Source organism: Polynucleobacter sp. AP-Melu-500A-A1 (genome assembly GCF_018882125.1).
Classification (GTDB): Bacteria; Pseudomonadota; Gammaproteobacteria; order Burkholderiales; family Burkholderiaceae; genus Polynucleobacter.
In genome coordinates, this window is record NZ_JACVOZ010000003.1 from 171393 (window position 1) to 286735 (window position 115343).

A 115343-nucleotide genomic window follows, 5' to 3' on the forward strand; every position below is an offset into this window, starting at 1 on the left:
GCTCGGTGACCATATCTTTTTTGAAAAAAGGTATCTGCAAAAAAACGCATGCCTTTTGTAAAGGAAAATGCCACTCTGTCAGAAAAATTAACGGGTTGGTAGTGACTCATCAGTCCACTCTCAAAATCTATGGGATAGCTTAGTTTAGACCCTTAGCAAAGAGTTTGCTTGACCTAGTGAAGCTTAACGATGGAATGCGTCCTACGATGAATTAAACGGCTAACGGTATCCAGAAAAACCTTAACCCAACCATGAAGAGCTAGTTGATGCATCTTGTATAGACTAATGTACATCATCTTAGCGAACCAACCTTCAACCATGAGACTGCCGCCAATCAGGCCGCCCATCATGCTGCCCACGCTACTGTATTCACCTAAGGATACAAGAGACCCAAAATCACGATATTGATATGGCTTAAGTGGCTTGCCATCAATGATTTGATTGATTTGAGCAAATAGATGCGAGGCTTGTTGATGTGCTGCCTGAGCCCTTGGTGGAACGATGCCACCTTTGCCTTGATTGGCCTCTGGCCAAGGACATGCCGCACAATCACCCATTGCAAAAATATGCGGATCACGAGTACTTTGCAAAGTGGGTAGAACCAATAGTTGATTGACATGATTTGTTTCTAAACCACCAATGTCTTTCAAAAAATCTGGCGCTTTGACTCCAGCCGCCCAAACAATCAACTCTGCTGGAATTTCTACTCCATTAGATAAGCAAACTCGATCAGCTTGGATTTGTTTAACGGTAGCACCAGTCATTACCTTAACGCCAAGATCTGAAAGCAATTTTTCTGCTGCGTCAGAGACTCTAGCGGAAAGGGCCGGCAATATTCTGGGTGCAGCCTCAATCAAAATAACTTTTAAATCTTTCTCAGGATCAACGCGATCCATGCCAAATGAAATGATGGCGCGCGTTGTACGATGTAATTCTGCGGCAAGCTCCACTCCGGTTGCACCAGCCCCAATAATGACGACCTGTAATTGATGGGGCTCTAAGGGCTGAGTTTGAGCCTGAGCCCTTAAACAGGCATTAATCAAGCGTAAGTGAAAACGCTTTGCGTCAACAACAGAATCGAGTCTTTGAGCATACTGTGCAACACCAGGAGTTCCAAAGTCATTTGTTAAGCTACCAATAGAAAGAATTAAAGTATCGTAACGAATCGTTTGCTCTGGGGTAACTAATTCACCTGAGTCATCATAAAAAGGCGCCACATAAATTTGACTGTTGACCCTATCTATTCCTGTGAGCTCACCTAGGCGAAAGCTAAAATGGTGCCAGTGTGCTTGCGCAATGTAATCAAGCTCTTGATCAGCAAGATCCATAGAGCCTGCAGCAACTTCATGCAATTTTGGCTTCCATAGATGGGTACGGTTCTTATCCACCAAAATAACCGATACTTTTTTAGAGGCATTCTTTTGAGACCCAAAACGATCGCCGAGTTTTGTAGCTAGCTCTAGACCGCCAGCGCCGCCTCCAACGATCACAATTCGATGTTCTTTAGTCATAATTCATCTTTATATACATCGCCCATTAAGGGCAATCATTTTGAAGCATGGATAAAGAAATGCTTCGAATAATGACCTACTCTAATCCAATACAGTCTTAAGCTAAATTGACCTGGGTCAGTTTTATTAGATAGCAAAATTACTAGTCAATTTAGCCAAAGGGGCCATTTAATCGAACGGTATCCCAATTTAAAGCAATCGCAATACTGACCCATATCAAATACGGCAACATATATAAGCTGTATTTAGTAGAAACTTTTTTAATCGTTAAAAATATGGCAAGTACTGAAAGCCATAAAAAGACGGATTCATATAAGGACCAATCTGGTCTTTGAAAGCGAAAATACAAAATACTCCATAGCAAATTGAGCGCGCCATTTAGCCAAAATAATGTATTCAAACGGCTGAGAATGGAAACATCTGCTGTTAAGTGTTTGACACACACCCAAGCGATGCCAGAAAGAATAAAAATCGTAGACCAGATTGGACCAAATGCCCAGTCAGGTGGTTTCCAAAAAGGTTCTTTTAAGGCTTGATACCATGGCCCTAAATCCGTTGCAAACCCACCCAGAATTGCCACTGATAAACCCCAAGCTAGTGGCACTATCATTTTTTTATTCAACATAGATTTAAATTAACCTTCAGCGAAAAAGAGCTTGGTTGGTAAAAGGGTTCAGAGGCAGCATGCAATGTCTTATTCTCTTAACAATACCTGCTTATAATGACTCCACTAAATGCTCTAATAATAGAGTCGATAGCTTAACTAAACTATAACACTCGGAGTTTATTTTGAAAAATAGTCGTCGGCAATTTCTCATTCTTTCTGCAGCTGGCGCTGCTTCTTTAGCCCTTCACAATACAGTTCAAGCACAAGCCCTAGTTTCTCCATCGGATCCTCAGGCACTTGCCCTAGGTTTTGTAACGGATGCTGCTAAGGCAGATAAGGCAAAGTTTCCTCAGTACACTGCGGGGCAACATTGTGGTTCTTGTGCGCTTTATCAAGGTAAGGCTGGATCTACTAATGGGCCCTGTGTCTTATTCGCTGAAAAACATGTTCCTATTAATGGCTGGTGCTCTGGATATACTAAAAAATCTTAGTTTTCAGAATATCTCCTTGCAATAAAGGCCACCTTCGTGGCCTTTATTATTTTGAGCGCACAGATAACGCAAGCAATTTTTGATCTTACGAATTAAGTGTAATAGTTGATGAGAAAAAATATCAGTATGAAAAGATTTAGGGTGCCAAATATGATGACAACTGGTTTGCCAATATATTTCCACTTTTCTTCTTTTGATAAACGTTTGGTATTTTTACTTTCTCTCTGAAACATGAAATTCATCGCTATATCTGGAAATGCTCTCGTACCTTAGTAAGGATTTTTTGTGGTGATAGTCCATAAAGATCCAAGAGTAGATTAATGTCGCCATGCTCAACATACTCGTCAGGCAAGCCAATTTGTAGAGTGGGAATCTGAATCTTATGCATCGATAAGGCTTCTAAACAGGCACTGCCTGCCCCACCCTGGATTGCACTATCCTCAATAAAGACTAATACATCATGATTTTTTGCAAGATCTAATAGTAATGTTTCATCCAAAGGTTTCACAAAGCGCATATCAGCGACAGTTGCATCAAGTTCCTCTGCAGCTTCTAGCGCACTATAAAGTAATGGGCCAAAGCAAACAAAAGCAATTCTTTTTTTAACTGTGCCAACATTTTTTGATTTACGAACAATTAATCCTTTTCCAACAGGAATAGTTTCAAGCTTCTGAGATGCCTCTGGCCCAGATCCAGCTCCACGGGGATATCGCACTACAGTTGGACCATTCAAACTAAAAGCAGTAGTCAGCATATTTCTACAATCTTCTTGATTCGATGGCGTCATCACCACCATATTCGGCAAACATCTTAGAAAAGCAATATCAAATACACCTGCATGGGTTGCGCCATCGGCACCAACCATGCCTGCACGGTCTACTGCAAAGACAATCGGCAAATTCTGCAATGTGACATCGTGGATTAGTTGATCGTAGCCTCTTTGCAAGAAAGTGGAGTAAATCGCTACCACTGGCTTTAAGCCCTCACAAGCAATGCCAGCAGCAAAAGTAACGGCATGCTGTTCTGCTATTCCTACATCAAAGTAACGATTGGGGAATTGTTCCTCAAACTTTACTAGTCCAGAACCCTCCCGCATTGCAGGCGTAATACCAATTAGAAGTTCATCTTGCTTGGCCATATCACAAAGCCACTCACCAAAGACTTCGGTATAGGTTTTTTTACCTGGCGAAGAAGGTTTAAGACCTTCGGCGGGATTAAATTTTCCGGGCCCATGATATGCAATAGGGTTTAGCTCTGCCCTCTCATATCCTTTGCCTTTTTTGGTCACGATATGAAGAAATTGTGGGCCATCCGTCTGGGCAATTTTCTTTAGATTTTCAAGGGTAATAATCAGATCCAGGAGATTATGGCCATCAATTGGGCCGTAGTAATCAAAACCAAGCTCTTCGAAAATGGTTGCTGGACCAATCATCCCTTTAGCGTGACCCTCAAATCTTTTTGCAAACTCTCTTAAAGGGGGCGTATAGGAAAGTACCTTATCTAAGCCTTTTTTAGTGGCCGCATAAATAGAGCCGCTAATGAGTTTTGCTAAGTATCGATTGAGAGCTCCAACAGCTGGAGAAATCGACATTTCGTTGTCGTTCAAAATCACGATTAATGGAATCGCTTTATCAAGCCCGGCATTATTTAAACCTTCGTAGGCCATGCCCGCGCTCATTGAGCCATCCCCAATCACAGCTACAACATTCCTTTTTTCACCCTTGACTTTGCTGGCAACTGCCATCCCAAGAGCCGCTGAAATACTAGTGGAAGAGTGTGCAGTACCAAAAGCGTCATATTCACTCTCTGAGCGCTTAGGAAATCCAGATAAGCCACCGAACTGACGTAACTTAGGCATCCCCTCTCTTCGGCCTGTGAGGATCTTGTGGGCATAACTTTGATGACCTACATCCCATACTATTCTGTCGTCAGGTGTATTGAAAACGTAGTGCAGAGCAATGGCTAGTTCAACCGTTCCTAGATTGGAGGATAGATGCCCACCCGTACTAGCAACAGACTGAAGAATAAATTCTCGCAACTCATCTGCCAATTGTGGAAGCTCAGATTGCCCAAGCTGTTTTAAGTCCTGCGAGGAATTAATCGTATGAAGTACTTTAGTTGCTTGGAGCATATTCAACAATGTAATTATTTTGGGGAGTAAATACTAGAAAGAATTCTCTTAAAGTCTTCAATCTCATTATTAGGGGAATTTTGTAATGCATTGATTGGTGCATGCATAAATTTATTGGCTAGAGCTTGAGCCATAATTGCTAAAACCTCTACTGGATCTTCGCCCTTTTTAATACGCCTTACTGCTTTTTCTAATTCAATTTCTTTGAGACGCTCTGCAGTAGTCTGTAGAGATTGAATAATCGGTACTAGGGTTCTTTTCTGTAGCGTATGAAAAAATTCACTCACGCCTTTATCGATAATGGTCTGTGCATCCACCATAGAAAGCTCGCGGATATTGCGCCCCTCATTCACTACGCTACCTAAATCATCGACTGAATAAAGGTAGGCATCCTTAAGAGATCTAATCTCTGGCTCCATATCACGTGGTACAGCTAAATCGATCAAAACAATGGGTCTGCTGTTTCTGGCCTTCAAGGCAGTTTTAATCATGCCCATCCCAATGATTGGCAATGAACTTGCAGTACACGAAACAATCACATCAAAATCATGTAAACGCGCAGGTAAAGACTGCAAGGGGAAGGAGTCAGTTTGCAAACCTTTTTCAGCAAATACTTTTGCCATCGCATCGCCACGATCAACCGTACGATTGCTAATCGCAATCTCTTTTGGCCTTCTACTAGCAAAGTGTGAGGCACACAATTGAATCATTTCGCCAGCACCAATAAACAAAATTTTAGAGTTTTTTAGATCGCCAAATATTTTTTCTGCTAAACGCACAGAGGCGCCAGCCATGGAAACTGAATGTGTACCAATATCAGTTGTTGCCCTGACTGCTTTAGCAACTGAAAAAGTTTTGTTGAATAAAGGTTTGAGGTAAGCACCTAACGTGCCCGCTTGATCGGCAAACTCAACCGCCTTTTTCATTTGACCAAGTATTTGTGTCTCCCCTATAACCATCGAGTCCATTCCACAACTTACTCTAAATACATGCTTGACAGCATCGGTCTCTTTTGCAGAATATATATAAGGTTTCAGTGCATCACTATGAATGCGCTTTTGTGCAGTCAGCCAATCAAAAGCCCGCTCTTCTAAATGATGGCTAGGATATGAAACGTCATTCGCGGCGCAATAAATCTCCATGCGGTTGCACGTAGATAGAATTGCTACCTCTGGGGTTAATTGCGAGTGGCTGCCCTTCAAATAATTACGAAGATCTAATAATGAATCCTGTAAATCATCAGGGGAAATCGCAACACTTTCTCGAATATCAATGGGGGCTGTGTGATGATTCACACCGAGATTCAGTATTTGCATGCTAGAAGGCTATTCAACAATAGCTTTGTATGGGTCTAGAAAAATCATGAAAATGATTCTTCCTCTTGATTGACGATATGTCAATCAAGATTGACACCTATTTATCCTTCCCTACCTAGGGAAAACCCACATATCTGCTTTTATTGCTGATTTTTAGCAGCAGCCTCGTAGGCCTTAAATTTTTTGTATGAATTAATAGTGGAGTACAAAGCAAAGGCAGTGATCACTACAAAAAGCAAATTGGTAAAGGAATACTCTTGATACAGAATCCAGATCTGGCCCAATAAGGCAATTGGGAATACAACAATGGCAAATTTAAGCCAAAGCATGGTTCTTTTGAATTTAGTATCAATTTGGCTTGATTCAGGCTGCTTATTCATTCACTATCCTTATTCAAGAAGGGGTTGGACCCCAGATTAATCTTTTCTCAGTATACGGAAAATGAAGGTGGTAAAGCCTTGGGCAAGAATAAACGCAAAGATTGCCCCCATTAGGCCCATAAAAACACCTGGAACATCGCCCAAATCAAGCTGTTTGGCAAACAATAGAGAAAGAGCGAAGCCTCCGGCAGCACAAACGATCTCAAAAATGATTTTGATGGCACTAAAACGATCGCTAGATTGACTCACATAACACCCTCATAAAACCTATGGGGGTATTTTAGCCCCTATATACGGCTTAGAACAGGTCAAAAAACCATATTTCATGACGCCTTTTATCGCAGCGCAACACGCTGACTTATAAGGGAAATTACTAACAAAAGTGTATAGATTTTTTTACACATTAGGACTAAATTCACCTTGTAGTAGTGAAGGTTAATTTAATACCCTCGTGTGGGTTAGCACGATGCAGTTAGATTTGAGAGGAAAAAAGCTATGACAAATAACACTCTTACAGGTCTGAGTGTTGAGGAGGCGGAAGAGCTACATCGCAACCTCATTCAAGGTACGCAATTTTTTGGGATGATTGCAGCACTTGCCCATTTACTTGCTTATATCTATTCACCTTGGTTGAAGTAATTTAAGGAGCTTGAGATGATCTACGGAAAAATGTGGACGGTAGTAAAGCCAACTGTTGGTATTCCATTGTTTTTGGGAGCAGTAGCTGTTGGTTCTTTTTCAGTTCATTTAGCATTGCTTAACAATACAACTTGGGTGAAGGCTTTTTTAGAAGGCGGTAAATCTACTAAAGCTGGCGCAGTAGCTGGAGCACCCACAGCACCTGCAGCACAAAAATAAGTTTTATTTTGTCTCATAAGGCCTAGATCTTTAGATCTGGGTCTTATTTTTTTGTTTTGCGCATCTGTCAATTAAACTAAGCTTTCATGAATCGTTTTAGTCAAAAATTAATAAGCACCTGGGCTAATTTAGGTCCCCGCTTTTTGCCTTTTGCAGATGCTGCTTCTTCTGAATTACCCCTAGGTCGATTACTTCGACTTTCTCTATTTCAAGTATCTGTTGGCATGGCCCTAGTATTACTAGTAGGCACCCTGAATCGCGTCATGATTGTTGAGCTGCATGTTCCAGCATCACTTGTTTCAATTATGGTTTCCTTGCCAATCATTTTTGCCCCGATTAGGGCCTTGATTGGATTTCGCTCTGATACTCATAAATCCGCTTTAGGCTGGCGTCGTGTTCCTTACATTTGGATGGGAACGATGGTGCAATTTGGTGGACTAGCGATCATGCCTTTTGCTTTACTCGTCTTGGCGGGCGCAGGAAATGCCAGTGATGCTCCTGCATGGATTGGACTTGCAGCTGCTGGACTGTCATTTTTATTTGTTGGTGCCGGCATTCATACTACTCAAACAGTAGGTCTTGCCTTGGCTTGCGATCTTGCCCCACCTAAAGCTCAACCTAATATTGTTGGCTTAATGTTTGTAATGCTATTAATAGGGATGATTGGTAGCGCACTCATTTTTGGTCAGCTATTAGAAGAGTACAGTCCTGGACGTTTAATACAAGTCATTCAAGGTAGTGCGGTAGTCACCATTGTGCTAAATGCGATTGCACTTTGGAAACAGGAAAGCCGCGAAGAAGCGCGCGCAAGAGCGCTCGTAGCCAGAGAGCAAAACTTTAAAGAATCTTGGGAGACCTTCAAAGAAGGTGGTCAAGCAATTCGTCGCTTAATTGCAGTGGGATTTGGCACCATGGCCTTTAGCATGAATGATGTTTTGCTAGAGCCCTATGGTGGTGAATTATTAAATATGAGCGTTAGCGCGACTACTATACTGACGGCTACCTTAGCTCTTGGCTGTTTATTTGGCTTTAGCATTGCTTCCAAAGTATTGAGCGCTGGTTACGACCCCTTTAAGATGGCTAGTAATGGCGCTAAAATAGGTATTCCGGCATTCATATTGGTAATCATTGCTGCACCCTTCAACAGCACCTTGATTTTTATTGTGGGAGTGGTGTTAATAGGATTTGGTAACGGGCTATTTAGCCATGGAACCCTAACTGCCACCATGAGATATGCTCCGGAAAATCAAAGCGGCCTGGCATTGGGCGCATGGGGAGCCGTACAAGCTACTGCTGCAGGCATTGCAGTTGGTGTTGGGGGAATTTTTAGAGATCTTTTGGCTGGCATGGCCTCAAGAAATTATTTTGGTGTAGACCTCAATAACCCAGCAACGGGTTATTGTGGCGTATATCTTTTGGAAATCATCTTGCTACTCATCACAATCGCAGCAATGACGAATTTTATATGGCCAGCTAAGCCAGTAGAATCGGTTGCCTAATTGACTACCTGGTCACAATTAGCCGAAAAGACCTTAATTGCTCTTGGCTTCTTCATTAGCTCAATTAGTTTCGTTTTGATTTCCTTGAGTCTGTGGGACTTCATTTCTGCAGATCTATTTTCTTTTGGTATTTCTTCAGGTATCCGTGTATTGGGGAGCTGCGCTATCATTGGCTGTCTTCTGAGCGCAGTTGGCTATGGGATTGGTGATTATTTTAATAATGAAGCGAAGGAGTGAATATGTTTAAAAAATCAGATTACTTCATTCTCCTGGCGGTGGTAATTTCTTTCTTTACCTCTGCCTATTTATGGTTTGTGATCCAGGATCGTGAGCAGTCTATCTTTACTGCACTTTGGGTTCCCTCAATATTTTGTTTTGGGATCTATTTCAAATTGTCTGCACTATTGAATCGTAAAAAATGAGTAACACGACATTACTCCTTGTATCGATCTTTGTATTTTGTCTGCTAATTGCAGGCTTATATTATATGGTTCGAGAATTTATGGGAGACGTGCAAGACGCCTTCCCCGATGTCAACGAATGGCTTGATTCCGATCGAAAGAAAAAGAAGTAATTATCTCTTTAGGTCACATCTAATCTAGAGCAGTGTTTTAATTGCTTCTGCCATCTTGCCTTCCCCATCTGCAGACGCCAGTCGCGTGATCGATTGGCCATCCTTACTCACTAGAAATTTAGTAAAGTTCCACTTAATTCCAGTAGTACCTAGGATGCCAGGCGCTTGATCCTTCAAGAATGTATATAAGGGATGTGTTGCCGCTCCATTGACATCCACTTTCTCAAACATCGGAAAAGTAACACCATAGTTAGTGCTGCAGAAGTTTTGAATCTCCTCAGCTGAGCCAGGCTCTTGAGCCCCGAATTGATTACAAGGGAACCCAAGAATTTCTAGTCCCTTAGCCTTGTTTTCTTCATAGAGTTTTTGTAAATCACGGTATTGAGAAGTGAAGCCACATTTACTTGCAACATTCACTATTAAGAGGGCCTTACCAGCGTAATCCTGGAGATTTTCTAGGGATCCATCAATTCTTTTTAGGGGGATGCTCGGCAACATGATTACTCTCCATATTCATAAAATCAATCTGCAAATATTTCGTATTCAGGTCATAATAAATGCATTATGTTGGCTCTGCTTTGTTGCCCTATTACCCTAAATGATGATGACCCAAGGACTGCATGAACCCTTCTAGTGCACCCTATCGGAGCCTCTGTACTGACTGCGGCATTTCTCGTACCAGTAATCCAAAACGTTGTGGCGAAGCTTGCCAGTTTATCAAGCCAAATTACCCAGAATTAGAGACTCAGGTTCATGGTAGAGCAAGAGACTTTAGTCGTCCTGATGAACTCCATTTTGGCCCCTTTACCAAAATGCTGAGAGCTGGACTTAAACATCCTAGCGCAGGAGCTCAATGGACTGGAATTACTACTAGGATAGGTGAGCGTCTTCTAGAGACAGGTGCTGTGGATGCCATTCTGACAATGACTGAAGATCCCGAGGATCGTTGGAAACCATTGCCGATCATTATTGACAAAGCATCCGATATGGCCAAGTGTCGCGGCATGAGAATGGGGTATGCGCCGCTTCTGTCCCTTTTAGAACCTGCGATTGCCAAAGGTTATAAAAAGATGGCTGTCATTGGCATTCCTTGCCAGGTATATGCCTTAAGGGCGCTAGAAAAAGAGCTTGGACTAGAAAAGCTCTACGTGATTGGTACGCCCTGCTCTGACAACACCACTACTGAGAATTTTCACCACTTTCTGTCACTGATTAGCTCAGAGCCAGAAGAGATTAACTATCTAGAATTTAGAGCTGACTACCATGTTGAGGTCCGCTTTAAAAATGGAAAAAAGAAAGAAATTCCGTTTCTACAGTTGCCGCTATCGACTTTACCAAATGACTTCTTTCCCCTAACCTGCCGAACCTGTGTTGATTACACCAATGTGCTATCCGATATTACTGTTGGCTATATGGGCGGCCAAGGAGAGCAATGGCTCATTGTGCGCAATCACCGTGGTGAAGAGTTGCTAGATCTTTTGGGTGATGAAGTTCGCACCTCTGTGCCCGGTACCGCGGGCAAACGTCACTCGGCTGTTGTGGGCTTCATGAAAAATGTCGAGCGTGCTGCTGGTGGACTCCCTTTAAGAAAAATGCCGGACTGGTTAAGACCCATTGTGGGCTGGTTAATGCCTAAAGTTGGGCCACGCGGACTTGAATTTGCTCGTACACGCGTAGAGATGAAAGCCATTGAAACAGTGCTTCATCTCAGAAGAGAGCAGCCTGCAAAAATGGCTTCCATGATTCCGAAGCATATCTGGCCACTAGTAGAGCCTTATGGCATCAAGCCTAGCGAACCAGAAATTCATAAACCCTAAAACATATCTTTCCCTTGGAGTATTCAATGGCTTTATTTTTAATTGGTCTTATTATTTTTCTTGGTAGCCACTCTTGTCGCATTTTTGCAGAGTCATGGCGCAACCAAATGATTGATCGAATCGGCGAAGTGAAGTGGAAAGGTTTGTACACCATCATCTCCCTGATTGGATTCATCATTATGGTGATTGGCTATGGTCAGGCAAGGCAAAATACAGTAGTTTTGTGGCAACCCAATGCTGCTCTCATCTACATTGCCCTAGTACTTAACCTAGTTGCCTTTATTTTCTTGGCAGGAAGTTCACCTTCCAATAACGCGATTCGCTTAAAGCTAAAGCACCCAATGATTTTGGGTGTCAAAGTATGGGCCCTTGCGCATTTGATATCCAATGGCACCCTGGTGGATCTCATCCTCTTTGGCGCCTTTTTGGTTTGGGCTGTTTTGGATTTTCGTTCAGCCAGAAAGCGGCCTATTCATATCCCTGAACAAGCTCAAGTAAGCACAAAAGCGACGGTGATTACGATCGTTTCTGGAGTGATTCTCTGGGTAGTCTTCATATTTGGATTGCACCAATACCTTATTGGAGTTTCTCCTCTAGCCCAACTCTCTTGAGCACTCTTTTAAAATCATCCTGTATGAAGGCTAAGACGGCCTTCATCAGTCTTGTATTGACAGTGGTTTTGTGCGGATGCGATGCTCAAGGACCAAAAATAGAAGCTATTGATAGCCAGAGTAAAACATTGTCATGCTATCTCAACGGCAGCCCTGCTCAGATATTAATCACCAAGGGCTCCCTTGATGCAAGCCTACTCTATGATGGTAAAGAAATGAAGGCAAACCTACTAGAGGTAAAAGATTTTTATCAAATTATCATGCGCTTTGACCCACAAATTGGACAACTCAAAATTAACAAGATGGGCAATGAGTTGACTCAACTCAAAAGCGGCAATGAACAACGTACTACCTGCATCACTGAACTGAAAAAATCCTAGCTTAATATCCCCTAATGAGATCCTTAAGGCATACATCATGAGAAAAAAATACTACATTATTGGCTTACTTGTTTTTTGTTGCTCACAAAATTGGGCTATGGCTCAAACAGAACAAAAGACATTAGCTCCCATTAAAACTATTGCTTCATTGGATGTTGCTCGTTATCAGGGTACTTGGTATGAGATAGCGAAGTTTCCGAATTGGTTTCAAAGAAAATGTATTGCTGATACCAATGCCACCTACAAGATCAAAGAAGATGGCAATGTCAGCGTCACCAATCGCTGCACATTTGAAAACAATGAAAAAGGGGAGGCCCTGGGGACAGCAAGGCAAATTGGTGACTCCACCTCACCTAAGCTAGAGGTTCGTTTTGCACCAGCTTGGCTCGGATTCCTGCCTTTGGTCTGGGGAGACTACTGGGTAATTGATATTGACCCAGAATACCAACTGGCAGCTGTGAGCGATCCTAGAAGAGAATATCTCTGGATACTCTCACGCACCAAGTCAGTTGATCAAAATCGTTACCAAGCGCTTTTAGGCCGCCTAGTAAACGACAATGGCTTTAGCTTAGAAAAACTAAGCCTCACACCACAAAATTAAACTGAGAATAAGAATTTAATAAAGGTAATACCGATAATCAACCCAGAAAAGGCTACGATCCCTAATAAATACATTTTTCCAGTTTTATTTCTTAAGCTTGTTGCGCTGTTATCTCTCATGATTCCACTTCCCTTCAGTAGTTAAAGCTGATTAAAAACTGCTGACAAATTACTGCTTCTAATACTTCTACTTTTTATACCTTCGCAAAACCTAATAAATGGGCGGTATCTTTTAAGAAAATCTTAAAGTGCGCCATAGGGTCACGGCGAACGAGTTTCTTATTCATATACGATTCAAAGGTTAAGCGCTGAACATCTTTATCTTCACACATCTTGACAAAGCGCTCACGTCGTTTATCGTTGTTGTACCAAAAACGCTGCATGATTCCGAGTACCAAAAATACGGTGCCGTGTTCTTTCATAAAGCGTTTACGGGCCTTTGCCAAGACCTTGCCGTTGCCAGTCACAAGTAGCTCTTCCACCGCTTCTGCAGCTACTCTGCCACCATACATGCCGTAATAAATTCCTTCGCCGGAAGCCGGAGCTACCACTCCAGCAGCATCGCCAGCCAAAACAACGTCTCTGCCGTTATCCCACTTCTTCAATGGCTTCATTGGCAGCGGTGCGCCTTCATGCCTCAGCATTTCAGCATTCTCTAGGCCAGTTTGTTTTTTGAGAGCACTAACTGCACCTCTCAAAGAAAAGCCTTTATCAGCTGTACCTGTACCGATACTCATGGTTGTGCCATGAGGAAAAATCCAGCCATAAAAGTCTGGAGATAATGCGCCCTGATAAAAAACATCACAGCGTGAACCATCAAAGCCGGCCGGTGGGTTTTCAGGGACTTTGACGATCTCGTGATAGGCAAAGACATATTCCACATCTTTAGCACCTGGAATAGCCTGGCGCCCAACACCAGATTTAGCCCCATCGGCACCAATCACTGCCCTCGCACGAACGGACACAGTTTCGTCAGGCGCACCATGCTTGCCACGCACAACATAGTGAATAACGGAGACTCCATCTTGATCCCTAGTGAGTTTTTCAAAGATGCCAGTTCTTCTTTCAGCACCATCATTAGCGGCACGGACGCGCAAAAATTCATCAAACTTATCGCGATCAACCATCCCTACAAAGCCGCCCTCGATATGCATATCTACCGCCTTATCTGACGGCGCAATCATTCTGGCGCAATTGGCTTTGGCTACTAAGAGCTCATCAGGTATTTCAAAATCCTTGATTAGGCGTGGAGGTATGGCACCACCGCAGGGCTTAATTCGGCCCATACGATCCAACAAGAGTACTTTTCGACCTTTCTTTGCAAGATCACTTGCAGCTGTAGCTCCAGTTGGTCCACCGCCAACAACAACGACATCAAAAGTTTCTAGGGCACTCATTTTCATCTCCATCATATTCAGTTAATTGATTGATTTGCTATACACCCACTAAATGACTCGACATATTGTTTGTTTGTTTTTGCGAACGAGTCTGGTAAGACAGGTACGCAGCCACAACAAATAAAACACCTTCTAAGAAAAAGACAAAAGCATAGGCAGAAGCTGGATCACCCAAAATAATCCTCGCGATATCGCTTAAACCTGTTCCAATAATTCCACCCAAACCAAAGGCCATCGCTTGCGATGCTCCCCAAATCCCCATTCGGACTCCCTCTCGCCGTGCACTACCGACGCTGGCAAATTGCATCATCGATCCGATAGCAGCGATGGAAAATGCGCCATTAAATATGCCCAATAAGAAAACGGCTACCTTAAAGAAAATGACATTTGCAATGGGGCCAGATAAAACAAGGCCAAGCATTGCCAGGGCTGAAGCTAGACAGCCGCCTATAGTCCAATTGCTAAGTGACGTTAGGGTCTGGGATTTAGCCTTACTGGTCACAAAAGCTAAAACTAACATGCCGACTAATACACCACCGTTTTGCAAACCGGACAAAGTAGTTGTTTCAGCAGGAGTGAAACCAAATGCAACTGCAGCAAAAGGTTCTAAGATCAAATCTTGAGAGCTATAAGCCAACATGGACACAAAAACAAACCAGGTAAACGAACGTACCCTACTTTCTTTCCAGACCTCAGCAAAGGCTTCACGAAAAGTAACATTGCTTGGAGTTTCTAACTCAACTTCATCCACGTTGGGCGTCAACATCCTAGTTTTGGCAACAGGCGATTCCATTCCCCAGATTGCCAAGAATGTCACCACGACTGCAATTACAGATACCGTAGATGAAACCATTAAAAGACGTTCAAATGAAAATGGTGTGAGAAATTTTCCACTAACGCTTGCCGTAAAAGCAAACCCAAAAATCATCATCAACCAAACACAAGTCGCTGCTGCTGCCTTCTTTTTAGGCTCTACTCGTTTTGCTAGAAGCACGAGTAATGCTGTGCCGCTAGAGCTAACACCAATGCCAATCATTAAAAAGGCAACGGTTGCCAGTGCAATACCTAGGCCAAGGGAGCTACTTAAAAGAACTGTAGAAGCGGCAGCCAATACACCCCCGCTTGCTAATACCAAAATTCCCCCACGAATCCATGGGCTTGCTCTGCGAGTTTGATCGGAACCAAAACCCATTCGTGGGCGTATTAGCTGAATAAAATAATGAAGTGCCACCAATGCCCCAGGTAAGATTGCTGGCAAAGCTAACTCAACCACCATCACACGATTTAAGAGCGAGGTAGTCAGCACCACGATCGAGCCCAAAGATGCCTGGACTAAACCTAGCCGAGCGATTTGAGGCCAAGTGAGGTAAGTAGTATTGGAAGCGCTCATAGACAGATTATTTAATTTACCGAGAAACGTCCTGCTACTGCAAACGCACTAACCATCATCCCAGCGACAAACAATGGCACTCCAAAACCACTGAGAAATAATGCACGCTTGACCGGGTCAAGCAAGAAGTGACGCATCATCACGATTTGCCCTGCTATCAGCAACGCAATAACGCCAGCCTGCCAATAAGCACCCCATATTAATAAGAGACCAAAAACGCCAAACTGAGGCGCTAACATCATCAAGCACGCATTCTGGGCTGCGCCTGCGATACCGAGTTGAACTGGCAAAGAGAGTACGCCCATTTGACGATCACCTTCAATTGCTTTGAAATCATTTAAGGTCATAATGCCGTGCGCACCTATGCTATACAAAATAGCAAGCAGGATGGATGGAGTGGACGGCAGTAGGTCTCCCATCATTACGGCAGAGCCTGTAAACCAAGCCAATCCTTCATATGAAATTCCGCATGCGGCATTACCGTACCAACCATTTTGCTTAAAGCGAAGAGGCGGCATGCTGTATAGCCAAGCCAGCAATAATCCCAGTAAAGTCGCTGCGAATGCCCACGGACTTATCAACCATCCTAGTAAAAGTGATAGACCAGTCCAAATAAAAGCAACATAAAGACCCCAAGTTCCAGGCATGCGTCCAGAAGGAATCGGACGTTGCGGCTCATTAATTGCATCAACCTCGCGATCAAACCAATCGTTGACTGCTTGACTAGCAGCACATACCATCGGGCCAGCAAGAATGACACCAGCGATTAATACGTGCCAACGTCCTTCGAAGGAAACACCAGTAGCAATGACACCGCAGGCAAAAGCCCACATTGGAGGAAACCAAGTAATAGGCTTCAGTAATTCAAGAATAGCGGATGGCGCTGGGAAGCGGCGCACTGTCAGTGTATTTATGATCGCATTCCCCACTTCCAAAGGCGCTCGCTAGAGAAAGGCACCACCATCAAAATATGCTCCAAGACTGCTAATGACAAAATAGCCCCAGTCAATGACATAGAAGCAACCTGAAAGTCACTTGCACTAGGATGGGCTGCTGCTTGCCATAAAGGAATTGCGCAGAGAATGCCACCGATCACTGATAACGGTAGTAAAGGATTCATTGGCTTGCAAGTGAAATAGGTAAAGATGTACTTGAGATGATTAGGCAGAAAGCGTTCATTGAGATTTGCAACACCCAAGAAGACATTGAGCTTAGCGCTTTGACGCATTAACCAAAGGATGATGAAAGTCCAGAATCCTGTTTGATTCGAGCCACCCCAAGTCATCAAAGTGACAGCCAGCGCCAACACGATTAGTGCAATCTCATGATGTTGAACAGTTTGAAATGCGAAGTACATCTTTTTCAAGCCTCGGCAATCTGCTGGGCACGGCTCTCGACGTGGGCCGGTTACATACCCAAATAAGAAGCCAATTTCTTGCCAACCCCAAACCAGAATAGCGCAGGTAAAGCCACAATAAGCACCGGCTACAGTACTCAAGTTAGCGCTAGTTTTCAGCCCAACCAAAGCTAAAGCCAAAACCATGCCACTTACCCAAAAGGTATTTTTATAGGTTGAAGGATTGCGCTGATTTAGCAATAGGATGATCCCAGTGCTAAACCACCATATAAAAATCGCGTAGAGGATAGGCCAAACAATACTCATAAACTTACCAGGTTGGAGCCATGCGAACGTTAGCGGGCAAGGTGTTATCTTGTACTGGGATAAAGTACAGTTTTAAGAACACCAAACCAGCGCGAGCGCCTAAGATAGATGTCTTTACCTTATTGATTAAGCCGCCCTCTTTCTTGTAAAGATCCATCTTTTCAAACAGCGCTCTCATCTCCTCGAGATAGCGATAGAAGCGTGGATCATCTAAATTCACAGAAATTGGGAATACCTGCTTAATAATTTCATTTGTAATGAACAGCACCTTCTTGTCATAGTCTGTTGGAGAAATCTTCATAGCCTTATATAGCTCAATACGGGTATGGTCACGAACATACATCGTGGCATATACCGCAAGAATGAAGAAGCGAATCCATAATTTATTCACCCCCTGAAGCAACTTCGGATTAGCCCGCATGATCAGTGCGAAAGATTCGCCATGGCGGAACTCATCATTACACCAACGTTCAAACCATAAAAAGATTGGATGAAAACGGACTTCAGGGCGACTCTCGAGTTCTCTAAAGATCGTGATGTAACGGGCGTAACCAATCTTCTCTGAGAGATAAGTAGCATAAAAAATAAACTTAGGCTTAAAGTAAGTGTATTTCTTAGCTTTAGCTAAAAATCCTAAATCAATACCAATATTGAAGTCCTTGAGCCACTGGTTAATAAAGCCAGCATGGCGACTTTCATCTCTTGCCATATATCCAAACAGCATACGCATATCGGGGTTGCTAACCTTGCGCTTAATCTCAGCATATAAAATACAACCAGAAAACTCAGAGGTTATCGAGCTGATTAAGAAATCAACGAACTCGTCATATAAGGCTGGATGAAGATTGGAATAATCCTTATCCATATCTGCAGGCCGCTGGAAGTGATCAGCATTATTATCACCCTCATACTCTGCCATCAATGCATCCCACTCTGGACGCAAGGAATCAATACTGATGCGATCCATCTCTTTAAAATTGGTCGTATAAAAACGTGGACTTAATACCGCATCTTCCAATGCCATCTTCGTGGATTCATTAATAGAGCCCTTCGCAGGGATCTGACTTTGCAACATGCTTTCTGCGCTATCTAAATTCATTTGCAACTCCAATAAATATTTATGACTTACTGACTGACACTAAATTTGACGCATTAAATAATCTAAAAAAAGTTCCCGCGTTTGTTGGGCCAAAAGACTCCAAATCAACCAGACGCCCAGTTGCGGTATCTGATAATGTTAAGCGGCCATCCGCACGATAAATTAACTCAAATGGTGGTCCGCCATCTAAGCCCCGACGTTTTCTTTCTTGCGCAAGACCACGCAAAGTGCCTCTTACAAAACCAGCCTCACCCTGGACAGAATCAATTTGCTTACCAGACTTGTAATCAATTACTGCAATTGAACCATCAGGACGATCCTCAAAACGCAGTTGTAAAACTTGCGTTGGCAATGCGTCAGGCTCCCGTACCTTACTCAGGTCACGACTATTAATAAAAACTAGCAGCAAAACAATGATGATTACTGCAGCGATCATCATTTTCGCGATAGGGGAAAAGAAATCTTTTCTTTCTAGAGCGCTCATGCCGTCTGTACTCCTGCTGCTTCAACTTGAATTGCTTGAGACTCTACCTTGCTTAAGCCTGTTGATGCCTTCCATGATTCTGTAAGTAGCACTGCTACCTTCTCTGCATCTGGAATGCAACGGATCATTGGCTCTGGATTTGCCAAACGCCAAGGCCGCACATGAGGCCACAAATGAAAGAATGCAATCTTATCTTTAGTGGCAATTTGCATTGGAATGTCACCAGTGCCGTCTTTATACAACTTTAGATCAGCGCTTCTGAGGGTTGTATAAGGTAAATTAAAGGTAACAGTAAGAACAATGCCCACCCTCATCACAATGCGACGATTTGTTAAGGTATACATGGCGGTCGTTGCTGACCAGTAAGCTAATAAACCTACAAGCAATAGACCAATAAGCGCTAAGAAGATCGCAAGAGCAACACTACTCCAACCGGCAGCCAGTCCACCTTCGCTACCCGCTACTGAAAAAAACTGTAAAACCACAATCACTGCAAAATAAACTGCAAGCCATTGCATATGAAATACATGTTTAGCCATAGCAGTCCATCTAGGAGCGCCTTGCCAAAGAATCTTTTCGCCAGCAGGCAAAGGTTCGGGCAAGCCTAAGGCTGCCTCGAACTCATGCTCTGCTGATTCATATGGTTTTTGATTCACAAAATACTTTCAATTTATCGGGATTTAAATGAGGGGTTCTTGGCGCTCAGGGGTTGCATATAGAGTTCCGCCGCCGTAGTAAGCCATAATCTTCTCTTCTTCCAGCAGCGTGATTTGATCCTGACTCTTTAAGCCTGGTACCAAAGCAAATTGATTACCAAGAATGGATTCCACCTTGATAAAGTCTTTGCCAATTCTAGAAAAATTGATCGGCAGTAACACTCTTCTCCCGCCAAACTCTGGCAAGGTCTCAATTTCAAAATAACGAATCACGACCTCAGCCTGATCAATCCAAAGCTCTTTTACGGTACCGGCAATCACACCATCATCGCCAATCACTTGCATACCAACCGGAGTTTTGTCTTGCTTGGCGACACTAAATTGAACAAGTAAACGGCCTGGCAGAATGCGTTTTTGACCCTCAGCGGTCATATCAGGAATATCTGCACGTTTCGTAAATGCGCCAGGTCCAACTCCATCTAGCATTGGATTGCCAGTTGGCACTAAAGGGGCGCCATTGAGATAGCTTGAAGGTCGTGCGGCCACTGATTCAAGTGGCTCATCTTTAGGAACAGTCACATCTCCCCAAAATTCTGTATGGAAAGTCTTCGGAGCTGGCATACCAGCAATTCCCGCCGCTCGCCTGGTCTCACCACGAACGTCATACTCTAGCGGAAAGCCTTCGCGCTTACTTTCTACAGTAAGGTAATAAACGAGGGCCGCAAAAAATACCCAAAACGCATATAGAACTAATTGCGCAACATCCACGTACTCTGTAATTGCTCCGGTTGCCATCTTGCTCTCCCTTTTAACAATAATGCTTATTGAGATAAAACATACTTTGTCACTACCTAACTTGGTAACTCATCTAAACCAAACTTCTTAGAAACATTCACCACAGCTTCCTTATTCATCAGAACCAAAGGACCAATTGCAATCAATGTAGCAAACAACAAATAAAATTCAATGTGATACACAAAACTATATCCCGTAGCAGTTGAAATCAAACCATCACCCAAAAAGCCACTGGTTGCAAGACTGGAAATAACATCGCGTATCACTCCGCCAGCGGCAATTGCTATACCAGAAGCGGTGGCGTGTACTGCACCCCAAGCACCTAAGACCAAGCCATTCATTCCACCTGATTCAAAGCTCATGGCAGCAGTTAAAGTGCTAACAGAAAATAGTCCGCCTCCAAAGCCAATTAAAAATGCGCCGCAACGAAATAATGAGGGCGACATCAAGGGCTCTGAAAAAATGACGCAACTAAACGCCAAAATACCAAACAAAGCGCCAATTGAGGCAAGACGGTATGGATCAATAGATCGATTTAAGTAACGTGCTGCGAGACCAAAAGCAACTAGGGCGCCTAAAGAAGTAAGACTAGTTAATACTGTAGTAGCACTTACCGATAGTCCCAATACTTCAGCGCCATATGGCTCCAAAATAATGTCTTGCATGCTAAATGCTGCCGTACCCAAACCTAAGGCCACCAAAAAACGCACTACTTTGCCTTGCTGCGAAAAACTAGCCCAAGTATCTTTAAAGCTTGGACTTTGAATAGAGTGCGCAGTTAAATGAGGTTGGCGAGGCTCTTGCTTCCAGGCCGCAATTAAATTTAGAACTAATGTGGTTGCTGCAACACCCTGGACAACACGAATCAAGAGAATTGGTGTGATATCAATGAGCAAATAGCCAAATATCGCGCTACTCACCGCCATACCAACCAAAAGCATCATATACATTAGCGCGACTACTCTAGGTCTGGCCTGAGGTTGGGCTAGGTCGGACGCTAAAGCCAGGCCAGCAGTTTGTGTTGTCTGCATACCTGCGCCTACCAATAAAAAAGCAAGGCCTGTGGCGCCTTGTGCAAACCAAGCAGGCCAAGTGGTATCACCAGATAGCAAAATAAGCGCGAAGGGCATGATTGCGAAGCCGCCGAATTGCAACCAAGATCCAATCCATATATAGGGAACTCTGCGCCAACCAAGAAAAGACTTGTGACTATCGCTCTTAAATCCAACTAATGCTCTAAAAGGCGCAAACAGTAGAGGCAAGGCAACCATAATCGAAACTAGCGCAGCGCTGACTTGGAGCTCAATAATCATGACGCGATTGAGGGTGCCAATCAACATGACCATCGCCATTCCAACAGATACCTGAAATAACGATAGCCTTAAGAGGCGACTTAGCGGTAACTCTTTAGTGGCAATATCGGCAAATGGCAAAAACCTTGGACTAACTCTCTTCCAATTTTCAAATAAGGCTTTACCGCGCCAGGTCAGAGTAAACATTTTCATTTCTATAGAGCTTTATTTTGATCAGACCGCTTTTTGCTTAAGCGCATAGCTTGTGAAAAATAAAAAGCACGTTGTACTTTTTGAGTGCTTACTGGCGCCCAATCCGCTAGTCCATCATGCTTGCTAAAAGTTCTCGTAAGAGAGTCGATCGAAATAGGTTGAATAAATGGGGAGCGATCACTTCTTGGAAATAGACTGCCAATCGTCAACAATGTACTAAGCGCTGCATTGTTAGGGGCAAAAGTAAAGGCAATATTCGCCTTGGTACGATCAGCGAGATTGGCCATAGCATCAGCAATATCCAAATGGTGATAGTGGATCATTGAGTCCATACAAACCACATGATCAAACTCACCCAGGGCTGGATCTAACATATCACCAGAGCGAAACTCAATGGATCCAGAGCCAACATCTTGACCAATTCTCTCGCGAGCCAAATCAACTAAAGTTGGTGATAAATCAATTGCAACCACATGAGCACCGCGCCTTGCCAAATCGGCTGCCAAGACACCTGTGCCACAGCCAGCATCCAAAACACGATGGCCAGACAAATCTCTAGGCAAATAACTAAGTAATAAGTGGCGCATTTCTTCCCGCCCAGCACGAACCTTGGCACGAATACCGCTTACCTTAGCCGTGGACGTGAGCTTAGCCCAAGCATCTACTGCAGTGCGATCGAAATACTCTTGCAGCTGACTGCGCTTTTGAGTGTATGAATTTTCAAGCATCAGATCATCGCCTTAAATTATTTCAACCATGGGGAATAGATATAAGCCAGCAGATGAGCTATCACAGCGATGAACCCAAAAAATTGCGTTCCTTGTATAAGATTGCGATGCAACTCTTCTGATTCTTCACTACTTAAGCCTGATAAGCTTGCTCTAGAACTCATAAGGCTTATAGCTTGTGCGGCTTGTATTTGAATAGCCTTGCTGCCAAGCATAGACTCGCGTGTTTTCTTTTCTTGATCTAAGCGAGCCATCCGAAGTTTCCAGATAAATTGGCCAGCATTGATTACATAAGTAGCATATGCTGCCAAAGCCAATAACATCAGCTGAGTTTGCTCTAAGTACCCAGTTCCCAGCGCAATTAGGTATAAGGTATGAAGCAATAAAACCAGCATACTAAAGACATCTTCCCAGAAAAATGCCGGTGCAAACAAATAGCAGTTAAAAACCACTTTCTCCCAAATACAACCAGTAATCATGATTGTGTAGAGCGTTAATGTTTTAACTACAACTGAAATATTTGCAGCATGCTCTCCCTCGCCTGTGAATAAAAAACGCAGGACTAGGTAGAGACTAATCAGGAAAACAACAAACTGAATAGGCGCTAAAATTCCCTGAACTAGAGTCCATTTAGTTGCATCTCTTCTCACCCTTTCTTCTGGGGTGTAAAGTGGCCTATATGTTTTTTCCATGCACAGTCTGCTGAACTTTCTAAAACATCATTAAAACAATGTCTGCTGCACTTTTAAAGTCTAAAAGTGTCAATCAAAGTTTACGTTATTTAGTAAAATATACCCCTCGGGGTAACCCTAAACTAGTGGTTTCCCTATGGCAATTTATGCAAAAAGAATGCCAAATAGGTTTGTAAGCAATTAGCCCTTTTTTTAAGGGAAAAAGGTGATTTATTTTTTGCGGTGCAGCATTTTTTAGTCCGTATTAAGCACCCATAATTTGCATCGATTGCCGCACCATTAGGAGATTGGCTTTGTCGGACTCGCTGAAAAAAACATTCCAATCTAGCTTAGGAGAATTGGATAGCGCAGAAATGATGCTGTGGCTTAATAAAACCATAGAGTCAGAAATTATCCCCCGCTTATTGATGGGGCATAAGGCGGAATCAGCCAATCACCTAGCTGATAGCCAAAGTAGCAATATCGAGGTAAAACAGAAAGAAATAGTCGATTTTTGCCAGACTTTGCTAGATGGCCCCATAGCGGACTGCTTCACTTTTATAGATCAAATGCAAAAATCGGGCCACAGTCTTGTATCGCTCTATATGAATCTAATTCCCGCCTCAACTAGGCGCTTGCAGCAGCTCTGGGAAAACGATGAAAATAGTTTTACAGAGGTGACTTTGGCTCTAGGTCGAGCCCAAAACCTGATCCATCAATTAAGTCCTGCCTTTATGAGTCAAGGCAAACTCTCTGATTTCCAGGGAAATGCCCTACTGATTAATGTCCCAGGATCGCAACACACCCTTGGCATCCTCATCATGAGTGAGTTTTTTAAATTGAATGGCTGGAATACGACGGTTGAAATTGAATCAACCAGCGCCGATCTCAAGGATCGAATTAGCCTACAAAGCTTTGATTTATTGGCAATTTCTATCTCATGTGAGGATCAATGGGGTACTATGGAAACATTGCTCAATGAAGTAAAAAAGGTTTCAAAAAACAAGGGGATACTGACGATGGCAGGCGGCCCGTTATTCGATTTCAAACCAGAGCTCGTTCAAGAATGCTCTGCAGATATCTGCTCACTCACAGCAGAAGAGGCTATTAAAAAAGTATCAGACTTAATGGCTCAAAAAGCTGCCTTAAATTAAGATGCCTATCTCACATCACCCAGACAAACTCTTTGCTGAATTAAGCGGGAAAGAGCTCAGTCAGATAGCGCGAGCATCGGCTGATATCTCCTTTGTTTTAGATGACTTGGGGTCGATACAAAATATCTATTCTGATAATAAAAATTTATCTAAACAAATTTCAGACGATCTGATTGGGAAGAAATGGTCAGAAGTAGTAGAGCCCGATAGTAGAAAAAAAGTGCAGAGCTTGCTAGACGATGCTAGCCAAGATACCATCTCTAAATTTAGACAAATCAATATGGTTGGCAATGACAGAGATATAGCACTGCCAATGATGTGTGCCTCCATCAAAACATCGTCGAATAAAAAGATTATCGTTATTGGCAGAGACATCACAGAGGTCTCTCGCCTGCAGCAAAATTTAGTTTCGGCTCAAAAAGAGATTAGTCAAAATTATCTACAAATAAGCCAGTTAGAGGAACGATTTCGATCTATTTTTGAAATTGGCACGGAGTCTATTGTCATCGTCAAAGCAGATGATGCATATCCGATCATTGAGATGAATAGAAATGCTATTAAGCAACTGCTTCTTGCCAAAAATAATTGCATTGGAAAATCGCTTCTATCCCTCTTCCCTGCTAGTGAGCTCAGTAAGGCTGCAAATTTTCTGAAAAGTGTTCAAGATACAGATGAGACTAGTATCCTAAAAACATTATTGAGCAATGGTGAAGCTACTCAAATCAGCGCAACCTCCTTTATCAACAGCGGGATTTCCTACTTACTACTGAATCTGAAGCCATTGGACTTAGCGAAAGCATCTAGTCTATTAGATGCTGACTCCTTAACCGTAAAGGCTATTGAAAATAACGCCTATGGTTTTGTCGTTTGCACTCCAGAGGGTCTCATTCTGAAGGCGAATAAAGCCTTCAATAAATTAAGCGCCACCAGGGGTGAACAAGACTTGATTGGCACCAATATCAGAAATTATTTAGGGCCAGAGATAGCAGATTTTGATCAAATGATGCAATCCTTAAAAGGTAAGGCTAGCTCACAATCTTGCGTCTCTTCGATAACTAACGCAACTAGAAGTATTAAGTTAGTCGATATTTCTGCTGTATCCGTAGCACAACCACGCCCCTGTATTGGCATGATCTTCCGCCAAGTAGATTCGAGACAAAACAAAGGTGCACGCATCGATAAAAAACTTGTGCGAAGCTCTCAAGAATTGTCGATGCTCGTTGGAAAAGTACCTTTGAAAGATATCCTCGCTGAAACAACCGACTTAATTGAGCAGCTCTGCATCAAGGCTGCTTTAGACCTGACTCAAGATAATCGTGTTTCTGCCTCAGAAATTTTGGGTCTTTCCAGACAAAGTCTGTACATCAAACTTAGAAAATATGGTTTGGTAGATCTCAATAAGGATATTGATTAGAAAGTCAGTGATGAGCAGTCAAGTTGCACTGATGGTTCTTGTAGATATCCAGTCATCAGCAAAAATCAGTGGTATCTTAAGGCTCATGTTTGCAAGGCTATGGCTGTGGTCGACGCCAGGGCTTGAGTTTTATAAGCATATGGGCTCAGGAAAAAATGGGGGGTTCTCCATTCACCCAAGCGGAACCCATCAAGCCCTCTTTTGCGTTTTTCAGGATGGCCCAAGTCTTGATGCATTTTGCCAGTCCTCCAAACTCATACGATGGTACAAAGAGCATGCAAAAGATTTCTTTTCTGTAAAACTGAAAGCGTATTCGTTAAAGGGTCAGTGGTCAGGATTTGTTCCACAAATTACAACGCAAGCACCACAATCAGGCCCAATTGTTTCCATTACAAGAGCATCGATTAAGCCCTTATATTGCCTACCCTTTTGGCGCAAGCAACCGGCAGCTGAAGTGTCTCTGCAACAATCGTCGGGTTGTATTATTGCTGCCGGTGTTGGTGAGGCGCCTTTTTTTCGCCAGGCTACCTTTACGATCTGGGAATCTCAGTCAGCAATGGATCAGTATGCTAGGCAAGGAGCGCACCAGCGTGCCATTAGCGCTTCCTTAAGTGGCCATTATTTTTCTGAATCTATGTTCTCTCGCTACCTACCCTTTGATGCCCAAGGTAGCTGGAAAGGTCGCACTCTTGGCTAAATCACCTGTCATTATTATTGGTGGCGGCATTGCTGGATTAACTTGCGCACTTGATCTTGCATCCTCTGGGGTTGAAGTCATTCTGATTGAAAAAGAATCCCAAGTTGGCGGTAAGATTCGACAAATCGATTGCTCAATTGATCCGCTAAAGCCATCGCCTATTGATTCAGGTCCAACAGTCTTCACAATGCGTTGGGTTTTTGACGCCCTCTTCGAAAAAGCTGGTACCTCCTTAGAGTCAGAGTTGAGGCTAAAGAAATTACAAATTCTTGCTAGACATGCTTGGAGTAAGGATGAGAGGCTCGATTTATTCTCCGATGTCGAACAATCCGCTCAAGCCATTTCAGAATTTTCTTCTCCGAGTGAAGCAAAGCGTTTTTTACAATTTACCGATCAATGTCGCAGACTTTATAAAGCACTTGAAAAGCCTTACATGCTTTCGGCGAAGCCAAACTTTGGAGGCATGATTGCCGACTTAGGAATTGCTGGATCTAAGGTCTTATATGACATTGGCTTATTCAATACGCTCTGGAAATCATTAGGCAATTACTTCCATGACCCTAGATTGCGCCAATTGTTTGGTCGTTACGCAACCTATTGTGGCTCTTCACCCTTTCAAGCACCTGCTACCCTCATGCTTATTGCTGATGTTGAAACCCAAGGAGTATGGGCGATTGAAGGTGGTATGTTTAGCCTCGTTAGTGCCATTCGCAAGTTAGCACAAGATAAAGGTGTGCAATTGATGACTGGGAAGACTTGCGAAGAAATTCTACTTAAGCATGGCAAGGTCAGCGGTGTTCGATTAACAGATGGAAGTCTCCTCTATGGAGAGCATGTTGTTTTCAATGGCGATCTTGCTGCACTCCATAATGGCCTACTCAATGCAGAGGGAATTAAAGCATTTAATGAAAAGATGAGTCCGCCTTCACCCGCGAAGAGATCTCTTTCTGCAATGACTTGGTCAATGAATGCAACAGCAGCCGACTTTCCTTTGCTGCGACACAATGTTTTCTTTAATCAAGACTACCAAGCTGAGTTTGACGATATCTTTAATAGGGGTCGCCTCCCTCGTAAACCTACTGTCTATGTCTGCGCCCAAGATCAAGGTGACGTTCATCAATCATTCTCAGGACAACAAAGACTGCTATGTCTAGTGAATGCTCCAGCAACAGGTGATCAATCTGAATTTAATGCCCAGGAAATCGACAAATGCGAACACGAAACCTTTGGTCTTCTGCAACAATGTGGTTTGAATATCGATTTGGACAGTGCAATATGTCACCGTACGACACCCGCCATTTTCAACCAGCTCTTTCCGGCAACGGGGGGAGCCCTTTACGGCCAAGCCAATCATGGCTGGATGGAAACTTTTGGGCGAGCTTCAGCACAGAGCCCGATTCCGGGTCTACTACTGGCGGGGGGCAGCGTGCATCCGGGGCCGGGAGTTCCAATGGCAGCGCTATCGGGACGCATGGCGGCCGCAACCCTGATGGGACACCTCGGTTTGACCAAGCTGTCGGGAAGAACGCTTATCTCTGGTGGTACATCGACGCTCTAAGTGATGATGGTCAACATGGCATTGTCTTAATCGCGTTTGTTGGCAGTGTATTTTCTCCTTACTATGCATGGGCTAGAAGAGGCGGAGTTTCTGTTAACCCTGAAAATCATTGCTCGCTGAATGTTGCTATTTATAGCAAAGGTAAAAATCGCTGGGCTATGACAGAGCGTGGTGAAAAGCAAGTCTCCCGGAGCTCTACTGAACTTTCGATCGGCCCTAGCAATCTTCGATGGGATGGCAATAAGTTAATCGTCCAAATTGAAGAGCGTGCCGTCCCCTTTGGGCAAAAGGTTTCAGGTACGGTTGAGCTTTATCCAAACACTCTCTTCAACTTTAGTACGCCCTTAGATGCAGCTGGCAAACACCGCTGGGGGCCTCTTGCTCCATCAGCTCGCGTCAAGGTCAACTTAAATTCTCCCAACTTGCAGTGGGAAGGCAATGCCTATTTAGACTCCAATGAAGGTGACGAGCCTATCAGCCAATCCTTTCATGAATGGGATTGGTCTAGAGCGGAGATGAGTGGTGGCAGAACTTCAGTTATTTATGATGTGCGAGAAAAGAATGCTCAAGAAAAAATCTTAGCACTGACCTTCAATCCTAATGGCACGATTGATCATTTCGAAGCTCCTCCAAGACAAGCCCTTCCAAAAACCATCTGGGGGATTAAAGGACATATGCGCAATCAAAGCTCTGAGGGCTTAGAAGTGGTTCAGGTCTTAGAAAACACGCCTTTTTATACGCGCTCTGTTTTGAATTCTGAATTATTAGGAGAAAAGGTTCTCTCGTTTCATGAGACATTGAGCGTACCAAAGCTTACCTTAGCTTCGACTCAATTGATGCTACCTTGGAGAATGCCGCGTATTACTTGGTAGCTACTGCAATGCCCTACCGCTCTTGCGTGGATTACGACGTTTCTCTTGTCTCTCCATGAGATCAACAAACCATAGCAAACGATCATGGGCTGTTCCATCAAAGCGTTTTTCGTGAGGCACTTCAATGACCGCATCCACTAAATATTTTATTGCTTTATCGGCATCCACTTTAAGCTGTCTAGAAAATATTTTAGAGATCGCTGTAAAAGCTTCTGCCAGAAGAACAATTTTTCTTTTAGAAGGCACATAAGCTCTTGTCGAAACAGAATCCAAATTAAGCTTTTCTACTTGTCGACCAATCTCAGCATAAATCAGCCGAGCTGCCTGAATGGCGGGACGGCAATCCCATGGCAAATCAGAAATACCGTTCTCAGCACGAGAATATAAAACATCAGCATGCTTTAAGAGGCGAGCGATTACGCTAGCAATTTGATCATTGAACTCGGGCTTGCTCAGCCAGGCTTGAGGATCTAAGCCTGCTTCTCTTAACCAATTCAGTGGTAAATAAATTCGTCCGTTAGCTGCATCTTCGCCAACGTCGCGTGCAATATTGGTTAGTTGCATTGCAAGACCCAGCTCACAGGCTCTTGCCAAAGTCTCGGGCTCTCGACGATCCATAATGACGCACATCATCGCTCCAACAGTGCCGGCAACACGCGCGCAGTAATCTAGTAGATCTTCTAAGCTATCGTAAGTTCTAAACTGGGTATCCCACTCATAACCTTCAATTAAAGCTAGGGGTAGGCTAATGGGTAAATCAAATTCTTTAACTACAATCGATAAAGCACGATCAGCAGCGATATCGTCTGGGATGCCTTGGTAGATGCGATCAAGACGCTCGCGCAACTTAGGGATAGCATCGGGCTCTGCATCTACTGCATCAGCCACATCATCTGTAATTCGACAAAATGCATAGAGTGCGGTTGCTGGATCTCTCACTCTTTGCGGCAAAATTCTCGAGGCGGCAAAGAAGGATTTTGATCCATCCCGCATGGTTGCTACACACTCTTGAAGATCTTTAATGTTTTGACTCATGCTGTTACTTTTTTAGGTTCGGCTACTACAGACATTAATGCTTTTGCTGAAGATAAAACACCGGGGATACCCGCACCCGGGTGAGTGCCGGCACCAACCATGTAAAGCCCCTGAATATCTTCGCTACGGTTGTGCGGTCTAAACCAAGCGCTTTGTAGCAAGAGTGGCTCAAAACCAAAGGCGGCGCCTTTGACTGATAAGAGACGATCCTGAAAATCTTGAGGAGTCATGACAAAGGAAGTTTTAAGATGCTTTTCAAAGCCAGGTAAAACACTTTCATCCAAGTACTTAGCAATTGCTTGGCGATAGGGCTCAGCTTCTTTGGCCCAGTCGGTGCCACTGGCTAAATTCGGCACTGGTGCTAATACATAAAATGCATCACCTCCAGCAGGTGCTAACGATGGATCAGTAGCGGTAGGCCTATGTAAATACAGGCTAAAGTCATCTGCCAATACATGCTTCTTAAAAATATCTGTTAATAACTCTTTGTAGCGCTTACCCAACAAGATCATATGGTGTGGAACGTCAGGATATTGATTATCTGTGCCGAAGTACCAAACAAAAAGACTCATAGAGTATTTACCTTTATCGACCTTGGCATCGGTCCACACTTTGCGATGTTCTGGTGCGATGAGTTTTTTATAAGTCCAAGCTGCATCTGCATTAGAGACCACAATATCGGATGGAATAAATTCGCCGCTAGCAAGAGTTACGCCCTGAGTTTTACCATCAACTACTTCTATATGCTTCACTTCAGAGTTCAGGCGAATCTCCACCCCTCTACTAGCCAACAAACCTGATAAGCCTTTAATTAAAGAGCCTGTACCACCCATAGCAGAGTGCACTCCATGGCGTCGCTCTAGGGAGTTGATAAGTGCATACACCGCCGTAACTGAAAAAGGATTGCCTCCAATTAAGAGCGGATGAAAACTCATCACTTGACGAATTTTGTCGTTCTTTAAATGACGCGCAACCAATTGGTAGATACTTTCCCAAGCCCGCATCTTCATCATTGACGGAATTGCGCGCAGCAAATCACCAAGCGAGTCAAATGCAGTCGAACTTAACTCCTGAAATCCAAGTTTGTAGCATTTTTCTGCTTCAGCTAAAAATCGCTCATAACCTGGTAAATCTTCCGGTGAAAACTTAGCAACTTCAGCACGCATTCTGGCGGGGTCACCCGTGTAATCAAAGTGAGTGCCGTCATCAAAACGGATCCGATAAAAAGGATCCATTGGGCGCAGATCAACATCATCTGACATCTTCTTGCCACATAGTTCCCATAATTCCTCGAGTAGGAATGGTGCAGTAATAATGGTAGGTCCAGCATCAAAGGTATAACCATCGCGATGATGAACGTATGCCCTACCACCGGGGGCATCCAGTTTTTCGAGAACAATGACCTTGTAGCCTTTGCAAGATAAACGAATGGCAGCAGCTAAGCCGCCAAATCCACTTCCAATCACAATGGCAGTAGATGCTTCATTTTCCTTAAAGTCAGCTTTTTTTAGCATTTCCTCAAACCAACTTTTCTACAAAAAAATAGCGTCATATTGATCCTATGACGCTATGAGTTAGAACAAACTATAGATTACTTCATTGCTACGGATTTTGCCGGTGGGACAGGATCTTTAGGCTTCAACACTGGCTTAGCTGGGCCAGTTAAGAATGGATAATCTTGCAACATCGATACACCGTAAAGAGGTTTGTAAGCGCCTTGATGGCATGTGGCGCAATTGGCTTTAGCAACATCACCAGTTGGGCCTAAACGATGAGGCGGAAATAATCCTGTAATGGGTGCCATGTAATTATTATTAATATCTTGCGCCATTCGAATCGCATACCATGCTTTAGCTCTTTGAGGAGGACTTTGCTCCCAAGATGCTATGGCCCGAGTGTTATGACAATATGTGCAGTTGACTCCTAAAGACCTTGAGAAATGCATCATTAATCCATAGGTACTCTCGGTTGCATTAATACTGCTCTTATTACCCGTAGGTAATGCAGTATCACCAATGACCTCAATTTCCTTGTTATTAAGCAAATAAGCTGCATAGGTATTCTTTGGTAAGGAGGAATAGCCTGAGCCATCAACTGGCGTATTTTGACCATTCTTATTACCTAACATGCCATTGCCGACTTTTTCTACAGGATCTTTAAACCACACATTTTGCGGAATGTTATTGCCACGATGACATGTATAACAGGTCACACCAGTCTGAGCAACGTGATCTTGCCATTGAGTGTTAACCCGTTGCGTCATCAAAATCATGTTACGAGCAACTTGTTTGGTATAGAGTGAATCATCTGCAAAGTTGGCAGGATTATGGCAATAAGTACAGCCCTGCTCAGGCGCAACCCAACTTGTCATAGAAACCATGAATGAACCAAATTGAGCAACGCTCAAATTATTGAGAACCTTGACATTTTTATAGACAGCGCCTGCTTTTGGCCCTTCAGCTGGAACAGCCCCATAAGAGACGGGTACAGTATTCTTCGCAGCTTGCTCAGCCAATATGCGTGGGTTATAAATTAAGTCCATGGCAGTTCCGCGATAACCATGCTGGACAGCTTCTATTGGCGGTCTCTCGCAGCCAGACAGCACGAGCACACTTACCAGCAGCGCCGGCAATATCAGAAATTTTCTAAATTGCTTCATGGCTTAACTCCTGTGATAACAGGTGCAGCGGGGGGTGGAGGCATTACAAATCCAGATGAACTAGGATCAGCTATTGGGGTGCCAAAAACATAGGGATAAGATGGTGCAACATTATGTTTGACTGCCCATAAATACCAGTTATCCACTACGGTACCGGTGAGCAAAATACCAATGCCACCTACTAAAGGTGTGAGTACTGCAAACCACCAAGCCCAACGGTGAATTGATTCCATCGTGGCATTAAAACCCATAGTCCATCTCCAGAATAAAGCCGCTCTCTCTGAAGCCGTACCCCGATCAACAATTTGCTCAATCTCACGTTCACCACCAAAGCGACTGACTGCCAAAATCGTTGCGCCATGCATAGCAAACAAAAGCGCTGAGCCATATAGGAAAACAATCGAGAGCATGTGGAATGGGTTATAGAATAAATTTCCATATCGTAGTGAAAAAGCAGCAGTCCAATCTAGGTGCGAAAAGACACCAAATGGCACAGCTTCACTCCAGCTACCCATCATGATGGGGCGAATAAATCCCAACACAAGATATAACCAGATAGCAGCTAAAAATCCCCAGGCAATATGTGTACCCATGCCTAAGGCAATTGCACGACGATACATTCTTCCCCACCACAATAAAATCGACAAGGTAAGGAAAAAGCCTGCCATCATCCACCAGCCACCCTCATTTAGCGGCATAAACAAAGATAGTCCATGCTTTGGCAGGGGCGGATCTAGTGATAACCAAAATAATTGGCGTACAAACTGAATTGGATTCCAGTTAACTGAAGCCAACATATTCCAACCCATAATCTGAATTGCAATAATGCCGAAGAATAAAGAAGCTAGGCCTAATCGCCCTAAATAAATTGGGCCTAGTTGCGCATTACCAAGACGACCAAACAGGTGATAAAGTTTAGGCTCTCCAAAACGCTCACGCTCATCGTAAGGGTCAATAGAAGTCCCATGATGTGGTGGTGCAACTACCTGAACTTGAGTAAAAAGGTTTTGATATTCCATAATTTTTATATTCCCTTCTTATCGCCAGATCGGCAGGTTTAACCACCAGCCCCACCATTCCGGCCAACCACGAGTCCAGAATGGGCCGCTAATCACAATACAAACAGCGCTCCAGAAAACTGCTGCTAAAGCTAAAAATAATCCAAGACGATGAATACCTAGTGTTCCGATTGAATAACCAATCGAATCCCTAAAGAAGGTATCTTCATGCTCAGGCGTTTTAACAAACTGACCCTTCTGCGGATTGGTGGAAGACAAGACTAAGCCACCATGTAATACCAAAGCAAAGGTAGTGGCAAAAAATAAGGACACAGCGATCATATGCGCTGGGTTGTAGTGAAAATGTAAGTACTGATAGCCCGTATTGGAAACCCAATCTAAATGACTCAAGATGCCGTATGGAAAACCATGGCCCCATGCACCCATGAGTACAGGTCTAATGATTACCAAAGTGAAATAAGCAAATACCGCCATTAAGTAGGCAAAAGGAACGTGCAGGCCCATACCTAGTTTTCGACAAATTTCAATTTCACGTAAAGCCCATGAGAAGAATGCGCCTAGGGCACATACTGTAATCAGCTGCCACAGGCCTCCTTTTAGTAGGGGGGCAAAACCCAATCCATAACTAATATCTGGTGGGGCAATGTTAATTTGCCAAGGGTTCCAAGTAGGTCCCTGTGAGGCACCCCATAAAATGAGTGCGGTGCCCAAAAAGGCAAAGAAAAAAGTGGTGACGCCAAAAAATCCAACATAAAACGGCCCTACCCAAAAATCGAATAAGTCCCCTCCAACTAAGGTACCTCCACGAACTCGGTACTTTCTCTCAAAACTTAGCATGGCCATTTTTTATACTCTCCAATGAATGGATAAATAGGGTTGAGCTAAAAATCTGTTTAGCCTAACCCTATTCACCATTTTTTTACAAATTACTTTGCTGCTGGAACTGATGGTGGCATTGCAGAATTCTCTTTTGCTTCCATCGCCTTGAACTGGGCTTGACTTAGACCATCTAGCCAGTTGTAGCGAACACTGCTCAGCAAAATTAAATGAATCATTGCTGCAAGACCAAACAGAAAAATACCTTGAACAACCATTGATCGCAACGGATCATACAGTTTCCAAATTCTCCACATAATCTTCTCCTAATTTAAGTAAGACATAAAACCATAAACCGCCGACTTCGTTCCATCGATAAGCGACTTTTCTTCAGCCCCTGGAAGCCAAGAACTCCACTTGTTTGGCAAAATCTGGGTAAATAAAGAAATAGCAAAACACACTAAAAAACACAAAATAAAAATAAGATTGAAAGTTATTGAATCCTCCCTGATCATATTTTTTTCTTTGCTAATAACATGATCCATTTTCATATCATTCCCCTAAGATTTATTCCAGTTTCAATGGAACCAAGGACGCCAAGCCCAAACTAAAATATGAGCTACTACTGCAATAGAAACAAAACCAACTAAACCTTGGACATACAGCTGGTGAAACTCCTTGGCTTCGTCATCAGTAAGGCCGGATATTGAACCTGTTCTGTGATCGCTCATAACCAAATACCTCCTTCAAAAATAGCCTTGCGGCCGTTACCGCGCTTAACCCGCGCGACATGGGCTGTAGCGTACGGCATGCCACATTCCGTTTCCAACAAATCGATTGATTTGTTGTAATTAACTTTTTCTGAAGCAATCATGCTTCTACCTCTTCAACAATTTCTTTGCAGGAGGACTTCACTCTTGCAGCTGTAATTCTTTCTTCACTAGCCTTTTCTGCATCTTGTTCTATACGATCGCGCATCTCTTTTGCAGCAGAGATCTGGACTAGAACTGGTCTTGTTTTGATATAGTCAGCAACCAATTTCTGAGCATCTTGATCCCAAGGCAGGGAGTTAGAGCGATAAGTGCGTGTGAGTGAGGCATCAACCTTGTCCATATCGGTGCCCAATGGCAGGATATAAAAGAGCGCATCAAATAAACCATTACAAAATTCTTGAATGATGTATGTAGCACCGGCATAACCCATAAATGGCGTGCCGGTATGACGACGAATAATTGCGCCTGGGAATGATGATGGAATGTAAGAGGCCTTGCTACCAGTCTCAGCCAAATACATTCTTTCGTTATAACTACCAAACATTACTAGCGGAGGCTTCTCTTTAGTGAGCTTGCGCACATCTTGATTATTCGTTTTTTCACCTGGCTTTCTAGAAACAGCGAAGCTACAAGGCAAACCCATCTCATCCGATAAGAAGTGCCGGATGCCCCTGGTGTAAGTTTCATTAGCAACTACTGCATAACTTGCAGTGCTAAAAAAGTCTTGGGTCACTGAACGCCACAAGTCCCAAATAGGTTTAATAGTGGTATGTTTCTCACGCTCAATAAATGGCTCTGGATCCAAGCCAAGCAACTCACCTAGTTTGCGCAAGAACTGAGTAGTGCTATGTAAGCCAAGAGGCGCTTGCAAGTAAGGACGCTCCAAAGCCTCACAAAGCATGCGTCCAAACTCGCGATACATGCAAATATTGACATCGGCATTGACCAAGTTTTCGACTTCAGCTAAATGAGAGCCTAGCGGGAATACCATATTAATTTCAGCACCAATGCCTTCGACCAGACGGCGAATTTCTGCTAGATCGCTTGGCATGTTAAAGGTACCGTAGCATGGTCCAATAATATTGACGCGGGGCTTCTCACCTTCTGCTCTAGGTTTACGCTCTGGAATCTTACGAGTACCGTATTCACTCCATAACCAATACATGGCGCGGTTAGCACATTGCCACTGATCTTCATCAATGGTTCTTGGCAAGAAGCGGGCAATATTCATACCCTCTGGCGTGACGCCGCCACCAATCATTTCTGCAATAGAGCCGGTAACCACTACTGCTGGCAGATCAGGATCTAAGGTTGCATGTGCGCGCTTCATTGCGCCTTCAGTACCTTCGCGACCCAACTGTTCTTCCTCTAAACCAGTCACAACAATTGGTAACTCATGCGGAGGTAACGCGTCCGTGTAATGCAGAACAGAAGTCACGGGCAAGTTTTCACAACCAACAGGTCCATCAATCACTACTTGCAAACCTTTGATAGCAGTAAATACATATACTGCTCCCCAATATCCGCCTGCACGATCATGATCGATGACAAACATTACATCATCTCCTCAGCTTTGCGCTTCTTGATTTTTTTCTCAAGCTTACGACGTACTTCGGCTTTGAACTCAGGATGGTCTTGTGGGACACTTTCCCAGATGCCTGACTTATACCCTGATCCAACATCACCAAAGAATGCTTTCATCTCATCAAAGCGAGCTTGATTACCAATTGCAGCATTAATCACTTGCGCTAATGAGCCGGCGCCTGCAGGCCCCATCAATGGTCGTGCTGAAATCAGATTCGTAAAATAAAGAGAGGGAATAGATGCTTGCTTAGCAGCTTGCACTACTGGAGTGGTTCCAATTGCCAAGTCTGGCTTGAACTCTTTCATTGCTGCTAAGTCTTGCTCTAAAGAGGCGCGGAATTGAACATGTACACCTTTAGCTTCTAACCATTCACGATCTTCGTCACTCCAAGGAGTTCGTGGACATGCAGAACCAACGTAACGGACGTCAGCACCACTTTCAATCAGCAAACGTGCCACGATAAGCTCAGAGCCCTCATAACCACTTAAGGTAATACGTCCTTTAATCGGTGCTGCAGCAAGAACGCCCTTAATGGCTGGGAGAATCCGGTTTTGAGCAGCTGCAATTAAATCTTGTGAAGTGTTAGTTGATTTACCAATAGCCTCTAGCCAACGTGCTGTACCCTCATAACCAACCGGAGCTGATCCAACAATCGAACGCCCTGCTGCTTCAAATTCACGAATACATGAGGTATAAAAAGGGTGTAATGCAGCAACGGTTACACAATCAAGTGCTTGATACATTTCACGCCATTCACGCGTTGGCACTGAAGCTCCCACCGCTAAACCCATCGGTTCAATCATCATGCCAATACCAACAGGATCGGCTGGGAAAATTTCACCTAATAAAGTAATGGTTGGTTTGCTTGAGCGACCAGCACGTGGCGCTTGCACCGGACCCGACATCGCCTCATTACGGGCGTAATTGAGCATTGCGCCGGCTAACACATCTTTTGCTTCAGCATGAGTTGGCACACCGAACCCAGGCACATCAATACCAATAATCCGTACACCGTTAATTTCTTTTGGTAGCAACTGCAGTGGTACACCGCTAGCTGTTGGTACACATAAATTAATAATGACGATAGCGTCATATTTTTCTGGATCAGCTTCTTGATAGACCGCATCACGAATGTCTTCAAACAACTTACCAGTCACTAATGTCTCAGAATTGAATGGTACATAACCCACACTGCGACGTGCCCCATAAAAATGAGAGGTAAAAGTTAAACCATAAACGCAGCACGCAGAGCCTGAAAGAATCGTGGCAGTTCTGCGCATCCGTAAACCTACTCGTAGTGCTCCAAACGCTGGGCACATACTTTGCGGTTGATCATGCGGCCCCTTAGGATAATCTTTAGCATATTGCTGCAAAGTCTCAGATTTTCCTGCTGCCTTAGCGGCAGCAAGCATTTCTGCCTCACCAGAATGACAGCCAAGACCATCCCCTAAAGCAGGATCAGTCTTTAACTTTTCCTCAGGTGTAATCGGGATAATGGTTTTAGTCATAACAGCAGATTGCTCTCTATATATTTAGGCTTGATCGTAAATAACTTCGAGTGTTTTCTTAACGACTACATCTTTACCCATCATGTCTTTTACTGTTGCTGGCTTAAGAACAATATCGCGACCAGTCACTTCTGAAGAGAACAAGCCCAACAACTCATCTTGAGTTAATGGTTTAGGACGCACTGGTGGCGCTTCTGAAACGTTGGTAGCAAGCTCTTCAAATAGCGGGGCCCACTGCGTACCAGGCTGACCAATAATTTCATAGCTAGCACTCTTACGTCGAATATCTTCATTCGCAGGAATAGCTGCTAATACTGGAATACCGGCCTTTTCAGCAAAAGCCTGTGCTTCGCCTGTGAGGTCATCTTTATTGATCACCATACCTGCTACACCAACATTGCCACCTAATTTACGGAAGTACTCTACGGCTGAACAAACGTTGTTAGCAACATAGAGAGATTGCAAGTCGTTACTCGCCACCACAATGACCTTTTGGCACATATCTCTAGCGATTGGTAAACCAAAGCCACCACAGACCACGTCTCCTAAAAAGTCGAGAAGCACATAGTCAAAGCCCCAGTCGTGGAAGCCCAGTTTTTCTAGAGTTTCAAAACCATGAATAATGCCGCGCCCTCCGCAACCTCTTCCGACTTCTGGACCGCCAAGCTCCATCGCGAATACGCCATCACGAATAAAGCAAACATCACCAATAGATACTGACTCACCAGCTAATTTTTTCTTTGAAGAGGTTTCAATAATAGTTGGGCAGGCTTTACCACCGAACAAGAGTGAGGTGGTGTCACTTTTAGGGTCACAACCGATCAACAATACTTTCTTACCTTGTTGAGCCATCATGTAAGACAAATTGGCAAGCGTAAAACTCTTGCCAATACCACCTTTGCCATAAATTGCAATGATTTGGGTTTCTTTAGTCACTGGACCAGTAGAAACTGGATCCGGTTCGATAGCAGCCTCTTTTTTTAGATCCATAAACTGTATAGTTGCTGTTGCTGGGATGCTTGATGAACTCATTGCAGATTTCTCCAATCTAGAACCATTTTTAAACAATCAATATTGTTAAAAGCCGTGTGATAAGCGGCATTCGCATCATTCGGTGAGGAACGATGCGTAATCAAACCATCCAAACTTAATTTACCTGACTCCACTAAATCTTTAATTGCAACTAAATCTCCAGGTGCCCACTGTGCTGCGATACGAATACGCACTTCACGCATAAAAGCCTGCGGGAATGAAAAAGAAATCGTGTCATAAAATCCTGCCAAAACAATTTCGCCGCCTGGATTAAGGCAACTAATTAAGGTGTCAACCAATTTGGCATCACCACTGACATCTACTATCGTTTTATATTTTTTGAGTTGATCATCTTTTGGATCAATGACGTCATAACCGACAGCGCCCTCTCGGCGGCCTTCATTGGTCTCCCAAACTACTGGGCGCTTACCTTTGGCCACTGCAATACGGGCAATCAAGCGACCTAATACGCCATGTCCAACAATTAAATCTGGTTGTTCTTGTCCAGGTCCAGAAGTGACGTGATATCCAGTAGCAGCTAAAGCAAAGAGAATTGCCTCCTCACCTAAATGATCATCAATAGTAATCACGCGATTACTATCCACAATCACTCTCGAGGCTGCACCACCAAACAAACCTTTAATCTCGCCGTAGCATTTCGCTCCGGGAACAAATACTCTTTGACCTACTTTGAGTGTGGAGTCTGCGCCTACCTTCACTACTCTACCTACAGATTCGTAACCAGGAACTAAGGGATAGCCCATGCCAGGAAAGTTGGGCATTTTGCCTGTCCACAATAATTTTTCTGTGCCAGTGCTAATACCACTCCACTCCATATCAACCAAGATATCGATTGGGGTCATGGGCGTTAATTCCAGATCAGCAAGAATGACGCTTTCTGGCTTTTCCAGCACAATTGCCCTTGTTTGATACTTATCGGCCATATTTCTTTACGTGCTCTATTTCTTATCAAATGTGTAAAAAAATGTTTACACAATAGTTTTTAATCCTTAATTGCCCGCTTGTCATCTAGGGGTTTTCTCTACTAAATGGAGTATTTTTAGGGCCCTAAATAGAGGTTTTTTTGTGCTGAGCTTTATACACTAGGAGTGCCAGGTTTATTGCACTGCAATATTTGTGCATTTAATGGCATATAAGAATTTAATAGTTCAATTCCGGTAAAGCCTGCTTCACTTAATAAGCCTCTTATCTCTGCCTCAGTTCTTGGTCTTCCTCTGCCCATTGCAAGTAGATAAAAACCAAAATAGGCATGGCCCATCGCCTCAAAACCCTTGGTCTCAGCCATAGGTTCTGCAAGCAATAAAGTACCGCCGGGATTCAGGGCATCAAACACATTAGCAAGCAACTGCTTAACTCGAACATCATCATGATCAAAAATCACTCGAACTAGAGTTGCCAAGTCGCAACCCTTAGGCAGGGGATCTTGGAAAAAGTTACCCCCTACTGCATGCGCTCTATTTGATAAACCAATTTCATTAAAGTGGGCGTTTGAGAGCTCTGCTACCCCAGGAATATCAAACAAGGTAAACCGGAGATGAGGGTAATGACCAGCTAATCTTTTAATAAAAGCGCCCTGACCACCACCAATATCAAGAACATGTTGATGTTTGTTCATTGAATAGGCATCAATAATCTCATCCGTTACAAGGGATTGGGTATGGGCCATCAATTTGGAGTAATCAGCTACCTTTTCAGCGGACAAGTTTTCTGGCGCAGCGCCCTGTGCTTGGGTGATATAGGGCCAATACTCATTCAGTGAAGCAGAGCTCGTATCTCCCTGTAATAAAGCCATTGGATCTGAGAGATCACGATAAAAATCAGCATGATGCTTGACCATCTCCAAAATAGCGACATTTCCAACTAAGGGAGCGCTCATCATGCTGAGCGCATAACGATCATCATTACGCTTGACCAATAACTTAATAGCCACTGCAGCGTCTAATAAGCGCCTCAAGCCTGCAGGTTTTAAGGGGATTTGTTTTTGTAGGTCATTAAAGCTAAGGGCACCGTTAGCCAAAATATCAAACAGATTGACTTGAGTGCAGGCTAATAGGATTTGCGTATAAACAAAGCCCGCCATCAAATCAAAGATATCGGAAGCTTGCTTTCTAACTAACCAACGAGTGAGTGGAAAGCGTATAGCCCAACGCTGAAATCTGGGTGAGGCAATAAGACGATTTCGCCAATCGAAGAAAGTATCCATGAATGGCAATTGATAAATTAGAAAAAACAGTGTTGAAATTAAGAATTGCTAGATTGGCGGAATAAAATTTTTCTCTCTTTATCCTTAAACCAATCTGAAGGCACTAGACGCTCAGATTCCTGCCTTACTAGACTACGCAACATTTTCTCGCCTTTGCAATGAGGTATGGAGGCAATAGCTTTTTGGACTAACTCGTCAAAACGCTGTACCGCTCCACTTAAACCCAAATCTTTTGCCGAGCTAGGACGATTATGAGCAACGTCCTGACCTGATGGCTTTCCTAAAACACTTTGGTCAGCAACCACATCACGAATATCATCCGCCACTTGATATGCCTCACCCAGCCACTCACCTAGTGGTCTCCAAGTAGCCGCATCAGCACCAGCAGCTTGGGCACCAGCAGCAGTTGCCGCCTCGAACAAGGAGCCTGTTTTGGCGCGTTGATAGTCATTCAAATCTACTTTTGACTCACACTCCCAAGCTTGACCAGCAACAATGCCATGGGGCGAACCTACGCTAATTGCAATCGTATTGATCAGTGGTGCTAAGCGGAAAATGGAACGTGTTCCAGAACTTGCTATGCATTGAAAAGCTAAAACGATTAAAGCATCACCCGCAAGAACTGCTATGCGCTCTCCATAAGCCGAATGCACAGAAGGTCTACCACGTCGTAACTCTGCATCGTCAAAGCAAGGTAAATCATCATGTACTAAGGAGGCGCAATGTAGTAACTCAATTGCACTTGCGGCTGCATTTGATAAAGCAGGATCATCATCACCACAGGCAGATGCTACTGCCAAGCATAATTGAGGACGAATCCTAGCGCCACCCGGAAATACCGAGTAATGCATTGCTTCCTGCAAGATCTGCGGGCCCTGTTTAGATTGGGACAAGTGAATTGCATCTTCAAGGCTTTGGTTAATTCGTTCTAACATACTCATATTTAGTCTCTTAAGCCGCTAAAGTAACGTTGTCATAAATACCCTCAAGACGATCTTCAAGCTCATCATTTGCTTCTTGCATCTTCTTGAGCATCTCTTCATCGGGCTGCCAGTAGTTTCTTTGTGACGCCTCAGTCAAACGATTGGCTAAACGCGCTGCGGCAGTGGGATTGAGTTTTGCCAAACGTTCACGCATTTCTGGGTTAAGCATGAAAGTCTCTGTAAGTTGCTTATAAACCCAGGGCTGGACTTGCCCAGTAGTAGCTGACCAACCCATAGTATTAGTAATATGCACCTCAATTTGCCGTACACCCTCATAACCACTCTCAAGCATACCTTCGTACCATTTTGGATTGAGCATACGAGTACGAGTTTCTAAAGAAACCTGCTCGGAGAGCGTTCTTACAGCACCCTCACCCTTTGTTTGATCGCCAATAAATACTGGAACATCAGTACCACCCTTAGCACGCTTAACGGCTCTGGTAATTCCGCCTAAGGTATCAAAGTAATTATCAATCGTTGTAACACCTAACTCCATCGAGTCAAGATTTTGATACGTCATTTGCACATCGGACAGAACACTCTTTAACAAAGCATTATTTTGAATTGGTATACCAGCACGTCCAAAAGCAAAACCTTTCCTGCGGGTGTAGGTTTCAGCTAACTCATCTTCCTCTTCCCATACGCTGTTTTCGACCATATTGCTGACGTTAGAACCATAGGCGCCATCTGCATTTCCATAGACACGCAATGAGGCAGTTTCTAAATCACAACCATGCTCTTTTTGATAAGCCAATGCATGCTTACGAATGAAGTTCTGCTCTAGCGGCTCATCTTCTGCTGAGGCTGCCATAAATGCTGCTTCAGCTAATAATTTAATTTGCAATGGTAAGAGGTCGCGGAAGATACCGGATAGAGTAATGACAACATCAATTCTCGGGCGACCAAGCTCACTCAGAGGAATTAATTGCGCACCAGCTAAACGGCCATAACTATCGAAGCGTGGTTTAGCCCCCATCAATGCAAGCGCTTGGCCAATTTGGCCGCCTTCAGATTTCAGGTTATCGCTACCCCATAAAACCATCGCAATAGATTCTGGCAGTGAATCAGTATCTTCTTGGTATTTATCAAGAATACGTTGAGCCTGTTTGGCACCATCTTTTACAGCAAATACACTTGGTATACGGAATGGGTCAAAGCCATGCAAGTTACGCCCAGTTGGCAATACTTCTGGGTTACGCATCACGTCCCCACCGGCAGCTGGACGAATAAAGCGCCCATCTAATGCATCTAACATTCCAGTTACTTCAGTCTCTGCAGACATCAGCTCATTAGACCGTACCATCTTGCCAAATAAATCTTCCAATGTTTCGCGAGTGCCAAGCTCTAATAACTCTGGATGAGCATCAATCACTTTGTCAAACTTCTCACCATTCATCAGCGCCTCAACCACAGCATCTTCTACTGGATGATCCAATGCCACATCAGCCATTGCTTTCAATAAACCAAAGCGTTCGGCCAATGGTGGAACTGCGCCAACTACATGCAAGCCATGAGGAATTAGGGTGTACTCGAGCTCAAGCAATTCATTAAAGAGATTGCTGACGGTATTTTGTAAACCCTCAAGATCCGTTTTATCCCAAACAGGCTCTGCTTCACACAGGTCAATTTCTGCTGCTTGAGCCTGAATCAAATCTCCTAAATCAACGCGCTCCTGATTCGCATCAAGATCTAGTGATCTAAAGCGCTCAATCGATGCTTTAAGATCGGCTAAGCCAGCATATAAACCCGCTTGAGTTACAGGAGGGGTAAGGTAACTAATTAACGTTGCACCTGAACGGCGTTTTGCAATCGCACCTTCAGAAGGATTGTTCGAGGCATATAAATAAATATTAGGTAAATCATGAATTAAGCGATCAGGCCAGCACGCACCACTCATACCTGTTTGTTTACCAGGCATAAATTCAAGAGCGCCATGAGTACCAAAGTGAATCACTGCTGTAGCAGCAAAATCTTCGCGCAAATAACGATAGTAAGCAGAGAAAGCATGGGTCGGTGCGAAACCACGCTCAAATAGCAAGCGCATAGGATCGCCTTCATAGCCAAATGAGGGCTGCACTGAAATCAGTACATTGCCAAATTGCTTGCCAAGAACAAAAATAGAGCTCCCGTTAGAAAGTTGCTTTCCAGGAGCTGGGCCCCATTGAGCCTCTATCTCCTTTAACCAAGGTTCGCGACGTACATGATCATCCACGGGAATCAAAGTGTGGACATTGGCATCTGAACCATACTGCTGAGCATTGCCTTTTAAAATTGAATCGCGTAACTCATCTACAGATTCTGGAACATCGACGGTATAGCCGCGTTCTTTCATGCCAAGCAATAAATTATGAACTGATTGAAATACGCTTAAGTAAGCAGCGCTGCCAATATTTCCAGCATTGGGTGGGAAATTAAATAGTACAATGCCCACTTTTCGAGCAGCCCGCTCTGAGCGACGCATATCAACCAACTTACCGACACGTGCTGCCAACATGCCAACACGCTCAGTGCAGGTAAACATATCTTGCGGATTATGATCATCTGTAAAAGAGCAATTTTTATGACAACCATGACAAGTTGAACCAGAGGCTCCAGGGCGTCCACCATAAACCATAGGAATGGTTGAGCCATCTAACTCGGGAATGGCCACCATAATCGTGCTCTCTACTGGAAGCAAACCACGCTCTGAACCACCCCACTGCTCAAGATTTTGAAACTCAACAGGATGAGCGGCGATATAAGGAATATCTAATTTAGCTAGGACCTCTTCAGCTGCGCGGGCGTCGTTATATGCGGGTCCACCCACCAAGGAGAAGCCAGTTAAAGAGATCATGGCATCAATGGTTGGCTTGCCATCTTTAGTGAAGTAATCATCGATTGCTGGACGAGCATCAAGTCCAGCAGCAAAAGCCGGTACAACCTGCAAGCCTTGAGCCTCTAGGGCAGCAATGACAGGATCATAGTGACCGCTATTACCAGAGACTAAGTAAGAGCGCAGTACCAAAAGACCTACCCTGCCACGTGCCTTTGCATCTGGCACCACTGTGGGTAAATCACTTAACTTATTACTGAGTCGGCCCTTCATTCGTGGGTGATACACACCCGAATCAGGGTACTCAACAGGATCTACTGCTTTTGCACTTTTACGTAAAGACTCTCGAGATCCAGAAGCATAACGACTGATCAGATTAGTCATCATGTTGTACATGTTTTCTTGTGACCCGCCCAACCAATACTGCAATGATAAGAAATAAGCCCTTAAATCTTGGGCGGTGCCAGGTACAAAACGCAACATCTGGGGGATGACGCGCAACATCTTCATTTGCTTGGCCCCAGCAGTGGAGCTCTTACTATTACCGTCCTTATCTTTTGCACTAGGACGAAGCTTCTTCAACATAGCCATCAAACCACTGGCTGGCTGACTCATGTCGAGTTTGCCAATTTTTGTTAACTTAGTAACGTCTCCTGCGGACATGGCACACACCATGGCATCGCAGTGCTCTCGCCTTGCTTTAAGGTCATCTAAAATCGGTAAATAGTGATCCTCCAAAAATAGCATGGTGGCAATCACAATATCGCCAGTAGCAATGTCTTTTTTGCACCTGAGTAAATGTTCTGGATTACCTGCAAATTCGCTAGCTGAATGGATAGTAAGACTCGCCCCAGGAATAGTTTTCTTTAGATCCTCATAAGCGCGGTTTGCGGCGCTATTTAGATGGGTATCCATCGTGACAAGCACTAACTTAATAGGCTCATTCAAGTTGGAAGATTTATTTTGGGCTGACATTCAAATAATGTTTTATTAAAAAGTTTTACTTTCAACAATTTTGACTTTTTATCTTGGACTCATTCTTGAAGAATCCTACATTACTGTCAACTAAAATTGACACTTATTTCACTTGAAAACTATCGCTTAAGGGTATGTCCTAATAAAATCTCAATACCAGTATATTTAAACCATTAAGTACTTTAAAAGTAGTTTGCTGCAATGCAATAAGTTGGCTTAAATCGATTGAATTAAAAAATTTCAAGGAATCTGAATGGCGCGTAATTACCCTTTCTCCGCAATCGTTGGGCAAGAGGATATGAAATTGGCAATCTTGATTGCAGCACTCGATTCCAGTGTTGGCGGCGTGCTTGTGATGGGTGACCGAGGTACAGGCAAATCCACCGCAGTTCGTGCCCTCGCAGCATTGCTGCCTGAGATGAATACGGTTCAAGATTGTGTATATGCCTGCGATCCAAATGCGGCAACAGGGACATGTCCGGTCTGCGATGAACTTCGGGGCAAATTGAAGATTGGCGGAAAACTCAAAACCATTAAAAAACCAGTGCCGGTTGTTGATCTGCCATTAGGTGCTACTGAAGACAGGGTGATTGGCGCACTAGATATTGAAAAAGCACTGAGTTCTGGGGAGAAAGCATACGAGCCTGGCCTACTGGCTAAAGCTCATAGAGGCTTTCTCTACATAGACGAGGTCAATCTTTTAGAGGATCACTTAGTCGATTTATTAATAGACGTTGCTGCCTCTGGAGCAAACGTGGTGGAGAGAGAGGGTTTAAGTATTCGCCACCCTGCTAAATTTGTCTTAGTGGGCAGCGGTAATCCTGAGGAAGGCGAACTCCGCCCTCAACTACTCGATCGTTTTGGTCTTGCGGTAGAGGTCAAGACGCCTCAAGAATCAAAATCTCGCGTTGAGATTATTAAGCGACGCGATGAGTTTGAGCGTAATCCCACGAAATTTATGGAAGTATGGGAAAAAGAAGATGAGCTCATTCGACAACAAATTCAGGCGGGCAAAAAGAAGTTACCGTCCGTCAAAGTAGATGACGCCATGCTAGAAAAAGTGACCCAGCTTTGTAGCCATCTTGGCACCGATGGCTTGCGCGGCGAACTAACCCTCCTTAGGGCGGCGCGGGCTTATGCAGCCTTATGCGGAAAAAATCATGTCACGATTGAGCATCTGAAAAAAATTGCAGTGCCTGCTTTACAACACCGCCTTAGACGTAATCCACTAGATGACTCCAGTTCTGCAGTTAGGGTCAGGCGAGCTTTAGAAGAATTGTTTCCCGAAAAAAGTAAGTAAGCGTCTTCTTTTGGAAAATCAAGAATATACCCAAGAAATTAGTAAGAGCGCCAAACTCGAAACGTGGTTACGGGCACTCCAGGTTGCTCAGCTCTTAGTGATTAATCCGCATGGCTTGGGGGGCGTTATTTTACGAGCACGCTCTGGCCCAGTCAGAGATCGTTGGCTTGCTTATCTTTATGCTGTCGCTCAATTAGGTGGGATGCGCATGCCATTGCGCAAAATGCCCCTTGGTATTTCTGATGAAAACCTGATTGGCGGAATCGATCTCGATCAAACATTACGGAGCGGCAAAGCTGTTCTCAGGCAGGGATTGCTAGCTCAATCTGATCAGCAGTTATTACTCATGCCAATGGCAGAGAGAATTGAAGTAGGCGCAATCGCAAAAGTAGTAGGCGCTTTAGACAATGGATTTATTGCGATTGAACGCGATGGTCAAAGTCGAAAAATTGAAAGTCACTTTGGCGTTATAGCCTTAGATGAAGGCATCGAGGATGACGAACAAGCAAATGAAAAAATTCGGCAAAGGACGGCGTTTCTTTTGAATCTCGATATCCTCGGATGGAGAGATTTACCCGAAACAGACGATGATTTTCTACCCGATGCTCAATCAATTGAATATGCACGAGAAAACTTTGCAGACGTAACTGTCAATGAAGATAGTCTCAATGCATTGGTTGGTGTTGCAGAACAGTTAGGTGTGATATCGATACGCGCACTGAGCTTAGCAATCCAGACAGCTAAGTGTTTGGCTTCGTTTGATAGAGAAGATCAAGTCACCAGCATGCACTTGCAACGTGCAATTGCTTTGGTCCTATCCCCGCGTGCCACGAGAATGCCACAGAGCGCGCCCCCTGAGGAGGAGATTCCACCTGAATCAGATGAACAAGCAGAGAATGAACAAGATCCATTAGATCAAGAACCACTTCCTCCACCGCCAGAATTGTCTCCACCAGATCCTACTGATAATCAGAATAAGGAAGAAGAACAGGAAGATCGGGAACCAGAAACTGAAGAACAAAATCCGCAAGCGCTGGAAGATGAAATCTTAGAATCTGCTCAAGCAGCAATTCCGGCCGACCTCTTGGCTCGCCTTGCTGATTTGGCTCAGCTTAAAACACCCAAAGGAATGGCTGGTAAGACGGGTGCTGTCAAAGTAGGACGTATGCGAGGTCGTCCCTTGGGCAATATGCCAGGCATGCCGGAGGGTGGCAAAACACTCAGCATCATTGATACCCTGCGTGCTGCTGTTCCTTGGCAAGGTGTTCGTCGAGCAGAAATGAAGGCGGCTGGTAAATCCATTCCTCATGGAAATATGATCATTCGCAAAGAAGATTTTCGAATTAAACGCTATCAAGAACGCACTCAAACATTAACGATGTTTATCGTAGATGCCTCAGGCTCTTCTGCGATGCATCGCCTAGCTGAAGCTAAGGGTGCCGTGGAACTCCTCTTGGCAGAATGCTATGTGAGAAGAGATCAAGTAGCCGTGATGTCATTTAGAGGAAGTACTGCCGAGCTAGTCCTCGCCCCCACTCGCTCACTGGTTAGAGCAAAGCGAGCATTAAGCGGTCTTCCTGGTGGAGGTGGAACTCCTTTATCTCGCGCTATTGATGAGTCTTTTGAAATAGCTAGCGCATCGATGAGGAAGGGTCTGACGCCTGCTTTAGTCTTCTTAACGGATGGCCGCGCCAATATTGCTAAAGATGGCTCTCCAGGAAGGCCAAAAGCAATGGCAGATGCTCAGCAGTCAGCGCGTTTTGCATCTCTTCATTCCTTTAAGAGTTTGTGGATTGATACTTCACCCCAAGCTAGAGATGAGGGTAAAGCAATGGCAGCTATGCTCGGCTCGATGTACCTGCCGCTTCCAAATGCAGGAGCAAATGAGGTATCTCAAGCAATTATGCAAGGCCTTAAAAAGACTCGGCCACTAAGCTAAGGCAGTCCCTTGAGAATTAGTTGTGCCACCTTGACTGGCTCTAGCTCATGCATGATGTGACCCCCATCCCACTTCAAAACCTCTGCAGTTGGAAAGTAATCCCGAATAATTTTCTCTAATGGTTTAGCTGGTATCCAAGCATCCTCGCTACCCAGTACACAAATTAATTTACCGTGATATAGATTTGCTTCTTTTAGAACTTTTTCAATATCTGCTGCTGCCATAAAATTCATGGAGCCTCGAACGTGGTCTGAGCGCTCGAAGAGTTTTCGATAATAGACTCTACGAGCCTCCGGCAAAATGGTATTGGTTGAGTCTAGAAGTTTATCTACCATTCCTAAGCTAGGTGACAATGAAGCAAGCAAGCTAGAGAGTGTTGAGGACCGGGTGATTGGACCTAAGAGCGGTCCAAAGAAACTGGTGTACACAGGTGGTGGCGGTATAAAAGAAGGATTCAAAGCAATCACTAGCTTAGGTGGTTTTGAAGCGGCCACTGCAAAACGCAGCGCTAGTGGTGCTCCAGCAGAATGTCCCACTACGATAGATGGCGACTCAATACCTAACTGATCTATTAATACCAGTAATGAGCGTGCTATTTGATCAAGCGTTAAGTCTTCTAATTTTGCGCCCAAGGTATATGCATGACCCGGCAAATCTGGAACTAGGACTTGCGCATGGGATTCTAATAAAGGAATAATGTCCGACCAAGAATGGGTTGAACTGCCAGTGCCGTGCAGTAGCAAAACCACGGGGCCTTTACCTGTCAGCTGAACATGCCAATCTAAATCCCCAACAGAAACAATTCTGCTGTGTTCTCGATTAGGCCAATCTAAGGGAATTCGTTTCATTGCTTATAAAAACTCTTTAAGTGCGGCAAGGCCGATTATCGGCTGCTCTTCTTGCGGTAAGTGGCCAATATTAGGTAAGGATACTCTTTTGGCATTAGGCATCACCTTCAAATACTCATTTGAATTTGCAATGGGAATAAAAGCATCTTTTTCACCCCAGATTAATAAAGTAGGTACTTTGATTGTGGCTAATAATGGCACTGGATCTTGCAAAGTAGTTTGCTCCATACGAGCTAGGATTGCCCCCCTTACACCAGGGGCCAGCATCAGATCGTAATAACGCGTCACTAAACCATCATTTAACGTTGTTGGATTAGCGTAAGCTGGCTCAAGGTTCATCGCTAAAAAAGTTTTAGAAAAGAAATAGCGATAAAGCTGAGCAATTTTTGGAATATCTGGTTTTTTACCATACTCGATTCCAGGACTTGCATATCCATCAGGAGATATGAGCACTAACTTGCTGACCTGATCCGGATAACGCGCTGTAAATTTCCAAGCAAACTTTCCGCCCATAGAATTACCCACCAGCACTACCTTTGGAATCTTCAGCTCTTTCAAGAAGGCCTCTAAGACTTCCACACTTCTCTCATCGGTATAGATGCCACTAGGATCCTCTCCCGTTAATCCAAAGCCTGGCAAGTCAACAGAAATCACACGGTATTCAGAGCTTAATTCCTTAGACCAAGCGTCCCATGTGTGCAAACTGGCACCAAAGCCATGCAAAAATAAAATTGGTGTTGAATGTTTAGAGGGTCCAGTATCTTGATAATGAATGTTGACCCCCAATGCGCTGACATAAGCATTTTTAGGTGAGCCATATATCTTTTCTAAATCTGCTTTAGACTTATCGGGAGTCCATAGATAGAGAGCAGCAATCAATATAGAGATCATTAATACCAGCACAATAATCTTGAACGCTTTTAGGATCATCAGGACGCGCCTTAAAATAACAATAATGAATTTTCACCAAAACTAAGACTGTAATAGAGAAATGAATTCAAATATTAATCAAGCTCTGGCCATTATTACCGGAGCCTCCTCAGGAGTTGGTTTATATGCCGCTAAGGCTCTGCTGGCTCGAAATTGGCGACTGATTCTAGCTGTTCGAGATCCCCAAAAAATGGAGCTCGCTGCCAAGGCACATCAGTTTGATTCAAGCCAATATGAAATCTGGCAACTAGACCTTGGAAATCTCGATAGCGTCAAATCATTTGCACAACGTTTTAATGATAGCGGCCAAAAGCTCAATGCCTTGCTCTGTAATGCTGCAACGTACTTGCCACTCTTAAAAGAACCAGCGCGCTCTCCTCAGGGATTCGAGATCAGCGTAGCTACAAACTATTTTGGACACTATGTATTGAGCAGAATGCTACTAAATCATCTAGTACAAACTGCCCAAAAGCATGAGCATGCACGCTTGATTACATTGGGTACAGTAACGGCAAATTCAGAAGAATTCGGTGGCAAAGTTCCTATTCCCGCCCCTGCAGATATTGGTGCTTTAGAGGGCCTATTGGCCGGCTTTAAAGCGCCGATTGCGATGATTAACGGAAAAGCTTTTAAGCCAGGCAAGGCCTACAAAGATAGCAAGTTGTGCAATATGATCATGAATCGAGAACTACAAAAAAGATATCACTCCAGCACTGGAGTGATCTTTAATACTTTATACCCAGGATGCGTAGCACAGACAGCCCTCTTTAGAGACACCCCGCCACTCTTTCAAAAAATATTTCCCTGGTTTCAGAAAAACATTACCAAAGGCTATGTCAGCCAAGAGCTTGCTGGTGAAAGAGCCGCGCAAGTTGTTGCTGATTCACACTTTACCCAATCAGGCGTTCATTGGAGTTGGGGCAATCGCAACTCGGCCATTAGAGAACCTTTCGCCCAAGAACTTTCCATGAAAGCCAAGAGTGAAAAATTAAGCAAAGACCTTTGGGACATTACAGCCAAGCTAGTAGATATGCCGAGTGATTAAAAAAGCTTCTTAATCAAAACCTAGCAAATCAAATATATCCCTATCCTTCATTGGAACCGAAGGTAGTGGATCAGTTCCAGCCCAAAGTGCCGCTGCTAAGCGCATGTACTCTTGCTGAACTAGTTCAAGCTCAGGTGAGTACTCCATCTCAAATAAAGTTGATTTCTTAAGACGGCTACGACGAATCACATCCAAGTCTGGAAAGTGAGCCATCGTTTTTAATCCGACTTGTTCATTAAATTTATCGATTTGGTCGGTATCTTTACTACGATTAGCAATCACACCCCCTAATCGAACGTTATAGTTTTTCGCTTTTGCTCCAATTGCTTGAATAATACGATTCATCGCAAAAATAGAATCAAAGTCATTTGCAGTGACAATCAGTGCGCGATCCGCATGCTGCAGTGGCGCAGCAAAGCCACCACAAACTACGTCGCCTAAAACGTCAAAAATCACGACATCGGTATCGTCCAGCAAATGATGCTCTTTTAGGAGTTTCACAGTTTGCCCAACAACATAACCTCCACATCCAGTACCTGCTGGAGGTCCGCCTGCTTCTACGCACATGACACCGTTATATCCTTCATACACAAAGTCTTCGACGCGCAACTCTTCTGAATGAAAATCTACCTTCTCCAGCACATCAATCACTGTAGGCATGAGTTTTTTCGTCAAAGTGAAGGTTGAATCATGTTTCGGATCGCAACCAATCTGTATGACGCGTTTTCCTAGTTTAGAAAAGGCTACTGATAAGTTTGATGAGGTGGTGCTCTTACCAATACCGCCTTTGCCATAAATCGCAAAGACCTTAGCCTTACCAATTTTTAAATTAGGGTCAAGCTGTACCTGAAGACTGCCCTCGCCATCAGGCGGCGCACTGCGAAAGTCTGAAATGGGGATATTAATTTCTTTCATTTTTTCTTGCTTTCACGTTTTGACTTAATGTCTATATTTAACTTTTAAAGTGTGCTTTTGCATCATACAAAGTTTCCAAACTAATACTCAAAAGGCCTTGCTCAACTGCATATCGTTCGGTATTTCTTCTAGCCTTACCTCTTACAAAAAAAGGAATTTTATTAAGTTCTTTTTCTGCATCCGTTTCCCAAGCAGGATCTCCAATCTTGGCAGCAGTCATTGTAGGCGCTTGTTCTAAGACCTCTTTTCCAGGTCCTGAATGACCAAGATGCGATGGCATCGCACCATCATGAAATTCAAAATCGCCCTTAAACATGCCAATCAAATGCTCCTCTAAGCCCATCATCAATGGATGTACCCAAGAATCAAATAAGACGCAGGCGCCTTCAAATCCCATTTGCGGGGAATAACGTGATGGAAAATCTTGTACGTGAACTGGTGATGAAATCACTGCACAAGGAATCTTCAAACGCTTAGCAATGTGGCGCTCCATTTGCGTACCCAAGATCAATTCGGGCTGAAGCTCTGTAATTTTTTCTTCAACCTCTAAATAATCATCCGTAATCATTGCTTCAAGCCCTAATTCAGCGGCGGCCTCTCGTACTTCACGAGCTAATTCACGGCTATATGTTCCCAAACCTACTACTTTGAAGCCCATTTCATGAGCAGCTACTTTTGCAGCAGCTATTGCATGGGTAGCATCGCCAAAAATAAATACTCTTTTATTAGTGAGGTAGGTTGAGTCTACAGATAAGGCATACCAACGTGCTTTTGATGACTTACTAAATTCTTGGATATCGCAATCAATACCTGCAAGCTGGCACACTTCAGCGATAAAAGCTTGAGTACCTTTAAACCCTATGGGGATGACTTTTGTAGAAGGCTGACCAAAATTTCTGGTCATCCAAGTAATTGCTGTATTTGCTGTCTCAGGATATAAATTGACATTAAAGTCAGCTTCATGCAAACGTGCAATATCTGAGGGATCAGCACCGAGTGGTGCAACCACATTCACTTCAATTCCCAACTCACGCAATAAGCGAGAAATTTCTTCGACATCATCCCGATGACGAAATCCCAATGCTGTAGGACCTAAAATATTGCAAGTCGGCTTTGTGCCAGGCGCTCTAGCAGAACGTGTTTGACCTGGCGCTAGAACAAATTGCTGGCCAAGTAAACGTACCATCTGATAAAAGGTCTCTGCTGCGCCCCAGTTCTCTTTCTTTTGATATGCTGGTAATTCAAGCGGCAGAATGGGAACAGGTAAATCAAGAGCGGCGGCCAATCCACCCGGATCATCTTGAATGAGCTCTGCAGTACACGAAGAACCCACCATCAATAAATCCGGCTTAAAACGGGCATATGCCGTTCTGGCAGCATCCTTAAAAAGCTCGGCTGTATCACTACCTAAATCCCGTGCCTGAAAAGTAGTGTAAGTAACAGGTGGTCTTTTTTTCATCCGCTCAATCATGGTGAAAAGAAGGTCAGCATAAGTATCACCCTGGGGTGCATGTAAAACGTAATGCACCTTTTCCATGGCTGTTGCAACTCGCATTGCGCCAACATGGGGTGGGCCCTCATAAGTCCACAATGTTAACTTCATGCTGTCTCCACCATCATGAGCTTATTTTTTCTAGTTAAAGGGCGAGCAAATAGCTCTGCAAGATCTGCTGCTTGGTTAAACCCTTGGATAGGCGTGAAAACGAGTTCAATCGACCACTTGGTAGTGAAGCCCTCCGCTTCTAATGGATTAGCTAAACCTAAGCCACAGACAACCATATTCGGTTGTTGAGCGCGACAACGATCTAATTGATTCTCTACATTTTGCCCCTCAGACAACTGCGTTTTTGGATCGAGCATTGCCAACTCTTCCGCCATATGCTGACGATGTAAATATGGAACACCGACTTCCATCAAGCTCATGCCAAGCTCCCGATTTAAGAAGCGAGCTAGTGGAATTTCTAGCTGGGAATCTGGAAAAAAGAAAATGGATTTGCCTTGCAAGACATCCCGATGAGGCTCAAGTGATTTTTTGGCGCGATCTCTTTGTGGTGCAATCACTTTTTCAAAGACATCCTGTGAAATACCCAAAGCTGTGGCTGCGGCTAAGAACCATTTTTCTGTGCCTTCCACACCCAACGGAAAGGGTGCGGCAATTCTGCGGGCCCCTAAATTATCTAAAAATCTAGCGGTATCAGTCAAAAATGGCTGAGCCAACAAATACTGGGTCTTGGGCCCTACATTGATTTTCTGCGTAGATTCTCTGGGCGGGAAAAAAGCATACGACTTGAGGCCTAGATCTTTAAAGATCCGGCTAAATTGATCTTCAACAACATCAGCCAAACATCCAACCACCAATAGATCAACTTCTTCAGATGAATTCGACTTAGGTAGGTCCTGCACTAAAGCAGCTAAACAAGCATCTTCCCCTTGGGTAAAGGTTGTTTCAATACCGCTTCCTGAATAATTGAGAATACGCACATTGGGCGCAAATGTTTTACCAAGGCGTTGCGCTGCTCTCGATAAATCTAACTTTATGACTTCTGAAGGACAAGATCCTACTAAGAATAGTAGTTTGATATCAGGACGCCGCTCTAATAACTGCTTTACTACTTTATCTAACTCATCATTTGCATCAGCAAGCCCTGCTAAATCACGATCATCAATGATTGCTGTGGCAAAACGTGGCTCTGCAAAAATCATTACCCCAGCAGCAGATTGAATCAAGTGAGCACAGGTACGAGAACCCACCACCAGGAAGAATGCATCTTGAATTTTGCGGTGCAACCAAATGATGCCAGTTAGACCACAGAAAACCTCTCTTTGGCCACGCTCTTTTAAGGGCTGGAAATTGATTGGCTGGGAATCAACCATCGCTTCTTGGGATACAGAATTCAATTCTTACCTCAGACTTTGCTATAAGAAATGAATAGAAAATTGAAATGGTCAGTCTTTAAACCAATTTCAGAAATGGGGTCAAGCAAAAAAGGATTCATACAGCAAAACAGTTAATCATTAGATGCCTTAGTAAAAGCCTCTTAAGGGGTTTTAGATATAAGTGTTTACACCGATTAAAGGGGTTTAATCGGGCCTAGAGATAGCGGGAGGGCTATTTTGAGTCCAAAGAAAAAGCCCCAAATACTTCAAAATCTTGGGGCTTTTAAATAGTTTGGGATCAGCTTTTATCTCTGTGACTTGAGTAATGCCTTGAAGGTAAGGCCACTCAGAGCTAAGGCAATTCCCAATGAAACTAAAAACATTGCAATTTTAGATTGGGTCTGACCTGTAGGAAAAATCAGATAAAAGGCAAGCGTAATACTGACGACCATTCCAAAAAATCCTGCAATTTTAGAAATCCGATCTTTCATATCATGGAATTTATACATGTCCGACATCCTTTCGAGGTTTATATCTTCTGCGCATAGGAACATCAATGAATGATTACTCATTTATTAGGAAAACTTTAAACGCGGTCATTGTTAGAGTCAAGATATCTAGGGTAAACCCTTGACTAGCTCGTATTTTTCTCTATTTCAAGCATGCCAGCTTCTATGTCGAAGATTGGTGCATAAGCTAACTGATCTTGAGCCTTCTGAATAGAAACAGAAAAAGGATGCGCCATTAAATGGACCATTTCCCTGATTAATGGGGGATCCCCATGAAGCGGTAAGTATTTCCAACCATTTTCTGTAAAACGCGCTAGAGGTCTGGCAAGAGAGCGCGATATGGATAACGTAGGTACTTTGTACTGACCCGCATTCAGTCTCATCGTCATCCATTTTCTAAATTGAATGGGCGCCCCATCGCTGATAAAAAAACTTTCTTTATTGGTTTGCGATAACAGCGCTTTTTTGACCGCTTCACAAAGATTTTGAATATAGCAAGTAGAAAAGAGATAGTCCCCCTGGTCAAACCAGCCAAACTTATTCTGGTTAGAAGCCTTACCTAAGCTCTGATCTACTAAGTCACCCTTACCCCAAATGGAGGCAGGTCTAAGGCTAATAGTGTGTAACTGCTCATCTCCTGCATCAAGAACTAAATGCTCCGCTTGGAACTTGCTATGGCTATAGGGGAATTGCTTGAGAGATGGCAAAGCCCGAGATTCTGAAACATTGAGGTTCTGACTCAATGGACTTTTAGCAACTGAGGCATCACTCATGTAAATGAATTGCTTAACGCCTGCCTGCCTCGCAGCCTCTAAAATATTTTTTGTCATGAGTACATTAGTCTCAAGAAGAGATTTTTCTGAATCCCATAGTCTCATCTCGGCTGCACAATGAATCACGCTATCGATATCCTGCAGGCGATTAGATAAGCCTTGGATATTGTTTAAGTCGCCTGACCAAACTTTCAAATGATTCTGGGGGTTGATCATAAGCAAACTTGGTGAACGATAGTGGCCAACAATCTCGTGTCCTGCTGCTATTAATGACTGGATCAAATGGCTTCCCACAAAACCGCTGGCGCCAGTCAAAAAGATCTTCATTGATTACTCATTTACCGAACATCTGACCAAGAAACATAGCAGATTTTCCATAGTAATAGGCAGTAGCTAACAATACTTTTGGTGAAAGGGAAAGAATCGTGAGAAGAAGCAGAATCAGAAAGGACCAGTGCCGCGTTGACCCATAACCCGCTAGTATCAAGAGACCTAGAAAAATAAGCTTGCGTACTTGACCGCGAGGAAGCCAAGGACTTCTTTTGTATAAGGGGTCTTTATTAGTCGTAGAGCTTTGGCCTGTCATCTTTCTGATATCACTAAAAATACGAATCTCATCTAAGTGAACTATCATAGATAATTATTAGAGATTCTTCAATGACCAAGCAGAGCAACAAGACAAATCCGAGTGGGTTTCGTACCTTAGCAGCACTGATCCCTTTTTTGAAGCCATATAAAAAGCAATTTATATTGGCAAGCTTTAGCTTAGTACTCGCTGCAAGCGCTACATTAGCTGTCCCCTTCTCCTTTAGGCAAATCATTGATTTGGGCTTTAACGCCGATAGCGGCAATCAAATCAATACGACTTTTTTAATCCTATTTATGGTTGCTTGCCTAGTAGCGCTAGGAACGTCGCTTCGTTTTTATATGGTGTCTTGGTTGGGCGAAAAAATTACAACCGATATTCGTGCGGCAGTCTACAGTCACGTCATCAAACAAAGTCCAGAGTTCTTTGAATCTACCCATAGCGGTGAAATACTATCCCGCCTAAATACCGATACGGTTCTGATACAGACATTAATTGGTACTAGCGTCTCCATGGCAATCAGAAATATGCTTTTGCTAGCGGGTGGCTTAGTCATGATGTTTATTACTAGCCCAAAATTATCTGTACTCATTTTCGCCACCCTACTACTCACTATTATTCCAACTGTAATCATGGGTAGACGCGTTAGAAAGCTATCCAGAAATTCCCAAGATAAAATTGCTCATGCATCCGCCTTAGCAGGAGAAAAATTAAATGCAATCCCCACTATTCAATCATTTACAAATGAAAAAATAGAAATCAATCGGTTTAATCAATACATTAAAACCGCCCTAGATGCAGCCATTACCAGAACAAGAGCGAGGGCCTTACTCACTTTTGTTGCCATTTTATTTGGCTTTACCAGCATTATTTTAGTTCTCTGGCTTGGCGCCTATGCCGTCATGGACAAACAAATTACCGCTGGAGAATTGTCTCAATTTATTTTATATGCTGTGATTGTTGCCGGGGCCATAGCTGGCATCTCTGAAGTAATAGGAGATACTCAAAGAGCCATAGGCGCAAGCGATCGCCTTCTAGAGCTCTTGAGTGTTCAGTCTTCTATCCAAGATCTATCTATCGTGAAATCAGCTCCTAAGGTCAATGCAGCCGGTATCGGAGTAGAAATACAAAATCTTAGTTTTCACTATCCATCAAATCAAAATAATGTTCTGTCGGATGTTTCTCTCGAGATTCAACCTGGTGAAAAGGTTGCTATTGTTGGTCCATCGGGTGCTGGTAAGACTACCCTTTTTCAACTATTACTCCGCTTCTATGATCCAACGAGCGGAGAAATTCTATTTAATGACATCAATATTCGGGATCTTCAACTTGAGGCACTCAGAAAAATGATTGGTGTTGTACCACAGGATATTGTGATTTTTTCAGACAATGCCATGGAAAATATTCGCTTTGGCAGAATGGATGCTACTGATGAAGAGGTTCTATCTGCAGCCCGCCTTGCAATCGCAGATGAATTCATTTGTAAGCTGCCAGAGGGTTATCAAAGCTTCTTAGGCGATCGAGGAATTCGTTTATCTGGAGGACAAAAACAGCGGATTGCAATCGCAAGAGTCTTATTAAAAAATCCAGCCCTATTACTTCTGGATGAAGCAACGAGCGCATTGGACGCAGAGTCTGAATTACTAGTTCAGCGCGCTCTCGAAGCGGCCATGGAAAGTCGGACCACGCTTGTGATTGCTCACCGACTTTCGACAGTAAAGAAAGCCGATAAGATTTTTGTAATTGAAAATGGAAAGATTGTCGAAACTGGCACCCATGCTGATCTAATTTTACGAAGTGGTCTTTACTCCCGCTTAGCTAAATTGCAATTTACCGATCAATAATCTGGCATTACCTTCAACTTAAATCATGAGTGACTGAGATTTAACCATTTTTAGGGTTTATACCGATGAACATCAGTGTGAACAACAAGTAAAACTAAAGAACATAGTCTCAATTTTTTTGCTTTTAAAGTGTCCATCAAATAGAAATCATTTTTTGGTTTTCATTAATTAATGCCTTTATCACCCATCAATCAGCCTACACAAATTTTTTTAGCTCAGCCAAGAGGTTTTTGCGCCGGTGTTGAAAGAGCAATCACGATTGTTGAAGAGGCTTTGAAAAAATATGGGAGCCCAATCTATGTCAGGCACGAGATTATTCACAATGCCTACGTTGTAAAATTTTTCGAGGCAAAAGGGGTTGTTTTTGTGAATGACGTGTCAGAAGCCCCCGAAGAATCTATTTTGATCTTTAGCGCTCATGGTGTAGCTAGAGCAGTTAAGAATGATGCTCAATTTCGTAAACTAACCGTTTTTGATGCAACTTGTCCATTAGTTTCAAAGGTGCATGCTGAAGTGATTCGCTTAAATGCGAGTGGTTACCAAATCATTATGATCGGCCATCTTGGACATCCAGAGGTTGAAGGGACCATGGGCCAAATTGATGCTCCGGTTTACCTCATAGAAAAAGTGGCTGATGTTGAGACATTAAGATTTAAAGAAGATGAATTGCTCGCATACGTTACTCAAACCACCCTATCGGTAGATGAAACCTCTGAAATCTCCGCCGCTCTGATAAAAAAATATCCCCATATTCATTCACCTAAGAAACAGGATATTTGTTATGCCACTCAAAACCGACAGGATGCTGTTAAAGCAATGCTGCCTTTAGTTGAGATCGTGATCGTCGTTGGCAGCCCAAATAGCTCAAACTCTAAAAGACTTCAGGAATTGTCATTAAACAGACAGGTCCCAGCGTATTTAGTAGATCATCCGCTACAGATTAAATCCGAATGGTTTACTGGAGTTAAAAATATCGGTATTACTGCTGGTGCATCCGCTCCTGAAGAATTAACGGCAAAAGTTATCCAAGCAATTAAAACATTTTCAAAGGGTGTAGTGCTACCGATGACAGGTATTAATGAAAATATCAACTTTTCTTTGCCTAAGGGATTAACTTAGGCATTCAGCTAGCCTCTATTTCTAGTAAATAGAAACCTAATGAGGCATGACAACTGCTTACATTGAAAATTATCTATTGAATCTTTTGCAGATTGAGCCTGAAATAGTGGCTAAGAAATAGATTGCCATTCCTATAGCAAAGACGAAATAATCGCCAGTGTTGAAAAAATATAGTAAACCTACAATCGTTATGCCAAGAGCAAGAACGGTGATTATTGTTTTAGCAAACATGTGGATTCCTAAAATTGTTTTTTAATATTTAGCTATATTAAGACAAAAAAGAATTTACTGCATTTGAGCGCGGATTTCATTCCCACTCTATTGTTGCTGGTGGTTTGCCACTGATATCGTATACCACTCGATTAATACCACGCACTTCATTAATAATACGATTTGAAACTTTGCCAAGCAGCTCATGGGGTAAATGTGCCCAGTGTGCCGTCATGAAATCTTGAGTTTGAACTGCTCTCAGCGCCACTACATATTCATAAGTTCTGCCGTCACCCATTACGCCAACAGACTTCACCGGTAAGAAGACGGCAAAGGCTTGGCTTGTTAAGTCGTACCAAGACTTTTGACTAGCTTCATCAATCGTATTACGCAATTCTTCAATAAAAATAGCATCAGCACGTTGAAGTAAGTGTGCAAATTCTGCCTTTACTTCGCCTAAGATGCGAACACCCAAGCCAGGGCCTGGGAAAGGATGGCGATAAACCATCTCTCTTGGTAAGCCCAAAGCAACACCGAGTTCGCGTACCTCATCTTTAAAGAGCTCACGTAAAGGCTCAAGTAATTTAAGATGCATATCTTCGGGCAGGCCGCCCACGTTATGGTGGCTCTTAATAGTATGTGCACCCTTCTTACCTTTACCGGCTGATTCAATGACGTCCGGGTAAATAGTTCCTTGAGCAAGCCATTTAGCATTCTTGATCTTTCCAGACTCGGTTTGGAAAATTTCAACGAATTCTTTACCAATAATCTTTCGCTTCGCTTCGGGATCTGCCACGCCCGCTAGCTGGGACATGAATGTATCTTTTGCATCTACGCGAATCACCTTCACACCAAGGTTGCGAGCAAACATTTCCATCACCATGTCGCCTTCATTCAAACGAAGGAGTCCATGATCAACAAACACACATGTCAATTGATCGCCAATGGCACGATGAATCAAAGCCGCAGCAACACTAGAATCAACACCGCCAGATAAACCTAGAATCACTTCCTCATCACCAACTTGCTTGCGAATATTCTCAACCGCTTCGCTAATGTAGTCACCCATCACCCAATCAGGTTTACATTGACAGATATCATGGACAAAGCGCTCAATGATTGCAGTACCTTGAATAGTATGTGTTACCTCTGGATGAAATTGGAAGGCATAGAAACGGCGCTCTTCATCAGCCATGCCGGCTATCGGGCAAGATTCAGTGGAGGCCATCATCTTAAATGCTGGGGGTAAGCTTGTTACTGAATCACCATGACTCATCCACACCTTCAGGATGCCGTGACCTTCGCTGGTAGAAAAGTCTTGAATGCCTTTGAGTAGAGCAGTATGCCCATGCGCGCGGACTTCTGAATATCCAAACTCGCGAGCCTTCCCCAGTGACTCAGCAGAAGCAACCGCACCACCCAATTGTGTTGCCATTGTTTGCATGCCGTAGCAAATGCCCAATACGGGAACACCTAATTCAAAAACAATTTGGGGGGCGCGAGGACTGCCGTCATCCGTTACCGAGTTAGGGCCACCAGAAAGAATGATGCCTTTTCCGCCCTGCTCCTCTATGAACTTGCGTATGAATTCTGGATCGCAATCATAGGGATGAATCTCAGAATACACTCGCGCATCGCGCACACGCCGGGCAATTAATTGAGTTACTTGTGAACCAAAGTCGAGTATCAGTATTTTGTCGTGCACGAATAAAGCAATCTTATTTAAGTCTTAATCAATATGGTAATTTGGCGCTTCTTTAGTGATCTTCACATCATGCACATGGGACTCGCGCACGCCCGCAGAGGTGATTTCCACAAAATTGGCTTTCTCATGTAACTCATCAATCGTTTTGCATCCGAGGTAACCCATGGAAGAACGAATACCGCCAGTGAGTTGATGCAAGATAGCAAGAACGCTACCTTTGTAAGGTACTTGTCCCTCAATACCTTCAGGTACCAGTTTTTCGGCATTTGCAACAATCTCGTTTTGAAAGTAGCGATCAGCAGAACCATCCGCCATTGCGCCTAATGAACCCATGCCGCGATAACTCTTATATGAACGGCCTTGATATAAGAATACTTCGCCCGGTGCTTCTTCAGTACCAGCAAATATGCCGCCCATCATGACTGAGCTTGCACCAGCTGCTAATGCTTTAGCCACATCACCAGAGTAACGAATACCACCATCGGCAATCAATGGAATACCGGTACCCTTGAGTGCATTGGCAACATTTACAATCGCTGTTATTTGCGGAACACCTACCCCAGCAACAATGCGGGTGGTGCAAATAGAACCAGGACCAATTCCCACCTTCACGCCATCAGCGCCATGGTCAGCCAATGCTTTGGCAGCATCGCCCGTAGCAATATTTCCGCCAATCACTTGCACTTGTGGATAGGTTTTCTTAACCCACTTAACCCGGTCCAAGACACCTTGACTGTGGCCGTGGGCAGTATCAACTACGATCACATCGACACCCGCCCGAACTAAGAGCTCAATGCGCTCATCATTATCAGGACCTACGCCTACTGCAGCACCAACACGCAACTTGCCCTCACCATCCTTACACGCATTAGGATGCTCAGTTGCTTTCAAAATATCCTTTACGGTGATAAGGCCGCGCAATTCAAATTTATCATCGACTACCAACACGCGCTCTAAGCGATGTTGACTCATCAAGCGCTTCGCTTCTTCTAGGGTGCAGCCTTCTTTTACAGTAACCAAACGCTCACGCGGAGTCATCTTAGTTTTTACAGGTGCATCTAAGTCTTCTTCAAAACGCAAATCGCGGTTGGTAATAATTCCAACGACTTGTTTACCAGTCAGAACAGGAAATCCTGAAAAGCCATGTTCACGAGAAAGCTGAATGACTTGACGCAAGGTGACATCCGGACCAATCGTAATGGGATCGCGCAGAACGCCAGATTCATAGCGCTTTACTTTTGCCACTTCACGCGCTTGCTCAGCTGGCGTTAAGTTTTTATGAATGATGCCAATACCACCTTCACTTGCCATGGCGATAGCCAAACGACCTTCGGTGACGGTATCCATCGCTGCGGACACCAATGGTGTATTAAGAGAAATATCTCGAGTTAATTTACTTGCCAGACTGGCATCTCGAGGAAGTACCGATGAATAGGCCGGTACGAGGAGCACATCGTCAAAAGTGAGTGCTTTTTGAATGAGTCGCATGCAAAACCCCTAGTCACAAAAACAGATTATAGCCTCCTAGCCTTTCTTTTAGCCGCCGCTGCTTGGAATTTGGCATCCTGCTTCTGATTAGCCTTTTTGCGCCGAACCGCCTTAGGGTCTATTAGTAAGGGGGAATAGAGCTCTAAACGATCCCCCGAGTAAATTGGACTATCCCAGTCCTTGCGCTTACCAAAAACCCCAAAACATCCCTTTCTTGCAAGAAGAGGGTCATTTGGGCCCGTGGCTACCCCAGCTTTGATTAAGGCTAACCCAACTGTGGGCAACTCATCTACAAGAAAGCTTAATTGGATGGGACTTAAAACGGGATCCCCCTGCCTAGCATCGCAAAGGGTGATGGTCATCACCTGCTTAGTCATAAAGGTCTTCAGCACGCTTTACAAAACAATCCACAAAGGTGCCAGCAATGAGCCCAAAGACAGGGCCAATAATCTTATCGAGGATTGCGCTCTTAAATTCCCAATGCAGCTTAAATTCAACCTTACAGGCGTCTTCCTTAAGGGGGATGAAGTTCCACTGTCCTGAAAATTGCTTAAATGGGCCATCAACAAAGACCATATCTATGGTTTCAGGTCGATGATTAATATTGCGGGTATGGAAATATTGATTAATACCCTTGAAATGAATCGTAATTTTGGCCTCTAGTATGGTTTCTGTTTGCTCAAATATCTCTACCCCGCCGCACCAAGGCAGAAACTCCGGATAACGTGCCACATCCGTCACCAAGCCATACATTCGGTCGGCGGATTGGCCAATTAAAACGGTCTTGTTGACGTCTGCCATAATCGATCTTGAGAAGCTAAATAAATATGAGTATCGTCGATAACAAAAAAGCCTTCTTCGATTATTTCATCGAGGAACGTTTTGAGGCCGGACTGGTGCTGGAGGGCTGGGAAGTTAAAGCCATTCGCGCTGGTCGCGCGCACATTAAAGAAGCGTACGTTGTCATACGTAAGGCGGAACTGTTTCTGATTGGCTGCCATATCACCCCTCTGCTTTCAGCCTCTACCCATATTGTTCCTGACAGCACCCGGACCAGAAAGCTCTTGCTTAATGCTATTGAAATTCGCAAACTCATTGGTAAAGTTGAGCAAAAAGGCTACACCCTGGTACCTTTAAATTTGCATTTCTCCAAAGGGAATGTCAAATGTGAAATTGGCTTGGCAAGGGGTAAAAAACAGCACGATAAACGCGCTGCTACCAAAGAACGTGAATGGGAAGTCCAAAAAGGTCGAATTGCTCGGGGCGATTTGAACGCCTAATTAGGGTGTAGACTCTTCAAAGGTTCTATAACCTTGAAGAGAAATGAAATACGCACCAATACTGTGCCTAACAGCACCAAGCTGCTTCAATTCCTAAAAATCCGTCTTTTCAAAGGCATTAGTTTGTCACTATGAAATTGCCTTTTGATGAAATGCTCGATGCCGCAGGCAAAGCGCGTCCCCACTACCAAATTTTCCATCAGTGGCTAAAACAGCAAAGCGATACCCTCATGGGTCTCAAACGTGCTGAAGCTGATCTTATTTTTAGGCGTGTGGGCATTACCTTTGCCGTCTACGGCGATGACCTTGGAGCAGAAAGAACGATTCCGTTTGATCAAGTACCGCGAATTTTTACAGCAAAAGAGTGGGAACAACTAGAAGCTGGTTTACGTCAACGCGTCAAAGCGCTAAATCGCTTTATTTACGACGTTTACCACGATGAAGAAATTATCAAAGCAGGGATTGTTCCTGGCGAGCAGATCTTTAACAATGCCCAATATCGCCCCGAGATGCGCAACGTCAGTGTGCCACGTGATATCTATGCCCAAATAGCAGGGATCGATATTGTTCGTGCAGGTGAAGGTGAATTTTATGTATTAGAAGATAACTTGCGCGTTCCCTCTGGGGTGTCCTATATGGTTGAAGATCGCAAGATGATGATGCGCCTCTTTCCTGATCTCTTTCAGAAATATAGAGTTGCTCCGGTAGAACACTACCCCGATATGCTTTTGGAATGTCTCAAGTCGGTTAAGCCCAATGATGTGAAAAAACCCAATGTAGTTGTGCTCACACCAGGCATGTACAACTCAGCGTATTTTGAACATAGCTATATTGCCCAGCAAATGGGTGTTGAGCTAGTAGAAGGCAAGGACTTGTTTGTTAAGAATGAACAAGTTTTCATGAGAACTACGCAAGGGCCTGAGCGAGTCGATGTGATCTATCGCCGTGTTGATGATGACTTCTTAGATCCATTGGCATTTCGCTCTGATTCCACTTTAGGCGTTGCTGGATTACTTTCTGCATATCGTGCAGGCAATGTAACCCTAGCAAATGCCATTGGCACTGGCATTGCAGATGACAAATCTATCTATCCTTATGTTCCAGAAATGATTGAGTTTTATCTTGGCGAAAAACCCATTCTGAATAACGTCCCTACTTTTCAATGTCGCAAGCCAGACGATTTAGCCTATACCCTGGCTAATCTCGAAAAATTAGTTGTCAAACTAACGCATGGTGCTGGTGGTTATGGCATGTTGGTAGGGCCTGCATCAACCAAAGCTGAAATTGAGGAGTTTAGATCTCATCTGATTGCCCATCCAGATCAATACATTGCTCAACCAACCTTGGCACTGTCTACCTGCCCTACCTTTGTGGACTCTGGTGTTGCCCCAAGACATATTGATCTCAGGCCATTTGTGCTTTCTGGCAAAACGATCAAGATGGTGCCCGGCGGATTAACAAGGGTAGCCCTTAAAGAAGGATCCTTAGTTGTGAATTCATCGCAAGGTGGCGGCACTAAAGATACCTGGGTGCTAGAGGAATAAGGGAAGAGTAGATATGTTGAGTCGAACCGCTGATTGTCTTTATTGGATGGCTCGCTATACTGAGCGCGCAGAAAATACTGCTCGTATGCTCGATGTCAATCATCAAACCTCACTTCTACCGCAGCCCGCAGAGTTTCTGGAGCAAAGCTGGAAAAAATTACTGACCATCTCTAAATTAGAAGAAGCATTTTTAAGCAAATACGATATCGTCAATCGCGAGAACGTATTGGACTTTATGATTTATGAAACCAGTAATCCGTCTAGCATTGTTTCCTGTTTATTTGCCGCACGAGAAAATGCGCGCGTTATTCGCGGCAAAATTACCTCTGAAGTTTGGGAGACGCAAAATACGACTTGGCTTGAATTACAACGCATCATAGAGGCCAGAAATCAAGCTGACCCTAGTCGACTACTTGAATGGGTAAAGCATCGCTGCCATCTATTTAGAGGGGTTATGTATGGCACGATGCTCAAAAATGAAGCCTTCTACTTTATTTGCGTTGGCACACTTCTTGAAAGAGCTGATAACACTGCCCGCATTCTTGAAACCAAATATGAAGTTCAGGATGTGCTAAAAGTTTTGAAATCCAAAAAGAAGGCTGAAGAAGGTAGCGATGGTGAGTTCTTTGATTTCTATCACTGGGCCGCATTACTGCGCTCTGTTTCAGCTTTCGAAATTTATCGTCAAATCTATTCTGATCAAGTTACGCCCAAAAAAGTTGCTCAGCTACTCATCTTTAATAAACAAATGCCTAGATCGCTAGTGTGTTGTGTCAATGAATTGATCCCCCTAATCTCAGAAGTCAAGAATCAGCAGTCGAAAGAAATTGAGCGCCTGCTTGGTAAGCTCAAAGCCAGCTTGGATTACTCTGATATTGATGAAGTCTTTGAACAAGGTTTAGAAGACTTTATTGAATCCTTCTTAGAACGTATTAACCATATTGCAGATGAGTTTAGTAATGCTTACCTCATCCCATTGGCTGTTGCCTAAGAATTCACAAAGACACTATGCACCTTAAAATACGTCACCGCACTGAGTACCGATATGAAACGCCAGTGCGTTACTCTATCCAAGAATTACGTCTGACACCCCCTTCCACTGCAGGCCAGCATGTAGATAAATGGAAAATTAGCACACCTATTAAAGCGTCTAGCTCTATAGATAGCTTTGGAAATTACTGCAGTGTATTTGTACAAGAAAGTCCCTACACTTCAATGATGATTGAGGCAGAGGGTGAGGTACATACTCACGATGCCTTTGAGTTTGTGGATGATGCTAAGGCAGTTTCACCCTACTATCTTTTACAACAAACTAATCTTACCGAACCCACAGACGAGATGATGGATTATTTTGCATATAGTCTGCCAAAAAATAATTCAGTTGAGCAAGTGCTAAAACTGGCTGAGGCAGTTCAAGGCTTGATTGTGTACTCTCCAGGACAAACCAATTTTGCTACTACTGCTGCCCAGTCTTTTGCTATGAAATCTGGCGTTTGCCAAGACCATGCTCATATCATGCTGGCACTTTGTCGTGCCTCTAATATTCCTGCACGATATGTCAGCGGGTACTTCTTTGCAGAAGAATCTCCTAATTTAGCAAGCCATGCCTGGATCGATTTTTGTAGCGATATTAAAAAAGGCATTTGGACGAGCGTTGATATTACCCATGCTTGCCTCATTGATGCACGTCATATTAGGCTTGCAATTGGCCGTGACTACTATTCGGCTGCGCCAGTAAAAGGCGTCCGTTCTGGTGGTGGTGGCGAAGAGCTTAGCGCCAATATCTCCATTGCTCAGCTACCCTAAGTAGCTCTTAGGTATTTAGGAGATAATTCGGAATCATGATTAAAAGGGTATTGGTATGACGTATTGCGTTGGACTTTGCTTAAAAGATGGTCTCGTATTTTTATCCGACACTCGCACGAATGCTGGCGTAGATCAAATTGGTACCTTCAGAAAAATGGCCTTATTTCAGGATAAGAATCGTTTTTTTACACTGATGAGTGCTGGCAATCTAGCAATTACCCAAGCCGTGAAAGAAATCCTCCTGCAAGGCCAGTTATTGAATGGCGTAAATCTTTGGACAGCCGAAAATGCGCATGATGCCGCAGTAGTAGTTGGTGATGCGATTAAGCTAGTTTATGAGCGTGATCATCTGGCGCTTGAAAAGGCCGGCATCGACTTTAATTGCAATTTAATTTTCGGTGGTCAAATTAAAGGGGAGCGTCCTCGACTATTTAATGTTTATTCTGCTGGAAACTTTATAGAAGCAACTCCAGAAAACTGCTATTTCCAAATTGGTGAGTCCAAATACGGTAAGCCTATTTTAGATCGGGTTGTCAATTTTTCTACCCCACTAAACCTTGCTACTAAATGTGCCTTGATCTCGATGGACTCTACACTCAATAGTAATATCTCGGTCGGCCTTCCCTTAGACCTTCTGGTTTATGAAAAGAATTCCTTGAAGCCTAGCAAACTAGTTACCTTAGATGAATCAAACCCTTACTTTCAGATGATCCATCAACTCTGGGGTGAAAAGCTCCGCGCTGCGTTTAACTCCATTGCTGAACCAAGCTGGAGTGGTGCGCATAAATCAAGCGCTATCTCAGCCCCCGCCAAGCGGATGAGCCCCATACCAATTCATCATCAACCACCAAAAGTAAAGGTAGTTAAATCTCCCATTGCAGTCAAAAGTAGTAAGTCAGTTAAAAAAATTGCAGTAAAGAAAAAGGCCTAGATCTCTAGGCCTTTTTTACTAATGCTGTTTGGCAGAATTATTTCTTACCCAACATTTCCCAAGTAGCAACAACACTATCAGGATTGAGTGAGATTGAAGTAATACCCTTCTCCACCAACCATCGCGCAAAGTCTGGGTGGTCTGAAGGTCCTTGACCGCAAATACCAACGTACTTATTTTGCTTGCGGCAAGCCTCAATCGAGCGGGCGATCATGAATTCAACAGCTGGATCACGCTCATCAAAGTCAATCGCTAACAACTCCATACCTGAATCCCGATCTAATCCCAGTGTGAGCTGAGTCATATCATTAGAGCCGATGGAGAAACCATCAAAATACTCTAGGAATTGATCGGCCAAGATTGCGTTTGATGGAATCTCGCACATCATGATCAGACGTAGACCATTCACACCGCGCTTCAGTCCAAGCTTTTCCATCATTTCGATCACGCGCTTAGCTTGATTAATGGTCCGAACAAATGGCACCATGATTTCTACGTTATCAAGACCCATATCTTCGCGAACATGTTTCATTGCGGCGCACTCCATAGCAAAGGCCTCACCGAAGTCCTTTGAAACATAACGTGAAGCGCCACGGAATCCTAACATTGGATTTTCTTCATCTGGCTCATAACGAGATCCACCAATCAACTTCTTGTATTCATTGGATTTAAAGTCAGATAAACGCACAATGACAGGCTTTGGATAAAAAGCAGCTGCAATCGTCGCTACACCCTCAACCAATTTATCTTCGTAGAACTGGCGTGGGCTTGCATAACCGCGTGCAACACTTTCAACAGCCCGTTTCAAATCAGGATCAATATTTGGATATTCCAGGACGGCACGAGGATGAACACCAATGTAGTTATTAATAATGAACTCTAAACGCGCCAATCCAACCCCCGCATTTGGAATCTGGCAAAAATCAAAGGCTAACTGAGGATTGCCAATATTCATGGTGATCTTGACTGGAATCTCTGGCAAGACACCACGAGAAATTTCTGTAACCTCAGTCTCAATTAAGCCATCATAAATATGGCCCTCATCACCCTCGGCACAGGAAACGGTGACAACCATGCCATCTTGCAATTGATCGGTCGCATCACCACAACCCACCACTGCAGGTACACCCAACTCACGAGCAATAATCGCAGCATGGCATGTACGCCCACCACGATTAGTCACAATGGCTGATGCGCGCTTCATGACTGGCTCCCAATTTGGATCCGTCATATCCGCTACCAACACATCGCCTGGCTGAACACGATCCATCTCACTTGGATCGCGAATGATACGGACAGGCCCTGCACCAATTTTCTGACCAATGGCACGACCTTTAGCTAGCACCTTAGAACTGCCTTTGAGTTTGTAGCGCATCTCAACTTGACCAGCAGCTTGACTCTTTACAGTCTCAGGACGGGCTTGAAGAATATAAATACGACCATCTTGGCCATCTTTACCCCATTCAATATCCATGGGACGACCGTAGTGCTTCTCAATAATGACGGCGTATTTAGCCAACTCAGTAATATCAGCATCTTCTAAAGAGAAGCGATTACGCTTCTCCGGTGTGACGTCGACTGTTTGTACTTTTTCAGCAGAACCCTTTGGCGCAAATTGCATCTGAATTAACTTAGATCCTAATGAGCGACGAATAATCGCTTTTTTATCTTGGGCTAAGGTTGTTTTAAATACATAAAACTCGTCCGGATTCACTGCACCCTGCACCACTGTTTCACCCAAACCATAGCTAGAGGTAATAAAGACAACATCCTCAAAGCCTGACTCTGTATCTAAAGTAAACATCACACCTGCAGCGCCTAAATCTGAGCGTACCATGCGCTGAATACCTGCAGAAAGGGCAACTTCAGCGTGCGCAAAGCCTTTGTGCACACGATAAGAAATTGCGCGATCGTTATACAAGGAGGCAAACACTTCACGGATCTTCTTCAGAACATCGTCAATGCCCTCAACGTTTAAAAAGGTTTCTTGCTGCCCCGCAAAAGAGGCATCTGGTAAGTCTTCAGCAGTAGCAGATGAGCGAACAGCGAAGGAACCTTTACCTGAGTCATCTAACACTGCGAATGCTCTGCGGATTTCTGCATCTAACTTAGGCTGAAATGGCGCTGTTTCTATCCAATTTCGGATTTCAGCACCTGCCTCAGCTAACGCACGGACATCATCAATATTGAGGTTTTCTAAACGCTTTTGGATACGTTCAGTCAGATTGTTGTGCTGGAGAAAATCCCGAAATGCTAGTGCAGTGGTAGCAAAACCAGTAGGCACCCTTACACCGGTTAAGGACAACTGAGAGATCATCTCGCCCAAAGAAGCATTTTTTCCGCCTACTGACTCAACGTCAGTCATCCGGAGTTGCTCAAAAGGCAAAACATAGGCATCAGCCATACTGCTATTTTGTTGCTGTTGGTTGGACATAAAATACTCTCTGAGGATAAGGAAACTGGTGTAGCTGCCACCGCAAATGGGGCATGCTTTAATATGATTCTATTGTAGTGCTGACCCTGACTTTTAAGCCAAATCCATGTCCACCCAAACCCGTATCGTTTTTATTGTTTCTGATGGCACCGGCATCACAGCGGAGAACTTCAGCCAATCGATTCTGGCTCAATTTGAGGCCAGTTTTAAGCATATTCGCGTCCCTTTTGTAGATAGCGTTGATAAAGCCCACGACGCAGTCAGTAGCATCAACCAAGCCGCTAGTAAATATGAGGTTCAGCCGATTGTCTTCACCACTTTGGTAAATTCTGAACTCAATGCAATTGTTGCTAAAGCTAATGGCTTGATATTGGATATGTTCCAAACCTTTGTGGCCCCTTTAGAGGAGGCGCTAGGAATCAAATCCACGCATGCAATGAACCGCCTTCACCATAATGCAGATACTGAGGCTTACAAACATCGCATTGAGGCCATCAATTATTCTCTCGCACATGATGATGGCCAATCCAATCAAAACTTGGCTGATGCAGATGTCATTTTGGTTGGCATCTCACGTGTTGGGAAAACGCCGACTAGCCTTTACTTGGCAATGCAATATGGTCTTAAGGCTGCGAACTATCCCTTAATCCCAGAAGATTTTGAGCGTGGACGCCTACCAACAGATTTAGCGCCCTTTAAGGAGAAGATTTTTGGCCTCATGATTGATGCTGAAAGACTTTCTGAGATTCGCAATGAACGTCGCCCTGGTAGTAATTACGCCAAACTCGAGAATTGTCGTTATGAAATTAACGAAGCCACTATGATGATGAAGAAAGAATCCATTCCTTGGGTGGTGACTACCAGCAAGTCAATCGAAGAAATTGCGACTACCGTTCTGCAAGCAATTAAGTCCGATAAAACAATCTTGGGTTAGTTGCGCCTAATACGCATTGTTTCAAATAAACACACCGCTGCTGCAGTAGAGACATTGAGTGACTCTACACGGGGATCAATCGGGATAGATACGCATTTAGCCTGCGCCAGAATAGCCTCTGATACGCCTTGTCCTTCACTTCCCATGACCCAAGCTACTGGATGTAATAAATCACCCTTCAGGGAATATATTTCACAATCGGCATCTGCAGTTGCCGCCAATAATGGGGCTGTTACTGCACTCAATACCTGTTCATTGGACCAGCCTTCATATAGATCTAATAGATGGTGCGCCCCCATGCCCGCTCGCAACACTTTGCTTGACCACAGATGTGCGCAACCTGTAATGGCAATTACCTGAGTAAAGCCAAATGCTGCAGCACTACGTAAAATTGAACCCACATTCCCTGCATCCTGAATACGATCGAGGATCAATACATCTCCGGCTAGAGTCCCAATAGATTGGGGTGGCGTTAGATAAGATTTAGGCAAATCTAAAAGTCCCGCTACATGAGGCGCATTGACTAAATCACTGAGCAAATCCCAAAGTGCGTTATCAAGCTGAAATACTCGCGTGTCAGGACAAATATCCAAATGGGAATATACCGCTTTTGCAATCTCAGTATTTTGAAGGCCAAGCTCTGAAGTGAGGATCACACTTAATGCAGGATCACCAACCCAAGTTTGAATAAGATGAATTCCCTCTAGTAACGCTTTGCCACTTGATACTCTAGCCTTCTGCCCTTTAGAGCCAGTAGCTTGTAGTAAGCGAATCTCTTTGAATAAGGAGTTCTCTTTAGAGCTAATGAGTTCAATATTCATAATGTCTCTAGCGCCCTACGGACCGGTGCAAAACTTCTGCGATGTTCTGCGCAGACCCCAAAAGCCTTGAGCGCTGCAAAATGCGCCTCCGTTGGATACCCCATATGCTGAGCAAATCCATATTGCGGATGTAGCTCATGCAACTCTTGCATTTGGCGATCACGCGTGACTTTGGCCAAGATGGAGGCAGCAGAAATGGCTGGTTCCTTGGCATCGCCCTTCACAATGGCCTCAGCTGCAATAGGAAGCTCTGGGCAACGATTGCCGTCAATGAGTGCCTTATCGGGCCAAGCGCCTAAACGAGTCGACAAATCCTCTATCGCACGTCGCATAGCCAACATGGTGGCTTGCAAAATATTGATCTCATCAATTTCAGCTGGGGAGGCTTGGCCAATTCCCCAGGCCTTCGCCTTTTGTATGATCTGTTCATACAAATATTCACGGCGAGCGGGGCTTAACTTCTTAGAATCTTTTAATCCCGCAATAGGATTCTCTGGATCGAGTATTACTGCACCAGCTACTACCGCTCCTACCAAAGGACCGCGCCCTGCCTCATCAACGCCGCAGACCCAAATCATACTCATTGAGCTACCCGCTGTTTACCTACAGAAGCAATAGTCTGGGCAACTGCCTGCGCAACCAATAGTCCAGTTGGACGCCGAAGTGTTTCATGCATTTGTGCAAATCGTTCTTGAAGCTCGGCAACTTTTACTGGATGCTCTAACCAGTCCTGCAAGGCGCTGGCTAATTTATCAGGCGTCGCATCGTCTTGCAATAGTTCAGGCACTACAAATGCTTCACACAAAATATTAGGCAAGCCAACATAGGGCAAATAACCTTGGCGCTTCATGATTTGCGCTGTTAACCAGGGCACCTTATAAGAAATCACCATAGGCTTCTTCCATAAGGCTGCTTGCAAAGTTGCCGTACCGCTAGCAATCAGAACAACATCGGAAGCCTCCAATACTTCATCTGCCATACCATCAAGCAAATGAATCTGAATATCAGGATTCACATTCTTTGTCTTGAGTAATAACTGTTCAAGAGGCTCACGTAATTGCGGTGTTGCTACTGGAATTAAAAAGTGGAGTTTCTGCCCCTTTAATCGCTCATTTAATAACTGCATTGTTTCAAAAAAGACTGGTGCAATAAGCTCAATTTCAGAAGCACGACTACCAGGCAAGACCGCAACTACGACTCCATCGAGCGCACTGCTTTCGATATTTAAAGTGTTGGCGATTTGTTCTCTAGCAAGCTGAGTATTGGGTTCTAGTGGTATATCGCTCGCTAATGGATGCCCAACATAAGTAGAAGCTACGCCAGCACGATCATAGATTTCAGTTTCAAAAGGAAAGATACACAACATACGCTCAACAGCTTGCGCAATCTTTTTAATACGCCCAGCCCTCCAAGCCCAAATGGATGGAGATACTAAATGTAAAGTGGGAATACCTGCCTTGCGCAGCTCTAACTCAACGCCCAAATTGAAATCTGGCGCATCTATACCTAAGTAAATATCTGGGCGCCCTTCGCCAAGAAGATTGGTAATGAGTTCTTTACGTAACTTCAGAATTGCCGGCAGCTGTTTAATTGCCTCTACATAACCACGGACACTTAATGTTTCCATGGGCCAGTCTGAACGCATACCCTCAGCCTGCATGCGGGGACCACCAATACCGTAGACCTCTAAGCTAGTCATATTCGGTATTTGCTTGAGCGCACTCAATGCTGGTGCAGCAAGTAAATCACCCGAGGGTTCGCCAGCTACACAAGCTAACTTAGGCAAAGTTAACCTAGCGCTACCGTATGATGCCGCGAGTAGATGCGGCAACAAAGTCATGGAACTGTGCAAGCTTTTCTTCAGTAGCAGGGTCGCCAGAACTGGCTACTACCATCTTCTGTAGCTCTACCTTAGCATCTTCAAAACTGAGGCCATCTTTATAAAGTACTTTATAAGCCTGACGTAAAGCAGAGATCGTTTCGCTGGAGAATCCACGGCGCTTTAAGCCTTCCACATTAATACCATGAGGAGAGGCCTTATCTCCGGCAGCAATAACAAAAGGTGGAATATCTTGCACTAAGGCAGAGGCACCGCCTAGCATGGCGTGTTGCCCAATACGAACAAATTGATGAACACCAGACATACCACCCATGATGGCCCAATCATTGACATGAACGTGCCCAGCAATTTGCGCATTACTAGAAAAGATAGTGTGATCACCGATCTGACAATCATGGGCAATATGAACATAAGCCATGATCCAATTATCATTGCCAATCCGTGTAATACCTTCATCTTGGGATGTGCCAGTATGAATCGTAGTGAACTCGCGAATGGTATTGCGATCTCCAATAATTAATTGGGTTGGCTCACCTCGGTATTTCATATCCTGTGGAGGGCCTCCAATGGCAGCAAAATGGGCAAACTCATTCTCTTTGCCAATGCTGGTATAGCCCTCGATCACAGTATGGGATCCAATCTTGGTTCCAGACCCGATTTTCACATTAGGTCCAATAACTGAATAAGGGCCAACCTCAACATCGCCAGCTAACTCAGCCTTGCTATCAACTACAGCAGATGCATGAATCCGAGTCATTACGCGCCTTTCGTACGAACCGCACAGGTAATGTTTGCCTCAGCAGCCAATTCACCATCAACGGTTGCCTGTACTTGAAACTTATAGATACCTGCACGTGCACGCTCTAGCTTCGCAGTCATAATCAATTGGTCACCAGGCAATACAGGTTTTTTAAAGCGAGCTCCATCGATGCCGGCAAAGTAATACACCGCATTCTCTTGCTTTACTTCTGAGAAAGTGAGTAATGCCGCTGTTTGAGCAAGAGCTTCAATAATTAATACACCAGGCATTACTGGAAAATCAGGGAAATGTCCTTGGAAAAAAGGCTCATTCATTGTCACGTTTTTTAGTGCGGTAATACTCTCACGCGGAGTAAGTTCAAGCACCCGATCTACCAATAAAAATGGATAGCGATGTGGCAACAACTTTAGAATCTGATTGATATCGATTGCAATAGCTTTGCTCATAAATTACCCACTTAATTAATAATTCTAGTTACAGTAGTCCTAAGACTCTTTATTTTGGTTTTTATCTAATAAACGCAAGCGTTGACGTATTTTATCTAGGCCACGCAAGATAGCAGCATTTTTCTCCCAAGCACTATGGAGCATTGAGGGATAAACCCCCGTGAAATGCTGTCCAGGCTCAGTGATAGAGCGAATAATTGAAGTATTGCCCGATACCGTAGTTCTATCAGCAATCGTCAGATGCCCAGCAAAGTTTGCAGCGCCCCCGATGATGCAGAAGTTTCCGATCTTAGTACTGCCAGAGATTGCCGCACACCCTGCGATAACACAACAATTCCCAATCGACACATTGTGGGCAATTTGCACTTGATTATCAATTTTGCTACCCGAACCAATGAACGTATCACTCATAGCCCCTCGGTCAATCGTGGTAGAGGCGCCTATTTCCACATCATTTCCGATAACAACTCGTCCGGTTTGAGGAATTTTGACCCACTCACCACCGCTTGCTGAAAAGTCAGGTGCGAATCCGAAGCCATCAGCACCAATCACAGCGCCACTATGAATAATGCAACGCTCGCCAATCTGAGTGCTGTAATACATTGATACGGCGGGATGTATTACTGAGTCATCACCAATGATGCAGTCTCTTGCAATGGTGGTATTTCCCAGAACAGATACGCGCTCACCTAATTTCACACCTGCACCAATTTGTACAAAAGCCCCAATATGACATGAAGCTGGAATGCTTGCGCTAGGATCTATTGCAGCACTTGGATGGATACCTGCCTGATAAAGCGGCATCGTCGATTGTGCAAAGTGCTGCGCCATTCTTGCAAACGTAGCATAAGAATTTTTTGAAACAAAATAGGCTCGCTTTGCAGAATGAGCACTAGGATTGGCTTGCAAAAATTCGAGGTCTGATTGACTAACAATCAACGCACCTGCAGTACTATCACTAGCCTGTTGACGATACAGAGGATTAGAGAGAAAGGATATTTGATCCGGCTGCGCTCGCTCTAGAGGAGCAAGGCCATTAAATACCAGAGAGGCCTCCCCCACCAAGCTTGCTTGAAACTGTTTGGCCAGCTCGATGGCGGTAGGCATAAAGCTTACTTGAGACTGTTCAGAGCCTTGATCACATCATCAGTGATGTCGGCCTTAGGGCTAACATAGGCAGCTTCTTGAACAATCACGTCCAACTTCCTTTGTTCAGCGATTTGCTTCAGGACTTGATTGGCTTTTTCAGCAATCTTTCCGCGCTCTTCAAAGGTACGCTGGTTTAAGTCTTCTGTAAATTCACGTTGCTTACGTTGTAGTTCACGATCTTGGTCTGCCAATTCACGTTGGCGACGTATACGCTCAGCTTCATTCATTACAGCAGCATCACGATCGAGCTTTTCAGCTGCTGATTTAATTTTTTGTGCACTATCACGCAGATCATTTTGGCGCTTGTTAAATTCGTTTTGTAATCGCGTTTGCATTGCTTTAGCTAGGTTGGACTCGTTAAATACTTTTTCTGAGTTCACAACCGCTACGCGCGTTCCAGCATCTTGAGCATATACATGCGGAACAGAAAATGCAGCAATCACAGCAACCAGGCTGGTCTGAATCCATTTTGAAGAATAATGAAGCTTCATAAAACTTTCCTTAAACAATTAAAACGCTGTACCTACCTGGAACTGCAAACGCTGGACATTATCCGTTGGTAAAGACTTAATCGGGATACCGTAGCTGAATTTAAGTGGTCCGAGCGGTGATATCCATGATAAACCTAAGCCATAAGAATAGCGTAAAACTAAGTTCATATTTTGACCAAAAACGTTACCGCCGTCCACGAATCCAAACAACCTCAGGGTCTTATCAGCGCCAGAACCTGGAACGGGCACCGTATATTCGAGGTTTGACACAATTTTGGACTGTCCGCCGGTGGGCTGATTTGTGCCCGTATTGACGTTATAGAAGGTTGGACCCAGGGAGCCAGGGGCATAGCCTCGAACCGATCCAATACCACCAACATAGTAGTTTTTGACAATTGGGAAGGGATTATTGCCATAAGCTTGGCTATAACCGACCTCACCATTAAAGGACAAGATATTGCCTTTTGAGAAAGAGTGGTACTTCTGATACTGACCATATATACGGTAAAAGGTCATATTTCCTGCTGGGGTGCCAACTTCACCCGTCAGCTGCTGTAATGATCCCGTGGACGGTATTAAAGAACTATCCCGACCATCACGAGACCAGCCAACCGTGACCGGAATGTTATAGGTTGTCAAAGTCGCTGGATATCCAGGGGGAGCAATGCCATAACTCTCTGCATAAGTCAGGTAAGGTTGTGGGGTACTAGACGATGTCGTAATTCTGTAAAACTCCAATCCAGAACCAAAAAATACCCGATCTACTTCGCTGTAAGGAACGCCAAACTTAATGTTGGAGCCAACAGATTTTATTTGATAGCTTGGATCACCCGTGTAGTAAAGGGGCTTAGATGAACGGTAGTACAAATCGGTATAGCGACTAATGCCATCCTCAGTAAAGTAGGGGTCATACTGGGATAAGGCCAGGTTTTGATTAATCTTACCCAAAGAGGCATTCAAACCAATAGCAGTGCCTGTACCAAAAGCATTATCTTGATTAATACCAGCAGAAAGAATCAGTTTTTCTGTTGAAGAAAAGCCTGCACCAATTGTTATAGAGCCTGTTGGTTTTTCAGCAACCTTCACATTGACATCGACCTGGTCAGTAGACCCGGGAACATCCTCAGTAGTGATATCTGTCTCAGTGAAATATCCCAAACGACCTAAACGCTTTTTCGATAACTCAATCTTATCGCCGTCAAACCATGAGCTTTCAAACTGACGTACCTCTCGACGAATCACCATATCGCGAGTCTTGGCATTGCCCGTCACATTAACCTGACGCACGTAAATACGACGTCCCGGATCAATCACAAGCGTAATGTCCACCTCACTTAGATCGCGACGCACATCCGGCTGAGGGTTAATGGTGGCAAAAGCATAACCATAGGAACCCAATATTTCCGCAATAGCCTTGGTACTCTCGGTAAGCTTAGCTGAAGAGAATGTATCTCCAGCCTTGAGCGTCACCAACTGCATCAACTCGTCTTCTTTACCAAGCAACTCACCAGCAAGGCGCACGTTTTTAACGGTAAACTTATTGCCTTCACGAACACTAATCGTTAAATAGATACCCTTCTTATCGGGAGTAATCGAAACCTGTGTGGATTCGATAACAAATTCAAGATACCCACGATTCAAATAGTAAGAGCGAATATTTTCTAAATCAGCAGTTAATTTTTGTTTAGAGTACAAATCATCTTTGCTATACCAAGACAACCAACCACCTGTTTTTAACTGCATCTCGCTTCGGAGAGTGCTTTCGCTAAAGGCACTGTTTCCAATGAAGTTGATTTCCTGAATTTTCGCTACCGGACCTTCGTCAATATTGAAGTAAATTGCAACCTGATTACGCTCAACTGGGGTAACCGTAGCAACTACCTCAGCAGCATACATGCCCTTACCAACATATTGACGCTTCAATTCTTGTTCAGCTTTATCGATTAAAGCCTTATCGTAGAAACGCGCCTCCGCTACCCCAACCGCTCTCAAGGATTTGCGCACGATCTCTTGATCAAACTCTTTCATCCCCGTAAACTCAATCCGAGATATCGTAGGGCGCTCCTCAACAATCACAATTAATACATCGCCTTGCGCCTGAATCTGGACATCCCTAAAAAAACCAGTTCCATATAAAGCTTTAATAGATTCAGCGCCCTTTTCATCGGTAAAAGTGTCGCCTACTTGAACCGGTAAATAACTAAAGACCGTTCCAGGCTCTACCCGTTGTAAACCTTCAATGCGAATGTCTTTGATGACAAAGGAATCTGCAGCCTGTACGTTTAAGCTTAGAGCAGCGGCCACTACTAGGAGTAGTTGAGCAAAAAAACGGGCAAAAACAGGAAGGGAAGAGATCAAAAAATTCAAGGCGAAAAATAGCGTTGCAAATCATTAAACAAGGCGAGGAGCGAGAGTGAAATCAGCAAAAGAAAGCCCAATTTCTGGAACTGTTCCTGCATGGAAATCGAAATTCGCTTACCAGCAACCAACTCCCATGCATCATACAGGAGCTGACCCCCATCAAGCATGGGAAAAGGGAGTAAGTTGAGCAGCCCAATACTGATGCTGATCAGGGCTAAAAATGCAAAAAAAGCTTGCCACCCCACTTGGACAGACTTCCCAGCCATATCGGCAATACTTAAAGGACCACCAAGCTGCTTGAGGGAGGTATTTCCGGTAAAAAATCCCGCCATGAGCCTCACAGAAACCTTCGTAATAAGCCATACCCGATGAGAGGCATAAAGCACTGCGTCCAATGGACCCAACTGAAGTTCCTGCCACTTAGTTCCTGGACTCACGATTGGTCTAATCCCAAGCGCTAGCATCGGATCTGTATTTGGTGAAATTTTCGGGAGATCTTGAGCGGGGAATGCCTTAATAAAGCGACCGCCAGAGGGGCCTTGTAACTCTAGAGCAAAACCGCTTTGCGCCGTTAGCGAATCAAGCAAATTCCACCGTAAAGAATTCCAGCTACGTACCGTTTCAAAGTCACCTGAAGCGCTTACCAATTCATCATCCGACAAATCTTGCCATCCTACTACTCGATCACCTTGCATGAGGCCTAACTTAGCGGCTAAGGAAGTCTCGGGAGGCGCCTCTAACACTGCAGGCAATTGAGGAACACCGGAAACATAAATGATGGCAAACAATATGACAGACAAGAAAAAATTGGCAAATGGTCCTGCGGCAACAATGAGAGATCTTTGCCATAATTTTTTACTATCAAATGCACTTGCTCGCTCTTGTGGCGTAATGACCTGTTCACGATCCCTCCCATCCAGGAGTTTGACGTAGCCACCCAAAGGAATAGCTGCTAATACCCATTCCGTTTGATTCTTTGTTCGATAGGTGAAAAGTGGTTTGCCAAAGCCAACAGCAAAGCGCAAGACGCGTACTCCACAGCAACGAGCCGCCAGAAAGTGACCAAACTCGTGAAAACTCACCAAGACACCCAAGGTAAGTAAAAAAGCAGTTAGAGTAATTAACGCTTGCAAGTAATTTCTTTCGTTGATTTTCTAAAGCGTCTTAATAAACTACTTCTGAAGCGCGCCAATAAAGTCTTGCGCCACTCTTCTTGCATGCGCATCTGCATCTAATATGACATCCAGAGAATCAACTGAGCTATTCTGAATTTCGTTCAAGGTTTTTTCTACGATGACAGGGATTTGCAAATAAGATAGGCCCCCATCTAAGAATGAGGCAACAGCAATTTCATTTGCGGCGTTGAGAACCGTTGGCGCTAGACCGCCAGACTTAGCAGCTGAAAATGCTAATGCTAAACAAGGAAAACGCTGGAGATCAGGTTCACTGAAACTCAGTGCTGCGAGTTCAGCCAGGTTTAGAGGAGCCACTCCAGCTTCAATACGCTCTGGCCAGGCTAATCCATAAGCAATTGGAGTGCGCATATCAGGCTGCCCCAATTGGGCCATCACTGACCCGTCGGTATAGCGCACCATAGAATGAACTACGCTCTGGGGATGAATCAATACTTTGATTTTTTCTAAGGGCAGCCCAAATAACCAAAAAGCTTCAATCAACTCAAGCCCTTTGTTCATCATGGTTGCCGAATCCACCGAAATTTTTCTACCCATTACCCAATTAGGATGAGCGCATGCTTGGTCTGGCGTAATCGACGCCAAATCCTCTAGTGGAGTATTTCTAAAAGGTCCACCTGAAGCAGTTAACCAAAGCTCTTCAACCCCCAAACTTAGCTTGGAATTTTGGGAGAAGTTTGGAGGAAGACATTGAAAGATGGCGTTATGTTCACTATCAATTGGAAGAAGTTCCCCTCCCCCCGCTTTCATAGCTTGCATAAATAAATGACCGGACATCACCAGTGCTTCTTTATTGGCCAGCAATACCCTTTTTCCCGCTTTGGCAGCAGCCAGAGTCGGTACTAAGCCTGCTGCTCCAACGATTGCAGCCATGACCGTATCGCAGCCAGAATCTAGAACAGCAGAAACCAAGGCCTCGGGACCATGCAACACTTGAGTAGGAATATTTCTTTCAAGGAGTATTGCACTCAAACGAGCAGCACTCTGAGCGTCGCCAATCACAGCGATGGTTGGGATAAATTCAATACATTGCGCGGCCAATAGTTCAACCTGTTTGCTAGCCGTTAAAGCAACCAGCTTAAATCGATCAGGATGCTTACGAATGACATCTAATGTATTGACGCCAATTGAGCCCGTGGAGCCTAGAACAGCGATATGTCTCATGAATGTTATACCAAGCCCGCTAGGAGTGCTGCAATAGGCATTGTCGGAATTAATGCATCAGCACGATCAAGCACTCCGCCATGCCCTGGTAATAAATTACTGCTATCTTTCACGCCTGCCATCCGCTTTAACTGGGACTCAAACAAATCCCCAAAAATACTGAAGGCTGTTAACACTGTCACCATCAAGAAAGTTGGCACCCATCCAAAGCGAATAGCGCAAGTGCCAAATAGGGTCGACTCAAAAGGCAGATAAAAAATACAAAGTAAAGCATATCCATAGCAAAGTAATAAGCCACCTAGAGCGCCTTCGATAGATTTCCCCGGGCTGATTTGTGCAGCAAGCTTGCGCTTACCAAAGGCTTTACCAACAAAATAGGCGCCAATATCTGCAACCCAAACTAAAGCCATCGTACTCAACAGAAATACCAAGCCAAGTTCACGCAAAAAAACTAGAGCAAACCAAGTGGCAGGCAACAGAATTAATCCCAATACAACATAAAATGGGCGCAATTTTTGCAAAGAAACATTCATGCCCTTAGCTAAGATAAAAGGCGCCAAGAAAAACCAGAAAATGACAGCGATTAGCAACAAAGCAAATTGCCAGGCAACGTTTTGCATCGCCAAGAGCAACAAGATGATCGCTAAGCAAAATAAAGCGTACAGCCATGCTGCGCGGGTTGCTTGAGGACTTAGCAAACGACTCCACTCCCAAGCGGCAGCCAAGAGAGCAAACAAGAAAAAAGCGCCTATATAAACAGGCGGCAGTAAAAATAGGATGGGTAATAGTACCGCTAAAAGAGCAATGGCAGTAATGACGCGGGTTTTTAGCATGGGATTACTAAAAAAAGATCAAACTGCATCGCTCATCGCTTGAGATGCAAGCTGAGCACTAGTGCGGCCAAAGCGGCGTTCACGTTGGCTATACCAATCAAATGCTTTATGTAATTCTGCCTCATCAAAATCAGGCCATAGAACATCCGTGAAATATAACTCGGTATAAGCTAACTGCCATAACAAGAAGTTGCTAGTACGTTGCTCACCACCAGTGCGAATAAATAAATCTGGCTCTGGAGCAAAAGCCATTGAGAGATGAGGCTGCAATAACTCCTCTGTTACTTGCTCTGGCTTGAGATTAGGGTTAGCAGCGATGCAGCGCCGCATTGCCTGCAAAATATCCCAACGACCGCCATAGTTAGCAGCAATTGTAAAAGTGAGTCCTTTACAAGCTGCCGTTTTTTGCTCAGAGAAATGAACCATCTCTTGAATAGCAGGATCAAAGCGGCTTAAGTCTCCAATGACGCTGAAGGCAATATCGTTTTCAGCCATGCGTGAAACCTCGCCCTTAAGGGACTTTAAAAAGAGCTTCATCAAGAAACCCACTTCTTCGGGGGGGCGACGCCAATTCTCAGAGCTAAAAGCAAAGACTGTTAAGTATTCAACGCCAATACGTCGGCATTCTTCAACCACTTTACGGACTGCACCCAAGCCCTCGGAGTGTCCAGCAACACGCGGCATTAAACGCTTACTAGCCCAGCGCCCATTACCATCCATGATGATAGCCACATGACGTGGTATCGCGCTTGCCTCAGGAACGGCCAGGGTTGAACTAGTGTATTTGGTCATAAAGGATAAAGAGTCAATGAGGTTCTTAAACCGTCATGATCTCTTTTTCTTTGTCCACAATGATCTTGTCGATCTCAACCACTGCTTTATCAGTCATTTTCTGAATTTCATCTGTAGCACGACGCTCTTCATCCTCAGAAATTTCTTTGTCTTTCGTTAAGCGTTTGAGATGCTCATTAGCATCACGACGTAAATTACGCACTGCAATTTTAGTATCTTCGCCCTCGCTTTTAACTACTTTTGTTAATTCGCGGCGACGCTCTTCAGTTAATGCAGGCATTGGCACACGAATGACCGTACCTTGCGAAGCTGGATTCAAACCCAAATCAGAGTCACGAATCGCTTTTTCCACTGCAGCAACCATTGTTTTTTCAAATGGCTGAACGTTAATAGTTCGAGCATCAGCTAAGCCTAAGCTTGCAACTTGACTCAAAGGAGTTGGATTACCGTAATAATCCACCTGAATATGCTCCAGAATTCCTGGGTTAGCTCGGCCTGAACGAATTTTTGCTAAATTGGTTTTTAAGGCCTCAAGAGACTTTTGCATCTTTTGATCAGTATTGGTTTTAATTTCTGTTGCAGACATCAGGCCTCCTATTAAACGTGTACTAACGTACCTTCTGGCTCACCCTGTACCACGCGCATGAGAGCACCTGGTTTGAGTATTGAAAATACTTTGATTGGTAGCTTACGGTCACGACACAAGGCAAAAGCAGTAGCGTCCATGACTTGTAAATTTTTGATTAAGGCCTCATCAAAGGTAATGGTCTTATATAAAGTTGCCGTTGGGTCTTTGACGGGATCTGCACTATAGATTCCATCCACCTTAGTCGCCTTCAGCATCACTTCTACACCCATCTCTGCGCCGCGGAGGGCTGCTGCAGTATCAGTAGTGAAGAATGGATTACCTGTGCCTGCAGCGAAAATAACAACCTTGCCTTCACTCATCGCCCGAATAGCGCGCGGACGAATATAAGGTTCAACAACTTGGTCCATACGTAGTGCAGATTGAACTCGGGCTTCGACACCCTTTTGGCGGAGTGCATCTTGTAATGCCAGTGAATTCATCATGGTTGCCAACATACCCATGTAATCGGCAGTAGCACGATCCATACCAGCTGCACCGCCTGCAACACCTCGGAAAATATTACCGCCGCCAATCACAATGGCTAGCTCCACCCCACTATTGACTACCTGGGCTATTTCAGAAACCATGGCATCAATGGTGACTGGATTGATGCCAAAAGCATCATCACCCATAAGGGCTTCACCAGATAGTTTTAGTAGGACACGTTTGTAGGCTGGCATGTTTTCTATTTTCCGTAATTAGCCGAGTAATTTACTCACTTAGCTTATTGATCTTTAAGCGCTTTTTAATATCTTCGCCAAATTATAAAGGGCTTGGGATAGATCAAAGAAAAGGGCATAGAAACCTGAGTTTCTATGCCCTTTGGGGTAATACCGACCGGCCGGGGGAATCCCCTAATAACTTGTTAAGCGCTTACTTTAGAGGCAGCAGCTACTTGAGCGGCAACTTCTGCCGCAAAGTCATCTTGACGCTTCTCAATGCCTTCACCTACAACAAACATAGTAAAACCTTTGATTGTTGTATTTGCGGCTTTGAGCATTTGTTCTACTGTTTGCTTATCGTTTTTAACGAAGGATTGGTTCAATAAAGAAACCTCTTTGAGGTACTTCTGAATAGAACCTTCAACCATCTTTTCAACGATTTCTGGTGGTTTGCCAGATTCGGCAGCCTTTTGTACCGCAACGCTACGCTCAATCGCAATCGATTCAGCAGGAACATCAGCCGTAGACAAAGCAACAGGCTTCATTGCAGCAATATGCATTGCCACGTCTTTAGCTGCAGTTTCGTCACCCTCGAACTCAACCATGACACCAATACGAGTACCGTGGAGGTAAGAAACCAACTTGCTACTATCCGCAAAACGCTTAAAGCGACGTGGCATGATGTTTTCGCCGATCTTGCCGATCAATGCGCTACGCACAGTATCAACAGAGGAATCACCCATCGGCAAAGCCAACAAAGCAGCAACGTCAGCTGGGTTCTTTTCAGCAACCAACTTCACGCACTCGTTTGTGAATGCCAAGAAATCATCGTTCTTAGAAACGAAATCGGTTTCACAGTTCACTTCCAATAAAGCACCATTAGTACCATTGATAAATGAAGCAACAATGCCTTCAGCAGTCACACGAGAAGCAGCCTTACCAGCTTTACTGCCTAGCTTTACACGCAGAATTTCTTCTGCACGAGCCATATCACCATCAGCCTCTGTTAAAGCTTTTTTGCACTCCATCATCGGAGCATCAGTTTTGGCGCGTAATTCGCCAACCATTGCAGCGCTAATAGCGGCCATTATTCAGCCTTCCCTTCTTCAATAAACTCTTCTTCACCTTCTTTAACTGCAGTCAATATTTCCTGAACTGCGTTAGCTTTACCTTCGAGGATTGCATCAGCAATGCCGCGGGCATAAAGGGTTACTGCCTTGCTAGAGTCATCGTTACCAGGAATGATGTAATCAACACCCTCTGGTGAGTGGTTGGTATCTACGACAGCGATCACTGGAATACCTAATTTGTTTGCTTCTGTAATGGCAATCTTGTGATAGCCAACGTCCACAACAAAAATAGCATCAGGAACACCATTCAAATCCTGGATACCACCGAGTGCTTTTTGCAATTTGTCGAGATCACGGTCATTAGTCAAAGCTTCTTTCTTAGAAAGCTTTTCCCAGTCGCCAGCTTCTTTAGCAACTGCCATGTCCTTCAAACGCTTGAGGGAACCTTTAACAGTTTTGAAGTTGGTGAGCGTACCGCCCAACCAACGGCTGTCGATATAAGGCATACCAGCGCGGGTTGCTTCTTCAGCAATAATCTCGCGTGATTGGCGTTTAGTACCAACAAATAAAATCGTGCCACGATTAGCAGCAACTTGTTTTGCAAATTTCAGAGAATCCTGAAACATTGGCAATGTTTTTTCCAAGTTGATGATGTGGATCTTGTTGCGATGACCGAAAATATATGGGGCCATCCTTGGTGACCAGAAGCGCGTTTGGTGACCAAAATGGCAACCGGCTTCCAGCATTTGACGCATCGTTACTGACATAACTTCTCCTAAGGGTTTGGTTCTAAGATTGAGTCCTAGCTGCGCTAAAAAACGCCACCCTGGAAGGCTCAACCCGCGATTTCAGGTCCAAAATAGACCCAAGACCAAAATTATAGCTTATATATCAAGGCTCTAGCCAGCCCTACCCCCACTAGAACAGACTATCTACCACCTGAGATCGTCATTAGAAGCATGAAAAATGAACTTATTGCCCAAATTTTAGGCAATTGGAATAAGCCAAAAATCCCCAAGTCGTTGATAATCAAGGCATGAATAGTGTATTTACAGCTGAAAAAGACATCCTAGGAATGCGAGAGGCTGGTCGCTTGGCTAGCGAGGTTCTAGACCATATCACCCCTTTTATAAAAGCCGGGGTCAGCACTGGAGAGCTCGATCGTATTTGCCACGAATACATGCGCGATGTCCAAAAAACCATTCCTGCCCCATTGAACTATCAGCCCCCCGGTTATCCACCCTTTCCCGCTTCAATCTGCACCTCAGTCAACGATGTCATTTGTCATGGCATTCCTGGTGAAAAAACTTTGAAAGCCGGTGATGTTGTCAATCTCGATATCACGGTGATCACACCTGATGGATATTACGGGGACACTAGCAGGATGTTTATGGTGGGTGAAGTCTCGGTCCTAGCCAAACGACTCACTCAAATTACTTTTGAATGCATGTGGTTAGGTATCGCTCAAGTGAAACCGGGCGCATCACTTGGTGATATTGGGCACGTCATCCAAACCCATGCAGAAAAGGCAGGCTACTCGATTGTTCGGGAGTATTGCGGACACGGCATTGGTAAAGTGTTTCATCAAGACCCTCAAATTCTGCACTATGGCCGCCCGGGTACTGGTGAAAAATTAGTCGCTGGAATGACATTCACGATTGAGCCCATGATCAATGCGGGTCGTCGAGATATTCGCACCATGCCCGATCAGTGGACTGTTAAAACAAAAGATCGAAGCTTATCTGCGCAGTGGGAGCACACCCTACTAGTGACAGCTACTGGTGTTGAAGTACTTACTTGGTCTGAGGGCAGCAACCCGCCGCCTGATTGCGTCAAAGGTCTTTCCTTTAGGCCCACACTAGTAAACGCTTAAGGCCATGAGTCAGCCCCAGGCAGAAAATAAAATCACGGGTGCCGCAGGACTACGTGCAGCTCGAGAGATTGCCTACGAAGAGTTCCGAAATACACAAGCTGTTGGAAAACTCACCAAACAATTAAGTAAACTTAGCGATGAACTGCTCAGCCATTTATGGAATGGCTGTGGGCTAGACAATGAAGCTACTTTAGTAGCAGTTGGTGGTTTTGGCAGAGGTGCCTTATTCCCATACTCTGATATTGATATCTTGATATTGCTACCAGCCGAAAACAAAATAATTGAAGCATTGTCAAAAAAAGTAGAGCAGTTTATTGCAAGCTGTTGGGATACCGGTTTAGAAATTGGCTCCTCAGTAAGAACAGTTGAGGAATGCATCGCTGAAGCTGACCAAGACATTACAGTGCGTACCTCTCTTTTAGAGTCGCGGCTCATTTGCGGTAAGAAGCAGCTCTTTAAAGAGTTTGCAGAAGCTTTTGAGGCCTCACTTGACTCAAGAGCTTTTTTTCAAGCAAAACAAGCCGAGCAAATTCAGCGTCATTACAAATATCAAGACACACCCTACTCACTGGAACCTAACTGCAAAGAAAGTCCCGGTGGTTTGCGTGACCTGCAGGTGATTTCGTGGGTTAGCAAGGCCGCTTTATTAGGCAATACCTTTAAAGATTTAAACCAGGCAGGCTTAGTAACACAGCGTGAATTAACTGAACTCATTCGTAATCAACGTTTTTTAGAAACCCTGCGCGCTAATCTCCATTTACTTGCGGGGCGTAGGCAAGATGTTCTGGCATTTGACCTTCAGGCAGCTTTAGCAGCATCCATGGGTATTAGGGAAGAAAACTCCCGCCAAGCTAGCGAAGCCATTATGCGTCGCTACTATTGGGCAGCTAAAGCAGTGACCCAATTAAATGATGTGCTCCTGCAAAATATTGAAGCACTCCTCTTTCCACAAGAATCCAAGACTACCCACCCTATTCCCGGCGAAGGAAATGAAAGTTTTATTGAAAGACAGGGTGTTTTAGACATCACTGATCCGCAACTTTTTCAAAAGCATCCTGAGCAAATACTGCGCACCTTTTTAGTATTTGCCCAAACTGCGAATGTGAAAAGTCTCTCGGCAACTATTTTTAGAGCGCTGTACAACGCTCGTCAAAAAATGGACGGAAAGTGGCGCACTAATCCAATAAATCGCGCACTCTTCATTGAGATTCTCAAACAACCTGAAGGCGTCAGCCGCGCATTTCAACTAATGAACCGAAGCAGCGTGCTAGGTCGTTATCTCCCTGCCTTCCGTAAAATTGTCGGGCAAATGCAGCATGACTTATTCCACGTGTATACCGTTGATCAGCATATTTTGATGGTATTGCGGAATGTGCGTCGCTTTATGGTGATTGAACATACCCACGAATTTCCCTTCTGCAGCCGCTTAATTGCCCACTTTGAAAAGCCTTGGTTACTGGTTATTGCAGCCCTTTTTCATGACATCGCAAAAGGTCGTGGTGGTGACCATTCACAACTGGGCAAAGCAGATATGCGCAAGTTTGCCAAAGACCATGGTCTGGATAAGAAAGATACGGAATTATTGATCTGGTTGGTTGCTGATCACCTTTATATGAGTCAGGTAGCTCAAAAACAAGATATCACTGACCCTGATGTAGTTAGGGCCTTTGCCAAAAAAATGGGTGATGAGCGTCACTTAACAGCACTCTACTTATTAACCGTAGCTGACGTTCGTGGCACCAGCCCTAAAGTATGGAATGCCTGGAAAGGAAAACTCCTAGAGGATCTCTACCGTGCAACGCTGAGAGTTTTAGGTGGTGCTAAACCAGATGCCTCCTCGGAGCTAGCTCAACATCAAGAAGAGTCTCGTACTAAATTACGTCTCTACGGAATTAATGATGAGTCCTATGAAGAACTCTGGAAGCAACTCGATGTCGCCTTCTTCTTAAGACAAGATTCATCGGATATTGCTTGGCTCACACGCCATCTCTATAACAATGTAGATAGCGAGCAACCTATTGTCAGAGCAAGACTCTCACCCAGCGGAGGAGGCTTGCAGGTTGCCGTATATATAAAAGACCAAGAGGATCTCTTTGCCCGAATCTGTGCCTACTTTGAAAGACATGGCTTCTCAATTTGGGATGCGCGTATTCATACTACTCGTCATGGCTATGCATTAGATACCTTCCAAATCTCTGGCAGTAATCTTGTCGACGAAGGTGGAAGCTATCGCGACATTATTCAATTGGTTGAGTTTGAATTAACCGCTGCATTGAGTAATACCGAACCGCTCCCCAACCCAAGTATGGGGCGTTTATCTAGACAATCTCGCACTTTCCCGATACAACCACGCGTTCATATGGTCCCAGACGATCGTGGCAGATATTACACGCTGGCCTTGTCTGCCAGTGACCGTACAGGATTGCTCTACACCATCTCCAGAGTGCTAGCAAAACATCAGGTATCTATTCATACAGCCAGAATTAATACCTTAGGCGAAAGAGTAGAAGACGTTCTTTTGTTGGATGCGATGAACTTGAGTAAGAATCCAAAACTTCAGATTCAATTAGAGACCGAGTTACTAGAAGTCCTAGGGGCTTAATGATATATTCAATCAACTGAATCTGGGTTAATTATCTTGATACGCCTACTTGGATCATTTATATATTTTCTGAGAAGCGAAATCTGAAGTAAAAACATTATTTTATTAAAATAACACAACAGAAAAACTAAAGGGGATAGATCTTGACTAAATTGCGTGACTTAATAAACGGAAAAGACTTAATAGTTGCACCAGTCGCTCTGAATCCAATCATGGCTAGACTTGCTCGCGACTCTGGCTTTAAAGCAACTTATCTTAGTGGTGGCTCGTTGGGTTGGTATAAATGTGTAACTGAAGCAAATATCACCATGCCAGAAATTGCTTCCGTATGTCTCGACATCAGAGCTGCTTGCAACTTACCAATTATTGTTGATGCTGGAGGAGTTGGTGATCCAATGCATATCCACCGGGCAATTCAATTAATGGAAGCGACGGGTATTCAAGGGATTGAAATAGAAGACCAAATCATGCCAAGAAGGGTAGAACATCATTTGGCAATTGAACATTTGGTATCAACTGAAATGATGCTGGATCGAATCAGGGAAGCTATTTCTGCAAGAACCAATCCTGACCTTGTGATTATTGCCAGAACAAATTCAATACGAATTCCTGATTTAGGGATTGATGAGGTATTAAGACGCGGTGAGGCATTCAAGAAGGCGGGGGCAGATGCAATATTTATCTGGACTAATAAGCCTGAGGAATTAAGAATGATCGGTAATCGCATACCCGGGCCCTTGATGATGTTTGCCCCACCCGATGGTTTTGATGGCTTCGAAATGACTCCCGCTGAGCTGGCTGAATTGGGGTATCGCATTGCAGCCTCGCCAGGTGCAGCTTTTGCAGCCATGTATAAGGCTGCAAAACAATCTTACGAGTGCCTAGCTAAAGGTGTTATTAACCCCTATATGGAAAGAGGGGGGGTTAGAGCAAATATGCTTGAGGCGCACAAAACTTGTGATCTAGAAAAGCTGGTTGAAATTGAAAGAAGAACAATGAAAGATTAAATGGCTTATTGCCGTTCAATTTTCATTTGACTTATAAGAGCTATCCATTTATCGACCTCGCTACTGATGAGTTTTTTAAATTCATCGGGGGTTGAGCCTTTGGGGGTAATTCCGACCTCTAGAAACTTCGCTTGTATTTCAGGTGAGGCGAGAGCCACTTGTATTTCTCGATTCAGCTTGTTCACAATTACCTGAGGAGTGTCAGCGTGCACTGCTATACCATTCCACAAAAATTCTCGGTAATTTGTGACACCCTGCTCTTCTAGGGTTGGAGTGTTTGGTAATTTATAGCTACGATTTTTTGAGGTTACTGCAATAGGGATAAATTCTTGCGCTTGAATATGAGGTAATGCTGGATAAATGATGTCAAACGCTAAGTCTATATCTCCAGCCTTTAGTGCGGTGGTAATAGCTGGTGTTGATTTATATGGAATGATAGTAATAGGTAGATTTTGTGTTTTCAGAAAAAGTAGTGAAGCAAGATGAAGGCCACTTCCAATGGAGGTAGTGCCAATATTGAGTCTATTAGGGCTTGCATTTGCTAATTGCTGCAAGTTAGAGATCGATTTTATTTTAGAATCACTTCGAACAAGAATTGCTAAATCAAAATTCGCCAAGGTAGATACTGGGGTAAATGTTTTTCTAATATCGTAGGAAAGATTTTTAAAATAAGCGGCGGAGCCAGCGTCTCCATAATTTAGTAATAGTATGGTGTATCCATCGGGCTTTAATTTAGCAACAGTTTCGGCCGCTACAATTCCACCGGCACCTGGAAAATTTTCTACAACTACTTGCTGACCCAATCCTTCGCCCAGTTTTTTTGCTACCGCCCTCGCTGTAATGTCAGCTACCCCTCCAGGAGCATATCCAATGACAAAACGAATTGGTCTATTTGGATATTCTTGGGAAAAAATCGGACTACAAAATACCAATAGAAGCAGTGATGTTAAAAGTTGAGAAATTTTTTTCATCGTATGAATTAGTAGGAAATTTTCAATGCAGTTAAAAAACGAGAAACCATGTTGTAGGATGCGACTGTAGTAACGAGCTCAAGTATTTCTCTGTCGTTAAAATGCTCAGCTATTGTGAAGAATAGCTGGTCGCTAACCTCAATTTCTTTAGTCATTGCATCGGCTAATTGAATAACAATTAATTCTTGAGTTGAAAAAAGACTGGTATCTATCTCAATCAATAGGTTATCTATCTGTAGATTACTGAGCCCTGCTTGTTGAGCAGGAATTCGGTGCGCTTCAAATTCATAAAGCGATTTATTGAGTGAAGCCACTCTCAATATACAAATTTCCCTAATGGAAGCTGGGAGCGAATTCTTGAGTCTAACGGCGGAAATTAAACTTTCCCAGCCAATAGCAATGTCCTTACTATTTAAAAGCGTTCTATAAAGTGGCGATATCTTTCCCCGGGCAGCCAATATTTTTTCTTCAATATCCTTTAGTTCGGGATTGCTACCTGGCTCAATTTGATTAATTCTATTTTTCAATGTAAATATCTCTTATATATTTACTGAGAGTATTTATGAATTTATTTAAATTAGCAACTATCTGATATTTTTACAGGAAATCGACTACTTCAACAAGTCGATCATTGCCGCTTCATCAATCACTGGCACACCCAACTCTTCTGCTTTGGTAAGCTTGCTACCAGCATCGGTGCCCGCCACAACATAGTCGGTTTTCTTTGAAACAGAGCCAGCTACTTTTGCCCCTGCTTTTTCTAGAAAGTCTTTAGCCTCATCGCGCGTCATCGTTGGAAAAGTACCAGTTAGTACAAAGGTCTTGCCTGCCACGGCTGCACTAATGACTTTTTCTTCAACGGCAAGTTGCATGCCCGAAGCAAGAATCTGCTCAATCACCTCGCGGTTATGGGCCTCTTGCATAAAGCTGATGATTGAATCTGCCACTACCGGACCTACATCTTTCACTGTCAGGAGATCTTCAAGACCTGCGTCCATCAAGGCATGCATCGACTGATAATGATTGGCCAAATCTTTGGCTGTTGTTTCACCAACGTGCCTAATACCTAAGGCAAAGATAAATCTGGCTAGCGTTGTATTTCTAGATTGGTTAATAGCCTGAATCAGGTTATCTGCAGATTTATCGCCCATGCGATCAAGGTTTGCAAGGGCAGTAAATCCTAAGCGGTAAAGATCGGCTGGCGTTCTCACTAGATTTTGATCTACCAATTGATCAACAATCTTTTCACCTAAGCCCTCAATATCTAAAGCCCTTCTATGGGCAAAATGAATCAATGCTTGTTTTCGTTGTGCTCCACAAAATAATCCGCCGCTACAGCGAGCTACTGCCTCATCCGCCAAGCGCTCAATATGTGAATCACATACAGGGCAACGCGTCGGCATGACAAATTGTTTTGCATCTACAGGACGACGATCCAAGATAACGGATACCACCTCAGGAATGACATCACCCGCTCTTCTTACTGAAACCGTATCTCCAATACGCACATCCTTGCGCTTCACCTCATCTTCATTATGCAAGGTTGCATTGGTTACGGTCACCCCACCAACCTCAACTGGTGCAAGCCTTGCCACTGGGGTAATCGCGCCAGTACGCCCTACCTGAACATCAATTCCTAATACGGTAGTTAAGGCCTCTTGCGCCGGGTATTTGTGTGCTAAGGCAAATCTTGGTGCCCTGGATACAAAACCTAACTTCGCCTGCTCAGCAAATGAATTGACTTTATAAACCACGCCATCAATGTCATATGGCAATAAATCTCTTTTTGCACCGATCTCGTTATAGAAGGCTAAGATTTCTTCTACTGAGTTCAGTACCTTACGCTCAGAGCAGATAGGCAGCCCTAAATCAGCATAAGTATTCAGCAATTCTTCATGCGTTTTAGGAAGCCATGATTGCGGTTCAAGAGCACCTAAACCATAAGCAAAAAACGAAAGGGGTCTTTTTGCAGTAATTTTTGAATCTAATTGACGTAGACTTCCTGCTGCTGCATTTCTGGGGTTGGCAAATTCCTTCTCCCCAAGAGCTGCAGCATGCTCATTCATCTTTTGAAAGTCTTTTAGGTACATAAATACCTCGCCGCGTACCTCTAATACTTTTGGAATATTTTTTCCTGCCAGTTTTAATGGAATAGCACGAATAGTCTTGATATTAGCAGTGACATCTTCACCAGTTGCACCATCGCCTCGGGTTGCGGCAGTAACCAATGTGCCATTTTCATAACGCAAGGAAATGGCTAAGCCATCAAACTTCAGTTCACCTGCATAAACCACATGACTGGTATGCAAAGCCTCACGACAACGGCGATCAAAAGCAATCAGCTCCGCATCCTCAAATGCATTATTGAGAGAAAGCATGGGAACGGCATGCTGGACAGAATCAAACTCTTTTAAGGCAGCTCCGCCAACCCGTTGCGATAAAGAATCTGATGTAATCCAGTCAGGATGAGCAGCCTCGATTTCCAGCAATTCTCGATAGAGGCGGTCGTACTCAATATCAGGGAGAAGTGGACTATCTAAGACGTAGTAGGCATGCTCCAGACGAGCAAGCTCTGCCTGCAAGAATGCGTAACGCTCCGTTAAATTTGACGGACTATTAGACGACAAAGTAATTTCCTAGCTAAAGAGTCTACTTGCAGTAGAAGAGCCGGAACTGATGCCGCTCTTCTCAAGATTGGCATAGAGTACATCGAGATGTTGCCGAATACTAATCACCGCAGCTTCTGACAAATTAATGCCATTGTCATCTACTATGCGGCCATGAGCAGCCTGAGCAATTTCTACTCCTTCGCCCAGCATTCTTTCAAACGCGCGCTCATCTTGAGCGACTAAAGGAACCTCTAGCAACAAAGTTAATTGAGTCACTGATTTATTCGGGTCAAGTTCGGCACTATTAAAAATAAGCGCTCCATTGCTGAAATGCTCATATTGCCTACCATTGCGCGCTAACTTAAACCCTCGTTGACGCATGAGAGCATCAAAATTACCCCATGGGCAAGGCTCATCAAGAAGCACATTAATACTGAGTTGAATATCGCTCTCAGCGGCCATGGCATCAAGCTCTTTAGCGGTTTCTAGCATGGTACTGACGCTTGGCATATCGATTTGAGAGCCAAGCGTATCAGCGAGAGCTTGGGCACGTGAGCAAAAATCAGAAAGCTCTAAAACACCAATGGCTCCTCGGCGACTCGCCAATTGAATAGCCAACTGCAATTCTGAATAAGTAGCATCTGGCGACAAGGCTTCCCAAGATTGGGCTGCATCTACATCTGCATTCAGACCTTCGCACATCCAACGAGCATTAGCCTGAGCACCCAAGTTTGTCCAAGTATCGATTTCTTCTAAAATCTCAGCGCCGCTGATAGCCTCATCAAACCGTAATGTAATCACGCAATCAATGCGCGGATCAATTGCAAACTTTTCTGGGGTAGAGATTGTTTGAGAAAATGCTTCACCAAAATTAGGCTCTGAACGCTGCGAAGAATCCGTCTCTGCAAAGACCTGCCCAAAACTAGGTTCTCGAGAAAACCGATCGTCACTCGAGAGCTCTCCTTGCTCGCGCGCTTTTTTGCGAGCATAGGCATGTTTAATATTGAGAATAGCGACTGAAATCAATATCAGTCCGCCGATTACAGCCAAAGCAAATTGCAAATCAGACAAACCCAGCATCGTCATGATTTGTTCTACATCCACTTAAGCAGCCTCCACCATTGAAACCGCAGAGGAAATATCCACCGCCACAATCCGGGAAACACCCTGCTCTTGCATAGTGACACCGATTAACTGATGCGCGATTTCCATAGTGATCTTATTATGTGAAATAAAGACGAACTGGGTCTTATCTGACATTTTGGCAACCATCTGGGAATAGCGCAAGGTGTTTGCATCGTCTAATGGCGCATCCACCTCATCGAGTAAGCAGAAAGGTGCTGGATTTAAGAGGAAGAGTGAGAACACCAAAGCAATAGCAGTCAGGGCTTTTTCGCCACCGGAAAGCAAGTAAATACTGCTGTTTTTCTTGCCAGGGGGCTGAGCCATCACCTGAACACCCGCATCCAAAATCTCCTCTCCAGTCATCACAAGCTCTGCATGACCACCGCCAAAGAGCTCTGGGAAGAGTTTGCCAAAATGGGTATTCACTTGATCGAATGTACCTTGCAACAAATCACGTGTCTCTGCATCAATTTTGGCAATAGCATCTGTTAAGGTTTGCATAGCTTCATTCAAGTCAGCCGATTGCGCATCTAAGAATTGCTTGCGTTCACGTGAACTTGCCAACTCATCTAGGGCAGCCATATTGACCGGGCCAAGTGATTGAATCTCTGTATTTAAACGATTCACTTCCGTTTGCAAAGCGCCGACTTTCAAGTCTAGGCTGAAATTGGCTTCTAATGCTATTAAGTCTGCTTCAGCATCAGCCAATAAAGTGGCAAATTGCTCATAATTAAGGCGGGCTGCTTGCTCACGTAACTGTAAGTCGACTACCTTATCACGCATTGGTTGCAAACTACGCTCCACTTGCATGCGCGCTTCATCAGCTTCACGCAATTGATGCAATAAGGCATCTTGTTCAGTGCGGGCATTAGCCAGAGCAGCTTCACGTGCACTACGTGCTAGTAATAAGCCCTGTAACTTGTCTTGCGCCTCTTCATCGCTCAATGTCTCTAATTCTTGAGTGGCAGCATCGTGCTTATCTTGAATTTCCATGATTTGAGTACGCGCTGTACTCTGATCACGTTGCAAATCCGTAATACGTTGTTGTAATGAGCGAGTTTCAAAAGCAGCCTCTTGGGCAGCCATCTCTGCAGCACGCAATGATTCACGTAAGCGATCACGTTCTTGAGTGGCAAGCTGCAATTTCTCTTGGGCTAGGCTTAATGCCTCTTGCGATCCCTGCCTAGAACCCTCTGACTCTAATAACTCAGCAGCAGATTGCTCTTGTGTGGCGCTTAACTGCAGTATTTGCTGGCTTAGCTCACCCATCTCATTCTGAATTTGAGCAGCGCGAGTACTGTACTGCTCTTCAGCCTGAGTCAATTGCATTCTTTCAACTTCGAAACCATGCGCTTCTTGAACTGCATGCTCTGCATTGATGCGTGCTTGCTCAGCCGCCTGATGAGCAGCCTGATAATTTGCTACACATTGATCTAATTCACCTTTAAGTTCGCTTTGCATGAGTTGCTGGGCGCGCAATTGCTTTTCAAGACTTTCCATTTCTTGGGCGCGGGCCAACATACCTGCTTGCTCAGAATCGGCTGCATAAAGCTGCACACTTACTCTACTTACAAGATGGCCTTGTTGAGTAACAAAGGCGCCGCCTGCTGGCAATTTTTCACGACGATGCAATGCATCCTCGAGGCTACTAGCGATGTAGATATTATCCAACCACTCTTGCAAGACTGAAGTGAGCCTGGGTGCACCAGCACTTTGTACTCTGGTTAAGAGAGGAACAAAGTCTGTAGGTGCATTGGTATGCGCTGGTGTGATATCTTCAGTCAATAAGATGGCTAAGCGACTTGGCGGGGCATCATTAGCTAATGCTAGAGTTTCCTGCACACTCTTTGCGGTAACAGCAGCTAAACGCTCACGCAATACTGATTCCAAAGCGGCTTCCCAACCGCTCTCCACTTTAAGTTCTTGCCAAAGGCGCTTACTCTCTTTCAGTCCTTTGCTCTCAAGCCAGGGCCCAATTTTTCCTTGAGCCTGAACACTGGCCTGTAATGCCGTTAAAGCAGTTAACCTTGCCTCTGTTTGGGCTAGATCTTGATTGGCACTTTGAATGTTGTGTTGAGCAGTATTTCTGGCTTCATCCGCAGTAGGAACACGCTGCTGAGTCTCTTGAGCACGCTGCTTCGATTCTTCCACTTTGCGCTGTGCCATCACCTGGCGATCAATTGCCATCTGTAATGCCTCTGCATCAGGCCTACGCATTCCATCAAGCTCACTAGTCAAACGAGCCTCACGACCTTTCAATTCATCTGACTGAGAGCTCATAGCGCGCATCCGCTCGCCTAAGCTTGCTAAGCGCTGTTCAATGCTAGCCAAACTATCGCGCGCAGCATTTAAAGTGTTTGATGAATTTTGATACTCGTCATCGCGACCTGGCATTTGATCCATCAAGGCGCCTAGATCAGCCAATAATGTTTGCTCTTTATCAGATGCCACACTTAATTCATGCTCAGCTGTACGTTGGGCTTGGGCTGCATCAGTTTCTTGAACTGTCCAGCGCTGCAGTTGAGCCAACAAATCTTGCACTTGTTGCTGCAAACGTTGACGAGCCTCTTGCACATAATGAATCTGTGATTCAACCTGACTTACATCAGAATTGGTTTGATAAAGATCGCCTTGTGCTTGAGAGACTTTGTCTTGTAATGCGTACTGCTGGGTCCGCATCGTTTCTAGCTCAGCTTCCGCATGACGCAACTTGGCTGTTTGCTCCTCAAGACCGACTTGAGTATCGCGAATACCATTCGCATGACGCTCTTGCTCTTTGCCAGCCTCTGTTTGACGGACAAACCACAATAATTGTTGCTGCGATTTCATCTGCACGGATAACTCAGCATGACGCTCAGCGACAGTTGCTTGTTTTTCTAAGCGAGTTAATTGTTGATCCAACTCTCGCAAAATATCTTCAACACGAGTTAAGTTTTCAACAGTGTCTTCCAGGCGGGATGCCGTTTCTTTGCGACGCTCTTTATATTTAGAAACACCAGCAGCCTCTTCCAAGAAAACGCGTAACTCTTCTGGCTTGGCTTCCAAAATACGATTGATCGTACCTTGACCAATAATGGCATAGCCTCTTGGACCCATACCGGTGCCCAAGAAAATATCTTGAATATCTTTTCGGCGCACTACTTGGTTATTTACGTAATAACTAGAATTGCCGTCACGCGTTAAAACACGCTTCACACCAAGCTCGGTAAATGCGCTCCACTGACCTTGTGCTCGACCATCTGAATTATCAAAAATAAGTTCTACGCTGGCACGACCAGAAGGCTTACGCAATCCAGAGCCATTAAAAATAACGTCCTGCATGGATTCACCACGCAGCTCACTGGCACGAGATTCGCCTAATACCCAACGCACAGCGTCAATGATGTTTGATTTTCCACAGCCATTAGGACCTACGACACCAATTAATTGGCCAGGCATTTCAAGGTGGGTTGGGTCGACGAAAGACTTAAAGCCGGAAAGTTTGATGGATTTCAGTTGCACGGCGTACTTTGCTGGGAAAAAGGTTCAAATAAAGGGGATAAAAATTAAAGCTAAAGTGGGAAGATGATAGCAAGCTTGGGACTCCTGACACGCGTTTTTTCCCCACAGATATAATGATAAATCTACATTCAGGGCCAAAATCCCTTAACAATCTGATAGTTAACTAAAAAGCATGAGCCAATCACCACAAAGCATCATCGAACAAGCCTGGGAAAACCGTACAAGTCTCTCACCAGAAAGCGCACCTGCGGACGTCCGCGAGGCTGTTAACGCCGTCCTAGAGGGCTTAAATAACGGTTCCATTCGTGTAGCTGAACGCCGTAGCGTAGGGCAATGGGAAGTAAATCAATGGGTTAAGAAGGCTGTCCTGATATCTTTCCGTCTTGAAGACAACAAACCTATGGCAGCCGGTGGTTATACCCAGTTCTATGACAAAGTCCCTAGTAAGTTCGAGAACTACACGGCGGCTGACTTTGCTGCTGGTGGCTTTAGGGTTGTCCCCCCAGCCATAGCTCGACGTGGTTCATTTATTGGTAAAAATGCTGTTTTGATGCCCTCCTATGTCAATATTGGTGCTTATGTAGGCGAAGGCAGTATGGTTGACACCTGGGCTACGGTTGGGTCTTGCGCCCAAATCGGCAAAAACGTGCATCTCTCAGGTGGCGTTGGTATTGGTGGTGTTTTGGAGCCACTTCAGGCAGGCCCTGTCATTATTGAAGATAACTGCTTCATCGGTGCGCGCTCAGAAGTTGTCGAAGGCGTCATCATTGAAGAAAACGCTGTGCTTTCCATGGGTGTCTATATTGGTCAAAGTACCAAGATATATGACCGTGAAACTGGCGAGGTTCATTATGGCCGTGTACCAGCAGGTTCAGTTGTGGTTCCAGGCTCCTTGCCATCGGCTTGCGGTAAATACAGCTTATATGCTGCAGTCATCGTGAAGAAAGTAGATGCTCAGACCAGGGCTAAAACTGCAATTAATGAATTACTTCGCGACTAATCTGAATTCAGAGAACTCATGAGCGCCGCCCTCCAGCTAACTGAAGCTCTCATTGCCTGCCGTTCAGTGACGCCTGCTGATGGCGGCTGTCAAGATCTCATTGCTAAAAGACTTCAAGCAATTGGCTTTCATACCGAGAGCGTTGTTAGTGGGCCTGAGAACTTCCAGGTTACCAATTTATGGGCCATCAAAAAAGGGACAGCTGGTGATCAAGGCAAAGTATTTGTTTTTGCCGGGCATACTGATGTAGTGCCTACTGGCCCCCTAGAAAAGTGGAACAGTGATCCTTTTACCCCCACCATTCGAGATGGCATGCTCTATGGTCGTGGCGCTGCTGATATGAAGACCTCCTTGGCAGGCTTTGTGGTCGCTACAGAAGAATTCATCATCACTCATCCTAATCACGAAGGTTCGATTGCTTTTTTAATCACAAGCGATGAAGAAGGACCTGCTCACGATGGCACGGTCATTATGTGTGAGCGCCTCCAGAAACAAGGTCAACGCTTAGACTATTGCGTGGTTGGTGAACCCACTTCAGTAGAGCATCTTGGTGACATGATCAAGAATGGCCGTCGTGGCTCCCTGTCTGGCAAGCTCATTATTAATGGCATTCAGGCTCATATTGCTTACCCTCATTTAGGCAGGAATCCTATTCACCTGGCAGCCCCAGCGATTGCGATCCTATCGGAAACAGAATGGGATAAAGGAAATGAGTATTTTCAGCCAACCAGTTTTCAAATTTCGAATATTCATTCTGGAACCGGTGCAAACAATATTATTCCCGGTGAGTTGTCATTAGACTTTAACTTTCGCTTCTCTACAGAGAGTAAACCTGAAGAACTGCGTGAGCGTGTTGAGAAAATCCTCAATGATGCAGGCCTGGAATTTCAAGTAGATTGGCACCTAGGTGCCAGCCCCTTCATTACCGGTGATGGTGCTTTAGCCAGTGCCCTGAGCTCTGCCATCAAAGCAGAAACGAAGATTACTACCGAAATATCTACCACTGGCGGCACTAGTGATGGGCGCTTTATCTCTCAAGTCTGCAAAGAAGTTGTAGAGTTTGGACCACTCAATGCTACAAGTCATAAGATCAATGAGTGCGTCATTGTGGATAACGTTGAACCACTGAAAAATATTTATCGCAGAACCCTTGAGCAATTAATTGCTTAATTTGCGTTAACCTTTTATTGCCCACCAAACATCCAATATGGATCCCGAGCCTTCACAAAATATCTCTCTAAAAGAGTGCATTGCGCAAATTGCACAAAAATTAGAGCGTGCTAACTTACATTATGGCCATGGTGCTGTGGATGCGCAAAGCGAAGCTTTGTGGATCGCCAGTAAGCAACTCGATTTAAGTCCAGCAGAAGCACTAGATCATCTAGATCAAACTTTTACAACAGAGCAATTACAAAAGGGGTTAGTCATTGCTGATGAAAGAATCCTCACTCGTAAACCACTTGCTTATATTTTGGGTGAAGCCTGGTTAATGGGCGTTCCGTTTTACTGCAGCGAGCAAAGTATCGTGCCGCGTTCTTGGATTGCTGAACTTATCGTAGAGGGAATACTTGAGCCATGGTTGCCAGCGGATGGAAAGGTACTTGACCTTTGTACTGGGAATGGATCACTCGCCATTCTATTAGCCCTATCGTGCCCAGATATTCATATCAGTGCTTGTGACATCAGTATGCCCGCCCTATCACTAGCAGCCCGAAATATAGATCGACATCATCTTGGTAGCCAAATCGAGTTATTCAATGGTGACTTATGGGGGGCCCTCCCTGAGCCTAATGATGAGAATCTTTTTGATCTTATTGTTTGTAATCCGCCATACGTTAATGCTAATTCAATGAATACATTACCTGCTGAGTATCACGCGGAACCTATCCTTGCTTTAGCAGGCGGTGATGATGGCATGGATTTAATCAGGCGCATCATTTCTGCAGCACCTGATTATCTGTCTGAGCGTGGTGCTATCTTGATTGAAATTGGCAACGAGTTTAAAAACTTCAAAAAAGCGTTTCCTCAAATACCAGTGATTTGGATGGAAGTGTCTGCTGGTGAAGAGCAGGTCTTACTCATTCAGGCAGAAGATCTGCGCTAAACCTTAAGTTAGTTCCGCAGCTGCTGCTATGGCCTGATCAATTCGCTCTACAGGAATAATTCTTAATCCTGGTATTTTTGCCTTAGGCATATTCGCCTTCGGAATGATGGCAACTGTGAAGCCTAGTTTTGCAGCCTCTTTTAAGCGCTCTTGTCCGCGAGGACATGGCCGAATTTCTCCAGCTAAACCCACCTCACCAAAAACAATTAACTCTTTTGGTAAAGCGCGGTTACGAATCGAAGATTGAATTGCTAAAAGAACAGCTAAGTCTGCTGCAGGTTCTGAAATTTTGACCCCGCCAACAGCATTTAGAAATACATCCTGATCAAAACAAGCAATACCAGCATGGCGATGAAGTACTGCTAAGAGCATCGCTAGGCGTGCCTGCTCTAAGCCAACCGCTAGTCTGCGCGGATTAGGTACATGTGCGGTATCCACCAGAGCTTGAATCTCTACTAATAAAGGGCGGCTACCCTCTTGAGTAACTAATACACAAGCGCCTGGAACCATCTGCTCATGCTGGGATAAAAAGATTGCGGAAGGGTTGGTTACGCCGCGCAAACCCTTTTCAGTCATCGCAAATACGCCCAATTCGTTCACAGCACCAAAGCGATTTTTAATCGAGCGGACTAAACGAAATGAGGAATGGGTGTCACCTTCAAAATACAGTACGGTGTCAACAATATGCTCTAAAACTCGTGGGCCAGCTAAATGACCATCCTTAGTCACATGGCCCACCATCAATACACAAATGCCACTTGACTTAGCAGCTCTGGTTAATTGCGCTGCGCATTCTCTAACCTGAGCCACTGATCCAGGAGCCGAACTGAGCACTTCTGAATATAAAGTTTGAATCGAATCAACTACTAATACTTGAGGTTTAACCGTATCCATAATGGATAGCAACTTCTCAAGCTGAATTTCTGCAAGTACCTCTAACTGTGGCGCATCCAAAGCAATTCTTTTGGCCCGCAAAGCAATCTGTGCGGCAGATTCCTCACCACTGCTATAGAGCACATTCATTCCAGCAGAACTCATCTCTGCCAGAGCCTGCAATAGCAAAGTAGATTTACCTATACCCGGATCACCACCCAATAGCACAACACCACCAGGAACTAAGCCACCGCCAAGTACACGATCAAACTCTTCAACACCAGTGCTAAATCTGGGCAAGTCTTTGGCACTAATTGCAGAAAGTTTTTGCCTAGGTAAGGATTGAGCTAAGCCCTGAAAGCGCGAGTTTGAGCTTCCCTCTGGCAACCCCTCCTCCAAGGTATTCCATGCCTGGCAGGATGGGCACTGTCCTTGCCATTTAGCGCAAGTGCCACCGCATGACTGACAGATGTAAATCGTTTTAACTTTTGCCAAGTGCTTACCCAATGAAATTTTGAATGACTAAATTAGTCGAGTTGAGTGCCAGCTTTATTTTCTTGTGCGCGCTTGGGTGCATCTTTGCGGCGCTGCTCTAAATCGGCAGCCCGAGCAGCAGCATCCTTTTGCTTCTCTTCGTACTCACGTTGATTAGCAGCACGTTCAGCTGCTTTTTCAGGCGCCGCGCGATCAGCAGCACGCTTAATATCATCTTGGTTCTTCAAGCTCTCACGCAATATGCGCTGAGCCTCACGCACAGCGACTTCCTGCGCCCTAATAGGATCTAGCTCTTTACGATAGTCAGCCCTGACATCACGGAGACAATAATTAACCCAGAATTTTTGATAGCAAACAGCAGAATCTCTTTTTAAGCGATACTCAACCCACTCTCGTTGAAGCTCTAACTCTTGTTCAATTTTTGTTAACTGCTCAAGTTCAGCCTCTTCAGCTGGAGTTGCAAGAACTAATCCACTCATTGAGCAAATCATCAGCAACACACCCAGAAATACCTTTAATCCGACGGGTAAATTTCTTCTCAAATTTCCACCTTAGCACCAAGCTCTACCAAGCGATTGGCAGGAATCTTAAAGAAGTCAGATTGACGACCAGCATTTTGATACATCCAACAAAACAGACGTTCGCGCCAAATAGCCATTCCTGGAATGTCCGAAGAAGAAACAATGGTATCGCGCGATAAGAAGAAGGAGGTATCCATCAAGTCAAATTTAAGTCCGGAGGATTTTTCGATCAACTCAATGATGTGACCCATATCAGGAGTCTCATTAAATCCATAGACGGCGCGCACTACATAAATGCCGTTACCCAGATCGCGCAAAGTAATACGCTCCTCATCTTTTACATAAGGTACATCCCAAATACTGACCTTCAAGAAAAAGACGCGTTCATGTAAAACGTGGTTGTGCTTCAGATTGTGCAAGAAGGACACTGGTAAATAGTCCACATGTGCCGTAAGGAATACCGCTGTACCCTCAACCCTATGTGGTGGATGCTGCATCAACACATCAATGAAGCTTTTTAATTCAATACCATTATTCACGGCATTGTGGCGCAAGATTTTACGACCTTGATACCAAGTCATTAAAACCATGAAACAAATAGCGCCCAGTAAAAGCGGAAACCAACCACCTTCTAAAATCTTCAAAAGATTTGCTGTTAAAAAAGCCAAATCAACAATTAAGAAAGCGCTAATGACTAAAGTCACAAGCCAAGCATTCCATTGCCAGACAATACGCATCACAATGGCTGCTAAAAAGGTTGTCACAATCATGGTGGTGGTAACTGCAATACCGTATGCAGCAGCTAAATTTTCTGACTTCTTAAATGCCAAGACAACAACAATCACTAAAACCAACAATGTCCAGTTAACAAGGGGCATGTAGATCTGGCCGATTTCTCTATCCGATGTATGTCGCACTTTCATGCGCGGTACAAATCCTAACAAGATAGCTTGGCTGGTCATAGAAAACGCGCCTGAAATTACGGCTTGAGAGGCAATCACAGTAGCTAAGGTTGCCAAAATGACTAATGGCAATACAAAAGTCTCAGGCACCATCAAGAAAAATGGGTTAGAAATAGTCTCAGGATTATTTAGGAACATTGCTCCTTGCCCAAAGTAGTTCAATAGCAAACAAGGCATCACAATAAAAAACCAACCCATGCGTATAGGTTTTGCACCAAAGTGACCCATGTCCGCATAAAGTGCTTCTGCTCCAGTAAGAACAAGGAAGACAGCTCCCAGAACAATAAAGCCTTGTAATGAATGCTCTATCAGAAAGCCGACAGCATAGATTGGGTTAATTGCAGCGAAGATGGCGGGATTCTGAATAACCTGATGAATCCCCATTAATCCAATTGTAATAAACCAAATCATCATGATTGGGCCAAAAAGTTTACCCACTACATCAGTTCCAGTTTTTTGAATGAAGAATAATGCCGCCAAAATAAAAATGGTAATTGGCAAAACAAAACGAGTCAGATCACTTGATATGACCTCTAAACCCTCTACCGCCGAGAGTACTGAAATAGCAGGGGTAATAATAGCGTCACCATAAAACATACAAGCACCGAATACACCTGCCATGATGATCATGCTGGCGCGCTTAGATCCGGAAGGCGCAGTTCTCAGCGCCAAAGCCATTAGAGCTAAGATTCCACCCTCACCATGATTGTTTGCGCGCATCACAAACAAAACGTACTTCAGTGATACAACAACTGCAAATGCCCAAAACACCATGGATATCACTCCATAAACTGCATCGGGAGAAAATGGAATGCCATGCTCAGCACTAAAACATTCTTTAAGGGCATATAGCGGGCTCGTGCCAATGTCGCCAAAAACAATGCCGATTGCTGCAAACATCAGCGATATAGATGCGCCGTTTTTGTGCGGATTATTCTCGCGCGAGATATCCACCGGCCTTAACAAAGACGAATCAGAAAACTCAGGATTGCTAACTGACATTACTAAACCCTTGGGTGTTGTTGCGTGGCAATATGTTACTCCTTATAGAGGATCTTTAAAGATCTCGAAACCCTTAAAAAGGGCCTTAGTTATGCGTATTTTTAGGGTTTACCTCGACAAGAGGGTCCAAAAAATGGTAGAATATTAGCTTCAGACGCGGGGTGGAGCAGTCTGGCAGCTCGTCGGGCTCATAACCCGAAGGTCGTAGGTTCAAATCCTGCCCCCGCAACCAAATAAGCTAAAGGCTTCTTCGTCATCAGACAAAGAAGCCTTTTTGGTTCTCTAGGCCATTAAAGCTAGATGGGCAATAAATGCTGATCTATTTTCTCCAGCCAGTTTTGCTTTGGCATCTAACCTAGCCAGCACCCTCTTTGGCAAAGTAATGTTAATTCTCTCAATTTCATCAGATAAAAATGCTGGGTCAATTTCAACAAGTGCCCAAGTCCAACCCTTAAATTCTTTTTTCTTTTGTAAATCCTGGAGAGAGCTAGGTGCTGGAATTTCCTGATGCTCATCAATTGCAGTTTCAATCCATAACTCTATAGCCTCCTTAGCAAGCTCTATAGCCTCCTCCAAGCTATTATCAGCTGCAGAAAAGCAACCGGGAAGATCCGGAACTACTACACCCCAGGCACTCTTTTCTTTCCCAAGCTCAATTGCAATTGGATATCTCATCTTTTCTCCATCATTTAATTCCAGCTTGCTTCAAAATTTTATTTACTAAACCTATTCCTAGATCCCTTTTAGGATGAGGAACCACAATGTGACCCCTTCTCATGGGATGTGTAAACACATGGTGGGATCCTTTGACCGATCTTAAAACCCATCCATCTCCACTCAACTGCTCAATAAGCTTTCTACTCTGCATTCATCTCCCAATATGATATCTTATATATACACACCATACACACTCAATAAATAATGCCCCTATGCCATAAGCGCCCACTCTCTTCCCTTTGATGCCATTGATAACTTGCCTTCTTTCCCCGCTGAGAAAACCACCAAACTTGTGCGCCGGTATGAGGGGTTTGGGTAAATGGGATATCAAAAGCCTCGTACCGCGCCTTGACTGTTGGATGTGGATGCCCATAGCGATTGCGATACCCATTCTGGGCAAAGGCTTGGTCTGGCTTGAGTCGCCTTATCAAAGCCTCTGAGGATGATGTTTTGCTCCCATGATGCGGTGCCATAAAGATGAGCTCTCGGTCCCCAATGTTTTCTAGCATGACTTCATCTAAGCGTTCCACTATTTCTGCCTCACCTTGTTTTTCTACATCCCCGGTTAACCAGAGTGAAGATCGTTGATTGCGAACCTCCAATACACAGCTCATTTCATTGGGCTTACTCGTATATTGGTTTACAAAATTAGTATCTTGCTGCGGCTGCCAAATAAAAAATTCCACTCCATCCCAAACCCAATGCTGGCCAAAGCGGCAGGGAATGCTTGGAATCTTTTTAGATTGAAGATTTTTCAGCAATGGATTACTTGACGGTAAGGATCCCATCATGGATTGAAATTGAACATGCTCTAGCAACGTGGCTGCACCACCCACGTGATCGCTATCGCTATGACTAATGACCATACGATCTAGCTGATGTATTCCCCTCCCCCGCAAATAAGGGAGCAGTATTCTTTGGCCAGCATCATCCTTCTTGCCTTGAATGGGTCCTGTGTCATAAAGTAATTTTCTATTTTTGGTTTCTATCAACACCGCAGTGCCTTGGCCAATATCAAAAATAGTTGCTTTAAATTCTCCCGGGGAAATAGATCTGCCAGAGAAAAGATTACTCAGAGGGGTTAGTAATCCAATAGAAATGATCAAAACAAATAATCTTGAGCGCCAACTTTCAACAATCTCCCCCGGACGAATGACATAAACAATTCCAGCACTTGAAAGCAATAGCGCCCACCACTCTGGCTGACGTAAGCAAATTACTGACCATTTCCAAGTCGCCATCCAATGGAGTAATTGCGCAAGATATTCCATAGAGACGTGCGCCGGTAATAAGAGCCAGCGTCCGATAAAGTCAGGTAATAAAGCGCCCGCAATTGCTAATGGCGTCACCACATAACTCACTAATGGAATGGCAAAGGCGTTAGCTAATGGCGATACTACTGATGCTTGATAAAACCAATACAAGGTTAGTGGCAACAACGCAAGCGTAACAACCATTTGTACGCGACATGCTTGCTTAAGCGCCTGCATCACCCTCTGAGTCCAATGCACTTCCAACTCTTTACCAGTAGGTATCCCTAATAAACCAGCGGAATTCCCCATGCCATACAAAATGGCCGCAACTGCACCAAAGGATAACCAGAAGCCAGGTGTATAAGGCGCCATTGGATCAAGTAGTAATACAAAAAATAATGCCCACCACCAAATATCAAAAGATCTTGGGTTTCTGCCTGTCCATAATGCGAAAGCAACAACGCCAACCATATACATTGTTCTCTGTGCCGGTATCTGAAAGCCTGCTAACCATGCATAGATAAATGCCGTCAGAAAGCCCGATATTGCTGCAAGCTTGCTAACCGGAATCAGCAAAGGTAAGGAGTGTCTACGCCAAATCCCTGCTGCAATTGCAGCGCCTACACCAGCTAACATCGTGACATGCAAACCCGATATAGAAATCAGATGTCCAATACCAGTGGCATTAAATACCCGCCAATCATCTTGAGCAATCGCGTTTTGATCCCCCATGACTAGGGCAATAATGACCCCAGAGTACCTGGCATCTGCTGGAAGCATGCTTAATATTTTTTTGCGTAAGCCCCAGCGAGCTGACTCCATGCGCAGCTCAAACTCCCTAAGTCCAATGTCAGAGGCAAGCAATAATTGCCCGCTTTTTACTGAGCCACTAGCGCCAAAGTCTTGATGAAAAGACCAGCGCTCAAAATCAAAGGTATATGGGTTAAGAGTTCCATAGGGGCGCTTTAGTTTGACCTTAAAACGCCAGCGCTGTCCAGGAATCACTTCTGGAATTTCTTGTGGATTTCTCCAGGCAGGCTGCCAACTTAGATAAATTTTTTTAGGGAATTGTGCTAAGTCTTGCTGCCCAATTAAAGCTTTATCTACAGTAAATGCAAACTTGGCTCCATCTGGCTTACTTTGCGGTAAAGCTGCTACTCGCCCTTCAATGACTAAGTCTTTACCTTCTAAACCTTCATCAAGGATATTGCTAAGGCGATTTTCTGCATAGTGTGCATTCCAAGCAAAGCCCAAAGTAAACGTAAGAACCATTGAAGCTATTTGAAAATGCCATCCACCATTCTGCCTAGTCAATAAGAATGGGATAGAAAGAATGATGACACCCATACTGATGGGAAGCCATAGGGACGGCAATTGCGGTAAAAAGAGAAGGAGTGATCCCCCGGCAATAAATGCCGTAATAGCCAAGCGCACGTTTTTAAGGGGCTATTTGAAGTACAGGATTATTGGCACAAAGTGCTGACCAGCGCGGCAATACTTGCATTGCATTACGCCAGACCGCATTGGCAAATTCTAATTCCCCTATTCCACGAATAATGGCTAACTCTTGTGCAATACGAGGTAGCAATGCGGGCTCATTAAAAGGAATTCCCTCGGACCTTAACCATGCAGGTGGAATATCAGGCGAATCCGTTTCAGTCACAATACTCTCTATCGGCAATTCTTTTAAAAGTCTTCGAATTTGCAATGCACGCTCATAGGTAGCAGCACCACCAAAGCCCAATTTAAATCCAAGAGCAATAAATTGTTCGGCCTGCTGCAGGCTGCCATTAAAGGCATGAGCAATACCGCCAGGAATTTTTCTGCGGCGCAAGGCTTTTAAAATAGCATCTTGAGAACGACGCACGTGCAAAACAACTGGTAGTTGATATTTCTCAGCCAAATCTAATTGGGAGTTAAAAAAGAAATCTTGCTGATGAGGATCTAAGCCTTCAACAAAATAATCTAGCCCAATCTCACCAACCCCGACAAAACGCGGATCAGATAAAGATTCGATGATGTGCTGCTCAACAATATCTACATCGCTCTCTTTAGCCTGATTAATATAGATTGGATGAATACCAAGGGTATAGACCAAACCAGGCATTAGTAAACCAAATTGATTGACTAGCTCTTTTACCGGAAGACAGTCTGCTGCTCTTACAGTTGGCACCAATAGCGCTTGTACATTTTTACTAATTGCAGCATCAACGACTACAGATAATTTACTAGTAAACTCTGGAGCATCGAGATGGCAATGGGTATCAATCCAAATAGGCTGCATGAATTAATAACTCATTGAGAAAATGTTGTTAGTACTCCACGCTCTAAATGCAAAATTCGATCGCAACGTTTAGCGCGCAAAGGGTCATGTGTAACGATGACAAATGCAGTGCCCTGTTCCCGAGCAATATCAAGCATGAGATCAAAAACACCATCCGCTGTTTCAGCATCCAAATTACCAGTAGGCTCATCCGCTAAAACACATGCAGGATTACCTACTAAAGCCCGGGCAACCGCAACCCGTTGACGCTCGCCACCTGAGAGCTCCCCTGGGGTATGTAACTCACGAGCGGCCAAGCCAACTGCCTTAAGCATCTTGCTTGCACGCTCCATAGACTCGTCGTTACTTAGGCCACGAATGCGAAGTGGTAAGGCCACATTTTCAGCGGCGCTAAATTCATCTAAGAGATGATGAAATTGGTAAATAAATCCTAGACTGTGATTGCGCAACTGATCTAGTTTATTGACCGACAAATGATTTAAATTTGAACCCGCCAAGATGACTGAGCCTGAGCTTGGACTATCTAAGCCGCCCAATAAATGCAATAAGGTGCTTTTGCCAGAGCCAGAAGAACCCACAATAGCCACTTTTTCAGAGGGCATGACATCTAAATCAATCGATTTCAGAACCTCAACAGCTGTTGGCCCTTGACCATAAGTCTTCGCCAAATTCCTGCCAACTAGCACGGGCTGATTACTCATAACGAAGTGCCTCCGCTGGTTGCACCTTAGCAGCTCGACGACTTGGATATAGCGTAGCCAATACAGAAAGGCCGAAAGCCATCAATCCAACGGTAACAACATCTGAAAGCCTGACATCCGATGGAAGCTCACTAATGAAATACACCTCACGCGGTAAAAAGCGCACGCGGAAGATCGCCTCTATCGCCGGAACAATCACATCTATATTTAAAGCAATTAATAAGCCTAAGCCAACTCCTGCTAGCGAACCTAACAATCCAATTGCCAATCCCTGAATTAAAAAGATTCTTTGAATCAGTCCCGGACTCGCACCCATGGTTCGCAAGATAGCAATATCTGCTTGTTTCTCATTGACAGTCATTACTAAGGTAGAGACTAAATTGAATGCTGCCACCGCAATAATCAAAGTTAGGATGATGAACATCATTTTCTTTTCGGTTTGAACTGCGGCAAACCAGTTGCGGTTCGATCGTGACCAATCTGTTATCCACAAGGCCTGTGGCACGACCGCGGCAAGCTCAGCCGCGACTTCTGGCGCACGTTGCATATCATCAACCTTCACCCGCAACCCTGATGGATCATGGAGTCTTAATAGAGCGGCGGCATCTTGCCAGTGCATGATGGCCAGTGAACTATCGTATTCATAATGACCACTGTCCACAATCCCAAGGACTGTGAGAGTACGCATCCTGGGCATCGCACCTGCAGGCGTTAAATCGCTCTCTGGAACAATTAAATTAATTCGATCTCCTACTCGAGCACCAACAATGGATGCCAGTTGTGCTCCAAGTGCCACACCAAAACTTCCAGGTTTTAGGTCATCAATATTACCCGCGATAAATTGCTTCGGTAAATCAGAAACCTTACCTTCTTCCGTGGGAGATATGCCGCGAATCGCAACACCACGCATCATATTGTCTCGACTGATTAAGCCCTGCGAGCTCACCATCGGCGCAACACCTAATACATGGGGCTGACCAGCAACCTTCAGCGCTAATGGCTCCCAATTTGCCAATCCATCAGGAGCGGTAATTTCAACATGAGAGAGAACAGAAAGCATGCGATCTCGCACTTCCTTCTGAAAACCATTCATCACTGAGAGTACGACGATTAAGGCTGCAACCCCTAAAGCGATGCCCGCCGTTGAAATTCCGGAGATAAAGGACAGGAAGCCATCACGCCTACCGACCGTCTTACGACGCTTGGATCGGGTATAGCGCAGGCCAATTTCTAGCTCAATGGGAAGTCTCAACATAGCCACAGTTTAGACAATTGAGCGAGCAATCTGATGGAATACTCAAATGCCACCTAAAATCAGGGGAATGGCTCCCAATTTAAGCTCCTCTCAAAATCCCAGCAATCGCTTTACCCTGATGGTTTCAGGGGAAGATGTCCTGGATATTGAGGACTCAGAGGGTATAAACGTCCCCCCTCAAGGCCTACCCCATGAGAAATTTCTTTTAGGGGATCTAGTACCGATTGCCCCGGTACTCTTGTTAGGACAATTGAATCAGCCCGTAAATCCTCAAGAAATCATTGCCTGCTTACAACCAATCCATCTTCATGCGACACGAGACCATCTCATATTGATGGGACAAAATCAGATCGATCTGACGGCAGATGAATCTGCCAGTTTGCTTAAAGCTGCATTGCCTTTTATTGAAGAAGACTTTAAATCAAGCGTTCTATATCAGGGTCAGCATTATTGGTTCATTCCTGCAGGCCCATTTTCAAGTTTAGCCACCCATAGTGTTGATCAAGCATTTGGCAGAAATATTGATTGGTGGATGCCGCGCGATTCTCATGAAGAAGGGGTCGCTAAACGCTGGAGAAAGTTACAGAACGAAATTCAGATGCTATGGCATATCGACCCAGTCAATGAGGCTCGAGAGATACGTGGACTGCCGAGTATTAATTCACTTTGGATCAGCGGTATCGGAAAACTAGCAGATCTCCATTCTCCCCAGCTTATTCAAAAATCACAATGGCTTTACGGAGAACATCCCCTCCTTGCTGGATTAGCAAAACACTACAACATCGTTCATAGCACTCAAATCAATGAGCAAGCTTTAGGAAATGCCTTTGCCTGGCTAGAAAATCCCCTGGACGCTTGGCCAATGTTAAGCCAAGCACTGATTGAAAAACGATTACAAGAAATTCTGATCATTGACTTTCCCCATGGTAAAAAACGTGAGCGTATTTTTACTGCCAAAGATTTGCATCCGAAATCCTGGGCC

At 44.2% G+C, this 115343-nt stretch carries 110 protein-coding genes and 1 tRNA gene (2 of these 111 cut by a window edge); 34 read left to right on the forward strand and 77 right to left on the reverse strand.

The annotated features are described in order from the left end of the window. The 3 genes from ICN38_RS07370 to ICN38_RS07380 form a co-directional block, all read right to left on the reverse strand. A protein-coding gene (locus tag ICN38_RS07370; protein WP_216256432.1) for an alternative oxidase crosses the window boundary here: on the reverse strand, positions 1 to 110 show its 5' end (the start). Its footprint begins 490 nt before the window's first position; the window shows 110 of its 600 coding nt (coding positions 1-110); its start codon is at positions 108 to 110; its stop codon lies off the left edge, out of view. A 63-nt stretch (positions 111 to 173) separates the two neighbouring features. Then, positions 174 to 1511 carry an NAD(P)/FAD-dependent oxidoreductase gene (locus tag ICN38_RS07375; RefSeq protein WP_216256433.1) on the reverse strand — a complete coding sequence of 446 codons (1338 nt, stop codon included), beginning with the start codon at positions 1509 to 1511 and terminating at the stop codon, positions 174 to 176. Between the two features lie 151 nt (positions 1512 to 1662). Further along, positions 1663 to 2136 carry a TspO/MBR family protein gene (locus tag ICN38_RS07380; RefSeq protein WP_216256434.1) on the reverse strand — a complete coding sequence of 158 codons (474 nt, stop codon included), beginning with the start codon at positions 2134 to 2136 and terminating at the stop codon, positions 1663 to 1665. 164 nt (positions 2137 to 2300) lie between these two features. On the opposite strand from ICN38_RS07380, the gene ICN38_RS07385 reads away from it, so the two are divergent. Further along, the gene (locus tag ICN38_RS07385; protein ID WP_216256435.1) at positions 2301 to 2609 is read left to right on the forward strand and encodes a high-potential iron-sulfur protein; all 309 of its coding nucleotides are present in this window, start codon (positions 2301 to 2303) and stop codon (positions 2607 to 2609) included. A 244-nt stretch (positions 2610 to 2853) separates the two neighbouring features. Here the strand turns inward: ICN38_RS07385 and dxs are convergent, their stop codons facing one another. From dxs to ICN38_RS07405, 4 genes are all read right to left on the reverse strand, one after another. After that, the gene (gene dxs, locus ICN38_RS07390) at positions 2854 to 4740 is read right to left on the reverse strand and encodes a 1-deoxy-D-xylulose-5-phosphate synthase (RefSeq protein WP_216256436.1); all 1887 of its coding nucleotides are present in this window, start codon (positions 4738 to 4740) and stop codon (positions 2854 to 2856) included. A 14-nt stretch (positions 4741 to 4754) separates the two neighbouring features. Next, positions 4755 to 6056, reverse strand: a complete 1302-nt coding sequence (gene hemA, locus ICN38_RS07395) for a glutamyl-tRNA reductase (protein ID WP_216256437.1) — start codon at positions 6054 to 6056, stop codon at positions 4755 to 4757. Between the two features lie 140 nt (positions 6057 to 6196). Continuing rightward, positions 6197 to 6436: a hypothetical protein gene (locus ICN38_RS07400; RefSeq protein WP_216256438.1), complete on the reverse strand. Its 240-nt coding sequence runs from the start codon at positions 6434 to 6436 to the stop codon at positions 6197 to 6199. Between the two features lie 36 nt (positions 6437 to 6472). Further along, positions 6473 to 6685, reverse strand: a complete 213-nt coding sequence (locus ICN38_RS07405; protein WP_216256439.1) for a hypothetical protein — start codon at positions 6683 to 6685, stop codon at positions 6473 to 6475. Between the two features lie 246 nt (positions 6686 to 6931). Here ICN38_RS07405 and pufB (ICN38_RS07410) point away from each other — a divergent pair, with 246 nt between their 5' ends. From pufB (ICN38_RS07410) to ICN38_RS07430, 5 genes are all read left to right on the forward strand, one after another. Beyond that, a complete protein-coding gene (gene pufB, locus ICN38_RS07410; RefSeq protein ID WP_112294365.1) occupies positions 6932 to 7075 on the forward strand; it encodes a light-harvesting antenna LH1, beta subunit in 144 nt (47 codons plus the stop codon). 15 nt (positions 7076 to 7090) lie between these two features. Next, a complete protein-coding gene (locus tag ICN38_RS07415) occupies positions 7091 to 7294 on the forward strand; it encodes a light-harvesting protein (protein WP_216256440.1) in 204 nt (67 codons plus the stop codon). An 86-nt stretch (positions 7295 to 7380) separates the two neighbouring features. After that, the gene (locus ICN38_RS07420; RefSeq protein WP_216256441.1) at positions 7381 to 8793 is read left to right on the forward strand and encodes a PucC family protein; all 1413 of its coding nucleotides are present in this window, start codon (positions 7381 to 7383) and stop codon (positions 8791 to 8793) included. Then, positions 8794 to 9030: a hypothetical protein gene (locus ICN38_RS07425; protein WP_216256442.1), complete on the forward strand. Its 237-nt coding sequence runs from the start codon at positions 8794 to 8796 to the stop codon at positions 9028 to 9030. 2 nt (positions 9031 to 9032) lie between these two features. Continuing rightward, the gene (locus ICN38_RS07430) at positions 9033 to 9215 is read left to right on the forward strand and encodes a hypothetical protein (RefSeq protein ID WP_216256443.1); all 183 of its coding nucleotides are present in this window, start codon (positions 9033 to 9035) and stop codon (positions 9213 to 9215) included. A gap of 176 nt (positions 9216 to 9391) precedes the next feature. Here the strand turns inward: ICN38_RS07430 and ICN38_RS07435 are convergent, their stop codons facing one another. Next, positions 9392 to 9865 (reverse strand): glutathione peroxidase, encoded by a 474-nt coding sequence (locus ICN38_RS07435; RefSeq protein WP_216256444.1) that lies wholly within the window; start codon positions 9863 to 9865, stop codon positions 9392 to 9394. Positions 9866 to 9987: 122 nt separating this feature from the next. Here ICN38_RS07435 and ICN38_RS07440 point away from each other — a divergent pair, with 122 nt between their 5' ends. From ICN38_RS07440 to ICN38_RS07455, 4 genes are read left to right on the forward strand one after another with little or no spacing between them, the layout of a single operon-like run. Then, positions 9988 to 11184 carry a Coenzyme F420 hydrogenase/dehydrogenase, beta subunit C-terminal domain gene (locus ICN38_RS07440; RefSeq protein ID WP_216256445.1) on the forward strand — a complete coding sequence of 399 codons (1197 nt, stop codon included), beginning with the start codon at positions 9988 to 9990 and terminating at the stop codon, positions 11182 to 11184. A 26-nt stretch (positions 11185 to 11210) separates the two neighbouring features. Then, the gene (locus ICN38_RS07445; protein ID WP_216256446.1) at positions 11211 to 11795 is read left to right on the forward strand and encodes an NnrU family protein; all 585 of its coding nucleotides are present in this window, start codon (positions 11211 to 11213) and stop codon (positions 11793 to 11795) included. Continuing rightward, positions 11792 to 12175 (forward strand): hypothetical protein, encoded by a 384-nt coding sequence (locus ICN38_RS07450; RefSeq protein WP_216256447.1) that lies wholly within the window; start codon positions 11792 to 11794, stop codon positions 12173 to 12175. The genes ICN38_RS07445 and ICN38_RS07450 overlap by 4 nt, the downstream gene beginning before the upstream one ends. 37 nt (positions 12176 to 12212) lie before the next feature. After that, positions 12213 to 12776 (forward strand): lipocalin family protein, encoded by a 564-nt coding sequence (locus ICN38_RS07455; protein WP_216256448.1) that lies wholly within the window; start codon positions 12213 to 12215, stop codon positions 12774 to 12776. Positions 12777 to 12969: 193 nt separating this feature from the next. Here ICN38_RS07455 and ICN38_RS07460 read toward each other — a convergent pair whose 3' ends face one another. From ICN38_RS07460 to bchF, 11 genes are read right to left on the reverse strand one after another with little or no spacing between them, the layout of a single operon-like run. Next, positions 12970 to 14172 (reverse strand): geranylgeranyl diphosphate reductase, encoded by a 1203-nt coding sequence (locus tag ICN38_RS07460; protein ID WP_216256449.1) that lies wholly within the window; start codon positions 14170 to 14172, stop codon positions 12970 to 12972. 37 nt (positions 14173 to 14209) lie between these two features. Further along, complete coding sequence (locus ICN38_RS07465) at positions 14210 to 15562, reverse strand: BCD family MFS transporter (RefSeq protein WP_216256450.1); 1353 nt, start codon at positions 15560 to 15562, stop codon at positions 14210 to 14212. Between the two features lie 11 nt (positions 15563 to 15573). Further along, positions 15574 to 16461, reverse strand: coding sequence for a chlorophyll synthase ChlG (chlG, locus tag ICN38_RS07470; RefSeq protein WP_216256451.1), 888 nt, complete (start codon positions 16459 to 16461; stop codon positions 15574 to 15576). A gap of 11 nt (positions 16462 to 16472) precedes the next feature. Further along, complete coding sequence (gene puhE / locus ICN38_RS07475) at positions 16473 to 17225, reverse strand: putative photosynthetic complex assembly protein PuhE (RefSeq protein ID WP_216256452.1); 753 nt, start codon at positions 17223 to 17225, stop codon at positions 16473 to 16475. 4 nt (positions 17226 to 17229) lie between these two features. Further along, complete coding sequence (gene acsF, locus ICN38_RS07480; protein ID WP_255562765.1) at positions 17230 to 18324, reverse strand: magnesium-protoporphyrin IX monomethyl ester (oxidative) cyclase; 1095 nt, start codon at positions 18322 to 18324, stop codon at positions 17230 to 17232. Between the two features lie 19 nt (positions 18325 to 18343). Beyond that, positions 18344 to 18760, reverse strand: coding sequence for a photosynthetic complex assembly protein PuhC (puhC, locus tag ICN38_RS07485; protein WP_255562766.1), 417 nt, complete (start codon positions 18758 to 18760; stop codon positions 18344 to 18346). A 44-nt stretch (positions 18761 to 18804) separates the two neighbouring features. Continuing rightward, positions 18805 to 19464, reverse strand: a complete 660-nt coding sequence (gene puhB, locus ICN38_RS07490; RefSeq protein WP_216256454.1) for a photosynthetic complex putative assembly protein PuhB — start codon at positions 19462 to 19464, stop codon at positions 18805 to 18807. Positions 19465 to 19488: 24 nt separating this feature from the next. Then, positions 19489 to 20259, reverse strand: coding sequence for a photosynthetic reaction center subunit H (puhA, locus tag ICN38_RS07495; RefSeq protein WP_216256455.1), 771 nt, complete (start codon positions 20257 to 20259; stop codon positions 19489 to 19491). A gap of 56 nt (positions 20260 to 20315) precedes the next feature. Continuing rightward, positions 20316 to 21758: a BCD family MFS transporter gene (locus ICN38_RS07500; protein ID WP_216256456.1), complete on the reverse strand. Its 1443-nt coding sequence runs from the start codon at positions 21756 to 21758 to the stop codon at positions 20316 to 20318. Between the two features lie 8 nt (positions 21759 to 21766). Continuing rightward, a complete protein-coding gene (gene bchM, locus ICN38_RS07505) occupies positions 21767 to 22492 on the reverse strand; it encodes a magnesium protoporphyrin IX methyltransferase (RefSeq protein ID WP_216256457.1) in 726 nt (241 codons plus the stop codon). 17 nt (positions 22493 to 22509) lie between these two features. After that, the gene (bchF, locus tag ICN38_RS07515) at positions 22510 to 23184 is read right to left on the reverse strand and encodes a 2-vinyl bacteriochlorophyllide hydratase (protein ID WP_255562767.1); all 675 of its coding nucleotides are present in this window, start codon (positions 23182 to 23184) and stop codon (positions 22510 to 22512) included. Between the two features lie 293 nt (positions 23185 to 23477). Between bchF and ICN38_RS07520 the strand changes: the two genes are divergently transcribed. From ICN38_RS07520 to ICN38_RS07540, 5 genes are all read left to right on the forward strand, one after another. Next, the gene (locus tag ICN38_RS07520; RefSeq protein ID WP_216256458.1) at positions 23478 to 24317 is read left to right on the forward strand and encodes a B12-binding domain-containing protein; all 840 of its coding nucleotides are present in this window, start codon (positions 23478 to 23480) and stop codon (positions 24315 to 24317) included. 1 nt (position 24318) lies between these two features. Continuing rightward, a complete protein-coding gene (gene ppsR / locus ICN38_RS07525; protein WP_216256459.1) occupies positions 24319 to 25731 on the forward strand; it encodes a transcriptional regulator PpsR in 1413 nt (470 codons plus the stop codon). Between the two features lie 10 nt (positions 25732 to 25741). Then, complete coding sequence (locus tag ICN38_RS07530) at positions 25742 to 26428, forward strand: spheroidene monooxygenase (protein ID WP_216256460.1); 687 nt, start codon at positions 25742 to 25744, stop codon at positions 26426 to 26428. Then, positions 26421 to 27986: a 1-hydroxycarotenoid 3,4-desaturase CrtD gene (crtD, locus tag ICN38_RS07535; protein WP_255562768.1), complete on the forward strand. Its 1566-nt coding sequence runs from the start codon at positions 26421 to 26423 to the stop codon at positions 27984 to 27986. Before ICN38_RS07530 ends, crtD begins: the two co-directional genes overlap by 8 nt. A gap of 158 nt (positions 27987 to 28144) precedes the next feature. Beyond that, a complete protein-coding gene (locus tag ICN38_RS07540; RefSeq protein ID WP_216862732.1) occupies positions 28145 to 28858 on the forward strand; it encodes a carotenoid 1,2-hydratase in 714 nt (237 codons plus the stop codon). Here the strand turns inward: ICN38_RS07540 and ICN38_RS07545 are convergent, their stop codons facing one another. From ICN38_RS07545 to ICN38_RS07615, 15 genes are all read right to left on the reverse strand, one after another. Then, the gene (locus ICN38_RS07545; RefSeq protein WP_216256462.1) at positions 28859 to 29893 is read right to left on the reverse strand and encodes a phytoene/squalene synthase family protein; all 1035 of its coding nucleotides are present in this window, start codon (positions 29891 to 29893) and stop codon (positions 28859 to 28861) included. Next, entirely contained in the window at positions 29890 to 31407 is a 1518-nt protein-coding gene (locus ICN38_RS07550; protein ID WP_216256463.1) for a phytoene desaturase, read from the reverse strand. Before ICN38_RS07550 ends, ICN38_RS07545 begins: the two co-directional genes overlap by 4 nt. Positions 31408 to 31484: 77 nt before the next feature. Next, positions 31485 to 32552 carry a photosynthetic reaction center cytochrome PufC gene (pufC, locus tag ICN38_RS07555; RefSeq protein ID WP_216256464.1) on the reverse strand — a complete coding sequence of 356 codons (1068 nt, stop codon included), beginning with the start codon at positions 32550 to 32552 and terminating at the stop codon, positions 31485 to 31487. After that, positions 32549 to 33571, reverse strand: a complete 1023-nt coding sequence (pufM, locus tag ICN38_RS07560) for a photosynthetic reaction center subunit M (protein WP_216862733.1) — start codon at positions 33569 to 33571, stop codon at positions 32549 to 32551. Before pufM ends, pufC begins: the two co-directional genes overlap by 4 nt. 18 nt (positions 33572 to 33589) lie before the next feature. Beyond that, the gene (gene pufL, locus ICN38_RS07565; RefSeq protein ID WP_216256465.1) at positions 33590 to 34414 is read right to left on the reverse strand and encodes a photosynthetic reaction center subunit L; all 825 of its coding nucleotides are present in this window, start codon (positions 34412 to 34414) and stop codon (positions 33590 to 33592) included. Positions 34415 to 34497: 83 nt separating this feature from the next. Continuing rightward, positions 34498 to 34704 (reverse strand): light-harvesting antenna LH1, alpha subunit, encoded by a 207-nt coding sequence (gene pufA / locus ICN38_RS07570; protein WP_215298547.1) that lies wholly within the window; start codon positions 34702 to 34704, stop codon positions 34498 to 34500. Between the two features lie 9 nt (positions 34705 to 34713). Beyond that, a complete protein-coding gene (locus tag ICN38_RS07575; protein WP_216256466.1) occupies positions 34714 to 34938 on the reverse strand; it encodes a hypothetical protein in 225 nt (74 codons plus the stop codon). 27 nt (positions 34939 to 34965) lie between these two features. After that, positions 34966 to 35118, reverse strand: coding sequence for a light-harvesting antenna LH1, beta subunit (pufB, locus tag ICN38_RS07580; RefSeq protein ID WP_215295328.1), 153 nt, complete (start codon positions 35116 to 35118; stop codon positions 34966 to 34968). 139 nt (positions 35119 to 35257) lie between these two features. Next, positions 35258 to 36715 carry a chlorophyllide a reductase subunit Z gene (gene bchZ, locus ICN38_RS07585; protein WP_216256467.1) on the reverse strand — a complete coding sequence of 486 codons (1458 nt, stop codon included), beginning with the start codon at positions 36713 to 36715 and terminating at the stop codon, positions 35258 to 35260. Then, positions 36715 to 38253, reverse strand: coding sequence for a chlorophyllide a reductase subunit Y (bchY, locus tag ICN38_RS07590; protein ID WP_216256468.1), 1539 nt, complete (start codon positions 38251 to 38253; stop codon positions 36715 to 36717). Before bchY ends, bchZ begins: the two co-directional genes overlap by 1 nt. Before the next feature lie 24 nt (positions 38254 to 38277). Next, on the reverse strand, positions 38278 to 39285 hold the full coding sequence (locus tag ICN38_RS07595; RefSeq protein WP_216256469.1) for a chlorophyllide a reductase iron protein subunit X: 1008 nt from the start codon (positions 39283 to 39285) through the stop codon (positions 38278 to 38280). Continuing rightward, the gene (gene bchC / locus ICN38_RS07600) at positions 39282 to 40229 is read right to left on the reverse strand and encodes a chlorophyll synthesis pathway protein BchC (RefSeq protein WP_216256470.1); all 948 of its coding nucleotides are present in this window, start codon (positions 40227 to 40229) and stop codon (positions 39282 to 39284) included. The genes ICN38_RS07595 and bchC overlap by 4 nt, the downstream gene beginning before the upstream one ends. 152 nt (positions 40230 to 40381) lie before the next feature. Next, the gene (locus ICN38_RS07605; RefSeq protein WP_216256471.1) at positions 40382 to 41509 is read right to left on the reverse strand and encodes a methyltransferase; all 1128 of its coding nucleotides are present in this window, start codon (positions 41507 to 41509) and stop codon (positions 40382 to 40384) included. Between the two features lie 38 nt (positions 41510 to 41547). Further along, positions 41548 to 42450 carry a polyprenyl synthetase family protein gene (locus ICN38_RS07610; RefSeq protein WP_216256472.1) on the reverse strand — a complete coding sequence of 301 codons (903 nt, stop codon included), beginning with the start codon at positions 42448 to 42450 and terminating at the stop codon, positions 41548 to 41550. A gap of 10 nt (positions 42451 to 42460) precedes the next feature. Further along, entirely contained in the window at positions 42461 to 46279 is a 3819-nt protein-coding gene (locus ICN38_RS07615; protein WP_216256473.1) for a magnesium chelatase subunit H, read from the reverse strand. 253 nt (positions 46280 to 46532) lie between these two features. Between ICN38_RS07615 and bchI the strand changes: the two genes are divergently transcribed. Both bchI and ICN38_RS07625 read left to right on the forward strand, forming a co-directional pair. Then, positions 46533 to 47579 carry a magnesium chelatase ATPase subunit I gene (bchI, locus tag ICN38_RS07620; RefSeq protein ID WP_216256474.1) on the forward strand — a complete coding sequence of 349 codons (1047 nt, stop codon included), beginning with the start codon at positions 46533 to 46535 and terminating at the stop codon, positions 47577 to 47579. 10 nt (positions 47580 to 47589) lie between these two features. After that, positions 47590 to 49518 (forward strand): magnesium chelatase subunit D, encoded by a 1929-nt coding sequence (locus ICN38_RS07625; RefSeq protein WP_216256475.1) that lies wholly within the window; start codon positions 47590 to 47592, stop codon positions 49516 to 49518. Here the strand turns inward: ICN38_RS07625 and bchO are convergent. Further along, a complete protein-coding gene (gene bchO / locus ICN38_RS07630) occupies positions 49515 to 50366 on the reverse strand; it encodes an alpha/beta fold hydrolase BchO (RefSeq protein ID WP_216256476.1) in 852 nt (283 codons plus the stop codon). The genes ICN38_RS07625 and bchO overlap by 4 nt on opposite strands. A gap of 3 nt (positions 50367 to 50369) precedes the next feature. Further along, on the reverse strand, positions 50370 to 51296 hold the full coding sequence (locus ICN38_RS07635; RefSeq protein WP_216256477.1) for an alpha/beta fold hydrolase: 927 nt from the start codon (positions 51294 to 51296) through the stop codon (positions 50370 to 50372). Between the two features lie 61 nt (positions 51297 to 51357). Here ICN38_RS07635 and ICN38_RS07640 point away from each other — a divergent pair, with 61 nt between their 5' ends. Continuing rightward, positions 51358 to 52341, forward strand: coding sequence for a protochlorophyllide reductase (locus ICN38_RS07640; protein WP_216256478.1), 984 nt, complete (start codon positions 51358 to 51360; stop codon positions 52339 to 52341). 9 nt (positions 52342 to 52350) lie between these two features. Here the strand turns inward: ICN38_RS07640 and bchL are convergent, their stop codons facing one another. From bchL to ICN38_RS07670, 6 genes are all read right to left on the reverse strand, one after another. Then, positions 52351 to 53235: a ferredoxin:protochlorophyllide reductase (ATP-dependent) iron-sulfur ATP-binding protein gene (gene bchL / locus ICN38_RS07645; RefSeq protein ID WP_370624391.1), complete on the reverse strand. Its 885-nt coding sequence runs from the start codon at positions 53233 to 53235 to the stop codon at positions 52351 to 52353. 58 nt (positions 53236 to 53293) lie between these two features. Beyond that, positions 53294 to 54859, reverse strand: a complete 1566-nt coding sequence (gene bchB / locus ICN38_RS07650) for a ferredoxin:protochlorophyllide reductase (ATP-dependent) subunit B (RefSeq protein WP_216256480.1) — start codon at positions 54857 to 54859, stop codon at positions 53294 to 53296. Continuing rightward, entirely contained in the window at positions 54856 to 56154 is a 1299-nt protein-coding gene (locus tag ICN38_RS07655) for a ferredoxin:protochlorophyllide reductase (ATP-dependent) subunit N (RefSeq protein WP_255562770.1), read from the reverse strand. The genes bchB and ICN38_RS07655 overlap by 4 nt, the downstream gene beginning before the upstream one ends. A gap of 284 nt (positions 56155 to 56438) precedes the next feature. Then, positions 56439 to 56642 (reverse strand): hypothetical protein, encoded by a 204-nt coding sequence (locus ICN38_RS07660; protein WP_216256481.1) that lies wholly within the window; start codon positions 56640 to 56642, stop codon positions 56439 to 56441. Between the two features lie 125 nt (positions 56643 to 56767). Further along, entirely contained in the window at positions 56768 to 57742 is a 975-nt protein-coding gene (locus ICN38_RS07665; RefSeq protein ID WP_216256482.1) for an NAD(P)-dependent oxidoreductase, read from the reverse strand. 7 nt (positions 57743 to 57749) lie between these two features. After that, entirely contained in the window at positions 57750 to 58049 is a 300-nt protein-coding gene (locus ICN38_RS07670) for a hypothetical protein (RefSeq protein WP_216256483.1), read from the reverse strand. Between the two features lie 23 nt (positions 58050 to 58072). On the opposite strand from ICN38_RS07670, the gene ICN38_RS07675 reads away from it, so the two are divergent. Continuing rightward, a complete protein-coding gene (locus ICN38_RS07675) occupies positions 58073 to 59845 on the forward strand; it encodes an ABC transporter transmembrane domain-containing protein (RefSeq protein WP_216256484.1) in 1773 nt (590 codons plus the stop codon). A 171-nt stretch (positions 59846 to 60016) separates the two neighbouring features. Next, a complete protein-coding gene (gene ispH, locus ICN38_RS07680) occupies positions 60017 to 60964 on the forward strand; it encodes a 4-hydroxy-3-methylbut-2-enyl diphosphate reductase (protein WP_216256485.1) in 948 nt (315 codons plus the stop codon). Positions 60965 to 61271: 307 nt separating this feature from the next. Here ispH and guaA read toward each other — a convergent pair whose 3' ends face one another. Genes guaA through ICN38_RS07700 form a run of 4 tightly spaced genes read right to left on the reverse strand, consistent with a single transcriptional unit; the run spans position 61272 to position 65168 of the window. Then, positions 61272 to 62879: a glutamine-hydrolyzing GMP synthase gene (gene guaA, locus ICN38_RS07685; RefSeq protein ID WP_216256486.1), complete on the reverse strand. Its 1608-nt coding sequence runs from the start codon at positions 62877 to 62879 to the stop codon at positions 61272 to 61274. 24 nt (positions 62880 to 62903) lie between these two features. Next, the gene (gene guaB / locus ICN38_RS07690) at positions 62904 to 64367 is read right to left on the reverse strand and encodes an IMP dehydrogenase (protein ID WP_216256487.1); all 1464 of its coding nucleotides are present in this window, start codon (positions 64365 to 64367) and stop codon (positions 62904 to 62906) included. 26 nt (positions 64368 to 64393) lie between these two features. Further along, positions 64394 to 64744, reverse strand: coding sequence for an RnfH family protein (locus tag ICN38_RS07695; protein WP_216256488.1), 351 nt, complete (start codon positions 64742 to 64744; stop codon positions 64394 to 64396). Then, positions 64737 to 65168 (reverse strand): type II toxin-antitoxin system RatA family toxin, encoded by a 432-nt coding sequence (locus ICN38_RS07700; protein ID WP_216256489.1) that lies wholly within the window; start codon positions 65166 to 65168, stop codon positions 64737 to 64739. Before ICN38_RS07700 ends, ICN38_RS07695 begins: the two co-directional genes overlap by 8 nt. A gap of 26 nt (positions 65169 to 65194) precedes the next feature. Between ICN38_RS07700 and smpB the strand changes: the two genes are divergently transcribed. The 5 genes from smpB to ICN38_RS07725 all read left to right on the forward strand — a co-directional run bounded on the left by smpB (position 65195) and on the right by ICN38_RS07725 (position 69928). After that, a complete protein-coding gene (gene smpB / locus ICN38_RS07705; protein ID WP_216129688.1) occupies positions 65195 to 65647 on the forward strand; it encodes an SsrA-binding protein SmpB in 453 nt (150 codons plus the stop codon). Between the two features lie 131 nt (positions 65648 to 65778). Further along, entirely contained in the window at positions 65779 to 67191 is a 1413-nt protein-coding gene (locus tag ICN38_RS07710) for a circularly permuted type 2 ATP-grasp protein (RefSeq protein ID WP_216256490.1), read from the forward strand. Between the two features lie 13 nt (positions 67192 to 67204). Continuing rightward, positions 67205 to 68182 (forward strand): alpha-E domain-containing protein, encoded by a 978-nt coding sequence (locus ICN38_RS07715; protein ID WP_216256491.1) that lies wholly within the window; start codon positions 67205 to 67207, stop codon positions 68180 to 68182. 17 nt (positions 68183 to 68199) lie between these two features. Then, positions 68200 to 68997, forward strand: coding sequence for a transglutaminase family protein (locus tag ICN38_RS07720; RefSeq protein WP_216256492.1), 798 nt, complete (start codon positions 68200 to 68202; stop codon positions 68995 to 68997). Positions 68998 to 69052: 55 nt separating this feature from the next. Then, positions 69053 to 69928 carry a peptidase gene (locus tag ICN38_RS07725; RefSeq protein WP_216256493.1) on the forward strand — a complete coding sequence of 292 codons (876 nt, stop codon included), beginning with the start codon at positions 69053 to 69055 and terminating at the stop codon, positions 69926 to 69928. Positions 69929 to 69965: 37 nt separating this feature from the next. Here ICN38_RS07725 and ppsA read toward each other — a convergent pair whose 3' ends face one another. Further along, on the reverse strand, positions 69966 to 72362 hold the full coding sequence (gene ppsA, locus ICN38_RS07730) for a phosphoenolpyruvate synthase (RefSeq protein ID WP_216256494.1): 2397 nt from the start codon (positions 72360 to 72362) through the stop codon (positions 69966 to 69968). Positions 72363 to 72468: 106 nt separating this feature from the next. Between ppsA and ICN38_RS07735 the strand changes: the two genes are divergently transcribed. Then, positions 72469 to 73296: a pyruvate, water dikinase regulatory protein gene (locus tag ICN38_RS07735; RefSeq protein WP_216256495.1), complete on the forward strand. Its 828-nt coding sequence runs from the start codon at positions 72469 to 72471 to the stop codon at positions 73294 to 73296. Here ICN38_RS07735 and ICN38_RS07740 read toward each other — a convergent pair. The 16 genes from ICN38_RS07740 to rpsB form a co-directional block, all read right to left on the reverse strand. Further along, on the reverse strand, positions 73293 to 74117 hold the full coding sequence (locus ICN38_RS07740; RefSeq protein ID WP_216256496.1) for an RNA methyltransferase: 825 nt from the start codon (positions 74115 to 74117) through the stop codon (positions 73293 to 73295). The genes ICN38_RS07735 and ICN38_RS07740 overlap by 4 nt on opposite strands. Further along, a complete protein-coding gene (gene rnhB, locus ICN38_RS07745) occupies positions 74114 to 74701 on the reverse strand; it encodes a ribonuclease HII (RefSeq protein WP_216256497.1) in 588 nt (195 codons plus the stop codon). Before rnhB ends, ICN38_RS07740 begins: the two co-directional genes overlap by 4 nt. After that, positions 74698 to 75957: a lipid-A-disaccharide synthase gene (gene lpxB / locus ICN38_RS07750; RefSeq protein ID WP_216256498.1), complete on the reverse strand. Its 1260-nt coding sequence runs from the start codon at positions 75955 to 75957 to the stop codon at positions 74698 to 74700. Before lpxB ends, rnhB begins: the two co-directional genes overlap by 4 nt. After that, positions 75917 to 76714: an acyl-ACP--UDP-N-acetylglucosamine O-acyltransferase gene (gene lpxA / locus ICN38_RS07755; RefSeq protein ID WP_216256499.1), complete on the reverse strand. Its 798-nt coding sequence runs from the start codon at positions 76712 to 76714 to the stop codon at positions 75917 to 75919. The genes lpxB and lpxA overlap by 41 nt, the downstream gene beginning before the upstream one ends. Next, entirely contained in the window at positions 76714 to 77163 is a 450-nt protein-coding gene (fabZ, locus tag ICN38_RS07760; protein WP_216256500.1) for a 3-hydroxyacyl-ACP dehydratase FabZ, read from the reverse strand. Before fabZ ends, lpxA begins: the two co-directional genes overlap by 1 nt. A 39-nt stretch (positions 77164 to 77202) precedes the next feature. Next, complete coding sequence (gene lpxD / locus ICN38_RS07765; RefSeq protein WP_216256501.1) at positions 77203 to 78270, reverse strand: UDP-3-O-(3-hydroxymyristoyl)glucosamine N-acyltransferase; 1068 nt, start codon at positions 78268 to 78270, stop codon at positions 77203 to 77205. Positions 78271 to 78275: 5 nt separating this feature from the next. After that, positions 78276 to 78803: an OmpH family outer membrane protein gene (locus ICN38_RS07770; protein WP_216256502.1), complete on the reverse strand. Its 528-nt coding sequence runs from the start codon at positions 78801 to 78803 to the stop codon at positions 78276 to 78278. A gap of 18 nt (positions 78804 to 78821) precedes the next feature. Continuing rightward, positions 78822 to 81170: an outer membrane protein assembly factor BamA gene (gene bamA / locus ICN38_RS07775; RefSeq protein ID WP_216256503.1), complete on the reverse strand. Its 2349-nt coding sequence runs from the start codon at positions 81168 to 81170 to the stop codon at positions 78822 to 78824. Then, positions 81167 to 82297: an RIP metalloprotease gene (locus ICN38_RS07780; protein WP_216256504.1), complete on the reverse strand. Its 1131-nt coding sequence runs from the start codon at positions 82295 to 82297 to the stop codon at positions 81167 to 81169. The genes bamA and ICN38_RS07780 overlap by 4 nt, the downstream gene beginning before the upstream one ends. 39 nt (positions 82298 to 82336) lie before the next feature. Continuing rightward, positions 82337 to 83521, reverse strand: coding sequence for a 1-deoxy-D-xylulose-5-phosphate reductoisomerase (gene ispC, locus ICN38_RS07785; protein ID WP_216256505.1), 1185 nt, complete (start codon positions 83519 to 83521; stop codon positions 82337 to 82339). A gap of 5 nt (positions 83522 to 83526) precedes the next feature. After that, positions 83527 to 84354, reverse strand: coding sequence for a phosphatidate cytidylyltransferase (locus tag ICN38_RS07790; RefSeq protein WP_216256506.1), 828 nt, complete (start codon positions 84352 to 84354; stop codon positions 83527 to 83529). An 18-nt stretch (positions 84355 to 84372) separates the two neighbouring features. Then, entirely contained in the window at positions 84373 to 85146 is a 774-nt protein-coding gene (gene uppS, locus ICN38_RS07795; RefSeq protein WP_216256507.1) for a polyprenyl diphosphate synthase, read from the reverse strand. Between the two features lie 25 nt (positions 85147 to 85171). After that, complete coding sequence (frr, locus tag ICN38_RS07800; protein ID WP_216256508.1) at positions 85172 to 85732, reverse strand: ribosome recycling factor; 561 nt, start codon at positions 85730 to 85732, stop codon at positions 85172 to 85174. Positions 85733 to 85743: 11 nt separating this feature from the next. Then, the gene (gene pyrH / locus ICN38_RS07805) at positions 85744 to 86454 is read right to left on the reverse strand and encodes a UMP kinase (RefSeq protein WP_216256509.1); all 711 of its coding nucleotides are present in this window, start codon (positions 86452 to 86454) and stop codon (positions 85744 to 85746) included. Between the two features lie 185 nt (positions 86455 to 86639). Continuing rightward, positions 86640 to 87524 carry a translation elongation factor Ts gene (tsf, locus tag ICN38_RS07810; protein ID WP_216256510.1) on the reverse strand — a complete coding sequence of 295 codons (885 nt, stop codon included), beginning with the start codon at positions 87522 to 87524 and terminating at the stop codon, positions 86640 to 86642. Further along, the gene (gene rpsB / locus ICN38_RS07815; RefSeq protein WP_216256511.1) at positions 87524 to 88273 is read right to left on the reverse strand and encodes a 30S ribosomal protein S2; all 750 of its coding nucleotides are present in this window, start codon (positions 88271 to 88273) and stop codon (positions 87524 to 87526) included. The genes tsf and rpsB overlap by 1 nt, the downstream gene beginning before the upstream one ends. Positions 88274 to 88542: 269 nt before the next feature. On the opposite strand from rpsB, the gene map reads away from it, so the two are divergent. The 3 genes from map (at position 88543) to ICN38_RS07830 (ending at position 92988) form a co-directional block, all read left to right on the forward strand. Beyond that, complete coding sequence (map, locus tag ICN38_RS07820; protein WP_216256512.1) at positions 88543 to 89379, forward strand: type I methionyl aminopeptidase; 837 nt, start codon at positions 88543 to 88545, stop codon at positions 89377 to 89379. A gap of 4 nt (positions 89380 to 89383) precedes the next feature. Beyond that, positions 89384 to 91981, forward strand: coding sequence for a [protein-PII] uridylyltransferase (locus tag ICN38_RS07825; RefSeq protein ID WP_216256513.1), 2598 nt, complete (start codon positions 89384 to 89386; stop codon positions 91979 to 91981). Between the two features lie 143 nt (positions 91982 to 92124). Continuing rightward, positions 92125 to 92988: an oxaloacetate decarboxylase gene (locus tag ICN38_RS07830; protein ID WP_216256514.1), complete on the forward strand. Its 864-nt coding sequence runs from the start codon at positions 92125 to 92127 to the stop codon at positions 92986 to 92988. A gap of 5 nt (positions 92989 to 92993) precedes the next feature. On the opposite strand, the gene ICN38_RS07835 is transcribed toward ICN38_RS07830, so the two are convergent. The 5 genes from ICN38_RS07835 to smc all read right to left on the reverse strand — a co-directional run bounded on the left by ICN38_RS07835 (position 92994) and on the right by smc (position 101194). Then, positions 92994 to 93959, reverse strand: coding sequence for a tripartite tricarboxylate transporter substrate binding protein (locus ICN38_RS07835; protein ID WP_216256515.1), 966 nt, complete (start codon positions 93957 to 93959; stop codon positions 92994 to 92996). A gap of 8 nt (positions 93960 to 93967) precedes the next feature. Further along, positions 93968 to 94486: a carboxymuconolactone decarboxylase family protein gene (locus ICN38_RS07840; RefSeq protein WP_216256516.1), complete on the reverse strand. Its 519-nt coding sequence runs from the start codon at positions 94484 to 94486 to the stop codon at positions 93968 to 93970. 84 nt (positions 94487 to 94570) lie between these two features. Further along, positions 94571 to 96586, reverse strand: coding sequence for an NAD-dependent DNA ligase LigA (ligA, locus tag ICN38_RS07845; RefSeq protein ID WP_216256517.1), 2016 nt, complete (start codon positions 96584 to 96586; stop codon positions 94571 to 94573). A gap of 9 nt (positions 96587 to 96595) precedes the next feature. After that, positions 96596 to 97672, reverse strand: a complete 1077-nt coding sequence (locus ICN38_RS07850) for a cell division protein ZipA C-terminal FtsZ-binding domain-containing protein (protein WP_370624380.1) — start codon at positions 97670 to 97672, stop codon at positions 96596 to 96598. Beyond that, a complete protein-coding gene (gene smc / locus ICN38_RS07855) occupies positions 97673 to 101194 on the reverse strand; it encodes a chromosome segregation protein SMC (RefSeq protein WP_216256518.1) in 3522 nt (1173 codons plus the stop codon). It abuts the gene before it with no gap. Positions 101195 to 101366: 172 nt separating this feature from the next. On the opposite strand from smc, the gene dapD reads away from it, so the two are divergent. Genes dapD through prmB form a run of 3 tightly spaced genes read left to right on the forward strand, consistent with a single transcriptional unit; the run spans position 101367 to position 104298 of the window. Then, complete coding sequence (gene dapD, locus ICN38_RS07860) at positions 101367 to 102194, forward strand: 2,3,4,5-tetrahydropyridine-2,6-dicarboxylate N-succinyltransferase (protein WP_216256519.1); 828 nt, start codon at positions 101367 to 101369, stop codon at positions 102192 to 102194. Positions 102195 to 102212: 18 nt separating this feature from the next. After that, positions 102213 to 103364: a succinyl-diaminopimelate desuccinylase gene (dapE, locus tag ICN38_RS07865; RefSeq protein ID WP_216256520.1), complete on the forward strand. Its 1152-nt coding sequence runs from the start codon at positions 102213 to 102215 to the stop codon at positions 103362 to 103364. Between the two features lie 37 nt (positions 103365 to 103401). Continuing rightward, positions 103402 to 104298, forward strand: coding sequence for a 50S ribosomal protein L3 N(5)-glutamine methyltransferase (gene prmB, locus ICN38_RS07870; protein WP_216256521.1), 897 nt, complete (start codon positions 103402 to 103404; stop codon positions 104296 to 104298). A gap of 3 nt (positions 104299 to 104301) precedes the next feature. Here prmB and radA read toward each other — a convergent pair whose 3' ends face one another. From radA to ICN38_RS07885, 3 genes are read right to left on the reverse strand one after another with little or no spacing between them, the layout of a single operon-like run. Beyond that, the gene (gene radA, locus ICN38_RS07875) at positions 104302 to 105666 is read right to left on the reverse strand and encodes a DNA repair protein RadA (protein ID WP_216256522.1); all 1365 of its coding nucleotides are present in this window, start codon (positions 105664 to 105666) and stop codon (positions 104302 to 104304) included. A gap of 32 nt (positions 105667 to 105698) precedes the next feature. Then, the gene (locus tag ICN38_RS07880; protein ID WP_255562772.1) at positions 105699 to 106145 is read right to left on the reverse strand and encodes a hypothetical protein; all 447 of its coding nucleotides are present in this window, start codon (positions 106143 to 106145) and stop codon (positions 105699 to 105701) included. Positions 106146 to 106204: 59 nt separating this feature from the next. After that, positions 106205 to 108151, reverse strand: a complete 1947-nt coding sequence (locus ICN38_RS07885) for a potassium transporter Kup (RefSeq protein ID WP_370624381.1) — start codon at positions 108149 to 108151, stop codon at positions 106205 to 106207. Positions 108152 to 108306: 155 nt separating this feature from the next. Between ICN38_RS07885 and ICN38_RS07890 the strand changes: the two genes are divergently transcribed. Continuing rightward, positions 108307 to 108383: transfer RNA gene (locus ICN38_RS07890), tRNA-Met, on the forward strand. Positions 108384 to 108433: 50 nt separating this feature from the next. Here ICN38_RS07890 and ICN38_RS07895 read toward each other — a convergent pair. From ICN38_RS07895 to ICN38_RS07920, 6 genes are read right to left on the reverse strand one after another with little or no spacing between them, the layout of a single operon-like run. Continuing rightward, a complete protein-coding gene (locus tag ICN38_RS07895) occupies positions 108434 to 108826 on the reverse strand; it encodes a type II toxin-antitoxin system HicB family antitoxin (RefSeq protein ID WP_216256524.1) in 393 nt (130 codons plus the stop codon). Positions 108827 to 108836: 10 nt separating this feature from the next. Then, on the reverse strand, positions 108837 to 109019 hold the full coding sequence (locus ICN38_RS07900; RefSeq protein ID WP_216256525.1) for a type II toxin-antitoxin system HicA family toxin: 183 nt from the start codon (positions 109017 to 109019) through the stop codon (positions 108837 to 108839). A 43-nt stretch (positions 109020 to 109062) separates the two neighbouring features. Then, positions 109063 to 111555: a DNA internalization-related competence protein ComEC/Rec2 gene (locus ICN38_RS07905; protein WP_370624382.1), complete on the reverse strand. Its 2493-nt coding sequence runs from the start codon at positions 111553 to 111555 to the stop codon at positions 109063 to 109065. A gap of 4 nt (positions 111556 to 111559) precedes the next feature. Continuing rightward, positions 111560 to 112405: a TatD family hydrolase gene (locus ICN38_RS07910; protein WP_216862734.1), complete on the reverse strand. Its 846-nt coding sequence runs from the start codon at positions 112403 to 112405 to the stop codon at positions 111560 to 111562. Between the two features lie 11 nt (positions 112406 to 112416). Further along, positions 112417 to 113106 (reverse strand): ABC transporter ATP-binding protein, encoded by a 690-nt coding sequence (locus ICN38_RS07915; RefSeq protein ID WP_216256526.1) that lies wholly within the window; start codon positions 113104 to 113106, stop codon positions 112417 to 112419. Continuing rightward, on the reverse strand, positions 113099 to 114358 hold the full coding sequence (locus tag ICN38_RS07920; protein WP_255562792.1) for a lipoprotein-releasing ABC transporter permease subunit: 1260 nt from the start codon (positions 114356 to 114358) through the stop codon (positions 113099 to 113101). The genes ICN38_RS07915 and ICN38_RS07920 overlap by 8 nt, the downstream gene beginning before the upstream one ends. Positions 114359 to 114428: 70 nt before the next feature. On the opposite strand from ICN38_RS07920, the gene ICN38_RS07925 reads away from it, so the two are divergent. Further along, positions 114429 to 115343 carry the 5' portion of a hypothetical protein gene (locus tag ICN38_RS07925; protein ID WP_255562773.1) on the forward strand. The gene runs 51 nt beyond the window's last position, so the window shows 915 of its 966 coding nt (coding positions 1-915); it begins with the start codon at positions 114429 to 114431; its stop codon lies beyond the right edge, outside the window.

Bases quoted from the DNA above. Each gene is read 5' to 3' on its own strand.
- ICN38_RS07375 (WP_216256433.1), bottom strand. From the start codon at position 1,511: ATGACTAAAGAACATCGAATTGTGATCGTTGGAGGCGGCGCTGGCGGT.
- ICN38_RS07380 (WP_216256434.1), bottom strand. From the start codon at position 2,136: ATGTTGAATAAAAAAATGATAGTGCCACTAGCTTGGGGTTTATCAGTG.
- dxs (WP_216256436.1), bottom strand. From the start codon at position 4,740: ATGCTCCAAGCAACTAAAGTACTTCATACGATTAATTCCTCGCAGGAC.
- hemA (WP_216256437.1), bottom strand. From the start codon at position 6,056: ATGCAAATACTGAATCTCGGTGTGAATCATCACACAGCCCCCATTGAT.
- ICN38_RS07400 (WP_216256438.1), bottom strand. From the start codon at position 6,436: ATGAATAAGCAGCCTGAATCAAGCCAAATTGATACTAAATTCAAAAGA.
- pufB (WP_112294365.1), top strand. From the start codon at position 6,932: ATGACAAATAACACTCTTACAGGTCTGAGTGTTGAGGAGGCGGAAGAG.
- ICN38_RS07415 (WP_216256440.1), top strand. From the start codon at position 7,091: ATGATCTACGGAAAAATGTGGACGGTAGTAAAGCCAACTGTTGGTATT.
- ICN38_RS07420 (WP_216256441.1), top strand. From the start codon at position 7,381: ATGAATCGTTTTAGTCAAAAATTAATAAGCACCTGGGCTAATTTAGGT.
- ICN38_RS07430 (WP_216256443.1), top strand. From the start codon at position 9,033: ATGTTTAAAAAATCAGATTACTTCATTCTCCTGGCGGTGGTAATTTCT.
- ICN38_RS07435 (WP_216256444.1), bottom strand. From the start codon at position 9,865: ATGTTGCCGAGCATCCCCCTAAAAAGAATTGATGGATCCCTAGAAAAT.
- ICN38_RS07440 (WP_216256445.1), top strand. From the start codon at position 9,988: ATGAACCCTTCTAGTGCACCCTATCGGAGCCTCTGTACTGACTGCGGC.
- ICN38_RS07445 (WP_216256446.1), top strand. From the start codon at position 11,211: ATGGCTTTATTTTTAATTGGTCTTATTATTTTTCTTGGTAGCCACTCT.
- ICN38_RS07455 (WP_216256448.1), top strand. From the start codon at position 12,213: ATGAGAAAAAAATACTACATTATTGGCTTACTTGTTTTTTGTTGCTCA.
- ICN38_RS07460 (WP_216256449.1), bottom strand. From the start codon at position 14,172: ATGAGTGCCCTAGAAACTTTTGATGTCGTTGTTGTTGGCGGTGGACCA.
- ICN38_RS07465 (WP_216256450.1), bottom strand. From the start codon at position 15,562: ATGAGCGCTTCCAATACTACTTACCTCACTTGGCCTCAAATCGCTCGG.
- puhE (WP_216256452.1), bottom strand. From the start codon at position 17,225: ATGAGTATTGTTTGGCCTATCCTCTACGCGATTTTTATATGGTGGTTT.
- acsF (WP_255562765.1), bottom strand. From the start codon at position 18,324: ATGAATTTAGATAGCGCAGAAAGCATGTTGCAAAGTCAGATCCCTGCG.
- puhC (WP_255562766.1), bottom strand. From the start codon at position 18,760: ATGATCGCTGCAGTAATCATCATTGTTTTGCTGCTAGTTTTTATTAAT.
- puhA (WP_216256455.1), bottom strand. From the start codon at position 20,259: ATGGCAACCGGAGCAATTACAGAGTACGTGGATGTTGCGCAATTAGTT.
- ICN38_RS07500 (WP_216256456.1), bottom strand. From the start codon at position 21,758: ATGTTTACTCTGACCTGGCGCGGTAAAGCCTTATTTGAAAATTGGAAG.
- bchM (WP_216256457.1), bottom strand. From the start codon at position 22,492: ATGCTTGAAAATTCATACACTCAAAAGCGCAGTCAGCTGCAAGAGTAT.
- bchF (WP_255562767.1), bottom strand. From the start codon at position 23,184: ATGGAAAAAACATATAGGCCACTTTACACCCCAGAAGAAAGGGTGAGA.
- ppsR (WP_216256459.1), top strand. From the start codon at position 24,319: ATGCCTATCTCACATCACCCAGACAAACTCTTTGCTGAATTAAGCGGG.
- ICN38_RS07530 (WP_216256460.1), top strand. From the start codon at position 25,742: ATGAGCAGTCAAGTTGCACTGATGGTTCTTGTAGATATCCAGTCATCA.
- ICN38_RS07540 (WP_216862732.1), top strand. From the start codon at position 28,145: ATGACAGAGCGTGGTGAAAAGCAAGTCTCCCGGAGCTCTACTGAACTT.
- ICN38_RS07545 (WP_216256462.1), bottom strand. From the start codon at position 29,893: ATGAGTCAAAACATTAAAGATCTTCAAGAGTGTGTAGCAACCATGCGG.
- ICN38_RS07550 (WP_216256463.1), bottom strand. From the start codon at position 31,407: ATGCTAAAAAAAGCTGACTTTAAGGAAAATGAAGCATCTACTGCCATT.
- pufC (WP_216256464.1), bottom strand. From the start codon at position 32,552: ATGAAGCAATTTAGAAAATTTCTGATATTGCCGGCGCTGCTGGTAAGT.
- pufM (WP_216862733.1), bottom strand. From the start codon at position 33,571: ATGGAATATCAAAACCTTTTTACTCAAGTTCAGGTAGTTGCACCACCA.
- pufL (WP_216256465.1), bottom strand. From the start codon at position 34,414: ATGGCCATGCTAAGTTTTGAGAGAAAGTACCGAGTTCGTGGAGGTACC.
- pufA (WP_215298547.1), bottom strand. From the start codon at position 34,704: ATGTGGAGAATTTGGAAACTGTATGATCCGTTGCGATCAATGGTTGTT.
- ICN38_RS07575 (WP_216256466.1), bottom strand. From the start codon at position 34,938: ATGAAAATGGATCATGTTATTAGCAAAGAAAAAAATATGATCAGGGAG.
- pufB (WP_215295328.1), bottom strand. From the start codon at position 35,118: ATGAGCGATCACAGAACAGGTTCAATATCCGGCCTTACTGATGACGAA.
- bchZ (WP_216256467.1), bottom strand. From the start codon at position 36,715: ATGTTTGTCATCGATCATGATCGTGCAGGCGGATATTGGGGAGCAGTA.
- bchY (WP_216256468.1), bottom strand. From the start codon at position 38,253: ATGACTAAAACCATTATCCCGATTACACCTGAGGAAAAGTTAAAGACT.
- ICN38_RS07595 (WP_216256469.1), bottom strand. From the start codon at position 39,285: ATGAGTTCATCAAGCATCCCAGCAACAGCAACTATACAGTTTATGGAT.
- bchC (WP_216256470.1), bottom strand. From the start codon at position 40,229: ATGGCCGATAAGTATCAAACAAGGGCAATTGTGCTGGAAAAGCCAGAA.
- ICN38_RS07605 (WP_216256471.1), bottom strand. From the start codon at position 41,509: ATGGATACTTTCTTCGATTGGCGAAATCGTCTTATTGCCTCACCCAGA.
- ICN38_RS07610 (WP_216256472.1), bottom strand. From the start codon at position 42,450: ATGAGTATGTTAGAACGAATTAACCAAAGCCTTGAAGATGCAATTCAC.
- ICN38_RS07615 (WP_216256473.1), bottom strand. From the start codon at position 46,279: ATGTCAGCCCAAAATAAATCTTCCAACTTGAATGAGCCTATTAAGTTA.
- bchI (WP_216256474.1), top strand. From the start codon at position 46,533: ATGGCGCGTAATTACCCTTTCTCCGCAATCGTTGGGCAAGAGGATATG.
- bchO (WP_216256476.1), bottom strand. From the start codon at position 50,366: ATGAAACGAATTCCCTTAGATTGGCCTAATCGAGAACACAGCAGAATT.
- ICN38_RS07635 (WP_216256477.1), bottom strand. From the start codon at position 51,296: ATGATCCTAAAAGCGTTCAAGATTATTGTGCTGGTATTAATGATCTCT.
- ICN38_RS07640 (WP_216256478.1), top strand. From the start codon at position 51,358: ATGAATTCAAATATTAATCAAGCTCTGGCCATTATTACCGGAGCCTCC.
- bchB (WP_216256480.1), bottom strand. From the start codon at position 54,859: ATGAAGTTAACATTGTGGACTTATGAGGGCCCACCCCATGTTGGCGCA.
- ICN38_RS07660 (WP_216256481.1), bottom strand. From the start codon at position 56,642: ATGTATAAATTCCATGATATGAAAGATCGGATTTCTAAAATTGCAGGA.
- ICN38_RS07665 (WP_216256482.1), bottom strand. From the start codon at position 57,742: ATGAAGATCTTTTTGACTGGCGCCAGCGGTTTTGTGGGAAGCCATTTG.
- ICN38_RS07670 (WP_216256483.1), bottom strand. From the start codon at position 58,049: ATGATAGTTCACTTAGATGAGATTCGTATTTTTAGTGATATCAGAAAG.
- ICN38_RS07675 (WP_216256484.1), top strand. From the start codon at position 58,073: ATGACCAAGCAGAGCAACAAGACAAATCCGAGTGGGTTTCGTACCTTA.
- ispH (WP_216256485.1), top strand. From the start codon at position 60,017: ATGCCTTTATCACCCATCAATCAGCCTACACAAATTTTTTTAGCTCAG.
- guaB (WP_216256487.1), bottom strand. From the start codon at position 64,367: ATGCGACTCATTCAAAAAGCACTCACTTTTGACGATGTGCTCCTCGTA.
- ICN38_RS07695 (WP_216256488.1), bottom strand. From the start codon at position 64,744: ATGACTAAGCAGGTGATGACCATCACCCTTTGCGATGCTAGGCAGGGG.
- ICN38_RS07700 (WP_216256489.1), bottom strand. From the start codon at position 65,168: ATGGCAGACGTCAACAAGACCGTTTTAATTGGCCAATCCGCCGACCGA.
- smpB (WP_216129688.1), top strand. From the start codon at position 65,195: ATGAGTATCGTCGATAACAAAAAAGCCTTCTTCGATTATTTCATCGAG.
- ICN38_RS07710 (WP_216256490.1), top strand. From the start codon at position 65,779: ATGAAATTGCCTTTTGATGAAATGCTCGATGCCGCAGGCAAAGCGCGT.
- ICN38_RS07715 (WP_216256491.1), top strand. From the start codon at position 67,205: ATGTTGAGTCGAACCGCTGATTGTCTTTATTGGATGGCTCGCTATACT.
- ICN38_RS07720 (WP_216256492.1), top strand. From the start codon at position 68,200: ATGCACCTTAAAATACGTCACCGCACTGAGTACCGATATGAAACGCCA.
- ICN38_RS07725 (WP_216256493.1), top strand. From the start codon at position 69,053: ATGACGTATTGCGTTGGACTTTGCTTAAAAGATGGTCTCGTATTTTTA.
- ppsA (WP_216256494.1), bottom strand. From the start codon at position 72,362: ATGTCCAACCAACAGCAACAAAATAGCAGTATGGCTGATGCCTATGTT.
- ICN38_RS07735 (WP_216256495.1), top strand. From the start codon at position 72,469: ATGTCCACCCAAACCCGTATCGTTTTTATTGTTTCTGATGGCACCGGC.
- ICN38_RS07740 (WP_216256496.1), bottom strand. From the start codon at position 74,117: ATGAATATTGAACTCATTAGCTCTAAAGAGAACTCCTTATTCAAAGAG.
- rnhB (WP_216256497.1), bottom strand. From the start codon at position 74,701: ATGAGTATGATTTGGGTCTGCGGCGTTGATGAGGCAGGGCGCGGTCCT.
- lpxB (WP_216256498.1), bottom strand. From the start codon at position 75,957: ATGACTTTGTTGCCGCATCTACTCGCGGCATCATACGGTAGCGCTAGG.
- lpxA (WP_216256499.1), bottom strand. From the start codon at position 76,714: ATGACTCGGATTCATGCATCTGCTGTAGTTGATAGCAAGGCTGAGTTA.
- fabZ (WP_216256500.1), bottom strand. From the start codon at position 77,163: ATGAGCAAAGCTATTGCAATCGATATCAATCAGATTCTAAAGTTGTTG.
- lpxD (WP_216256501.1), bottom strand. From the start codon at position 78,270: ATGCCTACCGCCATCGAGCTGGCCAAACAGTTTCAAGCAAGCTTGGTG.
- ICN38_RS07770 (WP_216256502.1), bottom strand. From the start codon at position 78,803: ATGAAGCTTCATTATTCTTCAAAATGGATTCAGACCAGCCTGGTTGCT.
- ispC (WP_216256505.1), bottom strand. From the start codon at position 83,521: ATGAGACATATCGCTGTTCTAGGCTCCACGGGCTCAATTGGCGTCAAT.
- ICN38_RS07790 (WP_216256506.1), bottom strand. From the start codon at position 84,354: ATGCTAAAAACCCGCGTCATTACTGCCATTGCTCTTTTAGCGGTACTA.
- uppS (WP_216256507.1), bottom strand. From the start codon at position 85,146: ATGACCAAATACACTAGTTCAACCCTGGCCGTTCCTGAGGCAAGCGCG.
- frr (WP_216256508.1), bottom strand. From the start codon at position 85,732: ATGTCTGCAACAGAAATTAAAACCAATACTGATCAAAAGATGCAAAAG.
- pyrH (WP_216256509.1), bottom strand. From the start codon at position 86,454: ATGCCAGCCTACAAACGTGTCCTACTAAAACTATCTGGTGAAGCCCTT.
- tsf (WP_216256510.1), bottom strand. From the start codon at position 87,524: ATGGCCGCTATTAGCGCTGCAATGGTTGGCGAATTACGCGCCAAAACT.
- rpsB (WP_216256511.1), bottom strand. From the start codon at position 88,273: ATGTCAGTAACGATGCGTCAAATGCTGGAAGCCGGTTGCCATTTTGGT.
- map (WP_216256512.1), top strand. From the start codon at position 88,543: ATGAATAGTGTATTTACAGCTGAAAAAGACATCCTAGGAATGCGAGAG.
- ICN38_RS07825 (WP_216256513.1), top strand. From the start codon at position 89,384: ATGAGTCAGCCCCAGGCAGAAAATAAAATCACGGGTGCCGCAGGACTA.
- ICN38_RS07835 (WP_216256515.1), bottom strand. From the start codon at position 93,959: ATGAAAAAAATTTCTCAACTTTTAACATCACTGCTTCTATTGGTATTT.
- dapD (WP_216256519.1), top strand. From the start codon at position 101,367: ATGAGCCAATCACCACAAAGCATCATCGAACAAGCCTGGGAAAACCGT.
- dapE (WP_216256520.1), top strand. From the start codon at position 102,213: ATGAGCGCCGCCCTCCAGCTAACTGAAGCTCTCATTGCCTGCCGTTCA.
- prmB (WP_216256521.1), top strand. From the start codon at position 103,402: ATGGATCCCGAGCCTTCACAAAATATCTCTCTAAAAGAGTGCATTGCG.
- ICN38_RS07880 (WP_255562772.1), bottom strand. From the start codon at position 106,145: ATGAGTGGATTAGTTCTTGCAACTCCAGCTGAAGAGGCTGAACTTGAG.
- ICN38_RS07885 (WP_370624381.1), bottom strand. From the start codon at position 108,151: ATGTCAGTTAGCAATCCTGAGTTTTCTGATTCGTCTTTGTTAAGGCCG.
- ICN38_RS07895 (WP_216256524.1), bottom strand. From the start codon at position 108,826: ATGAGATATCCAATTGCAATTGAGCTTGGGAAAGAAAAGAGTGCCTGG.
- ICN38_RS07900 (WP_216256525.1), bottom strand. From the start codon at position 109,019: ATGCAGAGTAGAAAGCTTATTGAGCAGTTGAGTGGAGATGGATGGGTT.
- ICN38_RS07910 (WP_216862734.1), bottom strand. From the start codon at position 112,405: ATGCAGCCTATTTGGATTGATACCCATTGCCATCTCGATGCTCCAGAG.
- ICN38_RS07915 (WP_216256526.1), bottom strand. From the start codon at position 113,106: ATGAGTAATCAGCCCGTGCTAGTTGGCAGGAATTTGGCGAAGACTTAT.